General features: G+C 72.2%; 99 protein-coding genes, 3 tRNA genes and 1 pseudogene (1 of these 103 only partly in view). 35 read left to right on the top strand and 68 right to left on the bottom strand.

The window, feature by feature from the left end; translation table 11 throughout:
• Both leuD and leuC read right to left on the bottom strand, forming a co-directional pair.
• A protein-coding gene (gene leuD, locus ACH34T_RS31970; RefSeq protein WP_396024663.1) for a 3-isopropylmalate dehydratase small subunit crosses the window boundary here: on the bottom strand, positions 1–577 show its 5' portion. 11 nt of this gene lie to the left of the window's left edge; 577 of the gene's 588 nt are visible here — the first part of the coding sequence; its start codon is at positions 575–577; its stop codon lies off the left edge, out of view.
• 11 nt (positions 578–588) lie between these two features.
• Positions 589–1,986, bottom strand: coding sequence for a 3-isopropylmalate dehydratase large subunit (gene leuC / locus ACH34T_RS31965; protein ID WP_396024662.1), 1,398 nt, complete (start codon positions 1,984–1,986; stop codon positions 589–591).
• A 76-nt stretch (positions 1,987–2,062) separates the two neighbouring features.
• Here leuC and ACH34T_RS31960 point away from each other — a divergent pair, with 76 nt between their 5' ends.
• The 5 genes from ACH34T_RS31960 (at position 2,063) to ACH34T_RS31940 (ending at position 5,059) form a co-directional block, all read left to right on the top strand.
• The gene (locus ACH34T_RS31960; RefSeq protein WP_396024661.1) at positions 2,063–2,782 is read left to right on the top strand and encodes an IclR family transcriptional regulator; all 720 of its coding nucleotides are present in this window, start codon (positions 2,063–2,065) and stop codon (positions 2,780–2,782) included.
• A gap of 201 nt (positions 2,783–2,983) precedes the next feature.
• Positions 2,984–3,613, top strand: coding sequence for a MerR family transcriptional regulator (locus ACH34T_RS31955; protein WP_396024660.1), 630 nt, complete (start codon positions 2,984–2,986; stop codon positions 3,611–3,613).
• Between the two features lie 145 nt (positions 3,614–3,758).
• Positions 3,759–4,148 (top strand): YidH family protein, encoded by a 390-nt coding sequence (locus ACH34T_RS31950; protein ID WP_396024659.1) that lies wholly within the window; start codon positions 3,759–3,761, stop codon positions 4,146–4,148.
• Positions 4,145–4,540 (top strand): DUF202 domain-containing protein, encoded by a 396-nt coding sequence (locus ACH34T_RS31945; protein ID WP_396024658.1) that lies wholly within the window; start codon positions 4,145–4,147, stop codon positions 4,538–4,540. The genes ACH34T_RS31950 and ACH34T_RS31945 overlap by 4 nt, the downstream gene beginning before the upstream one ends.
• Before the next feature lie 120 nt (positions 4,541–4,660).
• Positions 4,661–5,059: a RidA family protein gene (locus ACH34T_RS31940; RefSeq protein ID WP_396024657.1), complete on the top strand. Its 399-nt coding sequence runs from the start codon at positions 4,661–4,663 to the stop codon at positions 5,057–5,059.
• 15 nt (positions 5,060–5,074) lie between these two features.
• Here ACH34T_RS31940 and ACH34T_RS31935 read toward each other — a convergent pair whose 3' ends face one another.
• A complete protein-coding gene (locus ACH34T_RS31935; protein ID WP_396024656.1) occupies positions 5,075–6,049 on the bottom strand; it encodes a LysR family transcriptional regulator in 975 nt (324 codons plus the stop codon).
• Positions 6,050–6,087: 38 nt separating this feature from the next.
• Between ACH34T_RS31935 and ACH34T_RS31930 the strand changes: the two genes are divergently transcribed.
• From ACH34T_RS31930 to ACH34T_RS31915, 4 genes are all read left to right on the top strand, one after another.
• Positions 6,088–6,921, top strand: coding sequence for an S-adenosyl-l-methionine hydroxide adenosyltransferase family protein (locus tag ACH34T_RS31930; RefSeq protein ID WP_396024655.1), 834 nt, complete (start codon positions 6,088–6,090; stop codon positions 6,919–6,921).
• Positions 6,922–6,926: 5 nt separating this feature from the next.
• Positions 6,927–7,349, top strand: a complete 423-nt coding sequence (locus ACH34T_RS31925; protein ID WP_396024654.1) for an NUDIX domain-containing protein — start codon at positions 6,927–6,929, stop codon at positions 7,347–7,349.
• 189 nt (positions 7,350–7,538) lie between these two features.
• Positions 7,539–8,438: an MHYT domain-containing protein gene (locus ACH34T_RS31920; protein ID WP_396024653.1), complete on the top strand. Its 900-nt coding sequence runs from the start codon at positions 7,539–7,541 to the stop codon at positions 8,436–8,438.
• 129 nt (positions 8,439–8,567) lie between these two features.
• On the top strand, positions 8,568–9,365 hold the full coding sequence (locus tag ACH34T_RS31915) for an alternative oxidase (protein ID WP_396024652.1): 798 nt from the start codon (positions 8,568–8,570) through the stop codon (positions 9,363–9,365).
• Here the strand turns inward: ACH34T_RS31915 and ACH34T_RS31910 are convergent.
• Positions 9,346–9,756: a MarR family winged helix-turn-helix transcriptional regulator gene (locus ACH34T_RS31910; RefSeq protein ID WP_396024651.1), complete on the bottom strand. Its 411-nt coding sequence runs from the start codon at positions 9,754–9,756 to the stop codon at positions 9,346–9,348. The two genes, ACH34T_RS31915 and ACH34T_RS31910, sit on opposite strands and share 20 nt — an antisense overlap.
• 81 nt (positions 9,757–9,837) lie before the next feature.
• Between ACH34T_RS31910 and ACH34T_RS31905 the strand changes: the two genes are divergently transcribed.
• Positions 9,838–10,230, top strand: a complete 393-nt coding sequence (locus ACH34T_RS31905) for an ArsR/SmtB family transcription factor (RefSeq protein WP_396024650.1) — start codon at positions 9,838–9,840, stop codon at positions 10,228–10,230.
• Positions 10,227–10,679 carry an SRPBCC family protein gene (locus ACH34T_RS31900; RefSeq protein WP_396024649.1) on the top strand — a complete coding sequence of 151 codons (453 nt, stop codon included), beginning with the start codon at positions 10,227–10,229 and terminating at the stop codon, positions 10,677–10,679. The genes ACH34T_RS31905 and ACH34T_RS31900 overlap by 4 nt, the downstream gene beginning before the upstream one ends.
• A 4-nt stretch (positions 10,680–10,683) precedes the next feature.
• Here the strand turns inward: ACH34T_RS31900 and ACH34T_RS31895 are convergent, their stop codons facing one another.
• The 9 genes from ACH34T_RS31895 to ACH34T_RS31855 all read right to left on the bottom strand — a co-directional run bounded on the left by ACH34T_RS31895 (position 10,684) and on the right by ACH34T_RS31855 (position 18,715).
• Complete coding sequence (locus ACH34T_RS31895) at positions 10,684–12,066, bottom strand: NADH-quinone oxidoreductase subunit N (protein WP_396024648.1); 1,383 nt, start codon at positions 12,064–12,066, stop codon at positions 10,684–10,686.
• The gene (locus ACH34T_RS31890) at positions 12,066–13,568 is read right to left on the bottom strand and encodes a NuoM family protein (protein WP_396024647.1); all 1,503 of its coding nucleotides are present in this window, start codon (positions 13,566–13,568) and stop codon (positions 12,066–12,068) included. Before ACH34T_RS31890 ends, ACH34T_RS31895 begins: the two co-directional genes overlap by 1 nt.
• A 3-nt stretch (positions 13,569–13,571) precedes the next feature.
• Positions 13,572–15,113: a proton-conducting transporter membrane subunit gene (locus tag ACH34T_RS31885; RefSeq protein ID WP_396024646.1), complete on the bottom strand. Its 1,542-nt coding sequence runs from the start codon at positions 15,111–15,113 to the stop codon at positions 13,572–13,574.
• A 26-nt stretch (positions 15,114–15,139) separates the two neighbouring features.
• Complete coding sequence (gene nuoK / locus ACH34T_RS31880; protein WP_396024645.1) at positions 15,140–15,445, bottom strand: NADH-quinone oxidoreductase subunit NuoK; 306 nt, start codon at positions 15,443–15,445, stop codon at positions 15,140–15,142.
• Positions 15,435–15,995, bottom strand: a complete 561-nt coding sequence (locus tag ACH34T_RS31875) for an NADH-quinone oxidoreductase subunit J (RefSeq protein ID WP_396024711.1) — start codon at positions 15,993–15,995, stop codon at positions 15,435–15,437. The genes nuoK and ACH34T_RS31875 overlap by 11 nt, the downstream gene beginning before the upstream one ends.
• Before the next feature lie 16 nt (positions 15,996–16,011).
• Positions 16,012–16,875, bottom strand: coding sequence for an NADH-quinone oxidoreductase subunit H (locus ACH34T_RS31870; protein ID WP_396024644.1), 864 nt, complete (start codon positions 16,873–16,875; stop codon positions 16,012–16,014).
• A complete protein-coding gene (locus ACH34T_RS31865; protein ID WP_396024643.1) occupies positions 16,868–17,854 on the bottom strand; it encodes a hypothetical protein in 987 nt (328 codons plus the stop codon). Before ACH34T_RS31865 ends, ACH34T_RS31870 begins: the two co-directional genes overlap by 8 nt.
• Positions 17,845–18,192 carry an NADH-quinone oxidoreductase subunit A gene (locus ACH34T_RS31860; RefSeq protein WP_396024642.1) on the bottom strand — a complete coding sequence of 116 codons (348 nt, stop codon included), beginning with the start codon at positions 18,190–18,192 and terminating at the stop codon, positions 17,845–17,847. The genes ACH34T_RS31865 and ACH34T_RS31860 overlap by 10 nt, the downstream gene beginning before the upstream one ends.
• Positions 18,193–18,262: 70 nt before the next feature.
• Complete coding sequence (locus ACH34T_RS31855; RefSeq protein WP_396024641.1) at positions 18,263–18,715, bottom strand: hypothetical protein; 453 nt, start codon at positions 18,713–18,715, stop codon at positions 18,263–18,265.
• A gap of 252 nt (positions 18,716–18,967) precedes the next feature.
• Here ACH34T_RS31855 and ACH34T_RS31850 point away from each other — a divergent pair, with 252 nt between their 5' ends.
• The 4 genes from ACH34T_RS31850 (at position 18,968) to ACH34T_RS31835 (ending at position 23,487) form a co-directional block, all read left to right on the top strand.
• Positions 18,968–19,654 carry an ABC transporter ATP-binding protein gene (locus ACH34T_RS31850; RefSeq protein ID WP_396024710.1) on the top strand — a complete coding sequence of 229 codons (687 nt, stop codon included), beginning with the start codon at positions 18,968–18,970 and terminating at the stop codon, positions 19,652–19,654.
• Between the two features lie 97 nt (positions 19,655–19,751).
• Positions 19,752–20,315, top strand: a complete 564-nt coding sequence (locus ACH34T_RS31845) for an ArsR/SmtB family transcription factor (RefSeq protein ID WP_396024640.1) — start codon at positions 19,752–19,754, stop codon at positions 20,313–20,315.
• A 153-nt stretch (positions 20,316–20,468) separates the two neighbouring features.
• Complete coding sequence (locus ACH34T_RS31840; protein ID WP_396024639.1) at positions 20,469–22,562, top strand: MMPL family transporter; 2,094 nt, start codon at positions 20,469–20,471, stop codon at positions 22,560–22,562.
• Between the two features lie 58 nt (positions 22,563–22,620).
• Positions 22,621–23,487 carry a macro domain-containing protein gene (locus ACH34T_RS31835; RefSeq protein ID WP_396024638.1) on the top strand — a complete coding sequence of 289 codons (867 nt, stop codon included), beginning with the start codon at positions 22,621–22,623 and terminating at the stop codon, positions 23,485–23,487.
• On the opposite strand, the gene ACH34T_RS31830 is transcribed toward ACH34T_RS31835, so the two are convergent.
• The 3 genes from ACH34T_RS31830 to ACH34T_RS31820 all read right to left on the bottom strand — a co-directional run bounded on the left by ACH34T_RS31830 (position 23,481) and on the right by ACH34T_RS31820 (position 25,939).
• Positions 23,481–24,428 carry a DUF4062 domain-containing protein gene (locus tag ACH34T_RS31830; RefSeq protein ID WP_396024637.1) on the bottom strand — a complete coding sequence of 316 codons (948 nt, stop codon included), beginning with the start codon at positions 24,426–24,428 and terminating at the stop codon, positions 23,481–23,483. The genes ACH34T_RS31835 and ACH34T_RS31830 overlap by 7 nt on opposite strands.
• 114 nt (positions 24,429–24,542) lie before the next feature.
• Positions 24,543–25,619 carry a hypothetical protein gene (locus tag ACH34T_RS31825; RefSeq protein ID WP_396024636.1) on the bottom strand — a complete coding sequence of 359 codons (1,077 nt, stop codon included), beginning with the start codon at positions 25,617–25,619 and terminating at the stop codon, positions 24,543–24,545.
• Between the two features lie 185 nt (positions 25,620–25,804).
• The gene (locus tag ACH34T_RS31820; protein ID WP_396024635.1) at positions 25,805–25,939 is read right to left on the bottom strand and encodes a hypothetical protein; all 135 of its coding nucleotides are present in this window, start codon (positions 25,937–25,939) and stop codon (positions 25,805–25,807) included.
• Positions 25,940–26,143: 204 nt separating this feature from the next.
• Between ACH34T_RS31820 and ACH34T_RS31815 the strand changes: the two genes are divergently transcribed.
• Complete coding sequence (locus ACH34T_RS31815; RefSeq protein ID WP_396024634.1) at positions 26,144–26,314, top strand: DUF397 domain-containing protein; 171 nt, start codon at positions 26,144–26,146, stop codon at positions 26,312–26,314.
• A 297-nt stretch (positions 26,315–26,611) separates the two neighbouring features.
• Here the strand turns inward: ACH34T_RS31815 and fxsT are convergent, their stop codons facing one another.
• The 3 genes from fxsT to ACH34T_RS31800 form a co-directional block, all read right to left on the bottom strand.
• Complete coding sequence (gene fxsT / locus ACH34T_RS31810; RefSeq protein WP_396024633.1) at positions 26,612–31,030, bottom strand: FxSxx-COOH system tetratricopeptide repeat protein; 4,419 nt, start codon at positions 31,028–31,030, stop codon at positions 26,612–26,614.
• Positions 31,027–32,154 carry an AAA family ATPase gene (locus tag ACH34T_RS31805; RefSeq protein ID WP_396024632.1) on the bottom strand — a complete coding sequence of 376 codons (1,128 nt, stop codon included), beginning with the start codon at positions 32,152–32,154 and terminating at the stop codon, positions 31,027–31,029. Before ACH34T_RS31805 ends, fxsT begins: the two co-directional genes overlap by 4 nt.
• 246 nt (positions 32,155–32,400) lie before the next feature.
• Positions 32,401–33,933, bottom strand: a complete 1,533-nt coding sequence (locus ACH34T_RS31800) for a hypothetical protein (protein ID WP_396024631.1) — start codon at positions 33,931–33,933, stop codon at positions 32,401–32,403.
• 199 nt (positions 33,934–34,132) lie between these two features.
• Here ACH34T_RS31800 and ACH34T_RS31795 point away from each other — a divergent pair, with 199 nt between their 5' ends.
• Positions 34,133–35,929, top strand: a complete 1,797-nt coding sequence (locus tag ACH34T_RS31795) for a glycosyltransferase (RefSeq protein ID WP_396024630.1) — start codon at positions 34,133–34,135, stop codon at positions 35,927–35,929.
• A 12-nt stretch (positions 35,930–35,941) separates the two neighbouring features.
• Positions 35,942–36,661, top strand: coding sequence for a hypothetical protein (locus tag ACH34T_RS31790; protein WP_396024629.1), 720 nt, complete (start codon positions 35,942–35,944; stop codon positions 36,659–36,661).
• 45 nt (positions 36,662–36,706) lie between these two features.
• On the opposite strand, the gene ACH34T_RS31785 is transcribed toward ACH34T_RS31790, so the two are convergent.
• The 4 genes from ACH34T_RS31785 to ACH34T_RS31770 form a co-directional block, all read right to left on the bottom strand.
• Positions 36,707–36,779, bottom strand: a tRNA-Glu gene (locus ACH34T_RS31785).
• 302 nt (positions 36,780–37,081) lie between these two features.
• A tRNA-Glu gene (locus ACH34T_RS31780) sits at positions 37,082–37,154 on the bottom strand.
• A gap of 25 nt (positions 37,155–37,179) precedes the next feature.
• Positions 37,180–37,251: transfer RNA gene (locus ACH34T_RS31775), tRNA-Gln, on the bottom strand.
• 141 nt (positions 37,252–37,392) lie between these two features.
• Complete coding sequence (locus ACH34T_RS31770) at positions 37,393–37,803, bottom strand: VOC family protein (RefSeq protein WP_396024628.1); 411 nt, start codon at positions 37,801–37,803, stop codon at positions 37,393–37,395.
• 63 nt (positions 37,804–37,866) lie between these two features.
• Here ACH34T_RS31770 and ACH34T_RS31765 point away from each other — a divergent pair, with 63 nt between their 5' ends.
• Positions 37,867–38,466 carry a PadR family transcriptional regulator gene (locus ACH34T_RS31765; protein ID WP_396024627.1) on the top strand — a complete coding sequence of 200 codons (600 nt, stop codon included), beginning with the start codon at positions 37,867–37,869 and terminating at the stop codon, positions 38,464–38,466.
• A gap of 23 nt (positions 38,467–38,489) precedes the next feature.
• Here the strand turns inward: ACH34T_RS31765 and ACH34T_RS31760 are convergent, their stop codons facing one another.
• The 7 genes from ACH34T_RS31760 to ACH34T_RS31730 form a co-directional block, all read right to left on the bottom strand.
• Complete coding sequence (locus ACH34T_RS31760; RefSeq protein WP_396024626.1) at positions 38,490–39,140, bottom strand: DUF2461 domain-containing protein; 651 nt, start codon at positions 39,138–39,140, stop codon at positions 38,490–38,492.
• A gap of 11 nt (positions 39,141–39,151) precedes the next feature.
• The gene (locus ACH34T_RS31755) at positions 39,152–39,919 is read right to left on the bottom strand and encodes a fumarylacetoacetate hydrolase family protein (RefSeq protein ID WP_396024625.1); all 768 of its coding nucleotides are present in this window, start codon (positions 39,917–39,919) and stop codon (positions 39,152–39,154) included.
• A 76-nt stretch (positions 39,920–39,995) separates the two neighbouring features.
• Positions 39,996–41,378, bottom strand: a complete 1,383-nt coding sequence (locus ACH34T_RS31750) for a cellulose binding domain-containing protein (protein WP_396024624.1) — start codon at positions 41,376–41,378, stop codon at positions 39,996–39,998.
• A 112-nt stretch (positions 41,379–41,490) separates the two neighbouring features.
• Positions 41,491–41,862 (bottom strand): hypothetical protein, encoded by a 372-nt coding sequence (locus ACH34T_RS31745; RefSeq protein WP_396024623.1) that lies wholly within the window; start codon positions 41,860–41,862, stop codon positions 41,491–41,493.
• 179 nt (positions 41,863–42,041) lie between these two features.
• Positions 42,042–42,446: a DUF6292 family protein gene (locus tag ACH34T_RS31740; RefSeq protein ID WP_396024622.1), complete on the bottom strand. Its 405-nt coding sequence runs from the start codon at positions 42,444–42,446 to the stop codon at positions 42,042–42,044.
• 429 nt (positions 42,447–42,875) lie between these two features.
• Entirely contained in the window at positions 42,876–43,193 is a 318-nt protein-coding gene (locus tag ACH34T_RS31735) for a hypothetical protein (RefSeq protein WP_396024621.1), read from the bottom strand.
• A 142-nt stretch (positions 43,194–43,335) separates the two neighbouring features.
• Entirely contained in the window at positions 43,336–43,545 is a 210-nt protein-coding gene (locus ACH34T_RS31730; protein ID WP_396024620.1) for a hypothetical protein, read from the bottom strand.
• A gap of 245 nt (positions 43,546–43,790) precedes the next feature.
• On the opposite strand from ACH34T_RS31730, the gene ACH34T_RS31725 reads away from it, so the two are divergent.
• Both ACH34T_RS31725 and ACH34T_RS31720 read left to right on the top strand, forming a co-directional pair.
• Complete coding sequence (locus ACH34T_RS31725) at positions 43,791–44,693, top strand: GntR family transcriptional regulator (RefSeq protein ID WP_396024619.1); 903 nt, start codon at positions 43,791–43,793, stop codon at positions 44,691–44,693.
• A 137-nt stretch (positions 44,694–44,830) separates the two neighbouring features.
• Positions 44,831–45,532, top strand: a complete 702-nt coding sequence (locus ACH34T_RS31720; protein ID WP_396024618.1) for a GNAT family N-acetyltransferase — start codon at positions 44,831–44,833, stop codon at positions 45,530–45,532.
• Between the two features lie 126 nt (positions 45,533–45,658).
• Here ACH34T_RS31720 and ACH34T_RS31715 read toward each other — a convergent pair whose 3' ends face one another.
• The gene (locus ACH34T_RS31715; RefSeq protein WP_396024617.1) at positions 45,659–45,949 is read right to left on the bottom strand and encodes a hypothetical protein; all 291 of its coding nucleotides are present in this window, start codon (positions 45,947–45,949) and stop codon (positions 45,659–45,661) included.
• A gap of 351 nt (positions 45,950–46,300) precedes the next feature.
• Between ACH34T_RS31715 and ACH34T_RS31710 the strand changes: the two genes are divergently transcribed.
• Entirely contained in the window at positions 46,301–47,698 is a 1,398-nt protein-coding gene (locus tag ACH34T_RS31710) for a cyclic nucleotide-binding domain-containing protein (RefSeq protein WP_396024616.1), read from the top strand.
• Positions 47,699–47,709: 11 nt separating this feature from the next.
• Here ACH34T_RS31710 and ACH34T_RS31705 read toward each other — a convergent pair whose 3' ends face one another.
• From ACH34T_RS31705 to ACH34T_RS31655, 11 genes are all read right to left on the bottom strand, one after another.
• Complete coding sequence (locus tag ACH34T_RS31705; protein WP_396024615.1) at positions 47,710–47,991, bottom strand: GNAT family N-acetyltransferase; 282 nt, start codon at positions 47,989–47,991, stop codon at positions 47,710–47,712.
• A gap of 76 nt (positions 47,992–48,067) precedes the next feature.
• Positions 48,068–49,645: a citramalate synthase gene (cimA, locus tag ACH34T_RS31700; RefSeq protein WP_396024614.1), complete on the bottom strand. Its 1,578-nt coding sequence runs from the start codon at positions 49,643–49,645 to the stop codon at positions 48,068–48,070.
• 244 nt (positions 49,646–49,889) lie between these two features.
• Positions 49,890–50,993, bottom strand: a complete 1,104-nt coding sequence (locus ACH34T_RS31695; RefSeq protein ID WP_396024613.1) for a branched-chain amino acid aminotransferase — start codon at positions 50,991–50,993, stop codon at positions 49,890–49,892.
• 241 nt (positions 50,994–51,234) lie between these two features.
• On the bottom strand, positions 51,235–52,302 hold the full coding sequence (locus ACH34T_RS31690) for a 3-isopropylmalate dehydrogenase (protein WP_396024612.1): 1,068 nt from the start codon (positions 52,300–52,302) through the stop codon (positions 51,235–51,237).
• A 43-nt stretch (positions 52,303–52,345) separates the two neighbouring features.
• Positions 52,346–53,044 carry a (2Fe-2S)-binding protein gene (locus ACH34T_RS31685; protein WP_396024611.1) on the bottom strand — a complete coding sequence of 233 codons (699 nt, stop codon included), beginning with the start codon at positions 53,042–53,044 and terminating at the stop codon, positions 52,346–52,348.
• Positions 53,045–53,496: 452 nt separating this feature from the next.
• On the bottom strand, positions 53,497–55,086 hold the full coding sequence (serA, locus tag ACH34T_RS31680; RefSeq protein WP_396024610.1) for a phosphoglycerate dehydrogenase: 1,590 nt from the start codon (positions 55,084–55,086) through the stop codon (positions 53,497–53,499).
• Between the two features lie 294 nt (positions 55,087–55,380).
• Positions 55,381–56,019, bottom strand: coding sequence for a hypothetical protein (locus ACH34T_RS31675; RefSeq protein WP_396024609.1), 639 nt, complete (start codon positions 56,017–56,019; stop codon positions 55,381–55,383).
• A 347-nt stretch (positions 56,020–56,366) separates the two neighbouring features.
• A complete protein-coding gene (locus ACH34T_RS31670) occupies positions 56,367–57,899 on the bottom strand; it encodes a DUF2079 domain-containing protein (RefSeq protein WP_396024608.1) in 1,533 nt (510 codons plus the stop codon).
• 56 nt (positions 57,900–57,955) lie between these two features.
• The gene (locus ACH34T_RS31665) at positions 57,956–59,911 is read right to left on the bottom strand and encodes an FtsX-like permease family protein (RefSeq protein ID WP_396024607.1); all 1,956 of its coding nucleotides are present in this window, start codon (positions 59,909–59,911) and stop codon (positions 57,956–57,958) included.
• Between the two features lie 68 nt (positions 59,912–59,979).
• Complete coding sequence (locus ACH34T_RS31660; protein ID WP_396024606.1) at positions 59,980–60,696, bottom strand: ABC transporter ATP-binding protein; 717 nt, start codon at positions 60,694–60,696, stop codon at positions 59,980–59,982.
• Positions 60,693–61,271, bottom strand: coding sequence for a PadR family transcriptional regulator (locus ACH34T_RS31655; RefSeq protein WP_396024605.1), 579 nt, complete (start codon positions 61,269–61,271; stop codon positions 60,693–60,695). Before ACH34T_RS31655 ends, ACH34T_RS31660 begins: the two co-directional genes overlap by 4 nt.
• A 138-nt stretch (positions 61,272–61,409) precedes the next feature.
• Here ACH34T_RS31655 and ACH34T_RS31650 point away from each other — a divergent pair, with 138 nt between their 5' ends.
• Positions 61,410–62,195 (top strand): hypothetical protein, encoded by a 786-nt coding sequence (locus tag ACH34T_RS31650; protein WP_396024604.1) that lies wholly within the window; start codon positions 61,410–61,412, stop codon positions 62,193–62,195.
• A 70-nt stretch (positions 62,196–62,265) separates the two neighbouring features.
• On the opposite strand, the gene ilvC is transcribed toward ACH34T_RS31650, so the two are convergent.
• The 4 genes from ilvC to ACH34T_RS31630 form a co-directional block, all read right to left on the bottom strand.
• The gene (gene ilvC / locus ACH34T_RS31645) at positions 62,266–63,249 is read right to left on the bottom strand and encodes a ketol-acid reductoisomerase (protein ID WP_396024603.1); all 984 of its coding nucleotides are present in this window, start codon (positions 63,247–63,249) and stop codon (positions 62,266–62,268) included.
• A gap of 121 nt (positions 63,250–63,370) precedes the next feature.
• Positions 63,371–63,895 carry an acetolactate synthase small subunit gene (gene ilvN / locus ACH34T_RS31640; protein WP_328353170.1) on the bottom strand — a complete coding sequence of 175 codons (525 nt, stop codon included), beginning with the start codon at positions 63,893–63,895 and terminating at the stop codon, positions 63,371–63,373.
• A gap of 5 nt (positions 63,896–63,900) precedes the next feature.
• Positions 63,901–65,955: an acetolactate synthase large subunit gene (locus ACH34T_RS31635; RefSeq protein ID WP_396024602.1), complete on the bottom strand. Its 2,055-nt coding sequence runs from the start codon at positions 65,953–65,955 to the stop codon at positions 63,901–63,903.
• Between the two features lie 13 nt (positions 65,956–65,968).
• Positions 65,969–68,851 (bottom strand): putative bifunctional diguanylate cyclase/phosphodiesterase, encoded by a 2,883-nt coding sequence (locus tag ACH34T_RS31630; RefSeq protein WP_396024601.1) that lies wholly within the window; start codon positions 68,849–68,851, stop codon positions 65,969–65,971.
• 432 nt (positions 68,852–69,283) lie between these two features.
• Here ACH34T_RS31630 and ACH34T_RS31625 point away from each other — a divergent pair, with 432 nt between their 5' ends.
• Positions 69,284–70,384 carry a PQQ-dependent sugar dehydrogenase gene (locus ACH34T_RS31625; RefSeq protein ID WP_396024600.1) on the top strand — a complete coding sequence of 367 codons (1,101 nt, stop codon included), beginning with the start codon at positions 69,284–69,286 and terminating at the stop codon, positions 70,382–70,384.
• 46 nt (positions 70,385–70,430) lie between these two features.
• On the opposite strand, the gene gatB is transcribed toward ACH34T_RS31625, so the two are convergent.
• From gatB to mnmA, 8 genes are all read right to left on the bottom strand, one after another.
• Entirely contained in the window at positions 70,431–71,915 is a 1,485-nt protein-coding gene (gatB, locus tag ACH34T_RS31620) for an Asp-tRNA(Asn)/Glu-tRNA(Gln) amidotransferase subunit GatB (RefSeq protein WP_396024709.1), read from the bottom strand.
• Between the two features lie 14 nt (positions 71,916–71,929).
• Positions 71,930–73,426 (bottom strand): Asp-tRNA(Asn)/Glu-tRNA(Gln) amidotransferase subunit GatA, encoded by a 1,497-nt coding sequence (gene gatA, locus ACH34T_RS31615; RefSeq protein ID WP_396024708.1) that lies wholly within the window; start codon positions 73,424–73,426, stop codon positions 71,930–71,932.
• A gap of 5 nt (positions 73,427–73,431) precedes the next feature.
• On the bottom strand, positions 73,432–73,731 hold the full coding sequence (gene gatC, locus ACH34T_RS31610; protein WP_396024599.1) for an Asp-tRNA(Asn)/Glu-tRNA(Gln) amidotransferase subunit GatC: 300 nt from the start codon (positions 73,729–73,731) through the stop codon (positions 73,432–73,434).
• A 469-nt stretch (positions 73,732–74,200) separates the two neighbouring features.
• The gene (locus ACH34T_RS31605; RefSeq protein ID WP_396024598.1) at positions 74,201–76,477 is read right to left on the bottom strand and encodes a putative bifunctional diguanylate cyclase/phosphodiesterase; all 2,277 of its coding nucleotides are present in this window, start codon (positions 76,475–76,477) and stop codon (positions 74,201–74,203) included.
• Between the two features lie 251 nt (positions 76,478–76,728).
• Positions 76,729–78,900, bottom strand: coding sequence for an NAD-dependent DNA ligase LigA (gene ligA / locus ACH34T_RS31600; protein ID WP_396024597.1), 2,172 nt, complete (start codon positions 78,898–78,900; stop codon positions 76,729–76,731).
• 52 nt (positions 78,901–78,952) lie between these two features.
• On the bottom strand, positions 78,953–79,954 hold the full coding sequence (locus ACH34T_RS31595; protein WP_396024596.1) for a methionine synthase: 1,002 nt from the start codon (positions 79,952–79,954) through the stop codon (positions 78,953–78,955).
• A gap of 25 nt (positions 79,955–79,979) precedes the next feature.
• Positions 79,980–80,801: an LLM class F420-dependent oxidoreductase gene (locus ACH34T_RS31590; RefSeq protein ID WP_396024595.1), complete on the bottom strand. Its 822-nt coding sequence runs from the start codon at positions 80,799–80,801 to the stop codon at positions 79,980–79,982.
• A gap of 89 nt (positions 80,802–80,890) precedes the next feature.
• The gene (mnmA, locus tag ACH34T_RS31585; RefSeq protein WP_396024594.1) at positions 80,891–81,967 is read right to left on the bottom strand and encodes a tRNA 2-thiouridine(34) synthase MnmA; all 1,077 of its coding nucleotides are present in this window, start codon (positions 81,965–81,967) and stop codon (positions 80,891–80,893) included.
• Between the two features lie 245 nt (positions 81,968–82,212).
• On the opposite strand from mnmA, the gene ACH34T_RS31580 reads away from it, so the two are divergent.
• Complete coding sequence (locus ACH34T_RS31580) at positions 82,213–83,289, top strand: DUF695 domain-containing protein (RefSeq protein ID WP_396024593.1); 1,077 nt, start codon at positions 82,213–82,215, stop codon at positions 83,287–83,289.
• Positions 83,290–83,401: 112 nt separating this feature from the next.
• Here ACH34T_RS31580 and ACH34T_RS31575 read toward each other — a convergent pair whose 3' ends face one another.
• Entirely contained in the window at positions 83,402–84,577 is a 1,176-nt protein-coding gene (locus ACH34T_RS31575) for a cysteine desulfurase family protein (RefSeq protein WP_396024707.1), read from the bottom strand.
• A gap of 137 nt (positions 84,578–84,714) precedes the next feature.
• Here ACH34T_RS31575 and ACH34T_RS31570 point away from each other — a divergent pair, with 137 nt between their 5' ends.
• From ACH34T_RS31570 to ACH34T_RS31560, 3 genes are all read left to right on the top strand, one after another.
• Positions 84,715–85,248 (top strand): TetR/AcrR family transcriptional regulator, encoded by a 534-nt coding sequence (locus ACH34T_RS31570; protein WP_396024592.1) that lies wholly within the window; start codon positions 84,715–84,717, stop codon positions 85,246–85,248.
• Between the two features lie 119 nt (positions 85,249–85,367).
• Positions 85,368–86,585, top strand: a complete 1,218-nt coding sequence (locus tag ACH34T_RS31565; RefSeq protein WP_396024591.1) for an MFS transporter — start codon at positions 85,368–85,370, stop codon at positions 86,583–86,585.
• A gap of 69 nt (positions 86,586–86,654) precedes the next feature.
• Entirely contained in the window at positions 86,655–88,457 is a 1,803-nt protein-coding gene (locus ACH34T_RS31560; RefSeq protein WP_396024590.1) for a serine/threonine-protein kinase, read from the top strand.
• Positions 88,458–88,511: 54 nt separating this feature from the next.
• Here ACH34T_RS31560 and ACH34T_RS31555 read toward each other — a convergent pair whose 3' ends face one another.
• The 8 genes from ACH34T_RS31555 to ACH34T_RS31520 form a co-directional block, all read right to left on the bottom strand.
• Positions 88,512–89,462 (bottom strand): electron transfer flavoprotein subunit alpha/FixB family protein, encoded by a 951-nt coding sequence (locus ACH34T_RS31555; RefSeq protein WP_396024589.1) that lies wholly within the window; start codon positions 89,460–89,462, stop codon positions 88,512–88,514.
• A 22-nt stretch (positions 89,463–89,484) separates the two neighbouring features.
• Entirely contained in the window at positions 89,485–90,267 is a 783-nt protein-coding gene (locus ACH34T_RS31550; RefSeq protein WP_396024588.1) for an electron transfer flavoprotein subunit beta/FixA family protein, read from the bottom strand.
• A gap of 158 nt (positions 90,268–90,425) precedes the next feature.
• The gene (locus ACH34T_RS31545) at positions 90,426–91,856 is read right to left on the bottom strand and encodes a hypothetical protein (RefSeq protein WP_396024587.1); all 1,431 of its coding nucleotides are present in this window, start codon (positions 91,854–91,856) and stop codon (positions 90,426–90,428) included.
• A 93-nt stretch (positions 91,857–91,949) separates the two neighbouring features.
• A complete protein-coding gene (locus tag ACH34T_RS31540; protein WP_396024586.1) occupies positions 91,950–93,983 on the bottom strand; it encodes a serine/threonine-protein kinase in 2,034 nt (677 codons plus the stop codon).
• A 50-nt stretch (positions 93,984–94,033) separates the two neighbouring features.
• The gene (locus tag ACH34T_RS31535) at positions 94,034–94,870 is read right to left on the bottom strand and encodes a serine/threonine-protein kinase (protein ID WP_396024585.1); all 837 of its coding nucleotides are present in this window, start codon (positions 94,868–94,870) and stop codon (positions 94,034–94,036) included.
• Positions 94,871–94,996: 126 nt separating this feature from the next.
• Positions 94,997–95,947, bottom strand: a complete 951-nt coding sequence (locus ACH34T_RS31530) for an acyl-ACP desaturase (protein ID WP_396024584.1) — start codon at positions 95,945–95,947, stop codon at positions 94,997–94,999.
• A 234-nt stretch (positions 95,948–96,181) separates the two neighbouring features.
• Positions 96,182–96,961: an SDR family NAD(P)-dependent oxidoreductase gene (locus tag ACH34T_RS31525; protein WP_396024583.1), complete on the bottom strand. Its 780-nt coding sequence runs from the start codon at positions 96,959–96,961 to the stop codon at positions 96,182–96,184.
• Positions 96,962–97,025: 64 nt separating this feature from the next.
• A complete protein-coding gene (locus ACH34T_RS31520) occupies positions 97,026–97,682 on the bottom strand; it encodes an NADPH-dependent F420 reductase (RefSeq protein WP_396024582.1) in 657 nt (218 codons plus the stop codon).
• 99 nt (positions 97,683–97,781) lie between these two features.
• Here ACH34T_RS31520 and ACH34T_RS31515 point away from each other — a divergent pair, with 99 nt between their 5' ends.
• Positions 97,782–98,198 carry a winged helix-turn-helix transcriptional regulator gene (locus ACH34T_RS31515; RefSeq protein ID WP_396024581.1) on the top strand — a complete coding sequence of 139 codons (417 nt, stop codon included), beginning with the start codon at positions 97,782–97,784 and terminating at the stop codon, positions 98,196–98,198.
• On the opposite strand, the gene ACH34T_RS31510 is transcribed toward ACH34T_RS31515, so the two are convergent.
• The gene (locus ACH34T_RS31510) at positions 98,185–98,967 is read right to left on the bottom strand and encodes an enoyl-CoA hydratase/isomerase family protein (protein WP_396024580.1); all 783 of its coding nucleotides are present in this window, start codon (positions 98,965–98,967) and stop codon (positions 98,185–98,187) included. The two genes, ACH34T_RS31515 and ACH34T_RS31510, sit on opposite strands and share 14 nt — an antisense overlap.
• A 136-nt stretch (positions 98,968–99,103) precedes the next feature.
• Between ACH34T_RS31510 and ACH34T_RS31505 the strand changes: the two genes are divergently transcribed.
• Together ACH34T_RS31505 and ACH34T_RS31500 are read left to right on the top strand one after the other, a co-directional pair.
• A complete protein-coding gene (locus tag ACH34T_RS31505; protein WP_396024579.1) occupies positions 99,104–102,169 on the top strand; it encodes a DEAD/DEAH box helicase in 3,066 nt (1,021 codons plus the stop codon).
• Positions 102,169–102,978, top strand: a complete 810-nt coding sequence (locus tag ACH34T_RS31500) for an SWIM zinc finger family protein (protein ID WP_396024578.1) — start codon at positions 102,169–102,171, stop codon at positions 102,976–102,978. The genes ACH34T_RS31505 and ACH34T_RS31500 overlap by 1 nt, the downstream gene beginning before the upstream one ends.
• Before the next feature lie 79 nt (positions 102,979–103,057).
• Here the strand turns inward: ACH34T_RS31500 and ACH34T_RS31495 are convergent, their stop codons facing one another.
• From ACH34T_RS31495 to ACH34T_RS31485, 3 genes are all read right to left on the bottom strand, one after another.
• A complete protein-coding gene (locus tag ACH34T_RS31495; protein ID WP_396024577.1) occupies positions 103,058–104,158 on the bottom strand; it encodes a Rieske 2Fe-2S domain-containing protein in 1,101 nt (366 codons plus the stop codon).
• A gap of 148 nt (positions 104,159–104,306) precedes the next feature.
• Complete coding sequence (locus tag ACH34T_RS31490) at positions 104,307–106,913, bottom strand: DUF4132 domain-containing protein (protein WP_396024576.1); 2,607 nt, start codon at positions 106,911–106,913, stop codon at positions 104,307–104,309.
• Between the two features lie 104 nt (positions 106,914–107,017).
• The gene (locus tag ACH34T_RS31485; RefSeq protein ID WP_396024575.1) at positions 107,018–108,175 is read right to left on the bottom strand and encodes a sensor histidine kinase; all 1,158 of its coding nucleotides are present in this window, start codon (positions 108,173–108,175) and stop codon (positions 107,018–107,020) included.
• Positions 108,176–108,363: 188 nt separating this feature from the next.
• On the opposite strand from ACH34T_RS31485, the gene ACH34T_RS31480 reads away from it, so the two are divergent.
• Complete coding sequence (locus ACH34T_RS31480) at positions 108,364–108,603, top strand: helix-turn-helix transcriptional regulator (protein WP_396024574.1); 240 nt, start codon at positions 108,364–108,366, stop codon at positions 108,601–108,603.
• On the top strand, positions 108,600–109,175 hold the full coding sequence (locus ACH34T_RS31475; RefSeq protein ID WP_396024573.1) for a hypothetical protein: 576 nt from the start codon (positions 108,600–108,602) through the stop codon (positions 109,173–109,175). Before ACH34T_RS31480 ends, ACH34T_RS31475 begins: the two co-directional genes overlap by 4 nt.
• On the opposite strand, the gene glgP is transcribed toward ACH34T_RS31475, so the two are convergent.
• Positions 109,172–111,775, bottom strand: a complete 2,604-nt coding sequence (glgP, locus tag ACH34T_RS31470; RefSeq protein ID WP_396024572.1) for an alpha-glucan family phosphorylase — start codon at positions 111,773–111,775, stop codon at positions 109,172–109,174. The genes ACH34T_RS31475 and glgP overlap by 4 nt on opposite strands.
• A 153-nt stretch (positions 111,776–111,928) precedes the next feature.
• Here glgP and ACH34T_RS31465 point away from each other — a divergent pair, with 153 nt between their 5' ends.
• Positions 111,929–113,947, top strand: coding sequence for an alpha-1,4-glucan--maltose-1-phosphate maltosyltransferase (locus ACH34T_RS31465; RefSeq protein ID WP_396024571.1), 2,019 nt, complete (start codon positions 111,929–111,931; stop codon positions 113,945–113,947).
• Between the two features lie 50 nt (positions 113,948–113,997).
• Positions 113,998–114,180, top strand: a pseudogene (locus tag ACH34T_RS31460) (trehalose synthase); the annotation flags it as partial.

Genomic DNA, 114,180 nt, shown 5'->3' with positions numbered 1-114,180 from the left:
TGGGGAGCCAGGGGCGGCGGGTGGTCTCGAAGTCGGTGATCGCGTCGGCGTGGCGGAGGGTGAGGCCGATGTCGTCCAGGCCCTCCATGAGGCGCCAGCGGGTGTAGTCGTCGAGCTCGAAGGGCGCGGTCTCGCCGTCCCAGCGGACCTCGCGGTTCTCCAGGTCGACGGTGATCTCCAGGGCGGGGTCCTTCTCGACGCGCGTCTGGAGGTCGTCGACCCGCTCGCCGGGGAGGACGACGGGCAGCAGGCCCATCTTCGTGGAGTTGTTGCGGAAGATGTCCCCGAAGCGCGCCGCGACGACGACGCGGAAGCCGTACTGCTGCAGCGCCCAGACGGCGTGCTCGCGGGACGATCCGGTGCCGAAGTCGGGCCCGGCGACGAGGATGCCCGCGCCGTCGTACTCGGGCTGGTTCAGGACGAAGTCCGGGTCCTCGCGCCAGGCGGAGAACAGGCCCTGGTCGAATCCGGTGCGGCTGACCTGCTTCAGCCAGACGGCCGGGATGATCTGGTCGGTGTCGACGTTGCTGCGGCGCAGCGGCACGGCGCGCCCGGTGTAGGTGGTGAACGCTTCCATGGCTCGATTCCTCAGAGGTCGGCGGGCGCCGTGAGGCGGCCGGTGACGGCGGTGGCGGCGGCGACGGCGGGCGACACCAGGTGGGTGCGGCCGCCGGGGCCCTGCCGGCCCTCGAAGTTGCGGTTGGACGTGGACGCGCTGCGCTCGCCGGGCGTGAGCTTGTCGGGGTTCATCGCCAGGCACATCGAGCAGCCCGCCTCGCGCCATTCGGCGCCGGACGCGGAGATGACCTCGTCCAGGCCCTCGGCCTCGGCCTGCTTCTTGACCTTCATGGAGCCGGGGACGACCAGCATGCGGACGCCGTCGGCGACCCTGCGGCCGTCGAGGACGCCGGCGACGGCGCGCAGGTCCTCGATGCGGCCGTTGGTGCAGGAGCCGACGAAGACGGTGTCGACCGCGATGTCGCGCAGCGGCGTCCCGGCGGTGAGGCCCATGTACTCCAGGGCGCGTTCGGCGTTCTGCCGCTTGACCGGGTCGTCGTAGGACGCGGGGTCGGGCACGGACTCGCCGAGCGGCAGCCCCTGGCCCGGGTTGGTCCCCCAGGTGACGAACGGGGTCAGCTCGGTCGCGTCGATCACGACCTCCTTGTCGAAGACCGCGTCGTCGTCGGTGCGCAGGGACGTCCAGTACTCGACGGCCTTGTCCCAGTCGTCGCCGGACGGCGCGTGCGGGCGGCCCTTCAGGTACTCGAAGGTGGTCTCGTCGGGTGCGATCATCCCGGCGCGGGCGCCCGCCTCGATGGACATGTTGCAGACCGTCATGCGGCCCTCCATCGACAGCGACCTGATGGCCTCGCCGCGGTACTCGATGATGTGGCCCTGCCCGCCGCCGGTGCCGATCCGCGCGATGATCGCGAGGATGAGGTCCTTGGCGGTGACGCCGCCGGGCAGCGCGCCGTCCACGGTGACGGCCATGGTCTTCGGCTGGACCTGCGGCAGCGTCTGCGTGGCGAGGACGTGCTCGACCTCGCTGGTGCCGATGCCGAACGCGAGGGCGCCGAACGCGCCGTGCGTGGACGTGTGCGAGTCGCCGCACACGACGGTCATCCCGGGCTGGGTCAGGCCGAGCTGCGGCCCGATGACGTGGACGATGCCCTGCCCGTCGTCGCCCATCGGGTGCAGCCGGACGCCGAAGTCGGAGCAGTTCTTGCGCAGCGTCTCGACCTGGGTGCGCGAGACGGGGTCGGCGATGGGCTTGAGCAGGTCGGTCGTCGGGACGTTGTGGTCCTCGGTGGCGATCGTGAGGTCGGGGCGGCGGACGGTGCGGCCCGCCATCCGCAGCCCGTCGAACGCCTGCGGGCTGGTGACCTCGTGGACCAGGTGCAGGTCGATGTAGAGGAGGTCCGGTTCGCCCTCGGCGCGCCGTACGACGTGCGTGTCGTACACCTTCTCGGCCAGTGTTCGGCCCATCGCTTCTCCACCTCGCTGTGTCGATCGTCCGGTCGCCCGACTTGCATCTCATATAACGAGACGGCAATATCAAGGCATGGACAACTCTAGCGGAGTCGGCGTGCTCGACAAAGCCGTTCTGGTTCTGAACGCGCTGGAAGCCGGGCCGGCGTCGCTGGCACAACTCGTCCAGACGACCGGGCTGGCCCGTCCGACCGCGCACCGGCTGGCCGTCGCGCTGGAGCACCATCGTCTCGTCCACCGGGACACGCAAGGACGCTTCATCCTGGGCCCGCGGCTCGCCGAACTCGCGGTCGCGGCCGGCGAGGACCGGCTGCTCGCGATCGCGCAGCCCGTCCTGGCCCAGCTCCGCGACCACACCGGCGAGAGCGCCTCGCTGTTCCGCCGGCAGGGGGACGTCCGGGTCTGCGTGGCCGCCGCCGAGCGCACCAGCGGCCTGCGCGACACCATCCCGGTCGGCGCGGCGCTCCCGATGACGGCGGGCTCGGCCGCGCAGATCCTGCTGGCCTGGGAGGAGCCCGACCGGCTCCATCGCGGGCTGCGCGGCGCCAAGTTCGAGGCGGCGACGCTGGCGTCCGTCCGCCGCCGCGGCTGGGCGCAGAGCGTCGGCGAGCGCGAGCAGGGCGTCGGCTCGGTCTCCGCCCCGATCCGCGGCGCCGCCGGACGGGTGATCGCCGCCGTCTCGGTGTCCGGGCCCCTCGAACGGCTGACCCGCTCCCCCGGCCGCCTCCACGCGGCCCCGGTCGCCGCCGCCGCCGAGAAGATCTCGGACGGCATGCGCCGCACCGCGTCCTGACCCGACCTCTTGACCGACGCGCCGCCCCCGACCGAAGCGCCGCCCCGACCCGAGCACGGCCCGACCGGCGCACCGCCCGGGCCGGCGCGACCTATCTGACCTGATGCGACGTTCCCCCATAACTCGGACACCAATTGGATAGTGCCGGTATCTAATTGGTCGCCCCCGATAGCGTTAACCACCGGTAAAGGGGGTGCGACGGTGCAGATCTCCGAGCTCAGCGATCGGAGCGGCCTCACGGTCCAGACGATCAAGTTCTACATCCGGGAGGGCCTGCTCCCGAAGGGCTCGGCGGTGAGCGCCACGCGGTCGGAGTACGACGGCCGGCATCTGGAGCGGCTGCGGCTGATCAGCGCGCTCCGCGAGGTCGGCGACCTGCCGGTGTCGGCGATCCAGCAGATCATCGCCGCGATCGAGGACGACCGCGTCAGCCTGCACGACCTGTTCGCCACCACGCAGCACGCGATCGGCCCGCACGTCGCCGCGCCGCACGACCCGCACTGGCGCGCCGCCCGCCAGGACGTGGACGCCCTCGTCCGCGAGCTCGGCTGGGACGTCGGCGACCGCGCCCCGGCCCGCGACCTGCTCGCCCACACGTTCGTGGCGCTGCGCCGCCTCGGCTTCCCGATCACCCTCCGCGACCTGCGGCCCTACGTGAACGCCGCGCAGGAGGTCGCCGAGCACGAGATCGGCCGGGTCGCCGCCGGCACGCCGCGCGCCAGGACGGTCCACTCCCTGCTGGTCTCGACCATCCTGTACGAGCAGGTGCTGACCGCGCTGCACCGGCTCGCCCAGGAGGACGCCTCGTCCCACCGCTTCGGCAAGCCCTGACCCAGCCCCGGCGAACCGCGGCCCGCCGCGTGGCCCGCCGCCCGGCCCGCATCGTCACCCGGCAATTCCGGGATATCAAGTCGGAATCGCCATTCGCGCCCCCGGCGAAAACGCATTCGCTTAGGTCGCCTAATATGAATGGACGATGACCGCCACCCAGCGTCCGAGACGCCGCGGCGGCAGGTGGGCCGAGCGCCTGCTGGCCGACGGCACCGACCCCGATCCCCGTTTCTCGCTCGCCAACGAGCGCACGTTCCTCGCGTGGATCCGGACGGCGCTGGCGCTGATCGCGGCCGGCATCGGGCTGGCGCTCGCCGACGACCTGGTCGAGGCGCCGCTCCGGCAGATCCTCGCCGTCGGGTTCGCCGTGGCCGGGGCGCTGGTCGCGGCGCTCGCGTTCCGCCGCTGGCTGCGCACCGAGCGCGCCCTGCGCCGCGCCGAGACGCTCCCGCCGCCCGCGCTCGCCCCGATCATGGCGTACGGGCTGGCGGCGGCCGCGATCGTCCTGCTGGTGGCGGCGCTGGCGTCCCGATGAGGCTCTGGGATCCGGGCGCGCAGCCCGAGCGGACGGCACTGGCCTGGTCCCGCACCACGCTCGCCCTGGTCGGCGCGGGGTTGCTGTGCGTGCGGCTCGCGCCGTCGGCATCCGGCGCCGCGGTCGCGGCGGCCGTCGTCTGCGGCGGCGCGGCGCTGCAACTCCGCCGAAGCCGGGTGAGCCTCCGCGTCCGCCGGCGCAGCCTGCCCGCGGGCGGCGGCGTGGCCGCGGGCGGCGGCGTGGCCGCGGGCGGCGGCGTGGCCGCGGGCGGCGGCGTGGCCGCGGGCGGCGGCGTGGCCGCGGGCGGCGGTGTGGCCGACCCCGGCTCCGTCCTGATCGCCGCCGCGCTGACGATCCTGCTGGCCGTGACGGTCGTCCTGCTGATCCTTTAGCCATGCCGCGGCCGCATGCCGGTCATGCGAAGTCTTCGCTGGTGTCATAGCGGCCCGCCGCTTAGCGTCGTATCGCCAATTGCCGACAGACATACCTACATACCGAGAAGGAATTCACGGATGCGCGTCACGTTCAACAATCCCGAGAGCGTCCCTCCGCCGCCGCGGCCGGTCTACTCTCACACCGCGCTGGTGACGCCGGGACCGCTGCTCTACGTCTCGGGGCAGGTCGCCCTGGACGAGAACGGCGAGATCGACGCGCCGGGCGACATGAAGCGCCAGGCGGAGGTCACGTTCGGCTACATCGAGAAGATCCTCGCCGCGCACGGGGCGGGCTTCGCGGACGTCGTCAAGATCCAGACGTTCCTCACCAACATCGACCTGCTGGGGGACTACGTCGCGGGCCGCGAGCCGTTCCTCAAGGGCCTGCGCCCGGTGAGCACGACCGTCGAGGTGTCCCGGCTGTTCCACCCGGACGCCCTGCTGGAGGTGGAACTCGTCGCGGTGCCGGGCGCCTGATCCCGTTTCCGGGCGCTAGCGGCGCGGGTCCGCGGCCAGGTCCGGCGGGTCCCCGGCCACGTCCGGCAAGTCTCCGGCCACGTCCCGCAGGTCTCCGGCCACGTCCCGCAGGTCCGCCAGGAACGCGGTGACGGCCGGGGACCTGCGCGCGTGCCGTCCCACCGCGGCGTACACGGTCCTGCGCGGCTGATCGGGGGCCACGCCGCGCAGGACGACGCCGTCCCGCGCCACCGCCGCGCCCGCGAGCGCCGGGACGAGCGTGACGCCGAACCCCTCCGCGACCAGGCCCAGCTTGGAGATCCACTCGGCGGCCCGTATCGGCGTCTCCGGCACGAACCCGGCGACCTCGCAGCGGGCGCGCATGGTGGCGACCGCCTCGGGGTCGTCGGCGACGATCCACGGCTCGTCCGCCAGGTCGGCGAGCGACACGCGCCGCCGGGCGGCGAGCGGGTGGGTGCTGGGCAGCGCGACGAGGAGCGCGTCGTCGGCGAGCGTGACCAGGTCGTCGGCGGCGATGGACGGGTGCTTGTGCGTGCTGACCACGGCGATGTCGAGGTCGCCCGCCTCCAGCATGGGCAGCAGCCGCTCGGTCATGCCCTCGCGCAGCAGCGGCCGGACGCCCGGATGCCGGGCCCGGAACCGGGCGAGCGCGCGCGGCACGAGCGCCGCGTTCGCCGTGGGGAACGCGCCGAGGCGCAGCGTGCCGGTGTCGAGCCTGCGGAGGCCGTCGAGGGCGCGGGCGGTGTCGGCGAGCCGGTCGAGGAGGCCGCGCGCGTGCGGCAGCAGGTACTCCCCGGCCGGGGTCGGCCGGACGCCGCGCGCCCCGCGCGCGAACAGTTCCACGCCGCACACGTCCTCCAGCGCGGCGATCTGCCGGGACACGGCGGACTGCGTGTAGCCCTCGGCGGCGGCCGCGGCGGTGAACGAGCCGAGGTCGGCGACGGCGACGAACGTCCGCAGCAGGACGGGATCAAGGGCTTCGGCGCGCACGTCCCGGAGCATACGTGCACCCCCGATAGGGTCGGCTCATGCCCGGGAGCCGGCCTTTCGTCAGCCTCGCCACCGACTTCGGCGCCGCCTACACCGGCATCTGCGCAGGTGTCGTGTACTCCATCGCCCCGGCGGCGACCGTGCTCGTCCTGTCCGACGAGATCACGCCGTACGCGGTCGCGGAGGGCGCGATGCTGCTCCGGCAGGCGCTGCCGTACCTGCCGGTCGGCGTGCACGTCGGGATCGTCGACCCGGGCGTCGGCACGCGGCGGCGTCCCGTCGCGGTCGAGACCGGCCGCGGGGACGTGCTGGTCGGCCCCGACAACGGCCTACTCCTCCCGGCCGCCGAGGCGCTGGGCGGCGCCGTCCGGGCGCACCTCCTGGAGAACCCGGCGTACCGGCTGCCGGGCGTGTCGGCGTCGTTCCACGGACGCGACGTCTTCTCCCCCGCCGCCGCGCACCTCGCCACCGGCGTCGACGTGGCCGACCTCGGCGCGCCCGCCGAGCCTGTGCCGCTGGACGTCCCGGCCCCCGTGATCGTCGGCGGCGCCGCCGGGGAGGCCGCGCTGACCGCGCCGATCCTGTACACCGACCGCTTCGGCAGCCTGATCCTGAACGCCGGCCCCGGCGACCTCGACACCGCCTTCGGACCGCTGAAGCACGGCACGCCGCTGGAGCTGTCGCACCCCGGCCGCGCCGGGCGCCCCAACCGGATCACGTTCGAGGCGACGTTCGGGGACGTCGCCCCGGGTGAGGCGCTCCTGTGGGTCGACTCGTCCGGACAGCTGGGCCTGGCGGTCAACCAGGGCTCCGCCGCCGACCGCTTCGGCCTGCGCGAACCGTCCGCCGTCACGCTCCGGCTGGCAGGCTGACCGCCGTGGAAGACCTCGACCTGAGCGCCGTGGAAGACCTCGACGTCGTCGCGTGGATCCAGGTGTCGGACGGGCGGCTGCTCGCCGTCCGGTCCCGCGGGCGCGACCTGCTCTACCTCCCGGGCGGCAAGCGCGAGGCGGGCGAGGACGACTGGTCGGCCCTGTCCCGCGAGGTCCGCGAGGAGCTGGACCTGGAGCTGGACGAGGCCACGTTCCGCGAGCTCGGCGTGATCCGCGCGCCCGCCCACGACCAGCCCCGCCATGCCCAGGTGCGGATGGCGTGCTTCACGGCGTCCTACCGGGGCGCGATGGCGGCGACCGGCGAGGTGGACGAGTACCGCTACGTCGGCCGCCGCGAACGCCACCTCCTCGCACCCGCCGCCCAGGCCGCCCTCGACCTCGCCGACCGCCACGGCCTCCTCACCTGATCACTGGTACCTCACCTGTCCCAACTTCGTGTCGCGCCTCCGGTTTGATGCTGATGACGACGCGCGTCGCCGTCGATCGGTCGGCCTGATGCCCGACAGTGGCCATTTCCAGCACGCATGGCCGATTTGCGAAAATTATTCGGTTAAGCTGTGCCGCCGATCGCGCCACATGAGACATCGGGGGATCACATGGCGGAGGTCCATCACTTTTCCTACGGGTTCCTGACGCCGGCCCTGGCCTACGTCATGTCCGTCACAGGTTCCCTGCTCGGACTGCTGTCCACGGCGCGGGCGCGGGGCTCCACCGGCCGCTCGCGCGGCGCGTGGCTGATCCTCGCGGCGCTGGCGATCGGCGGTACCGGGATCTGGGTGATGCACTTCATCGCGATGCTCGGCTTCAGCGTCCCGGGCGCCGAGATCCGCTACGACGTGCCGCTCACGATGCTGAGCTGCGCCGTCGCCGTCGTGGTGGTCGCGATCGGGCTGTTCATCGTCGGGTTCGGGACCGCGGGCCCCGGCTCGATCGTGACCGGCGGCGTCATCATGGGCGTCGGCGTGGCGAGCATGCACTACATGGGCATGGCGGCCATGAACATGTCCGGGCATGTCAGTTACCGGTCCGGCCTGGTGGCGCTGTCGGTGGCGATCGCCGTGGTGGCGGCGTCCGTGGCGCTGTGGTTCGCGCTGAGCATCCGGGGCGGGTGGGCGACGGCCGGGGCCGCGCTGATCATGGGCGTCGCGGTGACCGGGATGCACTACACCGGCATGGCGGCGATGCGCGTCACCGTCCACGAGGAGATGGCGGCTCCCACCGGAGCGATCGCCACCGACTTCCTGATGCCGCTCATCGGCGGCATCGGCGTCGTGTCGATCATCATGCTGGCGATCATCGCGATGGCGCCGACCGAGGACGAGATGCGCGTCGACGCGGCCCTGCGGGAACGGATCCGGGCGCGGCAGGTCGAGCGCGCGCCCCATCCGCGGAGCGTGCCGACGTGGCCGGTCGAGCCGCCGCGGACCCGTTCCACCGGCGAATGGTTCGACGGCACGACGGACCCTGAGGGCACCGGTCGCGAGTACGCCCCTTAGTCCGCCTCAGGGTCGTCCCCTACGCCCGGGGCGGTACCGGGAGGGGGCGGGCCTGATCGGACGGCCGTAGATCATGTGTCTCTCCGCGGCCGATGCCGGGCCCCATGCCGTACACGCAGCATCATCGGCATGACGAACACGACGCAGACCCTCATCCGTCCGACCGCCGCCCCCTCCTCCGCCCACGCCGGGCCGCCGAAGCTGTCGCCCGTGGAGCTGCGCGCCGCGCAGATCGAGACCCTCGAAACCCCGCGCCTGAAGTACGGGTTCCTCGCCCGGATGCTGTTCAAGCAGATGGACCTGGTCTACGGCCGCGAGCGCACGCTCGTGAAATTCACGATGCTGGAGTTCATCGCCCGCGTCCCGTACCAGGCGTGGGAGCGGATGGGCTACCTCTCGATGTCGCGGCACCGGCGCCGTTCAGCGCTCGCCAAGCGCGTCTACGAGCGGATCGTGGAGACCCGCGAGGAGCAGGACAACGAGCAGTGGCACCTGCTGATCCTCCAGGACATCGTCCAGCGGGACGGGGCGAGGCAGTCGTTCGTCCTGCACCGGCTGGCGCCGTGGCTCGTGGCGTTCTTCTACTACCACGTGTCCTGGCTGCTGTTCCTGGTGCGGCCCGAGCTGAGCTACCGGCTGAACGCCGACTTCGAGGACCACGCCGAGCACGAGTACATGTCCTACGTGGCCGAGCATCCGGAGCTGGAGGACGTCCCGGCGCCGTCGACGTACGCCGCCGAGTACGGCGAGTACGCGTCCGTCGCGGACCTGCTCCGCCAGATCGGGCACGACGAGCGCGTCCACAAGCTGGACAGCCTGGTCAACATGCGCGCACCCCGCTTCCAGGACGCCCCGGACCCGCACGGCGCACACGGTGCGCAGGCCGCGCACAACGCGCAGGACGCGGCTATGACAGCTCGTCGATGATCTTCTCCAGGGCGCTGCGGACGCAGTGCCGCTCCTCCTCCGTCAGCGCGGCGGCGACTCGCTCCTCCAGTCGCCGCCGCTCTTCCTCTATGGGCACCTGCGCCTCGCGCGCCTTGTCGGTCAGGTAGAGCCGGACGAGCCGCGCGTCGGACGGGTCACGCCGCCGGACGACGAGGTCAGCGGTCTCCATCCGGGTGGCGGTGTTGACGATAGTCGGCGTCGTCAGCCCGAGTCGCGTCGCCAGCTCGCCGGGCGTGAGGCCGTCCTCCTCCCACAGGAGCTCCAGGACGAGGTTCTGCCCGACGCGCACGCCGTGCCTGCTCATCGCCGCGTCGGACGCGGCGCTCAGCAGCTTGTGGGCCCGCGCGGCCAGCCGCACCAGATCATCCATACGGAAATCATAGTGACCGATACGCAACGTTACTTAAGCATTTCCTTGACTGATGTCCTGGCCGCACCTACAGTTAAGGATGTGCTTAACCATGAGGAGGTCCCGGACCGGGTGTTCCACGCCGTCGCCGACCCGACGCGGCGGGCGATCGTGGAGCGGCTGACCCTCGGCCCGGCGTCGGTCAGCGAGCTCGCACGCCCGCTGCCCATGTCGCTGCCGGCGGTGGTGCAGCACCTCCAGGTTCTGGAGGCCGCCGGGCTGGTCCGGTCGGAGAAGGCCGGACGCGTCCGCACCTGCCGCCTCGACCCCGCGGGCCTCCGGACGGCCGAGGACTGGCTGCGCCGCCAGCGCACCGCCTGGGAGAACCGCCTCGACCGCCTCGGCGACGTCCTCGCCGAAGGCCCCACTGGCCCCACTGGCCTCACTGGCCCCGATGAGAAGCCGCATGAGAAAAGCGAAGGAGCACCGTCATGACCGAGCATCCCGTCCTGCACTCGACGTTCACGCTGGAGCGCGACTACCCGGAGGCAGCGCCCGCGCGGGTGTTCGCCGCTTGGGCCGATCCCGCGTCCAAGGCCCGCTGGTTCGTCCTTCCCGGCGACGAACACGTCCTCGACTTCCGTACCAGCGGCAGGGAATCGCTCCTGCACCACGGCAAGGACGGCGAGCCCACGCTGCGGGTCGAGTCGCTGTACCACGACATCGTCCCGGACGAGCGGATCGTCTACTCGACCACGCTCTTCGCCGACGACCAGCCGACCACGGTGTCGATCACGACCGTCCAGTTCGAGGCGGCCGCGGACGGAACGCGACTCGTCCTCACCGAACAGGGCACGTTCCTGGACGGCCGGGAGGCGCCGAGCTGGCGCGAGCAGGGCACCGGCGACTGGCTGGACAAACTCACAGCGGAACTCGCCAAGTAGCGCGTCAGGGGGCGGTGAGGGCGATGCCGCTCCCGATGCCCAGCGCGACAGAGAAAACCGCGGCCACCACCGCCACCGCCGAGGCGCCGCGTGCGAGGCGGAGCGGTGGGGCGTCCGGGGACCGCCGTCCGAACAGCGGGACGATCCACCGCAAGTAGTAGAAGACGCTCGCGACCGTGTTGGCGGCCGCGACCACGGCGAGCCAGGCGTGGCCGCCGTCCAGCGCGGCGCCGAACATCAGGACCTTCCCGACGAACACGGCGGTCGGGGGCGTCCCGACGAGGCCGAGCAGGCACACCACCAGCGAGAGCCCGACCAGCGGCGAGCCCCGCAGCAGGCCCGTGTACCCGGCCAGGTCGTCGCGCCGCACGGCGAGGACGACGGCGAACGCGCCCGCGTTCGTCACGGCGTACGCGGCGACGTAGTAGAGGACCGCGGGCTGCGCGAGGTCCGTCCGCCCGGCCATGGCGACCGGGACCAGCAGGTATCCGGCCTGGCCGACGGTCGAGTACGCCAGCAGCCGCCGGACGTTGTCCTGCCCGAAGGCGGCGAGGTTGCCCAGCGTCATCGTGGCGGCGGCGATCACGGCGACGAGCGCCGCCCAGCCGTCCGGCAGCGTCTCGGCGCCGAACCGGTACAGCGCGGCGACGGCGCCGATCTTCGGGACGGTGGTGACGTACGCGGCGACGGCGGGCGGCGCGCCCTCGGTCACGTCCGGGACCCAGAAGTGCCCGGGGACGGCGCCCGCCTTGAACAGCAGCCCGGCCAGCAGCGCGACGACCCCGAGCGCCACCGCCCCCGCCGGAGCGTCCGCGAACGCGGTGCGCAGCGTCGGGTACGCCGTGCCGCGCCCGACGCCGTACAGCAGCGTGACGCCGCCGAGCATCAGGACGCCGAGCAGCGCCCCCATCAGGTAGTACTTCAGCGCGGCCTCGGTGCCCGGCGCGTCCTTGCCGAACCCGGCGAGCGCGTACGCGGGGATGCTCGCCAGCAGGTACGCGGCGACCAGCACCAGCAGGTCGGACGTCGCGCCGAGCACGATCGTCCCGAGCGCCGACAGCAGGATCAGGACGTAGTGCTCGCTCTCCCGCGGATGGTCCCGCACCTGCCCGGCGGCCAGGGCGACGACGAGGAGCGTCGCGCCGAGCACGGTGATCCGGGTGACGTGCGTGACGGGGTCGATCATGAACGCGTCGAACGCCATCAGGTCGGCGCGGGTCGCGGCGACGCCCGCGGCGGCCAGCCCGGCGACGAGCCCGGCCGCGCAGATCACCGCGACCCGCCACTGCCGCGCCCGCGGCAGGAACAGCCCGTTGACCAGGCCGAGCACGGCGGCGATCAGCACGCAGAGCTCGGGCGCGAGGTCGGCGGGGTTCTCGTTCATCATCAGCGGCCGACCAGGCCTGCCACGGCCGCCGACAGCGGCTCGATCGTGTCGAGCAGGACGCGCGGCGCGACGCCGACCAGCAGCGACAGCGCCAGCAGCGGGACGAGCGCCGCCAGCTCGGGCCGCCGGACGTCCGTGACGCGCGGCGTCAGCTCGCCGGGCGGGCCGAGCACCGCCGTGTGCAGGACGCGCAGGAACAGCGCCGCCGTGACGAGGATCCCGAGGACGGCGAGCGCGCCGGTGACGGCCGTGGCCGTGGCGCCGGTCCCGATCGTCCCGGCGAAGATCTGGAACTCGGCGATGAACCCGGACAGGCCTGGGAGCCCCAGCGAGGCGAACGCGGCCACCGCGAACAGGGACGCGTAGACGGGCGCGCGGCGCGCGATGCCGCCGAACCGTGCGAGGTCGTAGCTGCCCGCCCGGTCGTGGAGCACCCCGCACAGCAGGAACAGCGCGCCGGTCACAAGCCCGTGGCTGACCATCTGCGTCACCGCGCCGGTCACCGCGAGCCGTCGCGCGTCCACGTCGCCTCCACCATCGCCGCCGGACGCGTACCCGGCCGCGCCCAGCGCCAGCACGATGTACCCCATGTGGTTCACGGACGTGTACGCGACGAGCCGTTTCACATTGTCCTGAGCGAGCGCGACCAGCGCCCCGTACAGGACGCTCACCAGCCCGACGACCAGGATCACCGGCGCGTAGCGGCGCCAGGCGTCCGGCAGCATCGGCATCGCGATCCGGACCAGCCCGTACGTGCCCATCTTCAGCATGACCCCGGCCAGGATCGCCGACCCGGCGGCGGGCGCGTCGGTGTGCGCGGGCGGCAGCCAGGTGTGGAACGGGACGACCGGCGTCTTGATCCCGAGCCCGATCCCGACCGCGAGGAGCGTCAGCCCGGCCAGGCCCGGCGACCCGGCGAACGGCGGCGCGCGGGTCAGCTCCGCCATGTCGAACGTGTGCGGGTCCGCGCCCAGGTAGAGGCCGATGAACCCGAGCAGCAGGACCAGCGACCCCAGGAACGTGTAGAGGAAGAACTTCAGCGCCGACCGCGCCCTGTCCTCGTGCCCCCACAGCAGGATCACGAAGTACATGCCGACGATCGACAGGTCGAAGAACACGAAGAACAGCAGCAGGTCGAGGGCGGCGAACAGCCCGAGGCACACCGTCTCCAGGAACAGGAACAGCGCCGCGAGCTCCCGCACCCGGTGCGTCTGCCGCAGCGAGTACACGGCGCACGCGGTGAACAGCACGGTGGTCAGCGCGAGGAGCGGCAGGGACAGGCCGTCCACGCCGACGTGGTAACCGGCCCGGACGGACGGTATCCACCGCGCGTTCGTCTCGAACGACACCCCGCCGCCCGTGCCGTGCGCGACCCACATCGCCACGACCAGGGCGAGTTCGACGACGCTCGCGCCCATCCACGTCCAGGTCACGGCGCGGCGCGGGACGGCGGGCAGCGCGAGCGCGACGGCCAGCGGCAGGAAGATCACCAGTGTGAGCACGGCTCACCCCGCCAGGACGGCGACGACGGCGAGAACCGCGAGCACCACCGCGGCCTGCGCGAAGTACATGTGCAGCTGCCCCGTCTGCGGACGGCGGGCCAGCACGGCGAGGCCCCGGGCGGCGCGTCCGACCAGGCTGACGAGACCGTCCACGCGGATCTCGACGCGGCGTCCGGTGAGCCCGGCGGTCCACCGTCCGGCTCGGGCGACGCCCCGGACGGCGCCGTCCACGACCTGATCGTCGAACCACGCCAGGGCCCGCGCGGCACCGAACACGGGACGGACGACCACGACCATCACCGCACGCTCCAGCCAGAGCCAGTCGAGGGCCCAACCCGGCTCCGGAACCCGCCGCGCCACCACGACCGCACCCGCCGTCACGACCGCGACCACCCCGGACAGGACGAGCTCCCAAGCGTGAAACTCCATCCCGCCCGGCAACCCCGGGACACCGGATACGCCGAGCACCCCGAGCCCGGCCGCCGCCACCGCCAGCCCCGCCAGCGGAATCCGCTGCGACAAAGGCACCCGGACGCCCGGCTCGGCCGGACGAAGCAGACGCAGCAGCGCCTTACCCGCATAGGCGGCCGAGAGGACGGACGCCGCGAACCCCACCGCGAGCAGCGCGGACGACCGTTCACCGACATCCGCCAGCACCCCGTCCTTGGTCACCCACAAGGACAGCGGCGGCACCCCGGCCAGCGCGATCGCCCCGACCCCGAACGTGACGTCGACCAGCCGGTCGCTCCCGCGCCTGGTCAGCCACACCCCCGCGCACAGGAACAGCAGGCTCTTCACCGCGGCGTGCGCGACGAGCTGCGCCGCGGCGCCGTCCACCGACCCGGCTCCCGCGCCCAGCACCATGAAGCCGATCTGCGCGCACGTGGACGCCGCGAGGAGCTGCTTGAGGTCCCGCTGCGCGAGCGCCACCGCACCCAGCAGCAGCGCGGTCAGCGCACCCGCCCAGCTCACCGCCGTGGCGGCCCACCCGGTGGCGTCCAGCAGCGGACGCAGGCGGAGCAACAGGTAGGCCCCGGCGACCACCATTGTCGCCGAGTGCAGCAGTGCCGACACCGGCGTCGGCCCCGCCATGGCCCGCGACAGCCAAAACGAGAACGGAAGCTGCGCCGACTTCCCCAGCGCCGACACCACGACACCGGCCGCGATCAGGTCCCGCCAGGGCGCGTCGGCCTGCGCCAGCGCGTCGAGCCGCAGCGAATGGGCTCCCGCGACGGCGAAACCCGCCGCCGTGTAGAGGCCCATGTCGGCGGCGCGGGTCGTGAGGAAGGCGATGTCCGCCGACCGGACCCGTTCCGCGTCCGGCCACGCGTACCCGATGAGCGCGTACGACATCGCGCCCATGACCTCCCAGCCCATCAGCAACAGCAGCAGGTCGGACGCGGTGACCGTGACGGCCATCGCCGCCGCGAACAGCAGCATCAGGACGTGGAAGCGGGCGCCGTACCCGTCCCCCGCCGCGTAGGCGAGCACCGCGACGAGCACCACGCCCAGGGTCACGAGAAGGACGGCGGACAACCCGTCCACCGCAAGCCCGCTCCCCCACCCCGGGATCATCCCTTGAGATCTCCAGCGTCATCGGTCAGGTCGACCTCCCGCGCCCGGAACAGCGCGGTGACGACGGCGAACCCCATCGCCATCTCCAGCGCCATCGCCGTGACAGCGACCAGGACGAGGACCTGCCCGTCCGCCGACCCGGGCGACACCCAGCGCCAGAACCCGGCGGCCGCGACGATCACCCCGTTGACCATCAGTTCGAGGCCCATCATCAGCATCACGATCGACTGCTGCGACAGCGCGCCGAACAGCCCGACGCAGAACAGCGCGGCGGCCAGCAGCAGAAACGCCTCAAGCGTCATCGCGACCCCCGGCATGGCGGCCTGCATCGGTGCGGCCTGCATCGGTGCGGCCTCCGTCGTAGCGGCCGTGCTGGGTCGCCAGCGCCACGGTCGCGATCATGGTGGCCAGGATGGCGATGCCGATCACCATCATGACCAGCATCTTCGGCCCCATGATCGACTCTCCGAGCGCGAACGCCGGGTCGCGCGGCGGCCGTCCGTCCCGCTCGGGCCACGGCACCGCGAAGATCCCCGCCGCCAGCGCCGCGAACGCGCCGCCCGCGATGACGGCCGCGCCCCGCGCGTTGTGGACCATCGTCATCGGCATCAGCCCGGCCGGGTTCATCATGTACATGACCATGAAGACGACCATCACCAGCATCTCCATGATCATCATCAGCACGACCAGCGCCCCGAGATAGCGCAGCCCGATCAGCAGCAGCTCGCCCCCGACGCAGAGGAAGGACGCGAGCAGCGCGAACGTCGCCCGCGCCATCGAGTCGACGGCGAACACCGCGGCGCCGAACCCGACCGCCGCCACGGCGAGCACCCAGAACCCGGCGTCCTCCATCACTCCCCGCTCCTCCTCACACGACGACGATTCCGACGACGAGCATCTGCAGCAGCGTGGCGGGGATCAGCACCGTCCACGCGACGGTCATGAACCGGTCCATGCGCAGCACCGGCAGGCGTTGCCGCGTCCACACCAGCAGGGCCAGGACGGCGCACGCCTTCACCCCCGACCACAGCCACCCCGGCAGCAGCGGCCCGTCCCCGCCACCGAGGAACAGCGGGACCGCGACGGCGGCCGACACCGTCAGCAGCCCGTAGCGTCCCGCCAGGAAGAGCACCCGGTCCGGCCCGGGCAGCTCCAGTGCCGCGCCGCCCGCCAGGTCATCGCCCACCGGATGCCCGAACGGCCCCCAGAACGCCATGGCCAGCGCGGACATCAGGTAGACGGCGAACGCCACCGGCATCCAGACCGCGTACCAGAGCCCGTCCTGCGCCTCCCCGATGGCGCGAAGGTCGAGCGAGTGCGCGGCCAGCGCCGCCGTGATGAGCGCGAACATGTGCGGCAGCTCGTACGCGAGCCCCTGCGCGATGAACCGGTACCCGCCGACCAGCGCGTACGCCGAGTTGGCGCCCCATCCGGCGAGCCACACCGACGCCCACGCCACCACCTCCATCGCGTTGAACCAGACGACCCCGATCGACGTGTCCACCGCGGCCCGGTCCCCGAACGGCACCACGAGCGCCGCGAGCGCCGCCGCCACCGGCAGCGAGATCACCCCGATCCTGGCCAGCAGCAGGTCGGCCCGGGCGGTGACGCGCCGCTGCAGGGTCAGCAGCCGCACCACCTCGTGGAACGGCTCGGCGGGACGTCCCGCGAACGCCGCGTTCAGCGACGCGGCCCCCACCGCCAGCACGCCCAGCACCAGCACCTCAACCATCACCGGCCGCCCCGAGATCGGGATCGAGACCGGCGACGATCAGCCGCGCCTCCGCCAGCCCGGCCCCTTCGAGCAGCGAGGGCAACACCGCCAGCGCCTCACGCCACGCCCCGCGCCCGCGACCATCCAGCCCACCGGCCTGCCCACCAGCCCGCCCACCGGCCCGGCCACCGGCCCGCCCGGGAGCCTGCCGACCGGGCTGCCCGTCCAATGCGGTTCCGATGTCACGCAGCCACTCGTCCAGCCGGGGCCACACGTCCCCGACGTCCCGCGTCATCCATCGCAGTGCCCGCGACCGGCCGACCCTCCGCGCGAACGGAAGGAACCGCTTCGCCAGCACCTCGTCCGGGACGCCCGCCAGCGCCTCGTCCCTCAGCACCGCCGCGCGCTCGCCCGCCGCCTCCCACCCCGCGACGCGCAGCAGCCGGGACACGCTGTCGAGACGGCACGCCGCCCACCGCGCCATCCCGTCGTCACGGTCCCAGAACGAGCCGTCCGCCGTGTCGACCGCGGTGGCCTCGGCCGCCTGGACGACGTCGCCCTGCAACGTCAGGTCGACCCGCAACCCCGCGGGCCAGTACGCCAGCACGGGCCCGAGCGGCACGTGCAGGACGTCGAGCCGCAGCCCGTCCCGATCGTCCGCCCGATCGGCCATGGAGACCTCGTCGAGTCCCCACGGCGGCCGCGAACCATCAGCGCCCCCCACCCCGACAGTGCCCCCTACCCCGACCAGGTCCGCCGAGGCCCGGACGCGCGGCTCCGGCATGTCCCGCCACACGGCGTCGATGGCCTCCGCCAGCTCCGCCCCCGGATCGCCGCACACCACGAGCGTCCCCGTCTCGGCGGGCGAGAGCGCGGCCCGCCACCCGCGCCGCCGCAGCTCGGCCTCGACCCGCACCCTGTCGCCCGTCCCGTCCGCCGCCGACACGACGAACGGGCGCGGGCGCGGACGACGAGCCGCGAACGCTCTCAGGCCCACCGCAGCGCCCCCTCACGCCACGCGTACAGCACCCCGACCAGGATCAGCGCCAGGAAGAGGAACATCTCCACGACGGCCTTCACGCCCACGGACGCGACGACGAGCGCCCACGGATACATGAAGACCATCTCCATGTCGAAGGCCAGGAAGACCATCGACACCGTGTACCACCGCACGTGATACCGCGACACCGCGTGCTCGACCGGACGCGCCCCCGACAGGAACGGCCCGGCCTCGACGACCCCCGGAGGGGCCAGCACCCACGAGACGGCGTACACACCGGCGACGAGCGCCGCCACCAGCCCCGCCACCGAAAGGACGACAACGAACGGCGCCATTGCCCCTCCGGGGTACGGGTCACCTCACAACCCGGACCCCTACCTGATCAGGAGCCTGTGAAACCTCGGGCTAACCGTGTCCGCCGTGCCGTTCCCGGTCGGCGGCGGCCGCGCCGAGGATCATCTCGTCCACGACCCAGCGGGCCTCCGGCGACAGGTCGACGAGCGCCCGCAGCACCTCGGGACGGATGACGCCGTTCTCGACGTCGCGCCGCAGCGCCTTGAGCGTGAGGTCCTCCCCGATCGGCTCGGCCTCGCTCGGGAAGCCGAAGAACCCGATCGGCACGCCGAAGAACGTGGCGAGCGCGGTGAGCGTCTTGAGCTGCGGGTTCTCCTGCCGTCCCGTGCGCAGCTTCCACACGGTGGTGGACGAGATGTCCTCGCCGGTGGCGTGCGCGATGGCGGCGGCGGTCTCCACGTTGTTGCGCGGCGCCTCCGCGTGCGCGGGCCACAGGTTCCGGATCAGCCATTCGAGCTTGTCGGCCAGCGACGCGGCCGGCGACACCGCGCCCGACGCCCCCACGCCCGGCGACGCTCCGCCCGAGGCCCCGCCTGACGCTCCGCCTGACGCTCCGCCTGAGGCCTCGCCCGACGACGTCGCGTCCGTGCGATCCCGCATCATGCCCCTCCCACCGTGCCAATGATTTTAGTTGACCACAGCCGCGCCGATCAGCCAAGGACGCGCACCCCCTCCGAAAGTCGCGGCCGTCCCCTCCGTCCGGCGCTGCCGCGCGCCGCACTCCCTCCGCTTCGATCAAGGGGTACGGAAAGGGGCATCAACGTGACCGAGTTCGCCGCGCGGACCGAAGACGTCCGCAAGACCTACGGGACGGGCGACGCCCGCGTGACGGCGCTGGACGGCGTCACCGTCGGCATCCCCCGCGAGCGCTTCGTCGCCGTGATGGGCCCGTCCGGCTCAGGGAAGTCGACGCTCATGCACGTCATGGCCGGCCTGGACTCCCCCGACTCGGGCCGCGTCCACGTCGGCGACACCGACATCACGGACCTGGACGACCGCGGCCTCACCCGGCTCCGCCGCGACCGGGTCGGTTTCGTGTTCCAGGCGTTCAACCTCGTCCCGACCCTGACCGCGCTGGAGAACATCACGCTCCCCGCCGACATCGCGAGCCGGCGGCTCTACCAGGCCTGGCTCGACGAGGTGATCGACACGGTCGGCCTCCGAGACCGCCTCTCCCACCGTCCGGCGCAGCTCTCCGGCGGCCAGCAGCAGCGCGTCGCCTGCGCCCGCGCCCTCGCCGGACGCCCCGAGCTGATCTTCGCGGACGAGCCGACCGGCAACCTCGACTCCCGCTCCGGCGCCGAGGTCCTCGCGTTCCTGCGCCGCTGCGTGGACGAGCTGCGCCAGACGATCGTGATGGTCACCCACGACCCGTCCGCCGCCGCGCACGCCGACCACGTGATCACCCTCACCGACGGCCGCGTCCTCGACCGGCAGAGCTAGCCGCGCCCTCCCTCTCAGGTCGCGCCCTCTCCCCCCACCCGGTGAACTTTGCCAAGAGTAGTTGCAAAGCCTCTTTGCAACTTCTACCGTCCAGAGCATGAAGGAACAACCGCCGCCCGAGGCGATCACCGATCCGCGGCAGGTGCGCCTCCTCGCGCACCCGCTGCGGCAGCGGATCGCCGAGATCATGCGGCGCGGTCCGGTGTCGTCCACGACCCTCGCCCGCGAGCTCGGCCAGAGCACCGGCTCGACGAGCTACCACCTGCGGCAGCTCGCCAAGCACGGGTTCATCGAGGAGGCTCCGGAGCTGGCGCGCGGACGGGAGCGCTGGTGGCGGGCGGTGCCCGGCGACCGGCGGTTCCCCCCGTACAGCGAGCAGTCCCCGGAGATGCGCGCGGCGCTGGAGGAGCTGACCCGCCTGGAGTTCGCCAACGAGCTGGACATGCTCACCCGCTTCCAGCGCGAACGCGACAAGCTCGGCGGGCCGTGGGCGGACGCGCTGCTCTTCTCGTTCGCCACCGTCACGCTGACGCCGGACCAGGTGCGTCCCTTCTTCGAGGAGTACATCGCGCTCCTCTACCGCTACAAACGCGCCGACGACGACCCGCACCCGGAGGCGCGCACCCTCTACGCCAGATTCCTGGCGTTCCCGGAGGTCTGAGGCCCTGAGGCCCGGGGCCCAGCAAGGCCCGGCCCAGCGAGGTCCGGGCCGCCGAGTTGCCCCTCGGCGGCCCGGACGGGCGGAGCCCGCATCACCACGCCGAACGGCGTGTTTCTCACGCGACAGCGAACCCCACGGAAAGGAGAGCACCTCATGCTGCTCTCACGCAAACACCGGACGCCCGCGCCATCGCCGGGCCGCCTGCTGAAATGGGCGGTCCTGCTGGCCTGGGTCGCGATCACCGTCCTGGCCGTCCCGGCCGCGAGCAGCCTGCCGGACGTCGTCGAGGGGAAGGCGACCGCCGAACTCCCGCGCGGCGCCCAGTCCACGAAGGTCGAGGAGCTGGTCCCGCGCTTCCCAGGCGGCGAGCTGTCCCCCGGCATCGTCGTCTACTCCCGCTCCTCGGGCATCACGCCCGCCGACCGGGCGAAGGCCGAGACCGACCGCCGCGCGCTCGCGCCCCTCGCCGCGGGGCCCGTCGCGCCGCCGCGGGCGTCCGGCGACGGCAGGGCGCTCATACTGAACGTCCCGCTGCCGGACGACGACGCCCTCACCGAGAAGGCCGAGAAGCTCCGCGACCAGTCCCGCGCGAACACCCCGGACGGCCTGGACGTCCGCCTGACCGGCCCCGCGGGCTCCGCGCTCGACGTCGGCGACGCCTTCGAGAACATCGACAAGCCGATCCTCATCATCACGATCCTCGTCGTCACCGCCGTGCTGCTGCTCACCTACCGCAGCCCGATCCTGTGGCTGCTGCCGATCGTGAGCGCGGCGATCGCGCTCCAGGCGGCGAACGCGGTCGTCTACCTCCTCGGCGAGCACGCCGGCCTCTACGTGGCGGACGGCATGTCCACCATCCTCAACGCGCTCGTGTTCGGCATCTCGACCGACTACGCGCTGCTCCTCCTCGCCCGCTACCGCGAGGAGCTGCGCCGCAGCCCCGACCGCCACCGCGCCATGGCGGTCGCGCTCCGCCGCGCCGCCGCGCCAATCGTCGCGTCCGCCGCGACGGTATCGCTCGGCCTTCTCTGCCTGCTCGCCGCCGACATGGGCTTCAACTACGCGCTCGGCCCGATCGGCGCCATCGGCGTCCTCGCCGGGCTGGTCGTCGTCATGTCGCTGCTGCCGGCGCTGCTCGTCATCTTCGGACGCTGGATCTTCTGGCCCCGCATCCCGCGCCACGGCGACGCCCCGCCCGCCCGCGGCGTGTGGGACCGCGTCGGCCACCGCATAGCGGCCCACCCCCGCCTGGTCTGGATCGGCGGCCTCGCGGTCCTCGGCGCGCTCGCGTCCGCCGCGCTCGGCATCAACACGGGCCTGGACCGCGCGAACTTCCTCACCGACACGCCGAGCTCCACCGTCGGCGAACGCATCCTCGCCGAGCACTATCCCGGCGGCGAGGGCCGCCCGCTCCAGGTCATCACCGACAAAGCGGACGCGCCCGAGGTCACCGCCGCCCTCCGGGACGCCCCCGGCGTGGCCGCCGTGCAGAGCCCCCAACCCTCCAAGGACGGACGCCTCACCAAACTCGAAGTCGTCCTCGACGACCCGCCCGACAGCGCGGCGGCCGAGCGGACCGTCCGCGACCTCCGCCGGACGGTTCCCGCCGCCACGATCGGAGCGAGCACGGCCGCCGAGATCGACCTGGCCGAGGCGCAGGCCCACGACCGCCGCGTCGTCATCCCGCTCGTCCTGGCCGTCGTGTTCCTGATCCTGATCGCGCTGCTCCGCGCCCTGGTCGCCCCGATCCTGGTGATCGGCACGGTCGTGGCGTCGTACTTCGCCGCCCTGGGCGCGTCCTGGCTGCTGTTCCGGTACGCGTTCGACTTCCCGGCCCTGGACACGCAGGTCGCGCTCATGGGCTTCCTGTTCATGGTCGCGCTGGGCGTGGACTACAACCTGTTCCTCGTCGCCCGCGTCCGCGAGGAGGTCGGGCGCAGCGACCACCGGACGGGCGTCCTGCGCGGCCTGGGCGTCACCGGCGGCGTCATCTCCAGCGCCGGGCTCGTCCTGGCCGCGACCTTCGGCGTCCTCGGGGTCATGCCGGTCACGATGATGGTGCAGATCGGCCTTCTGGTCTCGCTCGGCGTGCTGCTGGACACCTTCTTCGTCCGCTCCGTCATCGTCCCCGCCCTCGCGCTGGACACCGGCCGCCACTTCTGGTGGCCCGGCCGAATCGCGGCGCGGACGAACGGAACTTCAGATGCCCAATCGGCATCGGAGATCCCGCACCCGCAGATAAGGTAGCGGCGTTCACAACACGGGCCGATTGGGCCATACGGCGGACACCGGGAGGCGGAGAACAATGCTGACTCCCGGTGTCGCCCATGAGACCCTTCTTTCCGCGAGGACGCTCCAGTTGTGGGCCGTCACGTTCCTGACGTGCTTCGGAATCGCGTCGGCCGCCGCCGGGCTGATCGAGGCGCTGTTCCGTGACCCCTTCAAGCCTTTCGGCGCCTATTACCTCGGCGCCGCCCTCGTCGGATGTTGCGCGATCGCCACGGCGAACGTGTGGCCGCGCACGTCCTTCTCCCGCTATTTCCCCACCCCCGGGACGACGATCACGATCGTCGTCGGCGACCTCTTCCGGCAGGACGGGCACCTCATCATCGGGATGAACGACACCTTCGACACCGACACCGCCTCGGTGATAGCCCCGCACAGCATCCAGGGCCAGATGCTCGACCGCGAGTACGGCGGCGAGCTCCCGCGGCTGGACGAGGACCTGGAGAAGGCACTGCGGGACGTCCCGGCGTCCCTGATGGAAACGCGCGCCGACCGCCCGCAGGGGAAGCTGGCGAGATATCCGGTCGGAACCGTCGTCGTGATAGGCGAGAGGGACAGAAGGTTCTTCTGCGTCGCCTACTCCACCTCGGACAACGACAATGTCGTGCACTCCACGGTCGACGACCTGTGGCGAAGCCTCTCCGAAACATGGAAGGCCGTCCGCCGTCATGGGGAACGCCGAACCGTCTCGGTCTCCGTACTAGGGACGGGACTCGCCCGCATCAGCAACCTGCCGCCCCACGACCTGATCCGGCTGATCCTCATCTCGTACATGGCGGCGAGCCGGGAGGGCGTGATAGCCGATCAGCTGCGGCTCGTCATCCACCCGAAGCTGGCCGCCAACCTGAACATCCAGGAGATAGAAGACTTCCTGTCGGCTCAGTGAGGCTCAGCCGGCTTTCCCTTGAGCTGCATACTTGCCGCCAGGCCGATGCCGCGTTCGGTAAGATAATAGGTTTTACCCTGCCGCTCGAGCACACCGGAAGCGATCATGAAAATAAGAACCTGCGCAAGGCTTTCCTCTCCCAAGTACCGGGGAGGATCCACCTTGTTTCGTCGCCCCAGCCAGCCACCGAGAAATTGCACGAGTTCATCACGGGTGACTCCGTGCAGGGCGCTCGGCGTCATCGCGCGGAAGACCTCATTCCAGGTCACCTGAACTCCCGATGACTTGCGCCCCGGATTGACGGTGAGCGTGACCTTCTCGTCCCCGCCCTCCAGCGTCGAGTTCCGCGATATCGACCGCCGGCCGATTCTGGACCTCAGCGCGGCGAGCTCGGTCTCCAGCTCCATGATGCGCTCGCGGAGCGCGACGTCGCCATGGGTGTCGGCGCGGACCCAGCCCGCCATCGGATGCGATCTCCGCAGCCGGACCATCCCCCGGCTCACCGCCCCGCCCAGATCCTCCGGAGTCTTCCAGAACTTGCATTGCTTCTGTGCGACGAGCTCACGGAAAGAGGCGAGCGCCGCACGCCCGGCCTCGGATTCCTCGCTCCGCGACAGCGGAAGACTCTGCGGATCCTCGTGCAGGAATCCCATGATCGGCTTCCGGCTTTCGAGGGCGTATTCGTACTCCATCCGCGTGTAGGAGATTCCGTCCTCGTGCACCGAGCCGTAACGGCCGCCCACGATGACGATGTAGTAGTCCGACTCGTCGATGACGTGCTTGATGAGCGTCCACGAATCATCGTCCGACGCCGGGAACAGCTCCATCCCCGCAGGTATGCAATCGAGTTCCAGGAGCGCCTGCATGACGTGCCTGCGCTCCTCGACAAGGTCGCTGAAGGTCGAACTCACGAAGACCTGATGGCGTGGATCACTGAACACGGCCCGCCCTCCCCGCTCGCGCCCGGACGGCTCAGCACCCTACCCTTCTCCACGCACCACACGGACGCGATTAACCCTTAATAAGGTCGTCGCGCGCGCATATCCGGGGACCCTCTATTTGCCGCGCAGGACGACCCGGCGGATGAGGTGCACGTCCGTGCGCGGTCCCGTGGACGCGGCGAACCCGAACTTGACCGTGTCCGGAACAGGCTTGGGCGCCCGAAATCTCAGCACACGCCGGAAGCCTTCGCCGTCCTGGAAGTCGATGAAGACCCTGACTATCGGGGCCCTCCCGGACGACACCGCGACACGGACGGTCCGTTTCACCGGCGCCAGCAGAGCTTCGGCCCGTTGCGCGGTGGCGCCGGCAGGTATCGTCCTGCGGCCGCCGTGGAGCTTTCCGGGAAGTGTCGACGGCCAGAACCCTCTGGCCGGCCTCTTACCGGCCGTGGCAGCCAGCAGGCAATAGCCCTCGATGCCGTCGCCGGGGCCCCGGACGGACACGACATTGGGACCGGGAGCGGGCGGACGGAACGCCGTCCCCGCCGGAGAACGCCGCTCACAACCGTTCCCGCGCCCTTCTCCGTCGCCGAAATACTCGCCCAGCGCATCGAGCCCGACGCCGAGATATCCGCCATTGACGCCCGGGACGAATTGAGCGTCCCGCCGGCCGCCCGGCAGCTTCTGCGCGTAACCGAGGCTTCCGCCGAAGGCGCCCGGCGTGGTGAGGGGCCTCGAACCGTCGATGAGGAAGAACGAGATCCCGTCGGCCGGCTCCCGCGTGGTGTTGCCGTACTGCCACTGCTCGAACGTCGCCACCAGCCCGTTCTTCGCGGGAATGGGCGAATCGAACATCACGGCGCCGGTCACTTCGAAATGGGCATCGGTGAGCTGAAGATATCCACGCCGCGCCGCGCCTCCCGGCGGCACGGGACCGGCCGGGTCCCGGCGGCAGCCCCTGAGCGGATGGTTCGTGGCCTCCGCCTCCGCCCTTCCACGCTTGGCGCCGGTCAGACAGGCCGCTCCGTACCCGATGAAGCGCGAGTCCGCGGTGTCGCGGGTGAACGACTCGTCCACCAGAACCGATCCCGGAGCCCGGCGCACCTCCATGGCGTGGCCGGCCGGCGCGACGGCGGGCACGACCGCGGCGACCCCGATCGACGCGGCGATGCGAGTGGCCCAATGCCTCATGTCCCAGTTCTCCCCTCGGGAGTTCGGAGCGATCTCCACCGCATTCATATGACCACGAAGTCACGACGGAAGCCGCCAATTGCCCTTCCCTTGAAAATATGCGAAGCAGATCATCAAGGAAATGCATGTCATTCCGCGCGATGGTCACGCGTTCCCCGTCCCACGGCAACGGCGGCGGGCGCCTGTCACAGCAGCGCCGGGTCGTACCGCGCGGAACGCGCCACGCTCCGGACCTGGCAGCGCAGCTCGTCGTCCTCTTCGGCCTTCCGGAACTCCACCCACAGCTCGCGGAGCCGACCCCGCCTTCGATCGAAGGCCACATGGTCACAGGTCAGCAGGCGGGTCTCGTCGATCAGAACCGCGCTGCCCAGCCGCGCACCGGCCCCCGAATGGACCGCACTCCCAGCCTGTATTGCGGACAAAGAGGACTAGCAACAACAAACCGGGCCTGACATGCTGGTGTTGAACTTTCGGACTCCCGGTGTCCGTACGGTACCGGTGAGCGACGCACGGGCGGTGCGGCAATGGAATTCCCCGAGTCGGCGCAGGACCGCGCGCACGACGAGAACGCGATGGAGAACTGGGTGGCGATCCGGGACAGCAAGGACCCGGCGGGTCCCGTGCTCTTCCTGGTCGAGCACGAATGGCGGGTGCTCCTCCGCCGTATCAAATCAGGCCACTACGACCCGGACTGATCAACCTTCGGGGACGTCTTCAGCAGTGGGCAGACAAGGCAGGAACGCCGGTGCTCGGCCACCTCTCCCGCCCCCGCCGGGGGTCGGTGCCGGACGACGGCGACGCTCACACACTGGTTATTGGCCCCTCCACCAGAGCGAGTACTCGTCCGCCAGTTCGCCAGCCCGATGGTCTTCCTGGAGATCATCGCCGCTCTCGGCTCCCCTCCGATTCCATGTTTCTCCGAACAGAATGCATGACGGCCGGACCCTTGAAACGCCTGACCGGGCGGCCCATTTCTCTTTCACGCCGGCTCGTCAAAGTGGAATCGTGTAGATGTCACAGTCGGCGCGGGTATTTCTTTCGGCGGCAGTCGTGGCCGGATGGGTCGCGCCCAGTGTGCGCCGATAACGCACCAGGACGTCGGCGAAGAGCGTCTCGGCCTCCGCCTCGCCTTCGCCGCCGAGTGCACGCAGGTCGAGCGCGAGGTTGAGCATGGCCGCCAGCGTCGTCGGGTGGTCCTCGCCGTTGACGCGCCTCGCCCGCTCATAGGCCGCGCGGCCCAGTTCGGCGGCGTCCTCGGTGTCGCCGTGGGCGGAAAGGCTGCTGGCGTGGTTGATGGCGCCGATGATGGGCCAGGGGTGGTCCTCGCCGAGCGCCTCGGCGAGGGGCGGCAGGATCTCGTCCTCCAGGTGGAGGGCCTCCTCGATGCGTCCGGCGAGGCGCAGCGAGACCGCGACGTTCACCTTCGCGGCCAGGGTCGAGGGATGCAGGGCGCCGTAGAGGACCTCGTGCTGCTCGGCGACGTCCTGGCCGGCGATGATGGACTGCTGGATGTTGCCGGCCTGCCGCAGGTTGATGGCATGGTTGAGCGCCATGCTGCTGTACCCGGGCACCTCGTCACCGTAACGCGCCCGCCCCAGCGCCAGGGCTTCGGCGGACAGCGTGAGCGCGGTGTCATGGTCACCGGCCTTGCGCTCCGCCACCGACAGGGTGCTGAGGTTGTCCAACGTGCCCGGATGGTTCTCGCCGTACCTCGCGCGCATCCGAGCGAGGTTCTGGCGAATGATCTCCCGGGCCTCCAGGTAACGGCCGCTCTCCATGACGTCGAAACCGAGGCCGGCCATCGTACTGATCGTGTGCAGGTGGTTCTCGCCGAGCACGCGGGCCTGGCGCGCATGCGTATCGCGGTCCAGTTGCTCGGCCTCCTCAGGCCGTCCGCTGAGGCGCAGGCTGATGCCGTAGAAGAAGGCATGCGTGAGCGTGACCGGGTCGTCCGGCCCGAACCGCTGGCGCGCCGTCTCGAACACGCGCCGGCCCGTGTCGAGCGACCCCGCGAAGTCCCCGAGCATGCGCTGCCCGTTGCTGACGAACCCCTTGGCCACCAGGGACCGCTCGTGGTCCTCGCCGTACTTCGCGACCAGGATGTCCCGGGCGTTCTGGTCCCCTTCGTAGGCCTCCCGGTGCAGCCCGAGGCTGCGCAGCGCCCGCCCCAGGGTCAGCTGCGCTTCGAGTTTCTGGTCATCGTCGTCCCCGAGCATTTCGGTCCAGGCTTGGACCGCCTCCTGCGCGAGCCTCAGCGAGCCCTGGTAGTCGCCGCACCGGAAGAGGAAGTCCATTGTGTTCAGAACGAGTGAACGCGCCCATTTGTCCGTGGACCGCACGAGTCCCGAGAACCGGATGTGCGGAACCAGGGCCGCGTAGGTCGGCCACTGGTCGGGCGACGCCGTGTTGTTCGGGTCGGCGTTGGCCAGCAGCAGGTGAGCGCAGTGCCGGTACTCGGCCGTCTCCTCGTCGTCGAGCTGGCTGCGAAGGACGCGCTGGACCAGGCGGTGCAGCATGATCGTGTTGTGCCTGTGGCTGATCTTCGCCAGCGCGTACTGGTTGATCGCCCTGATCGCCCGGCCGAGCTGGATGGGATCGGACAGCGCCTCCAGGAGCTCGGCGGGGCCTTCGAGATTGCGCGCACCGGAAAGGACCCGCAGCGAGATCGGCTCGGGAGCGAAGAACGCGCACATCTGCAGCAGCCGCAAAGCCGGCCGGTTGCTCGAATGCAGCCGTTCCAGGGACACGTTCCACGCGGCGGCGACGGGGACGGCGTAGTCGCCCGACGAGGTGTGCTGCGCGAGGAGCTCCTCCGTCTTCTCATGCAGCAGCCGCAGGTACTCGTCCACCGTCATGGCGGTCTCGGCCAGCCATGCCGCGGCCTGCTCGATCGCCAGCGGAAGGTCGCCGAGAGCCTCGGCCAGCCGGTCGGCGGGATCGTCGGCCAGGTCCGGATCGCGGACGCGCAGCAGCTCGATGCTCTCCCGCCGCTCGAACACGTTGACCTCAAGGGTGTGCGCCACCCCCGTCCAGGCGGGGTTGCGCGACGTCACCAGGATCTTGCCCGGCCCGTCCTTCGGGAAGAACTCGCGGACGTCGGTCAGATCCTCGGCGTTGTCGAAGATGAGCAGCCAGTTCCGGAACGGACGCCCGACCCGCAGCGCCTCCAGCACGGCCGGCACCGCGACGTTCACCTCCCGGACGACGGGAAGATCGAGTTCGGCGGCGAGCTCGACCAGGGACTGGCGCATCTGCCCCTCCCCCTCGGCGGGCACCCACCAGATCAGGTCGTAGTCGCGCATGTGCCGGTAGACGTACTCGACCGCGAGCTGCGACTTGCCGACACCCCCCATGCCCTGCAGGGCGTGCGGCAGCACCGCCGTCATGCCCTCCGAAAGCAATGCGTGCAATTCCTGAAGCAGTTCCTCGCGGCCGGTGAACTGGATGTTGCGGGGCGGAATGTTTCCCCAGACCGGGGGCGGCTCATTCGGATCACGATCCGCGGCCGGGGGGACGGAACGGATGGACACGCTGACTCCAGGGGCGACTAGATCGGACGCGATCAGCGGAGGGCTCGCGTTTCGTTGCATGCGAACAGGTGTGTTCAGATCGGCGACGACTTCCCCGGATGACTGCATGACGTCCTCATCACTCACATGATCATCAGTTGCGAGGGTTTGACTACCCGAAGTGATCAACGAGGAACCATCGAGGATCGCCTGAAGCCGTACCGCGGGCTCGCGGTAGGCGGCGCCGAGCGACCTCATGCCGGCGACGAACGGGGAGACGATGGGCGCGCTGGCGGCGGCCACCCGCGGGACGGGCGCCGTCTCCGGCGAGATCAGCAGCTCCCGCAGCGGCGCCAGGACCGCGGCCGCCCCGGTCAGCCGGTCGAGCAGCGACATCATGACCCAGGCGGTCTGCGACCGCCGCCCCCCGGCGAGCAGCGCCTCGCGCACCCCGCCGACGAAGTCGTGGGTGACGGCGACGGCCACCGGATCGGGAGGGTCCGCGGCCACCCGGCGGATCAGGCCGCTGCCCAGCACCTCGGCCAGATCGGACGCCCGCGACGACGGCAGCGTCGCCGCCTGGACCAGCCGCATCAGCGGCAGCGAGAGCGGGAGCGCGGCGAAGTTCGTCAGGAGCTGGAACGCCTCCGGGGACGCCACGGCACGGAACCGGCTCACCAGCTCGGCCGGTGTCCCGTCGGGCCCGCCGGGTGCGGGGACGACCGGCTCATAGGCCTCGTCCGTCTCCGAGAAGGCGCACCAGATGACGGCGCCGTCCAGGTGACGCGTGTCGCCGGTGACGAACCGTCCCCACCGGGCCAGCGGGCCCGCTGCCAGCTCCACCATGGGGACCGGTACGGCCGGCACGTCGGGCTCGTAGGCCGGGACGGCGTCCAGGCGGTGGTTGGGCACGGCCGGGCCCGGGGCCGTCAGCCGGGCGGGGACGGGCCGGGTCCCGGTCCGCCGCCACTGCCGGACGGGCAGCGGATTGACCACCACGGTCGGCGCCGCGTCCGCCACCCGCGCGAGCAGCGGGGCGAGCCGCCCGTCGTACCAGGCGCCTCCCGCGCCGTCGCTGAGCACCATGACGAGCCTGCGGCGCGGGTCGCCGGACCTGACCAGGTCGGGCACGGGCCCGGGCCTGCCGATCGGCTTGGCGGGGCGCAGCCGCAGGTCGGCGGCGGCCGTGTCCAGGTGGTGGACGCGGATCCGCCGGAATGCGCAGACCACCCGGACGGCGTCGATCAGGGCGTCGAATCGGCCGCGATGCAGGCCCGCCAACGGGCTGTCGTCCATCACCACGTCCAGGTCGAGCCACCGTTCCGTGGCAGGTGTGCGGACCGGCCACCAGAGCCGTTCCTGGACGGCGCGCTCGGCGGTGGCCTCCTCGTCGAGGTCGCGTTCCCCGTCCGGCGCCTCGATCGTCCGCTTGAAGACGCGGAAGGCCTTGCCGAGGGCCCGCTTGTCGGGGCACGGCGGCACTTCCACCGGCACCGACTCGACGATGCCGAGCCCGGCGTCATCGGGGCCTCCGGCGGCGACGGGCACCGTCCGCCAGGGATCATGGCCCGCGGCATCGGGACGTGCGGACGGCGGCGTCCGGAGGCCCCGCCGCGGATCTTCGGCGTCGGGCCGGGACGGGGTCGGCGCGTCCGGCAACCCGCCAGGGCCGGGTGCGGGCGGCGGCGGGTCGGCGGCCGGAGACGCCGCTCCGGGACGCGGAACGGAACCCGGAGGCGGTACAGGACGGTCACCGGGAGGCGGCCCAGGACGATCGACCGGAGGCGCCGGCGGACGGTCGCCCGCCGCGTGCCCGGTGTCGCGGGCGGCCGCGGATCGGTGCGCCTCCAACCACAGCGCGTCGGCCATCTCGTACCAGAGCAGGCGGTCGTCCCGCGTCACGCCGGCACCGGTCCGGACGTGCCGAGCGTGCGCCACAGCAGCTCCAGCACGCGGTCGAGGGAGCCGTCGACCGGCAGCCGTCCGGAGGTGACCAGATAGACGGCGCTGAGCAGCTGGTCGCCTGACATGTCCCGGGTGACGGACCGCTGTTCGAGGAATCGCGCCAGGAGTTCCCTCGCCTCCTGGGCGTCCGTCCGCCCCAGATGCCCGGCGATCATGTCGGCGAGCCGTTCGGGGGACGGCTCGGCGAGCTCGAAGCGCAGGCAGCGGCGCAGGAAGGCGGGCGGGAACTCGCGTTCGCCGTTGCTCGTGATGATCACCAGCGGGAAGGCGTTGCACTCGACCCGGCCGCGGGTGATCGTCGCCCTGCGCTCCGGGTCGTCGGTGTGCACGCTGACCTGCGGGGCGCGGCCGGCCAGCCGCAACAGCTCCGGGACGGTGAACACACCCTCCTCGAAGACGTCCAGCAGATCGTTGGGCAGGTCTTCGTCGCTCTTGTCCAGCTCGTCGACGAGGAGGACGCGGGGCGCCGCGTGCGGAAGCAGCGCGGTGCCGAGGGGGCCGAGCCGGATGTAGTCGCCGATCGAGGCGGGGTCGGGAGAGGCCGGGGCGTCCCCGCGCGAGTCCCCCTTCGGCTCGCGCGAGTCCCCCTTCGGCTCGCGCGCGTCCGTGCGACGTTCCTGGCGGTCGGCGGCGGACGCCCGGCGCTCGCCCTCCCGCCAGGCGACGTCCTGGGCGCGGCCGATCGCGTCGTAGTCGTAGAGACCGGCGCGGAGCACGCTGCGGGAGCCGATCGGCCAGCGCAGCACGCGGCCGAGGCCGAGCTCACGGCTGATCTTGTAGGCGAGGGTCGACTTGCCGACGCCGGGGCGGCCGAGCACGAGGAGGGGGCGGCGGAGGTACAGCGCGGCGTTCACCGCGTCGATTTCGGCCTCGTCGATACCGGACGGGCTGCCGGGTGCGCCGAGCCTGCGTTCCAGTTGCTCGGCGTCGTCCGGTGGCGGGGGCTGCAGCGGCTCGCCGCGGAAGGCGCGCCAGGGCGGCGGAGGGGGGAGCTCGGAGGCGAGGTCGAAGCCGCCGGGGGGAGGCGTCCCCGTCCCCTGGTAGATCCACCAGTCAGGCACGCCACCGCCGAGCCCGTTCGACGGTCCCTTGTCTCGCGCGTGCGAACCGACACGGTCGGGCCGCTCATCGGCGCTCACGGCACAAACCCCCACCAAATGGGCAGCAGTGACACAAACGAACATTGTTCACTTTGGCCGCGCAGCAGCCGGGTAAAAGGATGGCCCCGCGCCCCACCATTTGGCAACTTCGACGGTTGGTTGATTCAATGCTAAAGCGACCTAAACTGGCTGTCCAGTGATAAAGATCTACAAAGCTGTAGATACGAAGGGTTCGGCCAGCCCGATGAATCTGTCGTAGCTGTCCCAAATCAATGAAATGTGGCGACCATATCTGCGGGCCGCATCACGGTTGATCGCGGCGTCCCGCCGGATGCTTTTCACCCGATCCGGAAGCGCGTGCAGCGGCTCGCTGGTCATCGCGTCCCACAGGTCCGCCATGACCTCCGGATCGCGGGACCACAGCACGACGGGCACGCCCACCCTCAGCGCGGCCGGAAGCTCCGACCGGCCGGGCTCCCGGTCCGGCGGCGAGGACAGCAAATAGGCGACGACCGTCTCCTGCGAGTTCAGGTGCAGCCGCAGCCTGCTCGCGTCGCCCTCCAGCTCGGGCGGGCACCGGTGCAGCTCGTGGTTCGCGCCGCCCGCGAGCGCGGGCGAGCCGAGCGCCCGCGACCGGACGATCCAGTGCCGATGCCAGGCCCGTTCCCGCAGCCGCTGCTGGCTCCGCAGGATCACCTCGTACTCGGCGCCGATCGGCACGGCGAGGGCATCGTCCTCGTCGCTTGGCCACTGGTCGGCGTCCAGGTTGAGCAGCTCGTTCGGCAGGATCAGCTCCAGGCCGAGGGAGCCGCCGAACCGTCCGGCCCAGTCGCGTTCGGCCGCCCGCAGCAGCGACGCCACCGTGCCCGGAATCTCGTCCCTGCGCACCGCGAGCTCGTCGGCGTCCCGCTCCGGCCGCCACTGGACGGGGTCCAGCTGCCGCCACCGGGTCACCACGTACCGGTCGCCCCGGCCGCGCAGATCCTGCTCCAGCATGACGATCAGCGTCATCGGAAGGCCGGTGCCGGCCGGTGCCGCGGCGGGCGCGCAGAGCCGCCGGATCCGGTCGGCGAGCTCCCGGTCGCCCCGCGCCCGGTAGGCGCCGATCTGCTCCGTCACCCAGGCGCGCAGGGTCGCGGCGCAGGCCTGGGCGGACGCGTCGTCCCGCGCCCGCGCCAGAAGGTTCGCGAGCTTGCCCACGAACACCAGATGGGGTGGGACGTCGTCGGAGCGGACGTTGGTGTCCGCGAGCCGGACGAAGGCGTCCCAGGCGTTCCACGGGATGTCGAGCATCCCGACCATGCCGTCGGCCGCCGCGCTGAACAGCCGGGGCACCTCGGGCACGCTGCACTGCGCCAGCGCGTCCCGCAGCCGGGTCTCGTCCTCGGGCCCCACGAGGGGTCCGGCCGGGCTCGCCAGGCCGCGGAAACGGATGACGTCGCTGTCGTCCTCCCCGGCGAGCACGGGCAGCCACTTCGCGAGCGCGGCGATCCCGCCGGTACGGTCCGCGCACGCCCGCACAATGGCGGAGATGTGAATCCTCGCGTTCTGGCTGTCCTCCGACGACAGCGGTTCGCCCAGTTCCCGGCCGATCTCCTCGACCAGTTCCAGCCGGAAGGCGTGCTGATGCATCACCCGGACTTTGGCGAGGGCCGAGGTGAGCGCATGGGTGTCGAGCGTGTGGGTGTCAGCACCGCGGGCCCCGTGGACCCCGCCGCGGTCCTGTGTCGCTGGTGACAACTATCGTCCTCATCGGGTCAGGAGTGACGGGAGGCGACATGGTCGTGCAATAAGCTGGACTTTACGTGGAACCGTCCAGTCGCCGCCAATCCGGTCAACCGCCGCCGGCATCGGCTCGACCACCGTTACCTGAGTTAGAGGCGACCGAATCCCGATGTCCGGCGCGGGCCTCTCCGCCCCATCCCGCAGGAGGGATCTGATGCACGATCGGGGCCGCCGCATCCTCGCTCTGAAGGACGACCTCTGCGCCCTGAGCGTCTTCGCCACCTCGGGATACCGCGCGGAATTGCTCCGGTCACTTCGGTCCGACGGCATCGACATCGACCCCGGCGTCGACGGCTCCCGCAAGCTCGCGGCCTCCGCGTTCGTCGAGGCCTGCCTGGAGTATCCGCGCGCCCTGCACCGGCTGAAAGACCACATCGACTATTTCGAGGGCCCGTCGCATTCCGCGCAAAGAGCCATCCGCTCCATCAAGGAATTACTGCCCAGTGAATGGTTCGAGACCGTTTCCGAGCGGGCCGACTACATCGAGGCCCTGACCGCGCGCCTGGAACCCGGCCGCCTCGACCGGTACTTTCTGGAAGCGGCGGGAAAGCCGCCGCCGGTTCCACCGGCCGATGCCGACGCCTTGCTGCGCGCTCTTGAGGTGCTGCCCGTCTCCGAGGGCGGGCATCCGCTTCTCGTCCTCACGGCGCGCGCCGGACGTCCGGACGGCCCCGGCTCGTCACCGCTCCTCGAATGGGCGGAGACGCTGGCGAAACGCATGAACCTGCCGAGCCCGGCAGCCGACCTATCCGACGCGGACGACCGGGAGAACACCGCGGCCGGGCAGTCCCGATACCGCGGCCCACGCCAGGGCGGCGGCGGTGTCCGCGTTCTCGCCGCCGGCGTCGAATGGTCGTCGGCGGGCGGCGGGGTCAGCACGTTCAACCGCCAATTGTGCATCGTGCTCGCGCACCTCGGCGCCGACGTCTCCTGCCTGGTCGAGAGTTCGACGGACGGCGAGCGCGCCGAGGCCGCGGAATACGGCGTCCGGCTCGTCACCGAACCGGACGGCGCCCCCGAGATAATCGTCGGCCACAGCTGGATCACCGGGGAACGCGCCCGCGATCTGGCCCGGCAATTCCCCGGCGCCCGCCGCGTGCATTTCCTCCACATGGCGCCCGAGGAGAACGAGTGGGAGAAGCGGGACCGTCCGGACGACGCCGGCGACCGCGCCGCCGCACGCCGGGCCCTGGAGATCGATCTCGCCTCGACCGCCGCACCGGCGGTGGCGGTCGGCCCCCGCCTCCATGTGCGGTTCCGCGGCGATCTCCCGCCCGCGGCACGCCTCATCCGCTTCGATCCCGGGTTCGACTTCGTCGAACCGGCGGCGCGCTCGGCGCCTTCTGGTTCCCCGTGGCGGATCCTCGTCTTCGGGCGCACCGAGGACGTCCAGCTCAAGGGCCTGGACCTGGCGGCGAAGGCGGTCGCCCGCACCGACCTGTACCGCGGCGAGCGGGCGGAGCGGATCGAGCTCGTCGTGCGCGGGGCGCGGCCCGGAGGCTCGGAGAAACTGCGCGACCTCCTGCGGACGCACTCCGGCCTGCCCCGGGTGCGGATCACCGTGCGCCCCTACACGCCGGACGCCGCCGAGATCGCCGCCGATCTGGCGCAGGCGAGCCTCGCGCTGCTGCCGTCCCGCACCGAAGGGTTCGGGATGGCGGGCCTGGAGGCGATCTGCTCGGGGACGCCGCTGCTGGTCTCCGGGGAGAGCGGCCTCGGCCTGCTCCTCGACGAGGTGCTGCCCGCCGAGCGGGCACAGCGGTCGGTCGTGGCGATATCGCACGACGACGAGACCGACGCGGACGTCTGGGGACGCGCGGTGTGGGCGATGCTGCGCGACCGCGACGCGTCGTTCGCCCGGGCCGCCGAACTGCACCGGACCCTCGCCGGCGAGAGAACCTGGCGCGACGCCGCCGTCACCCTGCTCGCGGCGGCCGGCGAGCGAGCCTGAGAAAAGGGATTCATGTCTGCACTGCTGCTCAACGTCCTGATCGGCTTGGTGACCACCGTCCTGAGCGGCGGCGGCGTCTGGCTGTGGAACCGCGCGAAGCAGGCGCGGACGCTGCACCGCAAGGCCGCGTTCTTCGGCCTCGAAGGCGGGGCACCCTGCGTCGTCGTGATGAACGACAAGTACAGCAAGCCCGGCAGCATGGCCCAGGACGACGTCCACGCGCTCGTCGAGATCGCGCTGCTCGGCCGGGAGCTGGGCAGCCCCGTCTCCATCCGCCGGAGCCAGGAGTTCCGGGAGAGCAACGGCTCCACCACCGAGTTCTGCATCGGCGGGCCGCTGGGCGGCTCCAATCCGCGGACCGGCGGGCACCTGGCCGCGCACCTGCCCGGCGTCACCCTCCTGCCCTACGGCCAGGACGACGACTCGATGGCGTTCCTGGTCGACGGCGAGCGGTTCCGGTGCGATCGCGGCCGCCGGGAACACGCGCTGGTCGCGAAGTTCCGCCCCGACCCGGCGTCCCGTCCGATCTTCGTCATCTGCGGGCAGACCGCGCTCGCCAACCGCGCCGCCGTCCATTTCCTACAGCACCGGCACCGCGACCTGGCCGGCTCGCTGGAGACCGCCGAACGGTTCTGCCTGATCATCCGGGTGGACGCGATAGAGACGTACGGCTTCCAGGCCCCCACCCTGGAACGCGACGTCACCAGCACCGCCTTCGCCCCGGCGACCTGACCGCAAAACAAAAGCCACGGACCATCTGATCCGCGGCTACACGCGTACCCCCGAGCGGATTCGAACCGCCGTTACCGCCTTGAGAGGGCGGCGTCCTGGGCCACTAGACGACGGGGGCCGGACTACGAACCCGAACGATCTCCCGCTCGGACCCCACCCACCCTACCGGACACCCCCCACAACCTCGACCGAGTTTCAAGAGCACCAGGAAAGCCCCCTGGAAGGCCCCAAAGAAAACCCAGTTCTCGAACGATGCAGAAAAAGGCTCTGCGTGAACCCCAGCCACAAGCGACCGGCACCGAAACACAAACCGCAACCACAAGGGGGCGTGGGGGCGGAGCCCCCACCTCGGGGGTCCGGGGGTCGCCCCCCGGGTAGACACAAGACCCCGCGAAGCCGGCGAACGCCGACGAGTAGGGGTACCCCCGAGCGGATTCGAACCGCCGTTACCGCCTTGAGAGGGCGGCGTCCTAGGCCACTAGACGACGGGGGCGTGTGTCCGCGGAGTGCGGACGCAGCTGGGGTACCAGGACTCGAACCTAGACTAAGTGAACCAGAATCACTCGTGCTGCCGATTACACCATACCCCAGGGAGGTACGGGCGCCCGTGCCGGTCAGGGCTGGTCGCTCGCGCCTCGATGAGAATACAGGACCTTGGGACTGCGACCAAAACGATTGGCGGAGCCGCCTCGCCGGGCCGGAGCCCCCGTGCGCCCGGCCCGGCGCGGCGGTCATCGGGGCGGGTCCGCGGGTTCCAGGACGAAGAGTTCGAGCTGGACGTCGTCCGGGTCCCTGAAGCACAGGACGGGACCGAAGGGCGTATCGGCGATCGGTGAGCAGGTGACGCCGAGGTCGACGAGGCGGGCATGCCAGTCTTCGAGGGCGGCGCGGTCGGCGACGGCGAAGGAGAGGTGGTCGAGCCCGGCGCGGCGGTGGTCGAAAGGCCCGGCGGCGTCCCGGTGCTGGACGAGGCCGAGGACGGTCAGGCCGTCGGCGAGGATGCAGATCGTCTCCAGCCAGCGGTCGTCGTCCTGCACGTAGAACGGGGTGAAGCCGAGGACGTCGCCATACCACTGGACGCTCTTGTCGCGGTCGGTGACGGAGAGGGAGAGGTGGGAGAGGCCGGTGACCGGCGGCGCCATACATACTCCTTACTCCGGTTCGGAGTATCGACGATACTCCGGATCGGAGTATGGTCAAGCCCTATGGCACGGGAACTGACGACGACGTCCTATGCGATCCTGTCGCTGCTGGCCGTCCGGCCGTGGACGACGTACGAGCTCAAGGTGCAGATGAAGCGGAGCCTGCAGACGACGTGGCCGCGCGCGGCGAGCGTCCTCTACGAGGAGCCGAAGAAGCTGGTCGAACACGGGCTCGCCCGGTCGCGCACCGAGTACACGGGGCGGCGCAAGAGCACGGTCTACGAGATCACCGAAGAGGGGCGGGCGAGCCTCAGGGCATGGCTGGACGAGCCGGGCGCCGGCCCCGTGATGGAGTTCGAGGCCCTGCTCAAGGTGGCCTTCGCCGACCACGGCGACCTCGGCCAGCTGCGCACGACGCTGCGCCGGATACGGGACGACGCCGAAAAGCGCGTGGCGATCACCGAGGCGCGGATGGCCGAGTACGAGGAGGGCGGCCCGTACCCGGAGCGCCTCCCCGTGATCGCGCTGCCCTCGAAGCTGATCCGGGACCAGAACGCGCTGCTGCTGCGCTGGGCCGAGTGGGCGCTGGCCGAGGTGGAGCACTGGGACGGCGTGACACCGCAAACCGGCGCCCGCGTCCCCCCGGACGCCTTCACCGACTGACCCGCCCCCGGCGGGCAGCGTGGTCAGCGGGTGAAGTCCGGGGCGCCGAGATGGTGGCGGCCCCAGTCGACCAGGGGACGCAGCCGCCGCCACGATTCGCGGACTCGCGTCACCACCTCCGCGGTCTCCATCCACGGGTCGGCGGGCCAGCCCTCGTGGGCGTAGAGGGAGCGGTGCCGTAGCAGGTCCAGGCGCGGATGGTCCTCGGGGGTGCCGCGCGGACGGGTCTTGAGCCGGTCCCCCGCGATCTCCATTCCGGCGGAGCGGAGGTCGTCCACGATGCTCTGGAGCTCCGGGCCGTAGATGTCCGAGCCGACCGCTTCGCGGTAGCGGCGGAGCTGGTCGGGCGTGGGGGCGTACATGCCGCCCGCGACCATCAGACCGTCCGCGTCGACCTGGACGTAGAACCCCTCGGTCGTGTGCCCGCCCTGGTGCGTCTTGTACGGCGTCTTGTCCTTGCTGAACCGGACGTCCCGGTACGGGCGGAAGAGCTTGACCGCACCGAACTCCTCCTCCAGCTCGGCGCACAGCTCCGTCAAGGGTTCGCGCACATGGCGCTCGTACGTTTTCTTGTGGGCCGTCCAGTAGGACTTGCTGTTGTCGGCCTGCAAACCCTCATAGAACGAGAACGCCTCGTCGGTGAAGCCGCTGAATCCAGAGTCGCCGGTCGCCATGGCAGTCCTCTTCAGTCTCGGGCGACGACGCGGTTGGTCAGGCTGCCGATGCTCTCCACGGTGACGGTCACCTCGTCCCCGATCTCCAGCGGCCCGACGCCGGCGGGCGTGCCGGTGAGGATGACGTCGCCGGGCAGCAGCGTCATGACCTGGCTGACGTACTCGACCAGGGCGGGGATGTCGTGCAGCAGCAGGGACGTGCGCGCGTCCTGCCGGACGTCCCCGTTGACGGTCGTGGTGATGGCCAGGTCGGCCGGGTCGGCCTCCGTCTCGATCCACGGGCCGATCGGGCAGAACGTGTCGAAGCCCTTGGCGCGCGTCCACTGCCCGTCCTTCGCCTGCAGGTCGCGGGCCGTGACGTCGTTGGCGCACGTGTAGCCGAGGATGACGTCGGCGGCGCGGGACGCCGGGACCTCGCGGCACATCCGGCCGATGACGACGGCCAGCTCGCCCTCGAAGTCGACCCGCTCGGACAGCTTCTGCGGGTAGGCGACCGCCTCGCCCGGGCCGATCACGGCGGTGGACGGCTTGGAGAACACCACCGGCTCGGCGGGCGGCGCGTCCCCGCCCATCTCGCGGACATGGTCGGCGTAGTTCTTGCCGATCGCGATGACCTTGCTGGGCAGGATCGGCGCGAGCAGCCGGACGTCGGCGAGCGGGAGGCGCTGCCCGGTGAACGTCAGCTCACCGAAAGGGTGGGCCGCGATGGCGGCGACGGTGTTCTCCTCCACCACGCCGAAGGACATGCCGTCGTCGGTGGAGAACCTGGCGATACGCATGGTCGAGAGCCTAGCCCCTGCCCCCGACACACCCTGACGCCCCATGTTCCGCCACGCACCGCCGGCCGCGCGCGGGTCAGAAACCGCAGGCCGCGCCGTTGAGCCTGCAGCCCTTCGGGGTGGACGTCGCGCCCGACGCGCCGAACTGGACGTCCCACGTCCCGCCCGGCGGAATCGGGGGCGCGCCGTCCAGGTTCCTGATCTCGACGCTCTCGCCCCCGCTGACGAGCTTCGCGCCCCAGATGTTCTTCACGACCGCGCCGGGGACGCGGAACGTGAGCCGCCACGCCGGCATCGGCCGGCCGGTGCGGTTCGTGATGACCATCCTGCCCTCGAAGTACCCCTCGCTCTGCTGGACGAGCTGGTACGTGATGCCCTCCCCGGTCAGCACGGGGCCGATCGGCGCGGACGGCGCGGCCGGGGCCTGGGACGCGGGCGGCTGTCCAGGCGTCTCGCCGGGCGGCGTGGGCGTCGCGGGCGCCCCGCTCGGCGACGGCCCGCCCGGCTCGCCCGTCGTCGGCGGGTCCGCGGTCGCCGGGGTGGACGCCGCCGACGGCGTCGTCGCGGCCTTCCCCTCGGTCTCGGAGCCGCGGTCGAGCAGCAGGACCACGACCGCGACGGCGGCGAGGACCACCACCAGCGCGACCAACGCGACCAGCAGCAGCGGCCGTCCCGAGCGGGACGGCCCAGACGACCCGGACGGCCCGGACGGCGGCACTCCCCCGGACGACGACGCGGCCTGCGCCATCGCCGGAGCGGTCGCCTCGTACGACGGCGGCACGGTCGACTCAGCCGGAGGCGGCGGCGATGCGTACGCGTGCGCCTGCGCCTGCGCGGGGTCCGGAGCACCGCCGCCAGGGTTCGCCGACTCCGCCTCGGCGCCGAACTGCTCCGTCCACGGGGCCTCAGCGGGCGCGGGCCCCGCCGCCTGCGGTTCAGCCGGAAGAGGAGGCACCTGCTCGTGCATCACCGCCTGCTCGGCCGCGGGAATCTCCTCGGGCACCGTGGCCGGGTCGGACGCCGCCGCCGCGTCCTCGCCTGGCGCGTGCGCCTCCTGCGCCGGCCTCTCGAAGGCCATCACCTTCGGCGGCACGCGGATGTCGGAGACGGTCACGGAGGCGTTGTCCTCGGGATCGTCCGCGTCCTCCGGATCGTCCGCGGGCACGTCCTGGAAGGTCACGTCCGCGGCTCCTCCCGGAGCGTTCGGATCGTCCGGCGCGTCGTCCTCGGGGTCGTCGATCGGCACGTCGCTGAACGTGACGTCCGCGTCGTCGTCCTCGGGGACGACGTCCTGGGAGGTCACGCCGGGGTCGATGAGATCGTCCACGGGCTCGTCGACGACGGTCGCCTCGGGCCCCGGCTCGGCGGGGGCCGCGGGGGCCGCGGGCCTTCCGGGAACGCGGAACTCGGCGGTGGTCTTGTGGTCCGGGGGCACGTACCCGGGCTCCTCGCCGCTCAACTCGTCCACCTTCCGCTGTCGCCGATCTCATGGAGTCCGACGACGAGCGCGGCGGTTCGGTTCATGACGAACCGGGAGGTGTCCGAACGAACCGGGCGGCGCTCGCCGGGCGTCAGCCCGCCGGGGCGGGTTCCAGCCCGCGGCGCGCCGCCTGCCGCAGCTGCCGGTTGAGCATGTCGGTGATCAGCTCGATGGCGTCCGGGGTCGTGGCGTCCTGTGCGCCGCTGAGCCAGCGGGTGGCCTCGGCGAGCAGGTCCTCGGCCGAGTCGGCGGCGGTGTCGGCGTCCGCCAGCCGGCCCAGCACGGCGCCGAGGCGCAGCGCCGCGTCCGCGCGGCCCGACTCGGCGGCCCGCCGGTACCAGCCCGCGGCCTGCTCCAGGCCGCCTTCGCGCTCGTACAGCTCGCCGAGACCGAACGCCATGTCCGCCCACGTCCCGTCCGTCGGACGCCCGAGGTCCTCGGGGCTCCAGGGTCGGACAGGCATGCGATCACTCCGGCGGGTCGGTCAACTGAGAGACGGCACGTGGAACCTTCACACGTGCCGTGCCGGTCTCATAATGGACGCTCCACCCGAAATCCGCCACCGCTTTCCCGACTTCCGGCGAAATTTCTGCGTAGCCGCGCCGATACTGACGGAAAGACACCCGTCTCCGAGCGAATGGCTCAGCTCACCGAGTAGCGGGCGAGTGCGTCCTCCAGCCCGTCGTGCCCGGCGGTGAAGGAGCGCGGCGGAGCCTGGGAGCCCTCGACGCCGGCGTCCAGCAGGACGGGAACGGACCGCGGGTCGGGCAGCACACTCTCTCCCAGCCGGACGGGATCGCGCAACACCGTCCGCACACCGGGTTCACCGGACACGAACTCGCCAAGGACGAACCCCTCGGACTCGTTCCACACGAGGGCCTGGAGCCCGAGGACGAACGTCGCGTCTCGCGGATTGCACGGGTCGAGCCAGACGTCCGAGAGCCGCACCCCGTCCGCCTGCAGTGCGTCGCCGACGCTGGTGATGTAACCGCGGGTGGCTTCGACGAAGGGGTCCGGGTGAGGCAGAGGTCGAATGTGGCCGATCACTGGGTCGTCCCTCTCTTCCTTCTCCTGGCAGACTTCCGTCCCCTAGAAGTATGAGGGAAAAGATCCGTTATGTCCCGTTCGGCGACGAAGAAATTTGGCTGAAGGCAGCACAAACTCCCCCCTTCACCCCGTTTCTCCCTTCTCTCGCCGTTGGCCTCTTCCGTTACAAGGTCCTCAAGACGCCCCGCCTCCGGACGCCGGGCGCACCGTGACGCCGGGTGACGCGCTTCCCGGGACGTCGTCCGCCGTCACGCCGGAGGCCGAGCGTCCCGGGACATCGTCCGCCGAGCGCGTCGTGACACCGGGTGCCGGGCGCCTCGCGGCGTCGTCCGCCGGGTGCGCCGTCACGCCGGGTGTTCGGCGTGCCGGCGCGTTCGCGGTTCAGCGTGTCGTCGGGCCGGCGACTCACCACGCTGTGAGGCCGGCCGCTCATCGCACCGCGGTGGTGGACGGCTGGCGGAGCCGCGGACGAGGCCGCGGCACCGCGGAGACGAAGCGGGGGACGACGACCACCACGGCGAAGCCCACCGTCGAGCAGAGCGCGGTCATCCGCGCGGGGGCGCCCGCCCGGCGTCCCAGCTCGGCCGTGATCACCAGGACCGCGATCCCGGTGACCACGACGGGCCAGTCGGCTCCGGGCCAGGAGGCCTGCACGGAGCGGGCCTTCGTGGCCGGGGTCAGCATCATGAGCGGGTAGGCCCGCTCGCTCGGCTGGTCCCACTCGACCCCCGGTCCTCCGGCCCCCACCCGCCGATCGAACGGGGAGCTCCACCCGGCCCCCTGTACGGAATCGGGCATCGGGAACGGCGCGCTCGGCACCGCGTCAATCCGGCTGTCTTCCACCTCGAATTCTCCTTAGGTCAGCGGCCCGCCCCGCGGCGACCGGAGATCATGAGCCGGGGCCGCCCGCTGGCGGCTCGCCGGCCGGAACCACCACGTTGACCAGCAGCGCCCGGCGGCCGAGCGCCGGCGTCGGAGCGGTCATCCGGGTGCGGAACTTCAGGTCCTTCGTGCGAAGGCCCATGAAGACGACATAGAGCGACAGGACCAGGAACAGTGCCGCGGGACCGAGGACCCACAGCGCGACCATGGCGGTCATGTTGATCCCTCCTTCGACTGGTTGCCGATATCCCTTACATCCACGACATCCTGCTGCTAGTGTTGTCCGAGTTCTCTGCTGGTTAACTTGTACCAACAAGTCTCTCACTCAAAGTGTTACCCTTTCTAGAGATTGCAAACACGTTGGACGGGAACGACTTGTTCAGATCATGAAGTCCTGTTCTGTGCACGTTCCTCGTCCGGGGGTGCACGGCCGGGTGGACAGGCCGGGAAGGAGCGGATCCGATGCCTCGCACGACCCCACTCCGCTGGCGTGACATCGCCAATGACCTGCTCCGTCGCATCGAGTCGGGCGACCTCTCACCGCGCGACGGCTCGACCGCCAGACGCCGCCTGCCACCCGAGAAGGACCTGGAGAACCACTACAGCGCGTCCCGCAACACCGTCCGGGACGCGCTGTCCTACCTGCAGCAGCAGGGATACGTCGTCTCGGAGCAGGGCAAGGGGACGTTCGTCGTCCACCGGCCCGACATCATCCACGTGACGCTGTCCGCCGTGGAGCTGGGGCTCGCGCCCGGCTCCGGGTCGGGCGAGTGGTACAACCGCGACGCCCACATCCCCGGGCACCGCGAGGTGACGGTGTCGCCGGTCAAGGTGGAGGTGCAGGAGGGCACCAAGGTCATCGCCCGGTACCTGCAGACCAACGCCGACGCCGAGTTCATCTCCCGCCACCAGGAGCTCTTCCTGGACGGCCGCCCCTGGGCCCTGCAGACCTCGTTCTACCCGCTCGACTTCGCCACCGGCGGCGCGTCCCGCCTGCTCTACCCGCGCGACATCCCGGAGGGCGCGGTGGCGTACCTGCAGGAGGCGCTCGGCTACAGCGAGGTCGGCTTCCACGACGAGATCAAGGCCCGGGTGCCGGACGAGAACGAGAAGCGCTTCTTCAGCCTGGGCGAGTCCGCCGCCGACGCGGTGTTCGAGACCGTCCGGACGGCGTACTCCCCCGACGGCAAGGCGTTCCGGCTCACCGTGACGGTCTGGCCGTCCGACCGGACGCGGCTGCACTACAACGACGGGCAGGTCCCCGACGACGTGCTCAGGACACCCGGAGTAGGACCGCCCGAGGTGGGGCGGTCCGAGGACGCGCCGCGCAAATCCCCGCGGGCCGCGGACGCCGACAGCGGATAGATCGCCGCCGTCCGACCACGGCGGCAGTCGCACACCTATCCACACGCCCCCCCTTCCCGACCGACGGAAATCCCAGGTTTCTTCGCAGAACCGGCCGGGAGGCGGGGGCCTCGGTATTTCACGGAGCGCAGGAACACGTGGACACAGACACCGGGGCCCGCCAACGCAGCCGGGCCCCTTACCCCAGGTACCGCATCCGCCTCGCCCGCCCCGACGAGATCGACGTCGTCCTCGGGCTCATCGACCACGCCGCCGACTGGCTGCGGGCCGAAAAGCGGACGACGCAGTGGGCCCGGCCGTGGCCGAGTCCGGACGACCGCCGGAAACGCGTCTACGAGGCCCTCCTGGATCAGGAGACCTGGCTGCTCTTCCATGGGGAGCGTCCGATCGGCACGGTCAGCATCAAGCTGATCGGCCACGAGGAGCTCTGGACGGCCGAGGAACGCGATACCGAGGCCGTCTACCTCCACCGCCTCGTCATCCACCGCGACTACGCGGGCGGCGGCCTGGGCGCCGAGCTGATCGACTGGGCGGGACGCAAGGGAGCGTCGCAGCAGCGCAACACCGAGCTGGTCAGGATCGACGTCTGGACCGACAACGACGAGCTCCACGCCTACTACCGCCGGCAGGGCTTCGAGGACGTCGCCGTCCGCACCACCAGCGACAGGACCCCGTCGGGCGCCCTGTTCGAGAAGCCGCTGGACTCGTCCGCTCCGGCGTCTCCCGCCCGGATCGTCGAGACGCGCGCCGGCGCGGAGGCGGGACGTCTGATCAGGCCGACCCGGATCATCGCCGGGCCCAGGAGCTCGGTGCCGCACGCCGCCTCGTCGCGGAGCTGACGCGTGCCCTGACCGCTTGCGGCCATCAGGCCGGCGGGGTCCGGGAGGACGCTCCCGCCGGACGAGCCAGCCCGGCCGCGCGTTCAACGCGAGCGGACACCGGGCGGCACGCGGGCCGCGCGGGGATCAGACGAAGCGGACGAGCATCAGATCGCTGTCGGGGCTCTCGCGCCAGTAGACGGCGCCCGGATCGCGGGACATGCCCTCGACCTCGCTCGCGATGATCAGCGCCCGGTTGATGCAGTCGGTCTTGTTGTAGCCGGTCAGCTCCTGCAGGCGCTGGAGCGCCTGGACCGCCTTGCCGGTCAGGTTGACCGTCACGCGCTCGGGCTGCGGGACCCCTTCCCCGCGGTGGGGCGTTTCGCCGGCGTCCATGCTCCCACCCGAGGTGTCGGAGGCTGCTCGAGAGTTCGTCATGAGCGCATTCTCCAATCCGGGGGCGGAGGCGGCCCGCCGTCCGTCCGTCCGGCGCGGGGCGCTCGGGCGTCCGCCGGTCAGCGACAATACAGCCTTCCGTCAGCAAACCCATGGCCCCACGCAAAGGGTGCACGTTAGTGGTTCCCCGCCAGACGGCCGGAAAACCTCCGCTATCTCGACTCCGCATGACTGTCGCCATCAAGATACCTAATACTCACCGGGTTTTATACAGTTATCGTATGGTTATCATATGTATGACTGCGTAGGCTCGCAGCTGGGGGAGAAGTGGGACACGACGCCGGGACGGCGGGCGCGCACCGCGTCGCGCCCTCCCGGGGGAAGGACTACTTCGTGAGCACTGACCGTTTCGGGGCGCGGCCGTGGAGGCGCACCGCCTCGCGCGGCGGCGCCGCTTCGCGGGGCGCCGCTCCGCGCGGCGGCACCGGCCTGCTCAGCGCGAAGATCACCACTCCCGCGACGCTCCTGGCCGTGGTGCTGGGGTACGCGCTGGACGGCTCGCCCGGCGCCGTGATCACCGGCGGCCTGACGTTCCTGACATTCCCCGTGGTGAGCATGACCAACGCGTTCGTCCAGTACCTGCGGGCCGGAACGCTTCACGGGCCGACCGAGCCGCCGCCCGAGCCCGCGTCCGCGCTGCCGGTCGCCGTCCCGTCCGGGGAACTGGTGGAGCTGCCGCAGGCCGCCGCCTACGACGAGACGACGTTCTGGGGGTCGCTGACGCCCGACGAGCGGCGCACCCTCCTCGCCCTGGGGCGCCGGCACGTCTACCGCAAGGAGGACGTGCTGTGCTGCGAGGGCGGACCCGCGACCGAGGTCATCGTGATCCTGTCCGGCTGGACGCGGGTGTGGGTCGACGAGGACACCCCTGACGCCGGCGGCGCCGCCGGGAGCGCCGGGCAGCGGACCCTCGCGTTCCGCGGCGCGGGCGAGCTGATCGGCGAGCGGGCCGCGCTGATGGTCAAGGACCGGTCGGCCAACGTCACCGCCGAGGACGACGTCCAGGCGCTGCTGATCGCACCCCGCGACTTCGCGCTGTTCCTGGACGCCCACCCGCGCGTGCGCGCCGTCCTGGAGCAGCAGGTCTACCGGCGCCAGGTCGAGCGGCCCTCCCCCGAACCCCGCGCCCTACCGGACTGGTCGGGCGGCAACTGCACGATCCTGATCACCGACATCACCGGCTTCAGCTTGCCCGCGCGCACCGACGCCGACCGCAGGCACGTCCTGGACGCCATGTACCGGCTGCTGGACGAGTCGTTCACCGCGTCCGGCCTCCGGCTCGCCGACTTCTACGAGGAGGACCGCGGCGACGGCGCGCTCATCGTCATCCCGCCGACCACGCCGACCGAGGCGGTCGTCGACCCGATGCTCGCGCATCTGGCCGCCGCGCTGCGCCGCTACAACCGCCGCGCCTGCGACGCCACCCGGATGCAGCTGCGGGCCGCGCTGCACGTCGGTCCGGTGCAGCGTGGGCCGAAGGGCGTGTCCGGCATCTCGATCATCACGGCGCGGCGGATGGTGGACGCCCCCGCGGTCAAGAAGCGGGTCGCCGACACCGGCGCCGACCTGGCCTTCGTCACGTCCGACTTCGTGTTCGACACCGTGATCACGTCCGCGCCCGGGTTCGTCGACCCCGGCCGCTACGCGCGCGTGCGGGTGCGGCTGAAGGAGGCGTCGCTGTCGGCGTGGCTCACCCTCGAAGGCGGCGAGTCGCAGCTCCGCGCCGTCTGACCCCGGGCCCGTCAGGCGGCCACCAGGTCCTGGTAGTCGGGGTGCTTCTCGATCCACTTCTTGATGAACGGGCAGACCGGCACGGCCGACAGGCCCCGCGCGCGGAGGTCGTCCAGGACGCCCCGGGCGAGCGAGCCGCCGACGCCCCTGCCCTCGAACGCGGGCGCGACCTCGGTGTGGACGAGGGCGACGGAGCCCTCCCCCACCTCGTACTCGACGAACCCGGCGAGCTCGCCGTCCAGCCTGATCTCGTAGCGGTTCCGCTCGGCGTTGTCGGTGATCTCGGTGCTCATGCCCCCGATAATGCCCACCTGGCCGGAGGAATTCCCGATCGGCCCGTTGGAGGACGGCCACCGGCAAGGGCGCCGGTCAGCCCGCCTCGTACCCGGCGCGGAGGAGGCAGTAGGAGACGGCCTCCTCCAGGGCCTGCCAGGACGCGGCGATGACGTTGTCCTCGACGCCGACCGTGCCCCATTCGCGCTCGCCGTCGCCGGACTCGACGAGCACCCGCGTGCGGGCCTCGGTGCCGTGCGTGCCCTCCAGTATCCGGACCTTGTAGTCGACGAGCTCCAGCCGCGCCAGCTCCGGGTAGAGGCGGCCGAGGGCGCTGCGCAGCGCGTTGTCGAGGGCGTTGACGGGGCCGTTGCCCTCCCCCGTGGCGATGATCCGCTCGCCCTTGGCGTGCAGCTTGACGGTGGCCTCGCTGACCATGGACCCGTCGGGTCGGCGCTCCACGATCGACCGCCACGACTCGACCTCGAAGTGCCGCTGCCGGACGCCGGTGAGCTCCTCGCGCAGCAGCAGCTCGAAGGAGGCGTCCGCGGCCTCGAAGGTGTAGCCGGTGGACTCCAGCTCCTTGACCCTGTCGACGACGGCCTTGGCCTTCTCGCCGGACAGGTCGTAGCCGAGCTCGCGTCCCTTCAGCTCCACGGACGCGCGTCCCGCCATGCTGGACACCAGCATCCGCATGTCGTTGCCGACGGCGGCCGGGTCGATGTGCTGGTACAGGTCCGGGTCGACCTTGACGGCGGACGCGTGCAGCCCCGCCTTGTGCGCGAACGCCGACAGGCCCACGTACGGCTGCTGCGAGCCGGGCGCGATGTTGGTGACCTCGGAGACGGCGTGCGCGATCCGGGTCATCTCGGCGAGCTGCGCGTCCGAGACCAGCGGCATGCCGCGCTTGAGCTGCAGGTTCCCGATGACGGTGAACAGGTTGGCGTTGCCGCTGCGCTCGCCGTACCCGTTCGCGCACCCCTGGACGTGGGTCGCGCCGGCCTTCACCGCGGCGAGCGAGTTCGCGACCGCGCAGCCGGAGTCGTCGTGGCAGTGGATGCCGACGCGGACGCCGAGCGAGACGACGTCGTGGACGACGTCGGCCAGCTCGTCCGGCAGCATCCCGCCGTTGGTGTCGCACAGCGCGACGACGTCCGCGCCCGCCTCGGCGGCGGTGCGGACGGCCTCCAGCGCGTAGGCGCGGTTGGCCTGGTAGCCGTCGAAGAAGTGCTCGGCGTCAAGGAAGACTCGTTGGCCCTCCGCACGCAGGTGGGAGACCGTGTCGCGGATCATCGCGAGGTTCTCCTCCAAGGTGGTGCGGAGGGCCAGCTCGACGTGCCTGTCGTGACTCTTGGCGACAAGGGTCACGACGGACGCGCCGGAGTCGCGCAGCGCGGCAACCTGAGGGTCGTCGGCGGCCCGCACACCGGCCCGGCGGGTCGCGCCGAACGCGGTGAGCTGCGCGTGCGCCAGGTCGAGCTCTGTTCGAGCGCGCCTGAAGAACTCGGTGTCCTTGGGGTTGGCTCCCGGCCAGCCGCCTTCGATGAAGCCCACGCCAAGGTCGTCCAGGTGCCGCGCGATGGCGAGCTTGTCGGGCACGGAGAGGTTGAGCCCCTCCTGCTGCGAGCCGTCGCGCAGGGTGGTGTCGTAGACGTGGAACGCGTCGCCTTGCATTGCGTGGAACCCCCAAGGGGACCGCGTCAGCGCACAAAAAAGACCCCTCACGGACGTGAGAGGTCTGCGCGCCGGCGCTGTCCTGTTAGCTGCTGCCGGCGCGCCAGCCGATAATCACGAGGCTGTCGCGCATGATGCGCAGCAGTCTGCCACAAGGTTCACGAATGTGGGACATCCGTCCCACATATTGAGACGACACGGCCCCGGCATGCGGACATGCCGGGGCCCACGGCGCTACCGCGAATCAGACGATCTTGTGGACCCAGCCGTAGGGGTCGGGACGGGTGCCGTACTGGATGCCGACCAGCGCCTCGCGCAGCCGCATCGACACCTCGCCCGGCTCGCCGTCGCCGATCGTCCACTCGCGGTCGGCGCCCTTGACCCGGCCGACCGGGCTGATGATCGCGGCGGTGCCGCAGCCGAACACCTCGGTGATCTCGCCGGACCGGCAGCCCGCCTCCCACTCCTCGATGCTGATCTTGCCCTCCTCGGCGGGGATGCCGAGGTCGGGCGCGAGCTTGAGCATCGAGTCGCGGGTGACGCCGGCGAGGAGCGTCCCGGTGAGCGCGGGCGTGAGGATGCGGGCCCGCGTGCCGGACCCGTAGACGAACAGCAGGTTCATCGAGCCGACCTCCTCGACCCAGCGGTGCTCCACGGCGTCCAGCCAGACGACCTGGTCGCAGCCCTCCGCGACGGCCTGCGCCTGCCCGGCGAAGGACGCGGCGTAGTTGCCGCCGGTCTTGGCCTCGCCGGTGCCGCCCGGCGCGGCGCGGGTGTAGTCCTGCGACAGCCACACCGAGACCGGCTTGATCCCGCGCGGGTAGTACAGGCCGGACGGGGACGCGATGACCATGAAGAGGAACTCGTTCGCCGGGCTGTTGACGCCGAGCGCGCGCGTGGTGGCGAACATGAACGGACGGAGGTAGAGGCTGTGGCCCTCGGCGTCGGGCACCCAGTCCTTGTCGGTGCGGACGAGCAGTTCGACCGCGTCCACGAACAGCTGCTCGGGGATCTCCGGCATCGCCATCCGCCGCGCGGACCTGTTCATCCGGGCCGCGTTCATGAACGGCCTGAAGGTGACGACCGACCCGTCGGGTTGCCTGTAGGCCTTGAGGCCCTCGAACAGCTCCTGGGCGTAGTGGAACACCTGGCTGGCCGGGTCCATCGGGATCGGGCCGTACGGTTCGAGCCGCGCGTCGTGCCAGCCCCGGTCCGCGGAGTACCGGACGGTCACCATGTGGTCGGTGAAGAAGCGGCCGAAGCCGGGATCGGCCAGGACGCGGTCGCGTTCGGCGGCGGTCGCGGGCCGCTCCGTGCGCGTGATCTCGAAGTCCAGGGTGTCGCTCATCGCGGTACTCGTCCTCTCGCGGATCGCCGGCGCGGCCCCATCGCCGCTGCGGCTTCCTTAGTCCCTATTGTCCTACTTCGTCCAGACCCCACTCCTTCGCCGAACATTCTTCCCGGTGCACGGCACCGCTCGGGATCGTCCGAGGTGGAAGCGTGTTCGTCCGCGGCGCGCACCGAACCGGGCGCGCCGCGGGGGCACGCCCGGAGTTCCCTGTTCCGCTGACCGGCAGAGAGGCGTGCCCTCAGCCGGATACTCGCTTGGCGATCGCGTCGCCGATCTGCGACGTGGACCGCTCTCCGACGGCGGCGCGCTCGGCGAGGTCGTCCGAGACGGCCTGCTCGACGCGGCGGGCGGCGTCGCCCGCGCCGATGTGGTCGAGCAGCATGGCGACGGACAGGATCGTGGCGGTCGGGTCGGCCTTGCCCTGCCCGGCGATGTCGGGCGCGCTGCCGTGCACCGGCTCGAACATCGACGGCGCGGTGCGTTCGGGGTTGACGTTGCCGGACGCGGCGAGCCCGATGCCCCCGGCGATCGCGGCGCCGATGTCGGTGATGATGTCGCCGAACAGGTTGTCGGTGACGATCACGTCGAACCGCCGCGGCTGCGACACGAAGAACATGGTGGCCGCGTCGACATGGCAGTAGTCGGTCGTGACCTGCGGGAACTCCTCGGCGACCCGCTTCAGCGTGCGCTGGTACAGGTCACCGGCGAACGTGAGGACGTTGTCCTTGTGGACGAGCGTGAGGTGCCTGCGCGGCCGCGACGCGGCGACCTCGAACGCGTACCGGACGACCCGCTCGACGCCGTAGGCGGTGTTGACGCTCTCCTGCGTGGCGACCTCGTGCGGCGTGCCCTTGCGCAGGACCCCGCCGACACCGGTGTACGGGCCCTCGGTGCCCTCCCGGACGACGACCATGTCGATGTCGTCCGTCGCCACCCCGGCCAGCGGGGTCGCGACGCCCGGGAACAGCTTCACCGGACGCAGGTTGACGTAGTGGTCGAGCTCGAACCTGGCCCGCAGGAGCAGGCCGCGCTCCAGCGTCCCGCTCGGCACGCTCGGGTCTCCGACGGCGCCCAGCAGGATGACCTCCTGCTGGCGCAGCTCGTCCAGGACCGAGTCGGGCAGCGTCTCGCCCGTCCGGTGCCAGCGGGCGGCGCCCAGGTCGTAGGACGTCCGCTCGAACGCGAGCCCACCGGACACGGCGTTGTCACCGGACACCGCGTCGAGGATCTTCAGCCCTTCGGCGACCACCTCGGGCCCGATCCCGTCCCCCGGGATGACGGCCAGACGAACACTGCGGGAAACCATGCGCGCACCTTACTGCAAACGTCTCAATGTGTGGGCTTCCATCTCACATGCTGGAGCGCTCGTCTCGTTCCAGCAGGCCACAGTCGCCGCACATCCCTCCGCCGGGGACACGGTAGTACAGGCAGCAGCTCCGGCGGACGTATCCGTCGGGGCCGAACGTCCCCGCCTCGGCCAGCGGCTCCCGCGCCAGCAGTTCCCGGACGACGGCGCGCCGCCCGTCGTCGCGGGGCCCCACGTTCAGGCTCCCGGCGAGGGCCGAGGCCGCGTTGCCCCACACCAGGCCGTCCGCGAGGACCGCGAAGCTCAGCATCACGTCGCGGAGCGGCCGGAGCTTGCCGTCCACGACCATGGGACGGATCAGGGCGGCGGCCCCGGCGGCGTCGTCCACCCGCCAACCGGACGGCTCGGCCAGCCGGAAGACGATCGGTTCGTCCGGCGCCCAATGCCAGAGCAGTCGGGATATGTCCGGAACGACGCCGCGGCTGGCGGCGGCGACGAGCGGTGACCAGAGCCGCGCCGCGAGCCCCTGGAACACCAGTGACGCCGCGACCCGCTGCTCACCGGTTCCGAGCCGCTCCGCATAGTCGGCGGTCAGGGCCGCGAGACGGGCGGCGTCCCCCGGAAACGGCTCCCATGCGGACTCGTCCGCCTCCACCCCGGTGCCGATCTCGAAGTACGGCCCGAGCCGGGCCGCCTCCCCCAGCACCCCGGCCACCACGGCGGATTCAACGTCGAGATCCACGGCTCCAGTCTCGCACCGCGATTCTCAAGTGGCGCGGCGGCCGAAGGAGGAGAGAAGGCCTAGTCAGCTCTGCGGTCCAGCGCTGTCTGCAGGGCGCGGACCGCTTCCTCTTCTTCGGCGTCGTCGGCGGGGGCGTTGTTCAGGGTGTCGTTCATGATGGTTCGCTCCAGATCGCTGTGGTGAGGCCAGTGGGGCCGCTCGGGAACCCGTGGTTCGCACGGTCCCGCGTCGATATCGGACTCACGGCCAGGCAGAGCCTCCGCAGCGGGTGCCGGCCTGCCGATGATCAGGCCCCGCTGCGGCAGCGAAGGATTACTACGAAGCGCCGCATGACTACCTGCGAGATTACCTCCGGCGCAGGCGGACTGTCCCGACCCGTGGCGAATATTCTCACGATCTGAGACACGAGCGTGTGAGAACCGCCACGGGACGGGAGGAGAACCGGGGCCCGGCTAGCCTTCCAGGTCGACCCGGCGGCCCATGTCGGCGCCGACCGCGGCGGTGATGGCGTCGAGGAGCTGCGGCTGGATGGCCGAGTCGACGGTCAGCGCGATCAGCGCCCTGCCGCCCTTGGCGTCCCGGCCGACCTGCATGCCCGCGATGTTGACCTGCTCGTCGCCGAGGATCTTGCCGACCGCGCCGACGATGCCGGGACGGTCGACGTAGGAGAAGAACGCCATGTGCTCGGTCGGGACGAGCTCCATGTTGTAGCCGTTGATCTCGATGATCCGCTCGGCGTGCTTCGGGCCGGTGAGCGTGCCGGACACCGACACGACGGCGCCGTCGGCCATCGTGCCGCGCACCTGCACGACGTTGCGCCAGTCGGGGCTGTCCTCGCTGGTGGTGAGGGTGACCTCGACGCCGCGGTCGCGGGCCAGGAGCGGCGCGTTGACGAACGTGACCGTCTCCTCGATCACGTCCAGGAACACGCCCTTGAGCGCGGCGAGTTCGAGGACCTTCACGTCGTGCTCGGCGATCTCGCCGCGGACGACGACGTCCAGCCGGACGGGGACGCCGCCGGCCAGCGAGGTGAAGATGCGGCCGAGCTTCTCGGCGAGCGGCAGGCCGGGCTTGACGTCCTCGGCGACCGCGCCGCCCTGCACGTTGACCGCGTCCGGGACGAACTCGCCGGACAGGGCCAGCTTCACCGACCGGGCGACCTGCGTGCCCGCCTTCTCCTGCGCCTCGTGGGTGCTGGCCCCGAGGTGCGGGGTGACGACGACGCTGTCGTGGTGGAACAGCGGGCTGTCGGTCATCGGCTCGGTGCTGAACACGTCGATGCCGGCGCCGGCGACGCGGCCGTCCTTGAGCGCGAGGTCGAGCGCCTCCTCGTCGACGATCCCGCCGCGTGCGGCGTTCACGATCCGGACGGACGGCTTGACCTGCCGCAGCTCGCGGTCGCCGACGAGGCCCAGCGTCTCGGGCGTCTTCGGCAGGTGGACGGTGATGAAGTCGGACTCGCGGAGCAGCTCGTCCAGTGTGACGAGTTTCACGCCGAGCTGGGCGGCGCGGGCGGCCTGCACGTACGGGTCGAACGCGATCACGTTCATGTCGAAGGCGGCGAGGCGCTGCGCGACGAGGACGCCGATGCGGCCGAGGCCGAGCACGCCGACGGTCTTGCCCTGCAGCTCGACGCCCGTGTACTTGGACCGCTTCCACTCGCCCTGCTTGAGGGCGCTGTGGCCCTGCGGCACGTTCCTGGCGGTGGCGAGCAGCAGCGCGATGGCGTGCTCGGCGGCGGTGACGATGTTGGACGTGGGCGCGTTGACGACCATGACGCCCGCCTTGGTGGCGGCCTCCACGTCGACGTTGTCGAGGCCCACGCCGGCGCGGGCGACGACCCGCAGCTTCGCGGCGTGCTGGAACACCTCGGCGGTGACCTTGGTGGCGCTGCGGACGATCAGCGCGTCGACGTCGGCGACGGCGGGCAGCAGCAGCTCGCGGTCGGCGCCGTCGACGTGGCGGACCTCGTAGTCGGCTTCCAGCACGGCGATGCCGGCGGGCGAGAGTTCTTCGGCGACGAGGACGACGGGCTTGCTCAAGGAAGACAGTCCTTCGGAAAGTGGATGGCCGTGTGGTGTGTGCAGGTGACGTCACGGGTCACCTCGTCGTGCCCTCGCCCCCGGCCGCGAGTCTATCTCCCGGGGGCCGGAGCGATTCGCGGCAGGGAGACACGTACCGGTTGGTCCCGCTTCGCCCTGACACGGACGGGTCGCGTGCGGTCGGGGCGTCCGTCCGGTCAGGCCGCGTTCGGCTGGGGGGCTGGCCCGGTCAGGCGGCGCTCGGCTGGGGGGGCTGGCCCGGTCAGGCGGCGCTCGGCTGGGGAGTCCGTCCGGTCAGGCGGCGTTCGGCTCGGGCATCGCGACCAGGACGGACGCGACCTTCTCCAGGTCGACGACGTGGACGTGCGGGACGTCCACGTACACGCGCAGCGGCCCGGCGGGCAGCCCCAGCTCTTCGGCGACCTGGACCTGCACCTCGCGGAGCGGGATGTACGTCAGGTAGCCGCGGTAGACGTTCTGCGACCTGAACATCGCCGTCATGATCAGCCGGTAGCCGCGGATGCGGAAGGACAGCGCCGTCAGGCTCGGCAGCCCCTCCGCCGGCTCGCCAGGGATCGTCAGGGAGATCCAGGCGCTGGTCGTCCATGGCCTGGAGCGCAGCAGGTCGACGACCCAGCGGATCTGGTCGTTGCCTTCGAGGTCGTGCAGCCTGGGCCAGTACCGTCCGCGGACGACATGGCGGGTGCGCTCCTGGGCCCGCCGCACGATCCGCGCGCGGTCGCCGTGCTCGTGGAGAATCGGGTCCTCCCAGCTCAGCGCGCTGACCTCGAACAGCAGCGGCGGTCCCTCGATGATGGGGCCGCCGTCCTCAAGGCCGGCCTCCCCGGCGCTCCAGACGTGCCGCAGGACGCCGATCCACGCCTGCCCGCAGGTCTCCCAGCGCCGGACGTCCTTCTCCTCTTCCGCCGGCACGTCACGACTCCCCGCCGGAATTCGTCCCATGCCCCGCATTGCGGATCCGGGAGAAATCGGCCCGCGGCAATGCCGCGCCGAGGATCAATTCCGCGTCGCCTCCGGCCCGCGGCCTTCCGTCGTCCCTGAACAGCATCACACCACTCATGCTCTCTACCGCAACGGCGGCGGTCGCACGAGTGTTTGCGCGGGGTCCCCGCGCCGGCCACGGCCGTCACGGCTTTCTTCAAGTATCAGGCAAAGAGCGCCAAAACGACAGAGTATTTTAGCCAGAAGGTGCCTTCACCAGCATTCTGACCCGTGCGACGATGATCGGTCACTTGGACAATCTGTCCAAAATATGGTGATTATGGGACGGTGCCGGTCCCGGACGTGCGGTGCAGCACGATGTAGCCGTCCTGCCGGAAGATCTCGCGGTATCCCTCGGCGGCGAGCTCCTCGACCCGCCGCCGCTGGTCGGCCACGCTCGGGAACGGGAACTCCAGCCGCCCGACGTAGGCGACGACCCAGGGCGCGCCGCGCGAGTGCTCGTCCCAGAGCAGGACGCGGGCGCGGGACGTCAGCGCCGGGCCGACGCCGTTGGCCGCCTCGACGAGCGCGCCGTCCGGGATCTTCGACGCGGCGGCGGACGCGGCGCGGGCCCGATCGTTCTGCGCCCACAGCGCGGGATCGGCGAGGTGGCGGTACGCGAAGAACGGCACGCAGACGGCCATCGCCGCCAGTAGCGCCGCCGCGGGGAGTACGGACGGGGCCCGTCGCAGGGCAGGAATTCTGCCGCGCAGCCGTGCGGCCCCGTCCACCGCCGCTAGGACGAGCACCGCGATGATGAACGCGTTGTAGTGGTAGTGCGGCTCCCACCAGTTGCTGAAGCGGCTGTTGAGCATCCGTTCGGCCAGCAGGGGCAGCGCGGTCAGCGTCAGCGGCGACGCAAGGGGCAGCAGGAGCAGCGGCAGGACGACCAGCGCCATCGTCAGAACCTTCTGCGGCGGGGTGCCGAGCACGGCCACGACGTCCCACGGATGGGTCAGCGCGTGCACGGCCGCATGGGGCAGGTCGGGGCCGAGCGAACCGTAGGCCCAGTAGTAGTCGTTGTCCCCGCCGAACGCCGCGATGATCATGCGGGAGCAGACCCAGGTCGCGACCAGCCCGACGACGACGTAGGCGAGCCCCGCCCGCCGGTCGCCTCTCGGCAGCAGGTCGCGCAGCGTGCGCGGCCTCTCGTCGTACCGGGTGAGCAGGTAGAGGCCGAAGCCCGCGAGAAGGAGCCCCATGTCCTCCTTGACCAGCAGCAGGACGAGCGCCGCCACCGCCGCCTGGCCCCGCCGTCCGGCGTCGTGGCGCTCCACCATCAGCGCCGACAGCAGCGGCACGAACGCGACCTCGTGGAAGTCGAACGCGAGCGCCTCGGCGATCGGCCACGACAGGGCGTAGCCTCCGGCGGCGCAGTACGCGGCGCGGGCCCCGAGCCTGCGCTCGGTGAACTTCCAGATCGGCACGATCGCGAGCGCGAGCAGGACGGCCTGCGCGAGCAGCAGCGTCACCGGCCCGTCATGGATCCAGTACAGCGGCGCGAGCAGGACGAGGATCGGCGAGAAATGGTCGCCGAGAATGGAGAAGTCGGGCCCGAACTCGTTGTGGACGCCCTTGACCATGGCCACCGGCAGCTCGAACCGGCTGTACGACCGGATCGCCTGGTCGAAGATGACCAGGTCGTAGCTGCCCGACCGGAACGCCCGCAGCCGCATCAGCGAGTACGCCGCATACAGGACGGCGCTCGCCGTGATCATCGCCGCGAGCGCCGCGCGCCGGCGTCCGGCCGCCCCCCAGCGGCCCGCCGGGGCCCGGTCGACGGGCCCCTCCACCGCAACCGCCTCAGCCACGCGCCGGACGCTATCAGCAGCGCCCGGCGCGCGGCCGTACCCCCTGGCGGGAACCCTCAGGAGAGCGCGCGGCGCGTCATGGGGAGGCGGCCACGGGTGAACGTCCCGACGCCGACCGCCGTGACGAGCGGGATGACCACGCCGAGGCCGATCAGCAGCGTCCACGGGACGTCGAGGATCGTGCCGTGGCCCGCGACGCCCGGCTGCCCGGGCTGGTTCGTGAGCGGCCGCGCCGCCGCGAGGCCGGGGACGACCCCGCCCGCGATGCCGAGCCAGCAGCCGAGCCCGGCGACGAACGCGGCCTGGCCCATCGTCAGCAGCCGCCGGGTCCCGGGCCGGGCGCCGACCGCGGCGAACGTCGCGAGGTCGGGCCTGGAGTCGGCCGCCGCCAGGCTCGTGGCGATCAGCGCGCCGCCGAGCGCCAGGACGCCCGCCACCGCCGCGAGCAGCGCCATGACCCCGCCGAACGTCCTGGTGAAGCCCCGCTCGACGTACACCTCGTCCTCGATGTCGTCGCCGAAGGCGCGCATCGTCCGCTCCAGCCGGGCCTGCTCGGCCTTCGTGACGCGGTGGTCGGCGCGGTCGACGCCGAACGCCTCCGTCCTGATCGGCATGCCGATCCTCTCCGCGACCTTCGGCGGGACGATGGCCCGCACGTGCGGATCGCCGCTCGCTGCGACGGCCGGCAGGCCCTCGATCCTCCTGGTCGTGCGCTGCACGGCGTCGTCCCACTCGAACACCGTGGCGGCGGTGGTCCCGCCGGCGGTCGGGCTCCCCCCAAAAAGGACGACCTTCCCGGCGTCCAGGGCGGACGTCACGGCGGGGTCGTCGCGGCCGAGCAGCATGCGCGCCTCGCGCGGGCCCCCGACCAGGTGGTCCAGGAGGTCGGTCATGACCTCCGGGTCCTCGCGGGCGACGAAGCTGAGGGCCGGGCACGCCGCGCCGTCGCCCGTGCAGTAACCGCCGGGCCCCGGCAGGGTCTTCAGGGAGAGGACGGGCACGCCGGGCAGGTCGCGCCGGATGGCCTGCTCCGCCGCGTCCGCGCCGGTCTGCGGGGCCCGGATCATCGTGGACCCCGCGGGCAGCCTCGCCTGGTACTCGATCTGTTCCTGCCGGAGGTCGCTGGCGCCCCCGATGGCCAGCGCGGTGATCCCGGCCACGGCCGCCATGATCGCGGCGACCGCGGGTGCGGTGCGGGCCCGGTTGCGGGCGCCGTCCCGGACGGCGAGGCGCAGCGGCAGCGGCAGGCGGGGCGCGAGCCGTCCGGCCGTCCCGACGATCCACGGGCAGGCCGCGACCAGCCCGGCGATGATCGCCGCCGCGCCGAACGCGGCGCCGAACTCGTTCAGGACCCGGACGCCGAGCAGGGACGCCGCCACGCCCGCGAGGACGAGCAGGCCACCGGCGATCGGCCAGCCGCGCCGCGCGCGTCCGGGCGGGTCGCGGCGGCCGGCGAGGGCGGCGACGACGTCCATCCGGGCGGCCTGCCGGGCGGGCAGCAGCGCAGCGAGCGCGCCGCTGCCCAACCCGAACAGCATCGTCACGGCGACCTGGGCCCACGGCATGCGGAACGGCCCGAGCGGCTCGTCCTGCACGGCCTCGACGATCGGCATCGCGACGGCCGCCGCGAGGGTCCCGAGCAGCGCTCCGGCCACCGCGGCGATCCCGCCGAGGAGGACGCCGGTCGCGAGGACGACCGCGCGCAGATGCCGCTCGGCGCCGCCCGACGCGGCGACGAGGGCGAGGTCGCGGCGGCGCCTGCGGGCGTCCACCACGAAGGCCGGCCCGGCCAGCAGGACGATCTCCAGCACGATCATCGTGATCGCCATCGCGGTGATCGCGCTCTCGGCGGCGCTCGGTCCGGGCGCGACGGCGCCCGGGGTGCCGGTCGCGGGCTCCTCGCCGGTCTTCGCCAGGACGGCGAGCGCGACGATGGCCGCGACCGGGAGCCCGATCATGCCCAGGACCAGGGACGTCCGGCCCTTCGAGCGCAGCGCGTCCTGCCGGGCCATGCGCAGGGCGAACCTGTAGGGAATTCCGGGGGGTGTGGGGGGTCGTCCCCCCACAAGGAAGCGGCGCGTCACGGCGCCTCCTGGAGGAGGGTCTCGGGGGTCGAGCGGCCCGGTGTGGCGTCGACGATCCGGCCGTCGCGCAGGAACACGACCCGGTCCGCCCAGGCGGCGTGCCTGGACTCGTGCGTGACCATCAGGCAGGACGCCCCCGCGTCGCAGCGGCCGCGCAGGACGCGCATGACGTCCTCGCCGGTGTGGCTGTCGAGCGCCCCGGTCGGCTCGTCGGCGAGGACGAGGCGGCGTTCGCCGATCAGCGCGCGGGCCATCGCGACGCGCTGCTGCTGGCCGCCGGACATCTCGTCCGGGAAGCGGTCGGCGAGCTCGTCGACGCCGACCTCCGCGAGCGCGTCCGCGGCCTCGCGGCGGGCCTGGCGGGCGCGGACGCCGTCGAGCTCGCGGGGCAGCATGACGTTCTCGGCGGCGGTCAGGCTCGGGATGAGGTTGAGGTCCTGGAACACGTAGCCGACGCCGCGGCGGCGCAGGGCGGAGCGTCCGGACCGGCCGAGCGCGCCCAAGTCGGCGCCGTCGAGGAGGACCCGTCCGGACGTGGGCATGTCGAGCCCGCCCGCGAGCGTCAGCAGCGTCGACTTGCCGGACCCGGACGGTCCCATCACGGCGACGAACTCCCCCGCCGCGACGTCCAGCGTCACGTCGCGGAGCGCGTGGACGAGGGCGGGCCCGGTCCCGTGGTCGCGGGAGACGTCCCGCATGGCGAGCAGGCTCATCGGCGCGCCTCCTGGTCGGTCGCCACGGGCCTGTGCACAGGCGCCGAAGGCGCGGCCCGGCCGACGTAGGACTCGCAGTGGTCGAGCCAGCGCACCTCGGCCTCCGCCTGGAAGATCATGGATTCGAGGACGAGCCGCCACGCCCGGTCGCCCTGCTCGGCCGGGACAGCGGGCGCGTCGGCTTTCAGGCGGGTGAGGTCCTGGAGGGCGCGGAGCGTGGCGGTGCGCTGGGTCTGGACGACCCGCGCGACGTCCACGCCGGGCGTGGTGACGGCCATCGCCAGCTTGATCGCGAGCTCGTCGCGGGGCCGGTCGGCGCGGACGATCGGGGTGGCGAACCACCGCCGCACGTCCTCCTCGCCGGCCGGGGTGATCCGGTAGACGAAGCGGCCCTCGGCGTCGGCGCCGACGCGGGTGACAAGGTCGTCGCGTTCGAGGCGGGACAGCGTGGAGTAGACCTGCCCGATGTTGAGCGGCCAGGTCGCGCCGGTGGACGACTCAAACTCGGCGCGCAGCTGGTAGCCGTAGCGGGGCCCCTGGGACAGCAGTGCCAGCAGGCCGTGACGGATCGACATGCCTGCCAAGTATGCATACCGCGTATCCCTAGGGCAATACCGAGTATGCATCCAGGGAGACACACCGGCGGGAATTCACTGTGCGCGACGGTACGGAGTCATAACGTGACCGTTGTTCCCGGCCGACCAGGAGAGACCGTGACCTCGGACTGCACCATCAGCGTCCTGCGCGACGTCCTGCGCGTCTACGACCACCGCTACCTGAGCCTCGACCGAGTCCAGCGCGAACGCCTCGTCGAGGGCACCCGCCGCGTCATCGGCGAGGAGGGCCTCAGCGACGTCGCGCGCGCCGCGATGCCCGCGTCCGTCCGGCTCAGGGCGTTCTGCATCCAGCACGGCCTGCGCGACGAGCTGGAGCGGCTGATCCGCGACGAGATCGAGGGCGGCCCGGCGGGCGCCGTCGTGGTCGGCGGGCGGATCTACGCCATGTACCCGTACCTGCGCGGCGTCCCCCGGCAGGACGCCGACATCACCACCGAGGTCGGCGTGGACCACCGCCTGGACGCCGTCACCTGGCAGAGCAGGAAGATCCGCATCCGCGGCTTCGCCGTCCTGCAGCGCGTCGAGACGAACCGGACGGCCGTGGACGTCATCCTGCGGGAACGGACGTCCGGCCGGGAGCACGGCTTCCTCGCCGAGCCGCGCCAGGAGGGCCACGGGGTGTTCGAGGCCGTCGCCGACCCGGCCGTCGTCGAGCCGGGACGCTGGGACGTGCACGTCACCGCGACGAGCCTCGGCGTGACGCGCGAGGCCCGCTTCGGGTCGGTCCGCGGCGACGGGCTGAAGACCGTCCAGCAGCGCCGCACCGCCGGCGCCAAGGACGTCACGGTCTACTTCACCAAGGGCGGCCACCTGGCGCTGGTCGTCGCCGACACCCAGGGCCGGACGCCGCTGCGCGCCAGGTTCCGCCGATTCCGCCGTTGAGCATGGCGTGTCGCCCTCATCGCGGGCCCGCATGTCGCGGCCCGCTAAAGGGCGACACGCCGGACGAGCGTTAGTCGTTGAGCCAGCTCATCATCGGACGGAGCTCGGCGCCCGTCTTCTCGATGGGGTGCTCGGCGAGCTCCTCGCGATACCGGCCGAACTGCTTCTGGCCGCCCTCGAACTCGTCCACCAGCTCCTTGGCGTACTGGCCGGACTGGATCTCGCCGAGGATCTTCTTCATCGCGGCCTTGGTCTCCGGCGTGATCACGCGCGAGCCGCGGCTGTAGCCGCCGTACTCGGCGTTGTCGGACACCGACCAGTACATCTTCGACACGCCGCCCTCGTACATCAGGTCGACGATCAGCTTCATCTCGTGCAGGACCTCGAAGTAGGCGACCTCCGGCTGGTAGCCGGCCTCGGTCAGCACCTCGAACCCCGTCTTGATCAGCTCGGAGACGCCGCCGCACAGCACCGTCTGCTCGCCGAACAGGTCGGTCTCGGTCTCCTCGGTGAACGTGGTCTTGATGCCGCCCGCGCGCAGCCCGCCGATCGCCTTGGCGTAGGAGAGGGCCAGCGGCCAGGCGTTGCCGGACGGGTCCCTCTCCACCGCCACGATCACCGGCACGCCGCGCCCGGCGACGAACTGGCGGCGGACGAGGTGCCCCGGGCCCTTCGGCGCGACCATCGCCACGTCCACGCCCTCCGGCGGCTGGACGAGGTCGTACCGGATGCTGAACCCGTGGCCGAAGAACAGCGCGTCGCCCTCGACCAGCGCCGGGCGGATGTCCTTCTCGAAGATCTCCCGGTGGTGGTGGTCCGGGGCCAGCAGCATGATCAGGTCGGCCTCCTCGGCCGCCTCCGCCGGGGTGACGACGCGCAGCCCCTCGCTCTCCGCGAGCTCCCGGCTGGCCGACCCCTCGCGGAGCCCGACCCGCACGTCGACGCCGGAGTCGCGCAGGGAGAGCGCGTGCGCGTGCCCCTGGCTGCCGTAACCGATGACCGCCACGTGCCGGCCCTGGATGACGCTCAGGTCGGCGGCGTCGTCGTAGAACATCTCAGCCACAGTGCTGCTGCCTTTCGTTGATTTCTGTGGGTTTGCTTGGGCGTGCGGGGGTCGCCCCCGCACGAGCTACGCGAGCCCGTACCAGCTACGCGAGCTGCGCGAACTGGGCGGGCTAGGCGCTGCGCTCGATGGCCCGCAGCGACCGGTCGGTGATGGACCGGGCGCCGCGGCCGATGGCCACCATGCCCGACTGCACCAGTTCCTTGATGCCGAACGGCTCCAGGACCTTGATGAACGCGTCCAGCTTGTCGCGGTTGCCGGTGGCCTCGATGGTGACGGCGTCCGGCGCGACGTCCACCACCTTGGCGCGGAACAGCTGGACGGTCTCCAGCACCTGCGAGCGCGTCTCGGCGTCCGCGCGCACCTTGACCAGCACCAGCTCGCGCTGGACGGACGCCGACGAGTCCAGCTCGACGATCTTCAGCACGTTGATCAGCTTGTTGAGCTGCTTGGTGACCTGTTCGAGCGGCAGGTCCTCGACGTTCACCACGATCGTCATCCGGGAGATCTCCGGGTGCTCGGTGGTGCCGACCGCGAGCGACTCGATGTTGAAGCCGCGCCGGGAGAACAGCGCCGCGACCCTGGCCAGGATGCCGGGCTTGTTCTCCACGAGCACCGACAAAGTGTGCAGGCTCATCGGGGTCAGTCTCCGTTCTCCCACTCGGGCGCCATGTCCCGCGCGATCTTGATGTCGTCGTTGGTGGTGCCGGCCGCGACCATCGGCCAGACCATGGCGTCCTTGTGCACCACGAAGTCGATCACGACGGGCGCGTCGTTGATCTCCATGGCCTTGGCGATGACCTCGTCCACGTCCTCGGCCTTCTCGCAGCGCAGGCCGACACAACCGTACGCCTCGGCGAGCTTCACGAAGTCGGGGATGCGCTTCGCGACGTGCCCGGACTCGGACTGAAGCGTCGTGTTGGAGTAGCGCCCGTCGTAGAACAGCGTCTGCCACTGCCGGACCATCCCGAGGTTCCCGTTGTTGATCACGGCGATCTTGACGGGGACGCCCTCGATCGCGCAGGTCGCGAGCTCCTGGTTGGTCATCTGGAAGCAGCCGTCGCCGTCGATGGCCCAGACCGTCGAGCCGGGCGCGCCGACCTTGGCGCCCATCGCGGCCGGGACGGCGTAGCCCATCGTCCCGGCCCCGCCGGAGTTCAGGAACGCGCCGGGTCGCTCGTACCTGATGAACTGCGCGGCCCACATCTGGTGCTGGCCGACGCCCGCGACGTAGTAGGCGTCCGGACCGGCGATTTTGCCGATGCGCTCGATGACGTACTGCGGCGACAGGGAGCCGTCGTCCGGCGTGTCGTAGCCCAGCGGGTACGTCGCGCGCCACGCCTCCAGCTGCCGCCACCAGGCGCCGTAGTCGCCCTTGCGCCCGGCCTCGTGCTCGTTCTGCACGGCGACGATCAGGTCGGCGATGACCTCGCGGGCGTCCCCGACGATCGGGACGTCGGCGTGCCGGTTCTTGGAGATCTCCGCCGGGTCGATGTCGGCGTGCACGATCCTGGCGCCGGTCGCGAAGCCGTCCAGCTTGCCGGTGACGCGGTCGTCGAACCGGGCGCCGAGCGCGACCAGCAGGTCGGACCGCTGCAGCGCGCCGACCGCGCCGACCGCGCCGTGCATGCCCGGCATGCCCATGTGCAGCGGGTGGCTGTCGGGCAGCGCGCCCTTGGCCATCAGCGTGGTGACGACGGGCGCGCCGGTCAGCTCGGCCAGCACCTTCAGCTCCGCGGACGCCCGGGCCTTCAGCACGCCGCCGCCCACGTACAGCACCGGCCGCTCGGCCTGGACGATCAGCCGCGCCGCCTCCCTGACCTGCTTGGAATGCGGGCGCGTGACGGGCCGGTATCCCGGAAGCTGCAACGGGACGGGCCACTCGAAGTTCACCGTGGCCTGGAGCGCGTCCTTCGCGATGTCGACGAGGACCGGTCCAGGACGGCCGGTGCCCGCGATGTGGAACGCCTCCGCGATCGTCCGGGCGATGTCGCCCGCCTTGGTCACCAGGAAGTTGTGCTTCGTGATCGGCATGGTGATGCCGGCGATGTCGGCCTCCTGGAAGCCGTCCGTCCCGATCAGCGACGACGCCACCTGGCCGGTGATCGCCACGATCGGCACCGAGTCCATGTAGGCGTCGGAGATCGCGGTGACGAGGTTGGTCGCGCCGGGCCCGCTGGTGGCCATGCACACGCCGACCTTGCCGGTCACCATCGCGTAGCCCTGGGCCGCGTGGCCGGCGCCCTGCTCGTGCCGGACGAGGATGTGGCGCAGCTTCGCGGAGTCGAAGATCGGATCGTAGGCCGGGAGGATCGCGCCGCCCGGAATGCCGAACACGGTGTCGACGCCGACGTTCTCCAGTGCGCGGACCAGCGCCTGGGCTCCCGTCATCTGCTCGGTCGTCATGATTCTGCGTTCCTTGGGGAGAGTGAATATCTCATCCGGCCGTTCCCAGGGGCCGTCACCGGTGCCGGTGACCGAGGATGAGGAGTTTTCGGGTCGGGGCTCGCCGGGCAACAAAAAACCCCCGCCGCCGTGAGGCGATCGAGGGGAGGCGCGCAGGTCGGAGAGCTCGGTCAGCCTGCGCGCCGACCAAGTACTACGAGAATGCCAAGGATGCTCTGCACGGGCCCCACTCTCGCCGATGTCAGGCCGCCGGTCAAATCCTTGGACAGTTTGTCTCACTATTTGAGACATGACGGGGAGGCGGTCAGCCTGGAAGGGGCAGCGGGACGTCACCGGAAAGCGTCCGGCCCTCCAGGTTCGTCCGCACCAGCGACTCGACCCGCTCCGCCGCCATCGGACGCGCCACGAGGAACCCCTGCCCGCGCGGGCAGCCCATCTCGCGCAGCAGTTCCAGCTGCTCGGGACGCTCGATGCCCTCCGCCACCACGGTCAGCCCGAGATCGCTGCCGAGCCGCACGATCGTCCGGGTGAGCAGGGTCAGGGTCTCGTCCGAGCCGAGGCCCGCCACGAACGACGGGTCGATCTTGATGATGTCCACGGGCAGCTGCCCGAGGTAGGCCAGCGACGCGTACCCGGTGCCGAAGTCGTCGATCGCGAGCCGGACGCCGAGGTCGCGCAGTTCCACCAGGCGCTCCACGTTCTGGCCCGCGTCCTCGACGAGGACCTCCTCCCGCACCTCGATCGTGAGCGCGTGCGGCGGCAGCCCGGTCTCCTCCAGCGCCGCCGCGACCGACTCCACGAACCGCGGCGCGGCGATCTGCCGGGCGGTGAAGTTCACCGACAGGCCCACGGCCCACGAGTCCCGGCGCCAGCGGGCGACCTCGCGGCACGCCTCGCGCAGCACCCAGCCGCCGAGCGGGACCATCAGGCCGGCCTCCTCCGCCGGGCCGATGAACTCCTCGGGCGGCACCGCCTCGCTCCCCCGCCACCAGCGCAGCAGCGCCTCCACGCCCGTCACCCGGGACGTCGCGAGGTCCACCACCGGCTGGAACTCGATCGCGAACTGCTCCTCCGCCAGCGCCCGCTGCAGGTCGCTGCCCAGTTCGAGCCGCCGGACGACGTCGGCGTGCATGTGCGGCGCGTACACCTCGACGCGCCCGCCGCCCGCCTCCTTCGCGCGCGCCATCGCCAGGTCGCCGTTGCGCATCAGGTCGGCGGCGGTGCGGCGGAGCCTGCGCCCCGCCTCCGAGGCGCCGCCCTTCCCGGCGCCGCCCGCCGGGGTCTCCTCGTCGCCGGCGAACGCGATGCCGACACTCGCCGTCAGCACGATCTGCTTGTCACCGACCTGATAAGGGTCGGCCGAAAGGACGCGCAGGAGGCGTCCGGCGAGCTCGACTGTGGCCCGTGTCTCACCCTCGTCCGGCGGGAGCTGGACGAGGACGGCGAACTCGTCGCCGCCCCAGCGCGCCACCGTGTCGTCGGCCAGGACGTTCGCGCGCAGCCTCCGCGCCGCCTGCGCCAGCACCTGGTCGCCCGCCGCGTGCCCGTCGGAGTCGTTCACCGCGGTGAAGCCGTCCAGGTCGACGAACACGACCGCGACCTCGCCGCCGGCCGGGTGCCGCGACAGCACCTCCCGGACGCGCTCCTCGAAGTAGGACCGGTTCGGCAGGCCCGTCAGGCCGTCGTGGAACGTCAGGTGCGCGACCTGCCGCTGCAGCGCCGCCTGCTCGCTGAGGTCGCGCGTCGTGACCAGCAGCCGCGCGGGCGCGCCGTCCGAGCCGCTGTACCGGGAGATCGTGGACTCGGTGGGCAGCCAGGTGCCGTCCGCCGCGCGCACCCGGCACGACACGCGCAGCGCGTCCTCGAACCCGTCGTGGAAGCCGTCGTGGAAGCCGTCCTGGAAGCCGTCGTGGCCGGGGTCGTCGTCGAGGAACTCGGTGAAGACGTCCTGGACGCGCGGCAGGTCCTCCGGGTGGATGAGCTCGCTCAGCGGACGTCCGAGCAGCTCGTCGGGCGCGTAGCGGTACGTGCGCAGCGCCCCGGCGCTGGCGTACTGGACGGTCGCGTCCATGTCGCAGATCAGCACCGCGTCGTTGATGCTCTCCGAGAGGGCGCGGAAATGCTCCTCGCCGGTCACCACGGCGCGGCGCAGCGCGTCGTTCTCCCGCAGCAGGCCCGCCAGCCGCGCGAGCAGCACCAGCGCCGCCGACCCCGCGGTGATCGAGACGCCGGGTTCGAGGCCGTTCTCCCCGGTGACCGAGTGGCCCGCGATGAACAGCCCCGCCGCGGCGGCGATCGCGGCGGGCGCGAGCCCGGGGCCGATCATGCGACCCGCGAGCGGTGCGGCCGCGTCCTCGGGGACGTCGTCGACGGGCAGGTCGTCGACGGGCAGGTCGGGCTCGGCGGCCGGACCGGTCCACGGCACGAGCAGCAGGAGCAGCAGCCCCGCGAGCCGCAGGATGTCGGACGGATCGTCGGCGGGCCCGCCGCCGTCCAGCCGCACGAACGTCGTCACGATGTCGGCGACCGCGATGGCGGTCAGCGCGCCGTACCCCATCCAGGCGAGCCGCCGGTGCCCGCGCGCCGCGCCGAGGACGAACGGCAGCGCCCCGCAGATGAACACGATGTCGATCAGCGGGTACAGCAGCTCCAGCAGGAACTCGGACGGCGTCTCGCCCGACCGGTGGTAGAGCGTGCCGAACAGCGCGACCCAGCCGAGGACGAACAGCGCGCACGCGCACACATATGTGTCGGCGGCGTAACGCAGCCATATCCCCGTGTCACGCGGCAGCCTGATCGGCGCCACGAGCCCGACGACCAGCGCCACCAAGGCGAAAAGGTAGAAAAGGTCGGGTACGGACAGCGAAAGGGCGCTGCGGACGTGACCGTCCGTCAGAGCGCTGCCGAGCGCGCCCACGAACCAGGACGCGGCGGCGATGCCGTACCACCGCCAGGACGTGCGCCAGACGCCGCCGGGCCCGCCGTCCGCAGGGGCGCCGTCCGGCAGCCGGGCCGACAGCAGCAGCGAGATCGCGGCGGCTCCCGCGGCGCCCACCTCCGCCCAGGCGATGAAGGCACGGCCGCCCCAGCCCAGCAGCGAGCCGGTGGCGTACAGCACACCGACGACCGCGGCCATGGCGACCGGCAGCGCACGCGGCGGCACCCGCCTGGCGTTATCGCCGCTCATCGCGCCGTGCCCTTCCTGCCCCGGTGGAGCTCTCGATCCCCGCACGCGCTGGACCACGCCAGGGGAGATGTCGGGTTCACGACCCTCACCGCACGGATAACGGCCGGAAGGTCCTGAATCGTGCCCCGCGCGGGATCGGCGCGGGCCGGTGGCGAACCACGCCGGCTTCGCCCGCCGGGAGATCAGCGACGTTGCTGCGGTACGGGATCACCGTGACGCTCAATGTACGTTCGGTAGGTCACGGAGCGATTGAGGCTCAGCCTCCTCCCGGCGACAAACGACCTCGTCGAATAACGGTTTGGGACGTCCGAAAGCCGCTCATTCCTGCTGCTCCGGCCTCGTCGGCATTACGCTGAGTGACCGCGTCCGGGAGACCGGGAGCGCATGGGAACGGCAGGTCCTTCGGATCCGTACTACCTACGGGAGGCGCTCATGCGACTGCACACGATCGTCCTGGCCACGGCCGCGGTGCTCCTTGCGGCCTGCTCGTCGGACTCGCCCGGGGAAGGCGGCGCGCACACCCCGCCGCCGCTGTCCGCCAGCGCTGCACCGCCGGGGACGGGCGGCGCGCCGGGCGAACCGCGCAAGGTCGCCACCGGGCTGAAGGTGCCGTGGGCGATGGCGTTCCTGCCCGGCGGCGACGCGCTCGTGACCGAACGCGACACCGGGAACCTCGTGCGCGTCACCCCGCGCGGCCAGTGGGAGCAGGTCGGCAAGGTCCCGGGCGTGGAACCCGGCGGCGAGGGCGGCCTGATGGGCATCGCCGTTTCCCCCGCCTACGCCACCGACCGCCTCATCTACCTGTACTACACGGCCGCGTCGGACAACCGTGTCGTCCGCGTCGTCTTCGACGGACGACGCCTCACCGCCGCGCCGCAGCCGATCGTCACCGGCATCCCGAAGGGCTTCAACCACAACGGCGGACGGCTGGCGTTCGGCCCCGACAAGATGCTCTACATCACCACCGGCGAGGTCGGCGACGAGGGCCTCTCCCAGGACAAGGACTCCCTCGGCGGCAAGATCCTCCGCGTCACCCCCGACGGGAAGCCCGCCCCCGGGAACCCGTTCGGCAACCGGGTGTGGACGTACGGGCACCGCAACGTCCAGGGCCTCGCCTGGGACGACAAGGGCCGCCTCTACGCCACCGAATTCGGCCAGAACCGCTTCGACGAGGTCAACCTCATCGAGAAGGGCAAGAACTACGGCTGGCCGGACGTCGAAGGGGTCGGCGACCGCGACGGGTTCACCGACCCCCTGCTCACCTGGTCGACCGGCGAGGCGTCGCCGTCCGGCCTCGCCTACGCGGGCGGGTCGCTGTGGGCCGCCGCGCTGCGCGGCGAGCGGCTCTGGCAGATCCCGCTCGACGACGGCAGGACGGGACGTCCGGTCGCCCTGCACACGTCCGAGTACGGTCGCCTCCGCGCGGCCGTGACGGCCCCCGACGGCTCCATCTGGGTCGCCACCAGCAACCACGACGGACGCGGCGACCCGGCGAAGGAGGACGACCGGATCATCAGCGTCCCCGTCCGCTGACCCTGACGCTGAAGCCCACGAGTCGGGACGTGCCGGGCTCGGCGCGTCAGGACGCGCCGAGCTTCTCCAGGATCAGCTCGCGGGCCCGTCCGGCGTCGGCCTGGCCGCGGGTCGCCTTCATGACGGCCCCGACCAGGGCTCCGGCGGCGGCGACCTTCCCGGCGCGGACCTTGTCGGCCACGTCCGCGTTGTCGGCGATCACCTGGTCGACGACGGACGCGAGCTCCCCCTCGTCGCTGACGACCTTGAGACCCCGCGCGGCGACGACCTCGTCCGGCGTGCCCTCCCCGGCGAGGACGCCCTCGAAGACCTTGCGGGCCAGCTTGTCGTTCAGCTCCCCCGCGGTGATCATCGCCTGGACGCGCGCGACCTGCTCGGGCGTGATCGGCAGGTCGGCCAGCTCGACGCCCTGCTCGGTGGCGTGCCGGGACAGCTGGTTCATCCACCACTTCCGCGCGGACGCCGCGTCGCCGCCGTGCGCGATCGTCGCCTCGATCAGGTCGACGGCGCCGGCGTTGACGACGTCGCGCAGTTCCAGGTCCGACAGGCTCCACTCCCGCTGGATGCGGCGGCGGCGCGCGGCCGGAAGCTCCGGAAGCGAGGCGCGGAGCTCGTCCACCCAGTCGCGGGACGGCGCCATCGGCACCAGGTCGGGCTCGGGGAAGTAGCGGTAGTCCTGCGCCTCCTCCTTGCTGCGTCCGCTGGTGGTGCGGCCCGTGTCCTCGTGGAAGTGCCGCGTCTCCTGGACGATGCGGCCGCCGTCCGACAGCACGCCCGCCTGCCGCTCGATCTCCGACCGGACGGCCCGCTCCACCGAGCGCAGCGAGTTCACGTTCTTCGTCTCGGTGCGCGTGCCCCACTCGGTCGCGCCGCGCGGCATGAGCGAGACGTTCACGTCGCAGCGCATCGAGCCCTGCTCCATGCGCACGTCCGACACGCCGAGCGACCGCACCAGCTCGCGCAGTTCCGTCGCGTAGGCGCGGGCCACCAGCGGCGCCTTGTCGCCGGTCGCGGGGATCGGCCTGGTCACGATCTCGACCAGCGGGATGCCCGCCCGGTTGTAGTCGACCAGCGAGTACTCGGCGCCGTGGATGCGGCCGGTCGAGCCGCCGACGTGCAGCGACTTGCCGGTGTCCTCCTCCATGTGGACGCGCTCGATCTCGATCCGGTACGTGTCGCCGTCGACGTCCACCTCCAGGTGGCCGTCCACGCAGAGCGGCTCGTCGTACTGCGAGATCTGGAAGTTCTTCGGCATGTCCGGATAGAAGTAGTTCTTCCGGGCGAACCGGCACCAGTCCACGATGTCGCAGTTCAGCGCGAGACCGATCTTGATGATGCCCTCGATCGCGGCATGGTTGGTGACGGGCAGCGCCCCGGGCAGCCCCAGGCACACCGGGCACACCTGCGTGTTCGGCTCGGCGCCGAACCCGGTCGGGCACCCGCAGAACATCTTCGACGCGGTGCCCAGCTCGATGTGCGTCTCGATGCCGAGGACGGGCTCGAACCGCGCCAGCGCCTCGTCGTAGTTCATCAAAGTCGGAGTGCTCACTTCGTCGCCTCCACCAGTTCCGGTGCCTTGGCCAGGAGGGGGCCGTTCCAGCGGTCTTCGAGGGCCCGCTCGACGGCGGCGCCGACGCGGTAGACGCGGTCGTCGCCGAGAACGGGCGCCATGATCTGCAGGCCGACCGGGAGGCCGTCGGACAGGCCGCACGGCACGGAGATCGCGGCGTTGCCGGTGAGGTTGGCCGGGATCGTGCACAGGTCGGCCAGGTACATCGCGATCGGGTCGTCGGCGCGCTCGCCGATCGGGAACGCGGTCGTCGGCGTGGTCGGCGAGACGAGCACGTCCACCTGCTCGAACGCGGCCTCGAAGTCGCGCTTGATGAGCGTGCGGACCTGCTGCGCCTTGCCGTAGTAGGCGTCGTAGTAGCCGGACGACAGCGCGTACGTGCCGAGCATGATCCGGCGCTTCACCTCGGGGCCGAAGCCCTCCGCGCGGGTCAGCGCCATGACCTCCTCGGCGCTGCGGGTGCCGTCGTCGCCGACGCGCAGGCCGTACCGCATCGCGTCGAAGCGCGCCAGGTTGGACGAGCACTCCGACGGCGCGATCAGGTAGTAGGCGGGCAGCGCGTACGTGAAGTGCGGGCAGGACACCTCGACGACCTTCGCGCCCAGGGATTCGAGGAGTTCCACCGCCTCGTTGAAGCGGGCCGACACGCCCGGCTGGTAGCCGTCGCCCGCGAACTCCTTGACGACGCCGACGCGCAGCCCGTTGACGTCGGCGCGGCGGGCCGCCTCCACGACCGGCGGGACGGCCTCGTCGATCGAGGTGGAGTCCATCTGGTCGTGGCCGCTGAACGCCTCGTGCAGGAGCGCCGCGTCCAGGACGTTGCGGGCGAACGGGCCCGGCGTGTCCAGCGACGACGCGAACGCGATCACGCCGTAGCGGGACGAGCCGCCGTAGGTCGGCTTCACACCGACGATCCCGGTGACGGAGGCGGGCTGCCGGATCGAGCCGCCCGTGTCGGTCCCGGTGGACAGCGGCGCCTCGTAGGCTGCGACCGCCGCCGACGACCCGCCGGACGAGCCGCCCGGGACGCGCTCCAGGTCCCACGGGTTGCGCGAGACGAAGTAGGCGCTGTTCTCGGTGGACGAGCCCATCGCGAACTCGTCCATGTTCGTCTTGCCGAGGATGACCAGGCCGGCGGCGCGGAGCCGGGCCGTCACGGTCGCGTCGTACGGCGGCCGCCACCCTTCGAGGATCCTGGATCCGGCGGTGGTGGGCATGTCCGCGGTGGTGAACACGTCCTTGTGCGCGACGGGGACGCCCGCGAGCGGGCCGAGGTCCTCGCCGGCGGCGCGGCGCTCGTCCACCTTGCGGGCCTGCGCCAGCGTCCTCTCGCGGTCGACGTGCAGGAACGCGTTGACCTGGCCGTCCACGGCGGCGATGCGGTCCAGGTGGGCCTCGGCCACCTCGACGGCGGACGCCTCACCGGCGGCGAGCAGTCTCCCGAGTTCCGCCGCGCTCTTCTTGACCAGCATCCCCGTCACGCCTCCTCGTCCAGGATCCGCGGGACGCGGAAGCGCTGCCCCTCGGCGGCGGGCGCCCCGGCGAGGGCCTGCTCGGGCGGCAGGCACGGGCGGACCTCGTCCTGCCGGTAGACGTTGGTCAGCGGGAGCGCGTGCGAGGTGGGCGGGATGTCCTCCGCGGCGACCTCCTGCACCCGCGCGACCGCGGAGATGATCTGGTCGAGCTGGGCGGCGAGATGGTCGAGCTCGTCGTCGCCGAGCGCCAGCCGGGACAGCCGGGCGAGATGCGACACCTCGTCACGGGTGATGGCGGACATGAGAAACAACCGTTCCTGCTATGGAGTGGGTTCACCGGCCATCCTATTGGCCTGCTAGCCCAGGGGGGCGACCCCCTGGAACCCCCGCCGCGAGCCGGTCGATCCTCACGCCACGGTGCGCGTCGCTGTGACCGTGCGGGTTCGCGGCGTGGCGCTGCGGTCGCCCGGCTCGGCGGGCATGCGCGCTGCGCTCGCAGCCCTCGCTCCGCGCGCCTGCCCGTGACCCCAGCTGAGGTCGGGTCCAAGGACGCCGAACTTGCTCGTCCAGGAATGCAGCTCCCTGGACGAGCCAAAACACCCCACCTGGACAGGACCCAAGCCGGGGCCACGGGTCGTGTGGCCGGAGGCGCCCAGCGCCGGAGGTCGCACGACCCGCCGGCCGGGGGGCCGTTTCGCGAGACGCGCCAGCGGCTCGGGAAACGGCTGCCCGGCCGTGACGGGGGTTCCAGGGGGTCGCCCCCCTGGGAGATCACGCCGCCGGTTCGGGGGCTCGCTGCAGGTGGCGGCGGAGCCAGTCGGTGGCCGTCTCGGCGTCCATGGGGCGGCCGAAGTGCCAGCCCTGGGCGGCGTCGCAGCCCATGTCGCGGAGCATCCGGGCGGTCACCGGGTCCTCGACGCCCTCGGCGACGGAGCGCAGCCCGAGGGTGCGGACGAGGTCGATGATGGACCGGACGATCACGGCGTCCTCGGGCGACTCGGCGAGCCGCCCCACGAACGACGAGTCGATCTTGACCTCCTCGACCGGGAGCCGGTTGAGCCGGACGAGGGAGGAGTAGCCGGTGCCGAAGTCGTCCAGGCTGAGCGGGATGCCGAGCTCGGCGAGCGCGCCGACGGTGTCGGAGGCGTAGGCGGGCTCGTTCATCAGGATCCGCTCGGTGATCTCCAGCTGGAGGGCGGCGGCGGGCAGGCCGCGGGCGAGCAGGCCCTCCTCGATCGTCTCGGTGAGGCCGGTGTCGAACAGGTCGCGTCCGGAGGCGTTCACAGCGACCTGGACGGTGAGGTCCTCGCGCCACCAGGCGGCGGCCTGCGCGAGCGCGGCCCCGACGACGTGGTGGGTGATCGAGCGCATCAGGTACGTCTGCTCGGCGACCGACAGGAACGCGGCGGGTTCGAGGATCCCCTTGTCGGGATGGCGCCAGCGCAGCAGCGCCTCCATGCCGACGAGCTGGCCGTCCCGCAGCGACACCTTCGGCTGGTAGAACAGCTCCAGCTCGGACCGGTCGATGGCGCGGCGCAGGTCGCCGAGCATGCTGAGCCGGGCCGGGGAGTTGCGGTCCTTGCGGGCGGAGTAGATCTCGACGCCGGAGCGTGCCTCCTTGGCGTTGTACATGGCGACGTCGGCGCGCTGCAGGAGCAGCTCGAAGTCGGGCGCGTGGTCGGGGAACAGCGCGATGCCGACGCTGCCCTCCAGGTCGAACGACATACCGTCCAGCCGGACGGGTTCGCTGAGCGCGGCGCGCAGGCGCGCGGCGACCTGGCGGGCGTCGGCCTCGTCGCGGACGGACGGCAGCAGCACCGCGAACTCGTCGCCGCCGAGCCGCGCCACGAGGTCGCCCGGGCGGACGCTGTGCGTGAGGCGGTGCGCGACGAGCTGCAGCAGGCGGTCGCCGGTGGGATGCCCGAGCGTGTCGTTGACCTCCTTGAACCGGTCGAGGTCGAGGAGGAACAGCCCGGCGCGGTGCTTCGGCGGGTCGGCGGACTTGCGGAGCCGCGGCCCGAATCCGGTGCGGGCCCCGAGCTTCCCGACGCTCCGCTTCTCCTTGCCGCCGATCTCCGCGCCGTTGTTCTCCGCGGCGCTGCTTTCCGTGCTGTTGTTCTCCGCGCCGCTGCTTTCCGTACCGTTGTTCTCCGGGTTGCCCTTCTTCCGGGCCCGTTTCTCCGCGTCGCGCTTCTCGGCGGCGCGTTTCTCCGCGCCCCGCGCTTCGGCGAGGGCCTCCTCCGTCCGGACGATCAGCAGCTTGCGGTTCGGGAGGCCGGTCAGCCCGTCGTGCAGGGCCTGGTGCTCGCGCCGCACGGACACCGACGCGTTCAGGTACACGGCGATGAACGGCAGGACGATCAGCGGGACGAAGGCGGCGGAGCGGTCCATGGCGATGACCATGAGCGGGGCCAGGCCGAGCAGCGCCAGGTGCACGAGGACCTGGTAGCCGAGGTCCCAGCGGAGCGCCTTGACCAGCGACACCCGCTCGTGCAGCGCGACGGCGGAGCCGACGAGCGTGTCGTTGCAGATGAAGTAGACGGTCCCGGCGAGCGCGATCGCGGGCAGGTCGGCGCCGTCCGGGACCCACAGGTTCGTGGGGGTGGCGAGGTCGCCGAACAGGGCGAGGACGAGCTGCGCGGCCGCGAGGCTGAGGGAGTACTGGGCGGCGTTGAAGGCGATGCGGTGCGGGGTGCGGCCGCGGAAGATCCCGCAGGTGATGACGGCGACGGCCTGGAGCGCGGCGGCGATCGGCAGCCCGGCGTACAGCAGCGCGGCGAACGAGAAGGTGGTGGACGTGGTCGCGCCGTTGTTCTCGGTGGAGCCCGGCGTGATGATCGGCCGGAGCTCGCCGAAGATGATGAAGCAGCCGAGGATCCAGAACACCGGCGTGCGGGCGAGCGCGTCCAGGTCGTCGCCGGTCAGCCCGGCGAACGCGACGGCGCAGGCGGTGACGCCCAGCAGGATGACGACGACGATGTAGATCCACAACGGGGAGCCACGGCGCGGCGCCGTGTTCCGTGTGTTGTTCGGGTCCTTCATCAACATCCTCGGGGGGCTCCGGGGGGCCGTCCCCCGGCACCGGGCGTCCCCGACCTCGGGGGACGCCCCCCGGGTGTTACGTCCGGAGATTCAGGTACAGGTCGTGATGAGAGGGAGGGTACGGCCTTTGCTCAACTTCGCGAAACCATTTGGGTACGTTCCGTTATGCCTGACCCCTACCCGCCCCTCACCGTTGGGTAGTTGAAGTGTACCCCTGAGTAATGCAAACCTGGTGGCGAGGCGTTGACCACGCGGCGTTATTCGTCGGCGCGGACGGTTACGCTCTTGGCCGCATCCGGCCCGTCGGCGAGGAGAACACGGAACCCTTCCTCCCCCAAGACCGGAACGCCCAATTTGACCGCTTTGTCGTATTTCGATCCGGGGCTGTCGCCCGCGACCACGAAGCCCGTCTTCTTCGACACCGACCCCGACACCTTGCCGCCGAGCCGCTGCACCGCCTCGGTCGCGGAGTCCCGGCTGAAGCCCTCAAGCGACCCGGTGATCACCACGGTCACGCCCGCCAGCGGACGCGGGCCCGCCGCGCCCTCGTCCTCCATCCGGACGCCCGCCGCCCGCCACTTCTCGACGATCTCGCGATGCCAGTCGACCTCGAACCACGCCCTGATCGACGCGGCGATCGTCGGGCCGACGCCGTCCACCGCCGCCAGCTCCTCCTCGGACGCGTTCGCGATCGCGTCCATCGAGCGCAGCTCGCGGGCCAGGTCCTGCGCGGCGGCCGGGCCCACATGCCGGATCGACAGCGCCACCAGCACCCGCCACAGCGGCTGCCGCTTCGCCTTCTCCAGCTCCTCGAAGAGGATCTCGACCGTCTTCTTCGGCTCGCCCTCCTTGTTCGCGAAGAACGACACGACCTTCTGCTCGCCGGTCTTCGGGTCGATCTTGGACGTGCCCGTCCGCTGGTCCAGGACGAGGCTCCTGATCGGCAGCAGCCGATCCACGGTCAGGTGGAACAGGTCGCCCTCGTTCTTGACCGGCGGGTCGGACGGCTCCAGCGGCTGCGTCAGCGCCGTCACCGCGACATAGCCGAGCGCCTCGATGTCGAGCGCGTTGCGGCTCGCCACGAAGAACAGCCGCTCGCGCAGCTGCGCGGGGCAGTACCGGGCGTTCGGGCACCGGATGTCGGCGTCGCCCTCCTTCTCGTACGCCAGCTCGGTGCCGCACTCCGGGCAGTGCGAGGGCATCGCGAACTCGCGCTCTGAGCCGTCCCGCAGCGCGGTCACCGGCGCGACGATCTCCGGGATCACGTCGCCTGCCTTGCGCAGCACGACCGTGTCGCCGATCAGCACGCCCTTGCGCTTCACCTCGCCCGCGTTGTGCAGCGTCGCGCGCTCGACCGTCGACCCGGCGACCTTCACCGGCTCCATCACGCCGTACGGGGTGACGCGGCCCGTCCGGCCCACGCCGACCTTGATGTCGAGCAGCCTGGTGTTGACCTCCTCCGGCGGGTACTTCCACGCGATCGCCCAGCGCGGCGCGCGGCTCGTCGACCCGAGCCGCCGCTGCAGCGAGAACTGGTCGACCTTGACGACGACCCCGTCGATCTCGTATGCGGTGCCGTGCCGGTTCTCGCCGTACCCGGCGATGTACTCGCGGACGGCGTCCATCCCGTCGAGGACCCGGTACCGGTCGCTGACCGGCAGCCCCCAGCCGCGCATCAGCTCGTACGCGCCGGACTGGCTCTCCGGCTGCGTCCCGCCCCGCCACGCGCCGAACCCGTGGACGAGCATGCCGAGCGGCCGGTGCGCCGTGATCCGCGGGTCCTTCTGGCGCAGCGAACCGGCGGCCGCGTTGCGCGGGTTGGCGAACGGCTCCTTGCCGGCCTCCACCTGCGCGGCGTTCACCTGCTCGAACCCGTCGACCGGGAGGAACACCTCGCCGCGGACCTCCAGGACGTCCGGCCAGCCGTCGCCCTCCAGCCGGGACGGGATGTCGGCGATGGTGCGGACGTTGTTGGTGACGTCCTCGCCGGTGCGCCCGTCGCCGCGCGTGACGCCGCGGACGAGGCGCCCGTCCTCGTACGTCAGCGCGATCGCCAGCCCGTCGATCTTCAGCTCGCACAGGTAGCCGGCGACCTTGCCGGCCTCCTTGACGACGCGGTCGTCCCAGGCGAGCAGCTCGTCCTCGGTCATCGCGTTGTCGAGGCTCTGCATCCGCTCCAGATGCCGGACGGTCGCGAAGTCGGTGACGATCGGCGAGCCGACCCGCTGCGTCGGCGAGCCGGGCGTGACCAGCTCCGGATGCCGCTCCTCCAGGTCGCGGATCTCGCGCATCCGGGCGTCGTACTCGGCGTCGGCGAGCGTCGGCTGATCGAGGACGTAGTAGCGGTAGTTGGCCTCGTCGATCTCCTGGCTCAGCTCCAGATGCCGCTGCCGCGCCTCAACCGGAACCCCGTCGTCGCTCATGCTCATGCCCCTATCATCGCCGTCGCCACCGACAATACGAGGGCCGCCGCGCCCCAGGTCAGTCCGCTGCTTCGTAGATCATCCGGGCCGTCTCGCGGCAGTGCTCCAGCGCGTCGCGGACGTAGCGGGGCGAGGCGCCCGCCATGCCGCACGCCGGGGTGATCACGACCTGGTCCGCCAGCCGGGCGGGCGGGAAGCCGAGCCGCCGCCACAGCGCCCGCACCGGTTCGGCGGTCGCCCGGAGGGACGGCAGGACGGTGTCCGTGGCGCGCACCGCGCCGAGGAGGAGGGCCGTCCCCGCGTCGATCGTCTCCCCCACGGCGTCCTCGTCGCGCCTCGGGACCAGGCTCAGATCGACGGAGATCGCCTTCGCGCCCGCGCCCCGCAGCAGCGCGTACGGGACGTTCCGCGCGCAGCAGTGGACGATCGGGAACGCGCCCGCCGCCTCGATCACCGTCCGGAGCGCCTCCTCCGCGACGGGCTCCTCGACGGCGCGCAGCCGCGAGAAGCCGCTGGCGGTCGGGACCGTCCCGGCCAGCGCGGCGGGCAGGCCGGGCTCGTCCAGCTGGAGCAGGATCTCGGCCGCCGGCAGGCGACGGCGGACGTCCGCGACGTGCGCGGCGACGCCCTCGGCGAGCGACGCCGCCAGGTCGCGGACGGCGCCCGGGTCCTTGAGCGCCCGGTCGCCGTGCCGCAGCTCGATCGTCGCGGCCAGCGTCCACGGCCCGCACACCTGGATCTTGAACGGGCCGTCGTGGCCGTCGGCGGCCTCCTCCAGGACGTCCAGGTCACGGGCCAGATGGTCGCGGGACCTGAGCGTGTCGAGGCCCGGACGGTCGGAGAACCGCCAGCCCGACGGCTCCAGGTGGATCGGCAGGTCGACCAGCAGCCCGGCCGTCCGTCCGGTGAGGTCGGCGCCGGGGCCGCGGGCGGGCAGCTCCGGCAGATGCGGCAACCCGGGCAGCTCCCCGAGCACGATCCGCAGCGCCTCCGCCGGGTCGTCGCCCGGATACGACCCGATCCCGGTGGCCGTCCCCGCCTGCCAGGGATAACTCGTCACGCCCGAAACCCTACCGGCGCGGCGATCACGTCAGCGCGGCGAACCGGTCGAGGTCGCGGAGCATGCCGTCCTCGGGCCCGGGATCGAGGTGGAACAGGACTTCGTCGACGCCCGCGGCCTCCAGCCGGGCGACGGCCTCCGGCTTCGCGGGCGTGGCGAACACCGTGACCCGCAGCGGGCGCCCGGCCCGTTCGCGCAGGTCGGCGACCTTCTGGGCGAGGTCGTCCGCGACGCGGTCGTGGACGGGCATCCACCCGTCGCCGAACTCCACCACCCGGTCGGCCGTCGTCGGCCCCGACCCGCCGATCATGACGGGCGGGTGCGGCTTCTGCACCGGCTTCGGATAGGAGTACACCGGGTCGAAGTCGACGAACTCGCCGTGGAACTCGGCCTCGTCCTTCGTCCACAGCTCCTTCACGGCGAGGACGCGTTCGCGCAGCAGCCGCATCCTGGTCTTCGGATCGGTGCCGTGGTTGCGCATCTCCTCCCGGTTCCAGCCCGCGCCGACGCCGAACACCGCCCGTCCGCCCGAGACCAGGTCGAGGGACGCGACCTCCTTCGCCAGCGTGATCGGATCCCGCTGGACGATCAGCACGACGCCCGTGCCGACCCGCAGCCGCGTCGTCGCCGTCGCGGCGGCCGTCAGGGTGACGAACGGGTCGAGCGTCCGGTAGTACATGCGCGCCAGCTCGCCGTCGCCCGACCCGTCCTGCGATTCGCGCTTCACCGGGATGTGGGTGTGCTCCGTGACGTACAGCGACGCGAACCCGCGCTCCTCAAGCGCCTGCCCGAGCGCGGCGGGCGCGAGCCCCTCATCGGTCACGAACGTCGAAACACCGAATTCCATAGCGTCCTCCTAGAGACGGGCCCTCCTGCACCCTAGGCGGGGACGCGGACCGTCACCCTAGGCGGGGACGCGGGGACGCGGACCGTCACCTAGGCGGGGACGCGGACCGTCTCGGCGATCGTCGCGGACGCGAGCACGCGGTCGCCGTCGTACAGGACGGCCGCCTGCCCCGACGCGACGCCGCGGGCAGGGCTGGACAGGCGGATGCGCAAGGCGTCGCCGTCCCGCTCGGCCGTGCAGCCGTAGACCTCGCCGTGCGCGCGCAGCTGGACATGGCAGCCGAACGGCCCCGCCGGGGCGTCGCTCAGCCACACCGGACGCTCACCGGTGATCTCGTGGACGTCCAGCGAATCGCGCGGCCCCACGGTCACCGTGTTCGTCACCGGGGAGATGTCCAGGACGTAGCGAGGCCGCCCGTCGGCCGCGGGCGTGCCGATCCGCAGGCCCTTGCGCTGCCCGATCGTGTAGGCGTAGGCGCCGTCGTGCCGTCCGACCTCGTTGCCGTCGGTGTCGACGATCGGTCCTGGCGCCTCGCCGAGCCGCTCGGCCAGGAAGCCGCGCGTGTCGCCGTCGGCGATGAAGCAGATGTCGTGGCTGTCGGGCTTGTCGGCCACCTGGAGCCCGCGCCGCTCCGCCTCCCGCCTGATGTCGGCCTTGGACGTGTCGCCGAGCGGGAACAGCGCGTGCGCGAGCTGCTCGGGCGTGCACACGGCCAGCACGTACGACTGGTCCTTGCCCGCGTCGACGCCGCGGCGCAGGACGCCGCCGTCCAGCCGGGCGTAGTGGCCGGTGCAGACGGCGTCGAAGCCCAGCGCCATGGCGCGGTCCAGCAGCGCCGCGAACTTGATCTTCTCGTTGCAGCGCAGGCACGGGTTCGGGGTGCGGCCCGCCGCGTACTCGCTGACGAAGTCCTCCACGACGTCCTGGTGGAAGCGCTCGGCGAGGTCCCACACGTAGAACGGGATGCCGATCACGTCGGCGGCGCGGCGGGCGTCCCTGGAGTCCTCCAGGGTGCAGCAGCCGCGGGCGCCCGACCGGTACGACTGAGGGTTGCTGGACAGGGCCATGTGGACGCCCGTGACCTCATGCCCGGCCTCGGCGGCGCGGGCGGCGGCCACGGCGGAGTCGACGCCGCCGGACATGGCGGCAAGTACGCGCAGAGCCATAACCCTTCGAGGGTACGCGCCGCGGCCCCCTCCCCCGCCATCGATTTCCCGACCCTGTGATCGTTCTCCAACCCGGGCGACCGCGACGACGGGAAGAGCGGAAGCTCACGTAGGGTTTACCGGGACGGGCATGGTCCCGCCGCACCGGCGGGCCCCGCGCCATCCCGGGCAATCCTCCAGCGACCTCATCGGCCCCGGTCATGAGGCGGTTCGGCCGCTTGACCACGACAAGGAAGAGACGACAGTTGGGAATCTTCCGTCGTCCGCGCGACGCGTCCGCCGTGACGCCGCCCGCGATCAGCGAGTTCTGGGAGTGGTGGGCGCAGGCCCGCCCGACGATCGAGGCGTCCCTGGCCGCCGGGCCCGACCGGCCCGAGGCCGAGACGCCCGGCGAGGGGCTGTCCGCGGACGCGATCGAGGAGCTGTCCCGCCGCATCCACAAGATCCACCCGGGGCTGCTGTGGGAGATCGGCGGCGCGGAGGACCGGGCCCCGTCCCTCACCGTGACCGGCGGTGGCAACCCCGAACTGCGCGGTATCACCGAACGCTGGGCGCGGTCCGCGCCGTCCGGCGCGGCGGCTGGCGGCTGGAGGTTCCACCCGGCGCGGCAGCCCGACCCGGAGATGCTCGGCCAGGACCTCATCCTCGGCGACCACGAGTTCGACCTGGAGTACGTCCGGCTCGGCATGCGCGCCGACACCGACCGCGCCCGCGTCCACCTCACCGCCTACCATCCCGACTTCCTGTTCGTCGCCGAGGAACAGCAGATGCAGGTCGCGGTGAACGTCCTGCACTGGGCGCTCGGCGAGGACGACGTCGCCCGCTGGGTCGGCGAGGTCTCCATCGCGACGGAGGCGCCGATCGACGCACTGCCGCCGTCGATGCTGCCGTCGGTCATCGAGCAGATCGCCGAGCCGTTCGCGGAGCCCGCCTGGCTGTCCGGCGAGGGCCGCACCCCGCGCGGCCACCCCGCCCACCTGGGCGCCCGGTTCCCGCTGCACCGCCAGGACTACCCGCTCTGCGACCTGCACGTGGCGATCAGCGTCCCGTACGCCAACAGCAACCCCGACCGGCTGCCCGTCGAGCCGTCGGCGGGCGCGCTGCGCGCCTTCGAGAAGAAGCTCGCCAAGCTCGGCGACCGCGCCGTCCTCGCCGTCCGCGAGACCGGCGACGGCCTCCGCGTCTTCCACCTGTACGCCGACCCCGACTCCGGCGTCATCTCCGAGCTCGACCAGCTCGCCGCCGCCTGGTCCGAGGGCAAGGCCAAGGTCGCCTCCACCAGCGACCCAGGCTGGAAGGCCCTAACTCCCTATCAGCCGTAACTCCCAGGGGGACGACCCCCTGGAACCCCCGTCACCGGTCGTGCGACCTCCGGGCGCTGGGCGCCCTCCGGCCGCACGACCCGTGGCCCCGGCTTGGGTCTGGGGCGGGAGGTTAGGTGAGGCCGGCTCGGCGGGCGCGGGCCACTGCGGGGCCTATCGCGTCGGCGAGGGCCTTGACGTCGGCCTCGGTGGACGTGTGGCCGAGGGTGAAGCGCAGCGAGCCGCGCGCGTGCTCGGCGGCGGAACCCATCGCGGTCAGGACGTGGCTGGGCTGGGACACGCCGGCGGAGCAGGCCGAACCGGTCGAGCAGGCGATGCCGCGCGCGTCCAGCAGCATGAGCAGCGCGTCGCCCTCGCAGCCGGGGAAGGAGAAGTGCGCGTTGCCGGGCAGGCGGTCGGCGGGGTCGCCGTTCAGGACCGCGTCGGGCACGGCGGCGCGGACGGCGTCGATCAGGCGGTCGCGCAGCTCGGCGAGCCGGTGCGCCTCGGCGTCGCGGCGCGCCGCCATGGTCTGGACGGCGGCGGCGAACCCGGCGATGGCGGGCGTGTCGAGCGTCCCGGACCGGACGTCGCGCTCCTGCCCGCCGCCGTGCAGCAGCGGCACCGGGTCGACGAAGGCGGGCGGCTTGGGCTTGGCGAGCAGCAGCGCGCCGACGCCGATGGGTCCGCCGAGCTTGTGCCCGGTGAGCGTGAGCGCCTGCGCGCCGCTCGCCGCGAACGAGACGGGCAGCGTCCCGGCGGCCTGGACGGCGTCGGTGTGCAGGGGGACGCCGTGCTCGCGGGCGGCGGCGGCCAGCTCGGCGACGGGCTGGACGGTGCCGACCTCGTTGTTGGCCCACATCACGCTCACGAGCGCGACGTCGTCGCCGCTGCCCAGCAACTCGCGGAGGGTCTCGGGACGGACGCGTCCCGTGCCGTCCACGGGGATCCAGTCGACGCGGGCGCCTTGGTGGTCGGCGAGCCACTGCGCCGAATCGAGGACGGCGTGGTGCTCGACGGCGCTCACCAGCACGCGGGTGCGGGCGGGACCGGCGGCGCGGCGGGCCCAGTAGAGGCCCTTGACGGCGAGGTTGTCGGCCTCGGTGCCGCCTGAGGTGAACACGACCTCGCTCGGACGGGCGTCGAACGCCTCCGCGATGATCTCGCGGGACTCCTCGACCACCCGGCGGGCGCGCCGTCCCGCCGCGTGCAGCGAGGACGGGTTTCCGAGCTCGCGGAGCTCCGCCGTCATCGCCGCGATGGCCTCGGGCAGCATCGGGGTGGTCGCCGCATGGTCGAGGTAGGTCACCACGCCGACAACAGTATCCGCGCCGCGGATGTTCCCCTCCGGGAGCCCGCCAGGACAGGGGATTCCGGACGTGGGAATACGGCCGGCCGCAGGCGGGTTGGTCGTCTGTACCGTCCAGCCGGTACAGTGAGATCATCATGACGAAGGAAGCCCTCCTGGACGCCGCCGAGGCCGTCCTCTCCGAGCAGGGGACGCAGGCGCTGACGCTCACCGCGGTCGCGGACCGCGCCGGCGTCAGCAAGGGAGGGCTGCTCTACCACTTCCCCACCAAGGAGGCCCTCGTCCGGGCGATGGTGGCGCGGGTCATCGAGGAGTTCGACGACCTGATCGCCTCCTACGTCGCCTCCTACGGGGACGGCGTGCCGGGCGCCTACACCCGCGCCTACGTCGAGGCCACGTTCGAGATCCTCACGGGCGAGGCCCGCGCGTACCGGCGCTGGTCGGCCATCACGGCCGCGGCGGCCGATCCGGAGCAGGCCGAGCCGCTGAACGAGGCGATGCGGCGCTGGCACGGCCGCGCCCCCGCGGACGACCCCGACCCGGGTACCGCGATGGTCGTCCGGCTGGCGGCCGAGGGCCTGTGGGAAGTGGTGAGCCACGACCCCGGGCTGTTCGGCGAAGAGCAGCTCGAAGCGCTGAGACAGCGGCTGCTCGGCCTGCTGGAGCGATGAGAACGGGCGGCGTCGTCCGTCCACCCGGCCGACCCGCCCGAACGCCACCCGACCGACCTGCCTGAACGCCGCCCGGCCCCTGCCTGGAGCGTTCCATGACACTCAGAAAGAGGTGAACCGTGCTGTTCCGTGCCCGTTCCGGGACGTTCCTGACCTTCGCCCTGGCCGGCCTGCTGACCGGGGTGTGGGTGGCCCGCATGCCCGCGCTGGCCGCCAAGTTCGGGACGAGCGAGGCCGAGATCGGCATCGTCGTCCTCGTCTGGGGGCTCGGCGCGATCGCCGCCATGCAGGCGCTGCGCGGCGTGATGGCCCGCGCCGGGAGCCGCGCCGCGCTGCGGGTCGCGCTGCCGCTGACGGCGGTGGCCTACGCGGCCGTCGCGCTCGCGCCCACGTACGGCGTGCTGCTCGCCGCCGTCGTGCTGTTCGGCATGACGTTCGGGATCACCGACATCGCGATGAACGCGCAGGGCAGCGTCGTCGAGCGGGCGTACCGGCGGTCCGTCATGAGCGGCATGCACGCCGGGTGGTGCGTCGGCGCGATGAGCGGCGGGCTGTTCGGCGTCGTCACCGCGGCGGCCGGGCTCGGGTTCACCGAGACCGTGCTGGCCGCGGCGCTGCTGACGCTGCCCGCCGGGCTCGCGCTCGGCCGCACGTACCTGCCCGACCCGCCGGCGCCCGCCCTGTCCGGGACGGGACGCAAGGCGCGCCGCATGCCCGCCGCCGTGTACCTGATCGGCGTCCTGGGCTTCATCGCGTTCATGACGGAGGGGTCGATCGCCGACTGGAGCGGGCTGCTGCTGCACGACGAGATGGGCGCCACCGAGGCCGTCGCCGCTGCCGGGTACCCGATGTTCGAGCTGGCGATGCTGCTCGGACGGCTCGTCGGCGACCGCGTCCGGATGCGTCTCGGCACCCGCCGGATGCTGGTCGGCGCGGGGCTCGGCACGGCGGCCGGCATGACCGTCGTGGTGCTGGCGCCGGTGCCGTCCGTCGCGATCGCCGGGTTCTTTCTGACGGGGCTGGTGGTCTGCACGGTCGTCCCGACGACGATCTCGCTGGCCGGGACCGCGGCGCCGGACCGTCCGGCGGCGGCCGTCGCGCAGGTCGGCGCGATGGGCTACGGCGGGCTGCTGCTCGGCCCGGTCGTGGTCGGGTTCCTGTCGGACGCCACGTCCCTGCGCGTGGGCGTGGGCACGGTCGTCGTCCTGGCGCTGCTCATCGCCGCGGGCGCCCGGTTCGTCCCGCTGCGCGCGGGCGGCGACGTCGCCGCGCTCGCCGGCGTCCCGGCGGACGCGGGCCACACCGGCGACGCGCGGCCTGAGCCCGCCGCGGCCTGACCCCTTCTGGTCCGCCACACGATCCGATATAACCCCATCGGTGTTCTTTCCTGGTGATGGGGGCGACGGATGAGCGGGTGGCGGGTCCCGGGCTACACGGAGCTGCGGGTGCTCGGCGAGGGCGGGCAGGGCCGCGTCGTGCTCGCCCGGCACGACGCGACCGGCCTGCCCGCGGCGATCAAGTACCTCGCGGAGCCCCTCGCCGCGGACGAGCGTTTCCGCGCGCGGTTCCGCGGCGAGGCCGAGCTGCTGAAGCGGCTGCGCAACCCGTTCGTCACCCGGCTGTTCGGGCTGGTCGAGACGCCGGACGCCGCCGCCATCGTCATGGAGGCCGTGGACGGCGCGTCCCTCAAGGCGGTGCTCGCCGAGCGCGGGCCGCTGGAGCCCGAGGCCGCGCTGACCGTGCTGAAGGGCTCGCTGCTGGGCCTGGCGGCCGCGCATGACGTCGGGATCGTCCACCGCGACTACAAGCCCGCGAACGTGATCGTGCGCGGCGACGGGCTGAGCAAGCTCATCGACTTCGGCATCGCCGTGGACGCGGGCGCGTCCGGACGGTCCGGCACGCCGGTGTACATGGCGCCGGAGCAGTGGCGGGACGAGCCCGCCTCGCCCGCCACCGACGTGTACGCGGCGGCCTGCGTCTTCTTCGAGTGCGTCACGGGACGGCGCCCCTACACGGCCGAGGACCAGGCCGGGCTGATGGGCCGCCACCTGACGGCGCCGATCCCGGTGGAGGACGTCCCCGGGCCGCTCCGTCCGCTGATCGAGCGCGGCCTGGCGAAGAACCCGTGGGAGCGTCCGCTCGGCGCGTCCGGGTTCGTCGCGGAGCTGGAGTCGGTCGCGTCGGGCGCGTACGGGCCGGGCTGGGAGGCGCGGGGCGTCCGGACGCTCGCGGGCGCGGCGGCCGCGCTGTCCATGCTGTTCCCGCTCACCGCGCTCGGCCTGGGCTCCGGCGGAGCGGCCTCCGGCGCGGCGGGCGCGGCGGGCGCGGGCGCCGCCGGAGCCGCGGGCGCGGGTGCCGGAGGCGCGGGCGGGGCCGGGAGCGCGGGCGCCGCGGCGGGCAAGGGCGTCCTCGGCGCGCTCGGCGCGAAGGGGACGGCCGCCGTCGCGGGCGGGGCCGCCGCCGTGGCCGCGGGCGGCGGCGCGGCGGTCTACGTCGCCGTCTCGGACGAGGCGCCGAAGCCGATCGTGGCGCGGCTCGCCGCGCTCAGCGAGCCGCGCCAGGACATGGGCCGCGGGATGACGTTCCAGGCGCGGGGGCAGATCGTCCGGGTCACGGGCGGCGACGCCGCGCTCACCCAGAAGATCAACCAGGCGCTGCGGGCCCCGCTCGAACAACGCTGGGCCAAGACGAGGAACGGCCTGAAGGACGTCGGCAGCGGCCCCTACACCGACGTCGTGAGACCGCAGATCCTGATGCGCACCGACCGGCTGCTGTCGGTCTGGTACACCGTCACGTTGCAGGGCGAGCGCGGGTCGGGCTGGGACAACCCGTCCGCCGCCGTCGTCGACCTGCGGACCGGCGCGCTCTACCGTCCGCCCGGCCTGTTCCGGGCCGCGACCCCGCAGGCGCTCGCGCCGCTGGACGCGCGGATCAGGGCGAACCTGCCCGGCGGCGACTACTGCGGCGGCGGCGCGGACGAGGCCGCCCCGCCGGGCAGGGCCGACACCCCGTCCAAGTTCGTCAACACCGGCGACGTCGCGATGGCGCTCACCCCGAAGGGCGTCCGGGTCGCGTTCCACGCCGGGCTGCTGGGCTACACCATGGCGTGCGGGACGCAGGACGCGGTCGTCCCGTACGGCGAGGTCGACGGCCTGCTGAAGCCGGCGGTGCTGTCGGCCGTCCGCGCCCCGTCGCCGGAACGTTCCTGACACGCGAGACGCCCCGGCGACGGGCATGTCGCCGGGGCGTCCTCGCGCGCGGGATCACTTGCGCTTCGTGATCTCCTCGGTGAGCTGCGGCGCGACCTGGAACAGGTCGCCCACGATCCCGAAGTCGACGAGCTCGAAGATCGGCGCCTCGGGGTCCTTGTTGATGGCGACGATGGTCTTCGAGGTCTGCATGCCGGCCCGGTGCTGGATGGCGCCTGAGATGCCGACCGCGATGTAGAGCTGCGGCGACACGGTCTTGCCGGTCTGGCCGACCTGGAACGAGTGCGGGTACCAGCCCGCGTCGGTCGCCGCGCGGGACGCGCCGACGGCCCCGCCGAGCGAGTCGGCCAGGCCCTCGATGATCGAGAAGTTCTCGGCGCCGCCGACGCCGCGCCCGCCGGACACGACGATCGCGGCCTCGGTCAGGTCCGGGCGCTCGCCCTTCTCCTGGACGACCTTCTCCACGACCTTCGCGGCCTTGTCGGCGTCCGACAGCGCGACCGTGACCTGCTCCTCCGCCGGGCCGACGGCGTTCGCCTCGGGCGCGACCGAGTTCGGCCGGACGGCGATGATCGGCGTGCCCGTCTTCACCCGGGCGTGCGCGATGATGCCGCCGCCGAAGATGGAGTGCTCGGCGACGAAGCCGTCGGCGACGTCGACGACGTCGGTGAGCACGCCGGAGCCGGTCTTCACCGCGAGGCGTCCGGCGATCTCCTTGCCCTCGGCGGTCGCGGCGACGAGCACCGCGGCCGGCGACTTCTCGTTCACGAGCTGGGCGAGCAGCGCGGCCTTCGGCGCGACGACGTAGGAGGTCAGCTCCTCGTCGGCGGCGACGTAGACCTTGCCTGCGCCGTACTCGCCGAGCCTGTCCTTCGCGCCCTCGTAGCCGGGGCCGACCCAGACCGCGGCGGCCTCGCCGAGCCGGTTCGCCAGCGTCAGCAGTTCGAGCGTGACCTTCTTGACCTCACCGTCGACATGGTCGACGAGGACGAGAATCTCCGCCATTGTTCGCTTGTCCCCTTCCCCGTCAGACGAACTTCTTCGACGCGAGGAACTCGGCGATCTTCGCGCCGCCGTCGCCCTCGTCGCTGACGATCTGACCCTTCGCGCGCGGCGGCGCCTCGGCGAAGTCGACCACCTCGGTGGCCGCGTTCGCCAGGCCGACCCGCCCCGCGTCGATGCCGGCGTCGGCCAGGCCGAGCGTCTCGACCGGCTTCTTCTTGGCCGCCATGATCCCCTTGAAGGACGGGTACCGCGGCTCGTTGATCTTCTCGACGACGCTGACGACCGCGGGCAGGGTCGCCTCGACCCGGTCGAAGCCGTAGTCGGTCGTCCGCTGCACCTTGATGGACGTCCCGTCGATCTCGACCTTGTTCGCGAGCGACAGCTGCGGGACGCCGAGCCGCTCGGCGAGCATCGCGGCGAGCAGCCCGGTCCGCGCGTCGGTGGACTCCGACCCGAGGATCACCAGGTCGAACCCGGTACGGCCGAGCGCCTGCTGGATCGCGTAGGACGTCTGCAGCGCGTCGGACCCGGCGAGGCCCTCGTCGAGCAGGTGCACGGCCTTGTCGGCGCCCATCGCCAGGGACTTGCGGATGGACTCGGAGGCCTTGTCGGGGCCCATGGAGAGAACGGTCACCTCGCCGTCGCCCTGGGCCTCCTTGATCCGCAGCGCCTCCTCGATCGCGTACTCGTCGAGTTCGTTGATGACGCCGTCCGCCGCGGCGCGGTCCAGCGTGCTGTCATCGGACTTCAGCTTGCGCGGGCTCTCGGTATCGGGAACCTGCTTCACCAGGACGACGATGTTCATGGCCGGTGGCCGACCTCCCTGCACTCAGTTGGCCGCTGAGGTCAGCGGCGGATTCGATGTCACAGCCTGCCAAACACCCGAACGAGCTTCGGAGCCGGGTCCCGGATTCGGCCATGCCCGATAAATGTTACTCGCGGGTAGCGCGTCGGCAAAATCCCTCAGAACCTGTTGGCGGCGGTCTGCAGCCGGTCCATCGTGCTCTCCAGCGAGCTCTGCAGCCCGTACATCGGCGAGAAGCTCGGCGTCAGCGACAGCACGCCGAACACCACCGCCAGCGCCAGCGCCCCGAGGACGATCCCGGCGGCCGCGATGCGCCTCGGCCGCCGCGCGACGGACAGGAACATCCGCTCCAGCCGGCGGCGCGGGCCGCTGACGCCCGGCGCCGTCCAGAGCACCGCCGCTCCCGTCCCGGCCCCGAACGCGCAGGCGCTGAGCGAGTCGATCTCCCCGCCGACCGCCGACACCGCGACGAGGCCGAGCGGCACCGCGACCGTGAACGCCGCCGCGTAGGGGACGGTCAGCAGCGTCCGGCCGAAGGCCCACGCCCAGCCGCGCGCCGTCGTCCCCGCGACCCGCAGCAGCGTGACCGCGCCGAGCGACAGGACGAGACCCGCGATCGGCGCCATGATCACGACGCCGACCGCGATCACCACGACCAGCGCGGCGAGCAGCCGCGCCCATCCCCGCGCCGCGGCCAGCTCATGCGCGTCGGCCGCCGCCGCGGACCCCCGCGCGACCGCCGCCGACACAGCGTGCGACGCGGTAGGCGACGCGGCGCGGGATGCCGCTGGCGACGCGGCAGGCGATGCGGCGGGGGTTGCCGCTGGCGACGCGGCAGGAGACGGCGTGGGAGATGCAGTGGATGACGCCAGCGGGGACGCGGCCGGTGGCGTGGGCGGCGATGGTGTGGAGGCCGGTGGTTCTGGACGTCTTGGCGCGGGCGCCACGGGCAGGGTCAGGCGGGAGGTCGCCTCGGCCAGGTCGGCGGCCGCCGGACGGGCGCCGGGATCGGGGTCCGCCGCCGCGGCGACCAGCGGGCCCAGCCCCGCGGACAGCGCGCCGGCGGTCGGCTCGTCGGTTCCGGTGGCGGCGAACGCCACGGTCGCCGCCCACGCGCGGACGTCCTCGGCGGCGTCGCCGCCGCCCGCCAGCGCGAAGTCGACGACGACCGGCGCGCCGTCCACGACGAGGACGGTCCCGGGCCCCAGCCCGCCGTGCGCGAGACCGGTCCGGTGGATGGCGGCGAGCGCCTTGGCCAGCCCGAACGCCAGGCGGTGCAGCGCGTCGCCCGACATCGGCCCCTGCTCGGCGATCGTCTCCGCCAGCGGCCGTCCAGGGACGAACCGGGACACTACATAGGGCTGGGGCGCGGCGGGGTCGCCGTCGAGGACGTCCACCACGTAGGGGCTGAGCACCTCGCGCATCCGGGCGATGTCGGGGCCGGCGCCCGGCGGGAGCAGCCTGATCGCCACGTCGCGTCCGTCGGCGCCCGCGGCACGGCGGACGGCGTCGTCACCGGAATGGCCGTCCGGCCGGGACAGCAGCCGGTACGGACCGATGTACTCCTGGTGGCCGATCTCGCCGCTCATATTGGACGCCACCCTACCGACCGGAGGCGTCCCGCCGAAGCGCGTCCGGTCGCCTGTCGGAGACCGGGTCCCGGCGCCGCCGGGACGGCCCGGTCACATGCCGGGCAGGCCGGACACCAGGTCACGGACGTCGGCGCGCAGGCCCTCCAGGTCCTGGCCCATGCCGTCCAGGGGGGTGGTGTCGGGCGGCTGCTCCTGGGACAGCACGACCAGCACCACCGCGAAGATCCCGACGATCAGCGCGCCCGCCAGCGCGGCCTCCGTGCGCGGGAACACCGCGCCCCAGACCCGGGCCAGCTGCCGCCGCGGCGCGCCGCTGCCCGGCGCAAGGCAGAGCAACCCGATCACCGCCATGGCGGAGTACGCGATGGCGTCCGAGGCGGTCATCTCGGACCTGGCGAAGATCAGCACGCCGAGCATGATCAGCCCGGCGATGACGCTGAGCGACGTCCACAGCACCGTGGACATCAGGGCGCCTGGCAGGTGCAGCGGCGTCCGGAACGCCGCGGCGACGGCGTCGCCGGTGCGCGGGCCGCGCCGCGTCTGCCGTCCCTCCATGCCCTTGGCGGCCTTGTCGGCCATCCGCAGGACGAGCACGCCGGCGATGGTGGCGCCGACGGCGAGCAGCGGCGCGATGTCGGCGAAGGCGAGCAGCGCCACCAGGACGAGAAAGCTGAGGAACCGGTACAGGCCGTAGGGCTTGCGGCGGTCCCGCTCGGCGCGGGCGCGCTCTTCGACGCGGCGCTGCGCGTCCTGCGCCCGCTGGTCGTAGGGGTCGCCGGGGCCGCCGCGTTGCAGCGCGCCCGGCGGCGGCTGACCCGGGGGCGGCTGGCCGGGCGGCGGCTGGTTCGGCGGTGCGTAAGGCGGCGGGTATCCGCCCTGGTTGTAGGGATCCTGCGGGCCGTAGCCGCGCTGCTGGTACTGCTCGCCCGCCTTGTACGGCGCGGGACCGGGCGGCGGGACGGGCGGCGGCGCGGCGGGCGGCAGCTGCCCGACGAAGTCCTTCGGCTGGGCCGGGACCGGAGCCGGGCCGGGCGTCGGGGCCGGGGTCGGCGGGGGCCCGGGCAGCGGGATCGCGGTCGAGCCCGGCGTGGTGGGACGCGCCGGCCGCACCTCCTGCGGCGGCGGCGCCGACACCGGCATGGAGAACTGCCGGGAGAAGTCGGCCGGGGTCGGGGTCTCCTCCACCGGCTGCGACGTGCCGGGTGTCGGCTGCGACGTGCCGGGTGTCGGCTGCGACGTGCCGGGACCCTGCGACGCGCTCGGCGAAGGCGACGGCGACGGGTAGTGCCGGTCGACGCGCGTCTGGTCGGTGATGGTGGCTTCGAGGTGGATGCGCCGGGTGAGCTGCACCAGGTTGACCGCGGTGGGACGTTCCGCCGGGTGCCGCGCCATCGCCGAGCGGAGCACGGGCAGCATCGCGTCCGGCACGCCCTCCAGGTCGGGCGTCCCCTGCATGATCTTGTAGAAGATCGACTCGAAGGTGCCCGAGCCGAACGGCGGGCGGCCGGTCGCGGCGTAGGCGACCGTCCCGGCCCAGGCGTGCACGTCCGACGGCGGGCCCGCGTCCTCACCCTCGATGATCTCCGGCGCGAGGTAGCCGGGCGTGCCGATGACCATCCCGGTCGCGGTGAGCCGGGTCGCGTCGGCGGCCTGCGCGATGCCGAAGTCGATCACGACGGGCTCGCTGTCGACGAGCATCACGTTGCCCGGCTTCATGTCCCGGTGGACGATCCCGGCGCCGTGGATCGCCGACAGCGCCGCGCCCAGCCCCACCGCGAGCCGCTGCAGCGCGGGCCCGTAGATCGGCCCGGACTCCTCGACGATCTCTTCGAGCGTCCGCCCCGGCACGTACTGGGTGACGATGTAGGGCTGGTCGGCGGTCACGTCCGCGTCGAGGATCTCCGCGACGTGCGGGCTGTGCACCCGGCGCATCGAGTCGACCTCGCGGGCCAGCCGGCGACGCGCCGTGGCGTCCCCCGCGACCGCGGGCCGCAGCACCTTGATGGCCACGTTCCGGCCCTCGGGGTCGGCGCCGAGGTAGACGACGCCCATCCCCCCTTCCCCCAGGGTCTGGAGCACGCTGTAGTGGCCGATTCGGTCCCCGGACGTGACAGCTCCCCTCATCGTTTACGAAACCCTACCTCCGTCGATCGTGCCCGAAGATCTCGTCCGCGTCAGGCAGCGGGCGCGCCATGACGCCTGGTGGCGGCCCGATCGCCGTCCGCGAGGGCGCCGGCTAGGGCGCCCGCGAGCCACCTGGCGGTCGGGCGCCCGGACGGGTCGCGCCGGAACGCCGTCCGCAGCAGCCCGGCGAGCGGCTCCGGCACGCCGTCGAGGTCGGCCTGGCCGCGCAGGATCCGGAAGCAGACGCCGTGCAGCGAGCCCCGTCCGAACGGCGGACGGCCCGTCGCGGCGCACGCGACCGTCGACGCCCACGAGAACACGTCGGACGCGGGCGTGGCGCGCTCGCCCTCGATGAGCTCCGGCGCCAGGTAGGCGGGCGTCCCCACGACCATCCCGCGCCTGGTGATCTGCTCGGCGCCCGTCTCGTGCGCGATCCCGAAGTCGATCAGCGTCGGCCGGTCGCCCATCACGATCACGTTGCCGGGCGCGACGTCCCGGTGCAGGACGCCCGCGTCGTGGACGTCCCCGAGCGCGAGCGCCAGCCGCCGCGCGAACCGGACGAGCCGCTCGCCGCGCAGCGGCCCGTACGCCGAGATCAGGTCGTTGAGCGGGGTGCCGGGCACGTACTGCATGACGACGTACGGCCGCTCCGCCGTGATCTCGCCGTCGATCAGCCCCGCGACGTACTCGCTGCGCACGCGCGCCTGCGCGGACATCTCGCGGGCGAGCCTGCTGATCGCCTCCGGCTCCCCCGCCACCTCCGGGCTCAGCTCCTTCACCGCGACCTCGCGGCCGCGGGGGTCCATGGCCAGGTAGACCACCGCCGTGCTCCCCCGGCCGATCTCGTCCAGCAACCGATAGCCGCCCAGCCGTCGATGCTTCCCCATGCCCCTTTTGACGCCGGGAACCGGCCCGACGTTCCGGACAAATCAGACCAACCGGCGGCCAGACCAGGTCAGCGCGGCGTCCAGGCCCGGTCAGGGCATCGGCCACGTCACGAGCGGCGGGCCAGGTCAGGAGCGGCGGGCGGCCTGGCGGGCGCGGCGCTCCTCGCGGCGGGTCTCGAACTTGGTGGCGGACGCGTCGAGCTGCCCCAGGAACTCGTCCAGCTCCTCGCGCGCCTTCTCCCCGTCGCCGGAGAAGTCGGTGCGGTCGAAGATGTTCCACTTGCGCAGCACCGGGACCAGGACGTCGTCGTGGTGCAGGCGCATGTCGTAGATGCCCGCGTTGGCGATCATGACCGACTTGCGCAGGAACCCGTCAATGCTGTGGCCTGGCATCTGGAACCCCTTGACGACCTCGGTGATCGCCCGCATCGTCTCGTTCGGCGCGGCTTCCAGCGCGGCGTCCATCAGGTTCCGGTAGAAGATCATGTGGAGGTTCTCGTCGGCGGCGACGCGGGTCAGCATCTGCTCGCACAGCGGGTCGCCGGACGCCCTGCCGGTGTTGCGGTGCGACACGCGGGTGGCGAGCTCCTGGAACGACACGTACGCCGCGCCGTGCAGGAACGAGTCGCCGTGGTCGGCGTCGTAGCCGGCCTCCATGTGGCGCATGCGGGCGCGCTCCAGCGCGACCGGGTCGACGGCGCGGGTGGCGGTCAGGTAGTCGCGGATGACGATGCCGTGCCGGTTCTCCTCGGCCGTCCACCGGTTGACCCAGGTGCCCCAGGCGCCGTCGCGGCCGAACGCGGTGGAGATGGCGTTGTGGTAGCCGGGCAGGTTGTCCTCGGTGAGCAGGTTCACGATGAGCGACTCGCGCGCCTCGGGACTCAGCGTCGACTGCTCCAGCGACCACGGCTCGCCGCCCAGGGGCCCGTCGAAGTCGCGGCCCTCGCTCCACGGCACGTACTGGTGCGGGAACCACTCCTTGGCCATCGACAGGTGCCGGTTCAGTTCCCTCTCGGCCACCGGCTCAAGGTCGGTCATGAGGCCGAGCTGGAACTTCTCTTCGGGGGTCACGGACATGCGGTTCCTTCGCTGGACGGGTGCGGTTCTGCCGGGCGGCGCCGCCGTGACGCGGCGCCGAGGGGGCTCCTAGCAGGCCATACGTTCATAACCTACTGAAGCGTAGGTTCGATCGTCGCCACTGGGCGTGATCCCCGTCAAGTAAGCCCCGCGACAACCAACCGGCCGCGAGTTTTGTAGATCCGCGCAATAAGGGGGTGTGCGGCGTCCGTCACCGCGTGTCCGCGGCGTCCGTCACCGCGTGTCGGCGGCCTGCTGCCACATGCGGTTCACCGCGGCCCTGAGCAGCGGCCTGGGGACGAGCCGCAGCGCCGGGAACGCCGCCTTGTACTGCATGCCGGGGATGCACAGCGCGCGTCCGGTGGCCACCGCGTCGAGCCCGGCGCGCGCCACGTCGTCGCGCCGCAGCCACAGCAGGTTGGACGGGACCGGCCGGCCCTGGACGTCGTCCGTCCGCGTGAACCCGGGGCACAGCGCCGTCACATGGACGCCCTTGCCCGCGACCTCGGAGTGCAGGCTCTCGGAGAACGACGCCACGTACGCCTTCGTCGCGCCGTAGGTGGCGCTGCCCGGCGACGGCGCGAACCCCGACATCGACGACACGTTCAGGACCCCGCCGCGCCCGCGCTCGACCATCCCCGGCAGGACGGCGTGGGTGAGCCGGACCAGCGCGGTCACGTTCAGCTCGATCTGCGCGAGCTGGTCGTCGAGCGACGTCTCCGCGAACGCTCCAAACGCGCCGTACCCCGCGTTGTTCACCAGAAGTTCCACCGGGTCGGCGCTGAGCCGTCCCTCGACCTCGGCGCGCTGCAGGGGGTCGGCGAGATCGGCCGCCAGCACCTCCACCGCGACGCGGTACCGCTCGACCAGCTCGCGGGCGAGGCCGTCCAGCAGCCCGGCCCGGCGCGCCACGATCACCAGATCGGTGCCGCGGCCGGCCAGGAGGCGGGCGAAGCTCTCACCGATCCCGCTGGACGCACCCGTCACGAGCGCGGTGCGGTACGCGTGTCGCATGGCGCGAGATGCTATCGGCCGATCTTGACAGCGCTGGGCGGCTCGCCCAAGAAACAGCGGAGATTCACCCGGATGTGCGTCGCGGGTCGCCGCCGGCGTACTCGGGCGGCGGCAGCATCGCGGACGGGTCCTCTCCCGCGACCCACAACCCGACCATGAACGCCGTGGCCGCCTCCAGGAGCCCGGCCCGTTCCAGCCCGCCGCCGTCCATCGGCACGCATCCCAGGTCGGCCACCAGTTCGCGGACCGCCGCCAGCGCCTCCGCGTCGTCGCCGCACAGCGGGACGCCGAGGGGCCGTCCGCCGAACGCGGGCGGCGTCATCCGCCACACGCTCTCGTGGCACATGTTGAACGCCTTGACCACCCGCGCGCCACTCGCGTCGGCGGCACGGCGGGCGGCCGAAGGACCGTCTGCCGTCTTCAGCGTCTCGAAGGGCGGTTCCATCGGGTTGGTGCAGTCGATCAGCACCCGTCCGTCGAGCGGGCCCGCTTGGCGCAGCACGTCCTGGACGCCCTCGTACCAGACGGCGAGCAGCACCACGTCGCCGAACTCGGCCGCCTCCCGGAGCGTGCCGCCCGTCGCTCCCTCGCCGATGCGCTCCGCCAGCGCGGCCGCCTTCGCGGGCGTCCGCGCCCCGATCCGGATGTCGTGCCCCTTGCGCGCCCATTGCGCGGCCAGCGCGTCCGCCATGTTCCCCGCGCCCAGCACACCGATCCGCATGTCTACCTCCCGGTCGATTACCGTCGGACGGGACGCTAAGCGGTCCGTTCGGCACCATCCGGTGCGTATCGGACGCGGCAGGATCGCGGGGAGATGCCCATGGACGAGATCCAGCTCGACAAGATCCGCTTCGCCGAGCCGCAGGCCGACCAGCCGCAGGTCGAGGAGATCCGGTTCGCGGCGGACTGCCAGACCCGGCTCGGCCTCGACCTGCTGTCCGGCACCTGGACCGGCGTCGTCCTGTGGACGCTGCGCAACGGCCCGCTGCGTCCGCGCGAACTCCAGGACAGGATCGGCGGCATCAGCCACAAGGTCCTGAACGAGACGCTCCGCCGCCTCGAACAGAACGGCCTCGTCACCCGCCGCCGCTACGCCGAGGCGCCGCCGCGCGTCGAGTACGGCCTGACCGGCCCCGGACGCGGCATGCTCGAACCGCTCTTCGCCCTGAGCCGCTGGACGGAGCAGTACGCCGACGAGGTCCTGGACGCCCAGGAACGCGCCCTCAGCGGCCGGTGAACGTGGCCTTGCCGGGGCCCTCCTCCATGAAGCTCTTCATGCCGCTCGCCTGGTCCTCGGTGGCGAACAGGGCGGCGAACTGCGTCCGCTCGATCTCCAGCCCGGTCTCCAGATCGACCTCCAGGCCCGCGTCGATGGCCTGCTTCGCGGCCCGCAGCGCGATCGCAGGACCGCCGACGAAGGTCGCCGCCCATTCCCTGGCGGCCGTGTAGACGTCGGCGTCCGGGACGACGCGGTCGACGAGCCCGATCGCGAGGGCCTCATCGGCGGCGACGTGCCGTCCGGAGAAGACCAGGTCCTTGGCCTTGGACGGCCCGATCAGCCGGGACAGCCGCTGCGTCCCGCCCGCCCCTGGCATGATGCCGAGCTGGATCTCCGGCTGCCCCACCTTCGCGCCCTCGCCGACCACGCGGAAGTCGGCGGTCAGCGCGGTCTCCAGCCCGCCGCCGAGCGCGTACCCGGTGATGGCGGCGATCACCGGCTTGGGGATCCCGGCGAGCGCCCGCGCGAAGTCCTGCAGCAGCCGCGAAGGCCCCGCCGACATCCGCGCGTACGACATCGGCGCCATCTCCTTGATGTCGGCGCCGGCCGCGAACACCTTCTCGCCGCCGTACAGGACGACGGCGCCGACCGCGTCGTCCTGCGTGACCTGCCGGGCCGCGTCGATCAGCTCCCGCTGCATCTGGGCGTTCAGGGCGTTCATCTTCGGACGGTCCAGCCTGATCGTCGCGATGCCGTCCTCGACCTCGACCCGTACGAACTCGCCCACGGCGACCCTCCTGTGCGTTTCGGCAGCGGAATGTCCCGAGCCTAACGCGGCGGTTCGAGCCTGCCGTGACGGCAGTCGGCCGGGCGACGGCAGTGCCCGGCCGGGACGTCGGAGGCTGCTGATAGCTTCGGGAACCATGCTCGTCGCCCACGCCACCTGGCATGGCGGTGCGCTCTGCGTCTGGGCAGAACGCGCCGTGCCGTTGCAGGGGGCGCGGGGGGCCGACGCCGCACGGGGAACAGGCGCGTACGAGCCTTCGTCAGCCGTCCACCCCTTCGCGACCTGCGACTTCACGGGGACGTCGTACGAGCCGCTCGTCCGGACGGCGTTCCGCGTCGAGCTGGCGATGTCGCTGCCGACGGTCGGCGACCGTCCGCTGCCGTCCGCCGAGCTGGGGCCCGAGCCGGTGCCGGACGAGCCCGAACTGCGCCCCTGGCGGGTGCCCGCGCTCGTCCTGGAGCCGTTCCCCGCCATGGCCCTCCTCCAGGCCGCCGAGCACAGCGCCGACGTGATCGCGGGCACCGACCTGCGCTTCCTCTGCATGATCGCGGACGAGGCCGTCCAGCTGACCGGGCGCGGACAGGTGCTGCCCGCGCTGCTCCGCGAGGACGGCGACCTCGTGGCCCGCTGGCGCCCGGTGATCGACGACCCGGCGCGGTACCGGGCGCTGGCCCGCGCGATGCCCGCCGCGTGCCGCGCCGCCGACGGCGGACGTCCCGCCGCCGAGGTGCTGCGCGAGGCGCTGTCCGGCCTGGTCGACACGGCCGTCCGGGGCGTGGTGCCGCATCCGCTGCTGGTGTCCCGGCGCAAGGAGCCGGACCGGCTGCCGCTCGCCGAACGCTGGGTGGCGGCGCTGACCGGCCCGTCCCCGCGGGTCGCCCGCGAGCCCCGCGACGACCCCGACGACCTCATCGCCGAGCTGGACGCCTGGGCCGCCGGGGCGCGCCGCCCGTCCGGCCCGCTCCGCGCCTGCTTCCGCCTCACCGAACCAAGCGCGGACGCGGACACCGACACGAACGCGAACGCGGAATCCGGCGACGGCGACGGCGACGGCGACTCATGGCGCATCGAGTTCGCCCTCCAGGGCACCGACGACCCGAGCCTCTACGTCCCGGCCGCGCTCGTCTGGGCGGGCGAGGCGACCTCGATCCCGAACGCCGAGGAGACGCTGCTCACCGGCCTCGGCCGCGCCCTGCGCCTGTTCCCCGACCTGGCCCGCGCGCTCGACGGCCCCGAACCCGCCGAGCTCGTCCTCGACACCGCCGGCGCGTTCCGCTTCCTCCGCCAGGCGGCCCCGATGCTCGCCGCCGCGGGCTTCGGCGTCCTGCTGCCGCAGTGGGCGGGCAAGGCGAAGCTCGGCATGAGGCTGACGACGCGCGAAGACGACCCTGAGGCGTCGTCCGGTTCGGCCGTGGCCTCGGGCTTCGACATGAAGGCCATGGTCGACTTCCGCTGGGACCTCGCCATCGGCGACGACAGCATCGACGAGGCCGAACTGGAGGAGCTCGCCCGGCTCAAGACGCCCCTCGTCCGCCTCCGCGGCCAGTGGGTCGAGCTGGACGAGCGGCAGCTGGAGGCCGCCCTCGACTTCCTCCGCCACCCCCGCCGCGGCCGGATGACCGCCGCCGAGGCGATCCGCGCGGTCGTCCACGCGGGCGACGACGCCCTCCCCCTCACCGGCGTCGACGCGGGCGGCGCCCTCGGCGACCTCCTCTCCGGCGAGGCCGACCGCCGCCTCACCCCCATGCGCACCCCCGACGACCTGGACGCCGAACTGCGCCCCTACCAGGAGCGAGGGCTCGCCTGGCTGACCTTCATGGACGGTCTCGGGCTCGGCGCCCTGCTCGCGGACGACATGGGACTGGGCAAGACCATTTCCGTGCTCTCGCTGCTCGTCCACGAGAGGGAGGGCACCGCTCCGCCCGACCCGACGCTGGCGATCCTGCCGATGTCGCTGGTGGGGAACTGGCAGCGGGAGGCGGGGCGGTTCACGCCGAAGTTGCGCGTCTACGTCCACCATGGGACGGGGCGGCATCGGGGCGAGGAGCTCGTCGAAGCGGTCGCGGGGGCCGATCTGGTGCTGACCACCTACGGGACGGCGACGCGGGACGCGGAGATGCTCGCGCGAATCGAGTGGGGGCGAGTCGTCTGCGACGAGGCGCAGGCGCTCAAGAACAGCGGGACGCGCCAGGCCAGGGCCGTGCGGAGCATCCCGGCGCGGAACCGGATCGCGCTCACCGGCACGCCCGTGGAGAACCACCTCACCGAGCTGTGGTCGATCATGGAGTTCGCGAATCCGGGGCTGCTCGGGCCGCGTGCCGCGTTCCGGCGGCGGTTCGCGATCCCGATCGAGCGGGACGGCGACGAGCGGGCGGCGCTGGCGCTGAAGCGGGCGACGCAGCCGTTCGTCCTGCGCCGCCTCAAGACCGACAGGTCGATCATCTCGGATCTGCCGGAGAAGCAGGAGATCAAGGTCTACTGCAACCTCACCGCCGAGCAGGCGTCGCTCTACCAGGCCACCGTGGACGACATGCTCGCCCAGATCGCCGAGGCGGACGAGAAGAAGCGGCGCGGCCTCGTCCTGGCGACGATGGCGAAGCTCAAGCAGGTCTGCAACCATCCGGCGCAGCTGCTCAAGGACGGCTCGCGCCTCCCCGGCCGCTCCGGGAAGCTCGAACGCCTGGAGGAGATCTGTGCCGAGGTCGTGGAGCAGGGCGAGAAGGCCCTCGTCTTCACCCAGTACGCGGAGTTCGGCTCGATGCTCCAGCCCTACCTGGCGGCCCGGCTTGAGCGGCCCGTGCTGTGGCTGCACGGCGGGACGTCCAAGCAGGCGCGCGACGACCTCGTCCAGCGGTTCCAAGGCGACGCCGAACCGTCGGTCTTCCTGCTCTCCCTCAAGGCCGCCGGGACGGGCCTGACCCTCACGGCCGCCAACCACGTCGTCCACGTCGACCGCTGGTGGAACCCCGCCGTCGAGGACCAGGCCACCGACCGCGCCTTCCGCATCGGGCAGACCCGCAATGTGCAGGTCCGCAAGTTCATCTGCGTCGGGACGATGGAGGAGCGCGTCGACGAGATGATCGAGCGCAAGAAGGCTCTCGCCGACTCGATCGTCGGCACCGGCGAGGAGTGGCTCACCGAGCTCTCCGTGGCCGAGCTGCGCGACGTCCTGCGCCTGTCCCCGGAGGCGGTGAGCGACTGATGGACGAGGGCGCCGGCGGGCGCGGGCCGCTGCGGAACGACGGCATCAAGGCCCGCACCAGGCGCGGGTCGATCGGCTCGCAGTGGTGGTCGCGGCGCTTCATCGACCTGGTCGAGTCGTTCGCCGACAAGGGCCGTCTCCAGCGCGGCCGGACCTACGCGCGCAAGGGCAACGTCGTCGACCTGAAGGTCGCCCCGTACGAGGTGACCGCGCGCGTCCACGGCTCGGCGCCCGACCCCTACGAGGTGGCGCTCGGCATCGAGGCGATCGACGCGGACGGCTGGCGGGCCGTCGAGGCGGAGCTGGCGTCCCGCGCGGTGTTCCGCGCGCGGCTGCTCGCCGGGGAGATGCCGCCGGAGATCGAGTGGGTGTTCGCCGAGCTGGGCCTCGCGCTGTTCCCCGGCTCGGCCGCCGACCTGCACCTGATGTGCGACTGCCCCGACTGGGGCGACCCGTGCAAGCACGCGGCCGCCGTCCTGTACCTGCTGGCGGAGGCGTTCGACGACGACCCGTTCCTGATCCTCCAGTGGAACGGCCGGGGCAGGGACCAGCTCCTCGCGGCGCTGCGGCGCGGCACCGAGACCGAGCCAGACCCGTTCGACATGGCGGACGAGCCGCTCACCGCCGCCGGTTTCTGGACGCCCCCGTCCGGGCTGGCTGGCCTGCGCGACCGTCCGGCGGCGCCGCCCGTCCCGCCGGGCTTCGTCCTCCAGGTGGTCGCTCCCCCGCCGATCAGGATCCGCCGCCGTCCGCTCGCGGACGTCCTGGCCCCCGTCTACGAGGCCCTCGCCGCCGATCCGGACATCTGAGCGGCGGCGCGCGCCGCGTGCCTAGGCTGGCCGAGGAGTCCAACGGCCGCGTCGAGGCCCGGGTCTTGAACCCAGGGGGTCAGCGCCCGCGCGAGTAGAACTGGCGGGACCAGGCGCGGTGCGCGCGGATGCCGGCGTCGGGTTCGATCAGGGACGGGTCGTCGAGGTACGCCTTGTGCTCCCAGATCCGCACCTCCGCCCCGACCTCCCGGGCGAAGAGGAAGATCGCTATCCGTGCGGCGACCCGGTCGGCGACCCTGACGGCCGGTGTCAGCAGCCGGGCGGCGCCGCACGGCGACGTCCTGCGCAGCCGCGCCGACACCCGCAGGTCGACGGAGTGCGGCGTGACCGGGGTCGCGGCCATCACCAGCCGGACGACCGGGCTGTACCACGGCGTCCGCACCTGGACGTCCCCCACGATGAACCCGAGGCCTTCGGCGTTGATCGAGAACCGGGCGCGCACCAGCCCCCGGGAGGGGAAGGGGCGCGGGAGGAACTGGACGGCGTCGTAGGCCGTCCGCAGCCGGGGCCCCTCGAACCGGACAGGCTGGACCTCCGTCAGCCTGCCGAGCAGATGCATCGCCCAGAGGTGGTTGGTGTCGACCGCGTGCTCGGCGATGTCGTGCAGGTGGCAGCGGACCCGCCAGGTGCGCGTCCGGTTCGGCAGCCACTCGCCGTCGTCCGGGAGCCCCTCCACCTCCCAGCCCGGTGCCTCGCCCGCAGGCGCGTCGGCCGCTGGTGCGTGGACCAGCACCATGCCGTTGACCTCGCGGGTTCGCATCATCTGGAGACGTCCCGAGGGAGGGGGCGCTCCGGACGGCGTGTCCACACAGGCCCCGGAGCCGTCGAAGCGGAAACCGTGGAAGGGGCAGCGCAGGAGGCCGTCGACGACCCGTCCTCCGTGGCCGAGGTGCGCTCCCAGGTGCGGGCAGTAGGCGCCGCTGACGAGGACACGGTTCTCGGCGTCGCGCCAGACCACCACCGGCCGTCCCGCTAACCGCGCGCTCACGACCCGTCCGGGCCTCAGCTGGTGGCTGAACGCGACCGCGAACCAGCCTTCGGGATACCCGGCCGATGGCTCCGGCGGAGACCTGTCCGGCGTGGACGGGACGGTGCTCTGCGCACACAGCCTGCTGGCCCGAGGCACCGCGCAGGCGGGCTCGGCGTCGACGTGCTCCAACGAAATGGCTCCCCCCTCACCACCCACGTGATCGCACTGTACGTGAAGAACACTCACAAGATCGGGCGAATCCGGCACGAGCGCGGGTCGTGCCGACGGCGTCCGAATCGGGCGGATGCGCGGTCGTGCGCGTCGAGGGGGAGTCCGGCTAGGAGGAGGCGCTGCGGGTGAGGTCGTGGATCACCTCGCTCATCGTGACCGGGTCGACCTCCCCGAGCGGCACCGAGTCCCGCGGTGCGCGGGCCGGGGCGGGGCCCGCCCACAGGGCGGTGACCTCCTGGTCGTCGCCCTCGCCGTACATGTAGGAGTAGAGGCCGGGGCTCAGGTTCGCCACGACGTGCACGCCCGCGGGGTCGCGCCGGGCGAGCCATCCGCCCGCGAACTCGCCGTCGGCGTCGACGGACTCCCAGCGCCCCTGGGAGTGCCCCTTGGCCTTGCCGTAGGGCAGCACGAGCCCCTCGATCCGGGCGAGCCGGTGCGCGGCGCGCTCGTCGCCGGTGAGGCGGTGGACGGGCCGTCCGAGCTGCTCGAACGGCTGGAGGATCTCGTAGTCGGCGAACAGTTCCGACCAGGCGCCGAGCTCGCCGTCCAGCAGGACGGGGTGCGCGATGGCGATGCGGGCGCCGGGCTCCGGGGTGAACGGGTCGTCGTTGACGTCGGCGTACGTGCGGTCCTCGGCGACGCGGAAGGCATCGCCCGCGTCGGTGATCCAGACCAGGCGGCGGACGATGTGGCCCAGCAGCGGGTGGGCGGCGAACAGGGCGTGGAAGTCGTCGGGTGTCCAGGTCCGCCGGGTGGTCATGGCCAGTTCGAGGCGTTTGATCTCCTGGTCGGCGATCGTCCGCAGGTCTTTCCTGAGGCCGGTGAACAGGGCGTGCGCGGCCGGGGCGAGGGCCGGGTCGTCGTCGGGTCCCGGCTTGGGCGCGCTCTTGCGGATCTTGCCGCTCGGCTCCACGACCAGCGGGACGAGCTGCTCGTCGAAGGTCACGGTGAGGCGGCGCGGGCCGTAGTCCAGGACGAGGGCGCCCCGCGCGTCCAGGCCGAAGTCGGGGACGGCGCGGTCGGCCAGCGCCTCCTGCGTGATGCCGCGCGCGGCCGCGATCTCGTCGATCTTCCGGACCGCGGTGGCCTTGATGCCCTTGTACTTGCCGCGGCGCGTCAGCTCGAACAGGTGGGTGAGGGCGACGTCGGAGCCGATCCGGGCGAGGACGTCCAGCGCGGCGACGGCCCTGGCGCTGCGGCTCTCGCCGGGCCAGAGCCTGATCAGCGGGCTGAGCCGCCGCACCGTGGTGTCGTCGCCGATCAGGCCGAGCTGCTCCATCGCCCACTTGTGCCTCGTGGGCGCGCCGAGCGCGCACCACCGCTGGAACAGTGCCCAGGAGAACTCGGCCAGCGAATGCCGGTCGCAGAACTCGCGGGCGGCCGCGACCTCGGGCGCGCTCTCGGGCTTGTACGTGGCGAGCAGGTTCAGCAGGCATCGGGTCGCGCTGACGGGCAGGGCGCGGTCGCGGTCGCGCGTCCGGATCCGCGGGAGGAGCGTGGGGTCGGCCCAGTCGACCCTGGCGCCGCGGGCGGGCCGGCCGGCGAGCGCGGCGGGCAGGTCGGCGGCGTCCGGGACGGCCGGCCCCGGCAGCAGCGCCTCGACGGCCCCGGACGGCGCCTCCCCGGCGAGGCCGGGCTCGGCGTACAGCAGCCCCCGCAGCACCCCGGCCGCCTGGACGCCCCGGGTCGTGGCGTCGCCGGCCAGCGGCGCCAGCGCGCGGAGCGCCTGCACCGGGTACCGTTCGGCCGCCTCCTGCAGCGCGGCGGGGACGCCCTTGTCGCCCATCCGGTTGAGCAGGATGGTGAAGATCCCTTCGTCGGGGATCGACAGGAGGCCCTTCAGGACGTCCGGGTCGGGCGGGGTGGAACGGCCTAGGGCGTTGCCGAACAGGGGGAGCGCGTCCGAGCCCAGGCCGTCGAGCAGCGTCCCGAGCATGGCGGGCGTCGTCTCCACCCAGGGGAACCTCTCGACGTGCGCGGGCTTGGACAGCGTGCACAGCACGTGCGTGCTGCTGAGGACGCGCATGCCGTCGCCGAAGGACTCCGTGAGCCAGTCCTCCTCGGTCGGGACGAGATAGCAGACCGTGCCGCGGCGCCAGGCGTCACCGCGGTGGGCGGCCATGCGCGCGACGGCGTCCCGGTACTCGGCCTCGGGGGCCGCCGCCAGGAGCGCCCGGAGCCGCTTGACCACCGCGTCGCCGGCCGCCCATTGGCCGACGGGGAAATGATCGTTCGAGCCGCGGCGGCGGATCTCGCCGCGCCATCCCGCGGGCGGCGCACTGTCGGCGAAGGCGACGAACTGGAGGACCGCGCCGTCGAAACGGGTCGCCGGACGCGGCGCCGGGCCGAGCTCGATCGCGGACGCCTCGACGACCGCGCAGGCGGCGAAGGCGAGCCCGTGGTCGGGCACCCAGGCGTCGAGGAAGGCCGCGCCGTCGACGTCCTCGCCGTACTTCACCGCGACGGCGGCGACGGCGGCCGCGCCCGCCGGGTCGGGTTCGCCGTCCAGCCAGGCCCGGACGGCCTTGCCGAGCTCCGGGTCGGTGTTCTCGTGCTCCGCCATCTCCCCGGCGACCGGCCCCGCCGCGCGCAGCCATCCGCGCGCTCTTCGCGCCGCGTCCTCGTCCAGGACGATCGTCGGCCCGGGAACGCCGCCGCGCCTCGGATGGATGTGCTCACGCCATTCGGCTGGAACGTCCGCCTTCTTCACCATGGCCGCAACCTAACGACCGCCTCCGACATGGCCGGCGAAATCCGGCGACGCCTCGGTCGCCGCCGACGCCGCGTAAGCGCCCGGCAAGCTCCGCAGCCGCGAGGTCAGGCGGGCAGGCGGGCGCGGATCGTGAAGCCGCCGCCGGGGCGGGCGCCGGCGTCGAAGTCGCCGCCCAGGGCCTCGGCGCGGTCGCGCATGCCGCGGATCCCGCTGCCGTCCCCGGACGGGCCGGCGGTGGGGGCGCCGTCGTCGTGCACCTGGACGGTCACCTCGCCGTCCCCGTAGCGGAGGCGGACGACGGCGGCCGAAGCGCTGGAGTGCCGGGTCACGTTGGTGAGGGCCTCCTGCACGATCCGGTACGCGGCAAGGTCGGCCTCCGCGGGCAGGGGCCGCGGGTCGCCCTCGACCTCGGTCCGGACGGTGAGCCCGGCGGCGGCGAGGCCGTCGGTCAGCTCGTCCAGCCGGGCGAGGCCGGGCGCGGGGCCGACCGGCGCGGCCTCGTCGACGCGCCGCAGGACGCCGAGGGTGGCGCGCATCTCGCGGAGGGTGTCCTTGCTGGCCTGCTTGATCGCGGTGAGGGCGGCCTCGGCGCGTTCCGGTTCGCGGCGCAGGCCGTGCAGCGCGGCCGTGGCCTGCACATTGATGAGCGAGATGTTGTGGCCGAGAACGTCGTGCAGTTCGCGGGCGATGCGGAGGCGCTCCTCGACGGCGCGGCGGCGGGCCTCCGCCTCGCGTCCGCGCTCGGCGGCGCGCGCGCGTTCCTCGGCCTCCCGCAGGTAGGCGCGCCGGTTCCGGACGACGCCGCCGACCGCGATGACCGCGACGAACCATCCGGCGAGCAGGAACCCGGCCGCGTCGGCGAGGTGGTTGGCGTCGCCGCGGATGTCGCCGTACAGGGTCGCGGTCATCGAGAGCGTCACGAGGACGCCCGCGACGACGAGATGCCCGGCCGCGGCCACGGAGTAGAGCGCGATCACGAAGGTGATCACGACGGGGCCGTCCGGCTCGGTCACCGGGTAGTAGACGGCGCAGGCGGCGAACGTCACGATCGCGACCGCGACGGGATGGCCCCGCCGGAAGTACAGCGCGCCGCACGTGATCACGAGCAGGGTCCAGCCGAGCCAGGGCATCGGCCCGCGGCCGTCCCGCTCGATCACCGTCAGGACGGCAACGACCGTCACGACGAGGCATCCCGCGCTCAGGAGCACGTCGGCGACACGGCCGCGGGGCGGCCACCAGTCCGGAGCTCGCACGAAATCCATCCTGCCAGTCCTCGCCCGCTTGCATTACTGCGATGAGATGTAGTACTTCTACTATCATCAGTTGCAGTGATGTAGCGGACGATCGAAGTCTCCATACGAGGGGTGGTCATGGACGAGCCGGTGATCCGCACGCGCGACGTGCCCCCCACGGCCGAACCGGTGCGGACGGCCGCGCAGGGCACGCCGTGATGTCCGGCGACAAGGAGAACGTCCACAACCGGATCACGATGCTGCGCGCCGAACGCGGCGTCTCGCGCCGCGACCTGGCCGCCGCGCTGGGCGTGCACTACCAGACGGTCGGCTACCTGGAACGGGGCGAGTACAGCCCCAGCCTGCACCTCGCCCTGCGCATCGCCGACTACTTCGAGGTGCCCGTCGAGGTCGTCTTCTCCCTGAAACCGTTCCCGAGAATCGGAGGCACGCCATGACGAGCAAGACGGAGCAGTGGCTGGAGCGCTCCCGCCGCAAGCGCGCGGACCGCCTGGCGGCCCTCGAAGACGAGCTGGAGCGCCGCATGCCCTCCCGCTACGCGCGCCGACGCCCCCGCCGGACGCTGGCCGGGGCGGGCGCCGTGACGCTTGGCCTGCTCTGGGTGGACGCCGCCGTGTCCTGGGTCATCGCCCCCAGCGACACCGCGGTGATCGTCAACTTCGTCGTCCTGGCCGTGCTGCTGGCGGTCGGGTTCCCGCTCGCGACCCAGCTGGTCGCGCTGACCCGCGGCCTGACCGCCAAGCGGGAACGGGAGCTGGACGAGCGCCAGCTCGCCGCGCGGCTCCGCGCGTTCGCGACCGCGCACCGGGCGTCCACCGTCGTGATCGTCGCCGTCCTCCTGGTGACGACGGCCGCCGCCCGCGACGGCCGCGACGCGCAGATCCCCGGCGCCGCCCTGTTCCTGATCCTCGTCGCCCTCCTGGTGACGCACATGTTCCTCCCCCTGATCGTCGCCACCTGGCAGACGACCGACCCGCCCACCGACGACGAAGACCAGGAACAGCCTTAGCGGAGGTTGCCGTTCGTCATGCCGGGTGGGGCGGGTGGCAGGGCGACAAGGCCCATTTCTGCGCGGCCTGACAGCATCGGGTGGCTTGGGACGACGCGCACGTTGTAGCCGAACGCTCCGCTGCGCGCCAGGGGGACGTCTCCGACGTAGCGGACGCGGCCGTTGTCCGCCGGTTCGCCGTCGTCCAGCTCCAGGTAGGACGGGTCGACCAGCGCGTCGGAGTCGTCCACCCGGCCGTAGACGACCTCCACGGCGACGTCGTCCGGGGCGAGACCGGCGAGATCGACGACGACCCGCACCGACAGCCGCGCCCCGACCTGCGGGCTCTCCGAGCCGTTCGACTCGACGTGCTCGACGGCGACGCCCGGCCACGCCTTCCGGACCCGCTGCTTCCACGCCGCCAGCGCCCGCGCCCCCGCGAACTCGCCGGCGACCATCGCCCGCTCGGACGCGGCGGCCGGGGCGTACAGGTCCTCCACGTAGTCGCGCAGCATCCGGGACGCGAGGACCTTCGGGCCGAGCGTCGCGATGGTGTGCTTCACCATCTCCAGCCAGCGGCGCGGCAGCCCGGCCGCGTCCCGGTCGTAGAACGTGACGGACACGTGGTCCTCGATCAGCTCGTACAGCGCGGCGGCCTCCAGCTCGTCCCGCCGGTCGGGGGTGGCGAGGCCGTCGGCGGACGGGATCGCCCAGCCGTTCTGGCCGTCGTACCACTCGTCCCACCAGCCGTCCAGGACCGACAGGTTCAGCGCCCCGTTCAGCGCCGCCTTCATCCCGGACGTGCCGCACGCCTCCAGCGGACGCAGCGGATTGTTCATCCACACGTCGCAGCCCTGCACCATCAGCTGCCCGAGCGCCATGTCGTAGTCGGGCAGGAAGACGATCCGGTGCCGGACGTCCTCCCGCTCGGTGAACCGCACGATCTCCTGGATGAGCCGCTTGCCGCCCTCGTCCGCCGGGTGCGCCTTCCCCGCGACGACGATCTGCACGGGCCGGTCCGGGTTCCGCAGGATCGCGCGGAGCCGGTCCGGGTCGCTCATCATCAGCGTGAGCCGCTTGTAGGACGGGACGCGCCGCGCGAACCCGATCGTCAGGACGTCCGGGTCGAGGGCGTGGTCGATCCAGGACACCTCCGCCTCGCTCGCGCCGCGCTGCCGCCACGACTCGCGGAGCCGCCGCCGCGCCTCCAGCACGAGCCGCCGCCGCAGCACCCCGCGGATCCGCCACAGCTCGGTGCCCGGACGGGTCCGCACCTCCTCCCAGCCCCGCCCGGACTCGACGATGGACGGCACCTCCCGCGCGGCGAGCTCCAGGATCTCGTGCGCCACCCACGTGCCCGCGTGCACGCCGTTGGTGATCGACCCGACCGGGACCTCGGCGATGTCGAAGCCGCCCCACAGCCCGCGGAACATCTCGCGGCTGACGCGTCCGTGCAGCTCGCTGACGCCGTTGACGCGCTGCGCCAGCCGCATGCCCATCACGGCCATGTTGAACATGGTGCGGTCGCCGCCGGGATAGTCCTCGGCGCCGAGCGCGAGGATCCGCTCGACGGGGACCTGCTCCTCCTCGTTCGCGCCGCCGAAGTACCGGCCGACCAGATCGCGGGGGAACCGGTCGATGCCGGCCGGGACGGGCGTGTGCGTGGTGAACACCGTGCCCGCGCGGGTCGCCTCCAGCGCCTCGTCGAACGTCAGGCCGTCCTCGGCCGCCAGTTCGCGGATGCGTTCCAGGCCGAGGAACCCGGCGTGGCCCTCGTTGGTGTGGAACACCTCGGGCGCCGGATGCCCGGTGACGCGGCAGTACGCGCGGATCGCCCGGACGCCGCCGATGCCGAGCAGCATCTCCTGCAGCAGCCGGTGGTCGCCGCCGCCCCCGTACAGGCGGTCGGTGACGTCCCGCGCGGACTGGTCGTTCTCCTCGACGTCGGAGTCGAGCAGCAGTTGCGGGACGCGTCCGACCTGCGCGATCCAGACCTGCGCGTGCAGGCCGGGCCCTTTCGGGAGCCCGATGACGACGCGGACCGGTGAACCGTCCCGCTCGCGGAGCAGGGTCAGCGGGAGCCCGTTCGGGTCGAGCGGCGGGTAGCGCTCCAGCTGCCAGCCGTCCGGCGACAGCGACTGCGAGAAGTAGCCGTGCCGGTAGAGCAGGCCGACGCCGACGATCGGGACGCCGAGGTCGCTCGCCGTCTTCAGATGGTCGCCGGCGAGGATGCCGAGGCCGCCGGAGTACTGGGGCAGCGCGGCGGTGATCCCGTACTCGGGCGAGAAGTAGGCGATGCAGTCCGGGGCGTCAGGGGCGTCAGGCCTCGACTGGTACCAGCGCGGCGCGGTCAGGTATTCGCGCAGGTCCTCGGCGGCGTCGTGCAGGCGGCGCAGGAACCGCCGGTCCTTCGCCAGCCGCGCCAGCCGCTCCGGCGCGACCTCGCCGAGCAGCCTGACCGGGTCGTGGTGGACGGCCTTCCACAGCGCCGGGTCCACGGCGCGGAACAGGTCGAGCGTCTCGTGGTGCCAGGACCAGCGCAGGTTGAGGACCAGTTCCTCAAGCTGCCGGAGCGGCTCCGGAAGGACGGTGCGTACCGTGAAACGTCGGATTGCCTTCACGCAACGTCACGCTATGTGGTGGGGTCCGATGGTGCGACCGGCGGGGTTGCGTGTGCGGGTCACCGCGCAAAGTCACCGGAAACTACTAGCCGGTAGCCGCCCCTTCCCCTGGCATGGGACGTTTTGGAGATTTCGCGCGGGTAGGGGACGCGCATGCACGGCGAGTCCGGGACGTCCAGCGAGACCGGCATTCCGCGGCTTGGCCGCATTCCGATCCTTGACGTGGCGCCGGTGGTGGGGTGTGGCCGGTGGCCGGCCAAGGCGGTGGTGGGTGAGTCGGTCGAGGTGTCGGCGACGGTGTTCCGTGAGGGGCATGAGCGGTTGGGTGCGGCGGTGGTGTTGCGGACTCCGTCGGGTGAGCCGTTGCCCGGGTCGCGGATGAGTGAGGTGGGTGCGGGGCTGGATCGGTGGTCGGCGCGGGTGACGCCGACCGAGATGGGGTCGTGGTCGTTTCGGGTGGAGGCGTGGGGCGACCCGATCGCGCACTGGTGGCACGACGCGCAGATCAAGGTGCCCCGCGGCCTGGACGTCGAGCTGATGTTCGCCGAGGGCGCGGCTCTGTTCACCCGGGCGGCCGAGGCCGTCCCCGGCAAGGACCGTCCGACCCTGGACCGGCTCGCCAGACGCCTGGCAGACGAGACCGTCCCGGTCACCGACCGGCTGCAGGCCGCGGCCGACCCGGACGTCGCGAACGTGCTGGAGCGTCATCCGCTGCGGGATCTGCTGACGGTCAGTGACTGGTACCCGCTGGCCGTGCACCGCCAACGCGCCCTGTACGGCGCCTGGTACGAATTCTTCCCGCGCTCCGAAGGCGCCATCATCGACCCCCTCGGCCGCCGCGGCCCCACCTCCGGCACCTTCCGCACCGCGATGAAACGCCTACCCGCCATCGCCGACATGGGTTTCGACGTCGTCTACCTGCCCCCCGTCCACCCGACCGGCGCCACCCACCGCAAAGGCCGCAACAACACCCTGGACGCGGGCCCCTACGACCCGGGGACGCCGTGGGCGATCGGCTCCCCGGAGGGCGGGCACGACGCCGTGCACCCGGACCTGGGCACGTTGGACGACTTCGATGCGTTCGTCTCCCACGCCGCCGACCACGGCCTGGAAGTCGCGCTGGACCTGGCCCTGCAGTGCTCCCCCGACCATCCCTGGGTCCGCGAGCACCCCGAATGGTTCACCGTTCGCGCCGACGGCACGATCGCTCATGCGGAGAATCCGCCGAAGAAATACCAGGACATCTATCCGCTCAACTTCGACCACGACCCCGACGGGCTGTACGCCGAGGTTCGCCGCGTCATCCGGCAATGGATGGATCACGGGGTGCGGATCTTCCGGGTCGACAACCCGCACACCAAACCCGTCGCGTTCTGGGAACGGCTCCTGGCCGACATCGCCACCACCGACCCCGACGTCATCTTCCTCGCCGAGGCCTTCACCCGCCCCGCCATGATGCACACCCTCGCCAAAATCGGGTTCCACCAGTCCTACACCTACTTCACCTGGCGCAACACCGCCGACGAACTCCGCGAATACTTCACCGAACTCGCCGGGCCCGCCGCCGCCTACATGCGGCCCAACTGCTTCACCAACACACCCGACATCCTGTCCGAATACCTGCAGCACGGCGGGCGGCCCGCCTTTGAGATCCGCGCCATCCTGGCCGCGCTGCTGTCCCCCACCTGGGGCGTCTACACGGGCTACGAACTGTGCGAGAACACCCCCGTCCGGCCCGGCAGCGAGGAATACCGCGACTCGGAGAAATATGAGTACCGGCCCCGCGACTGGGACAGCCACGCCCGCGCAGGCACCACCCTGGCCCCCCTGCTCACCCGGCTCAACACACTCCGCAACACCCACCCCGCCCTGCAACAACTGCGCGACCTGCACTTCCACCACGTCGACCAGCCCGAACTGCTGGCCTTCTCCAAACGCCACCTGGACGACGTGGTGCTGACGGTGGTCAACCTCAACCCGCACCAGGCCCGCGAGGCCACCGTGCACCTGGACCTGCCCGCCCTCGGCCTGCCCGACGACCCGCACCGCCCCTACACCGTCACCGACCATCTCGACGGTGCCGTCTACACCTGGACCCGCGCCAACTACGTCCGGCTCGACCCGCACATCAAACCCGCACACATCCTGACGTTCGGGAATGGTGAGCCGTGAGCGATTCCCACGAACGGGACGAGCCGATCACCGAGATTCCGCAGGACGCGATCCCGGCCTCGTCCGAGCCGGTCCCGGACGCGTTCAGCCCGGAGACGCCGCGCGACCCGCATTGGTTCAAGACGGCCGTGTTCTACGAGGTCTCAGTGCGCGGATTCGCCGACTCCAACGGCGACGGGTACGGCGACCTGCGCGGCCTGATCTCCAAACTCGACCACCTGCAATGGCTCGGC

Origin of the sequence: Actinomadura sp. 9N215, assembly GCF_044326345.1 — a bacterium.
Taxonomy (GTDB): Bacteria; Actinomycetota; Actinomycetes; order Streptosporangiales; family Streptosporangiaceae; genus Spirillospora.
This window is presented reverse-complemented; position numbering and strand designations above follow the sequence as displayed.

Excerpts from the sequence above, each read along its gene's own strand:
- ACH34T_RS31900 (WP_396024649.1), top strand. The coding sequence starts at position 10,227 with ATGACCGAGCATCCCGTCCTGCACTCGACGTTCACGCTGGAGCGCGAC.
- ACH34T_RS31465 (WP_396024571.1), top strand. The coding sequence starts at position 111,929 with ATGCACGGCGAGTCCGGGACGTCCAGCGAGACCGGCATTCCGCGGCTT.
- ACH34T_RS31930 (WP_396024655.1), top strand. The coding sequence starts at position 6,088 with ATGCCCGGGAGCCGGCCTTTCGTCAGCCTCGCCACCGACTTCGGCGCC.
- ACH34T_RS31840 (WP_396024639.1), top strand. The coding sequence starts at position 20,469 with ATGCTGCTCTCACGCAAACACCGGACGCCCGCGCCATCGCCGGGCCGC.
- gatB (WP_396024709.1), bottom strand. The coding sequence starts at position 71,915 with ATGAACTACGACGAGGCGCTGGCGCGGTTCGAGCCCGTCCTCGGCATC.
- ACH34T_RS31815 (WP_396024634.1), top strand. The coding sequence starts at position 26,144 with ATGGAATTCCCCGAGTCGGCGCAGGACCGCGCGCACGACGAGAACGCG.
- ACH34T_RS31530 (WP_396024584.1), bottom strand. The coding sequence starts at position 95,947 with ATGTCCGTGACCCCCGAAGAGAAGTTCCAGCTCGGCCTCATGACCGAC.
- ACH34T_RS31960 (WP_396024661.1), top strand. The coding sequence starts at position 2,063 with ATGGACAACTCTAGCGGAGTCGGCGTGCTCGACAAAGCCGTTCTGGTT.
- ACH34T_RS31505 (WP_396024579.1), top strand. The coding sequence starts at position 99,104 with ATGCTCGTCGCCCACGCCACCTGGCATGGCGGTGCGCTCTGCGTCTGG.
- nuoK (WP_396024645.1), bottom strand. The coding sequence starts at position 15,445 with ATGACGCTTGAGGCGTTTCTGCTGCTGGCCGCCGCGCTGTTCTGCGTC.
- ACH34T_RS31545 (WP_396024587.1), bottom strand. The coding sequence starts at position 91,856 with ATGAGCGGCGAGATCGGCCACCAGGAGTACATCGGTCCGTACCGGCTG.
- ligA (WP_396024597.1), bottom strand. The coding sequence starts at position 78,900 with ATGAGCATGAGCGACGACGGGGTTCCGGTTGAGGCGCGGCAGCGGCAT.
- ACH34T_RS31570 (WP_396024592.1), top strand. The coding sequence starts at position 84,715 with ATGACGAAGGAAGCCCTCCTGGACGCCGCCGAGGCCGTCCTCTCCGAG.
- ACH34T_RS31515 (WP_396024581.1), top strand. The coding sequence starts at position 97,782 with ATGGACGAGATCCAGCTCGACAAGATCCGCTTCGCCGAGCCGCAGGCC.
- ACH34T_RS31920 (WP_396024653.1), top strand. The coding sequence starts at position 7,539 with ATGGCGGAGGTCCATCACTTTTCCTACGGGTTCCTGACGCCGGCCCTG.
- ACH34T_RS31655 (WP_396024605.1), bottom strand. The coding sequence starts at position 61,271 with ATGTCGATCCGTCACGGCCTGCTGGCACTGCTGTCCCAGGGGCCCCGC.
- ACH34T_RS31630 (WP_396024601.1), bottom strand. The coding sequence starts at position 68,851 with ATGAGCGGCGATAACGCCAGGCGGGTGCCGCCGCGTGCGCTGCCGGTC.
- ACH34T_RS31730 (WP_396024620.1), bottom strand. The coding sequence starts at position 43,545 with ATGACCGCCATGGTCGCGCTGTGGGTCCTCGGTCCCGCGGCACTGTTC.
- ACH34T_RS31795 (WP_396024630.1), top strand. The coding sequence starts at position 34,133 with ATGCACGATCGGGGCCGCCGCATCCTCGCTCTGAAGGACGACCTCTGC.
- ACH34T_RS31665 (WP_396024607.1), bottom strand. The coding sequence starts at position 59,911 with ATGGCCCGGCAGGACGCGCTGCGCTCGAAGGGCCGGACGTCCCTGGTC.
- ACH34T_RS31715 (WP_396024617.1), bottom strand. The coding sequence starts at position 45,949 with ATGACGAACTCTCGAGCAGCCTCCGACACCTCGGGTGGGAGCATGGAC.
- ACH34T_RS31915 (WP_396024652.1), top strand. The coding sequence starts at position 8,568 with ATGACGAACACGACGCAGACCCTCATCCGTCCGACCGCCGCCCCCTCC.
- ACH34T_RS31525 (WP_396024583.1), bottom strand. The coding sequence starts at position 96,961 with ATGCGACACGCGTACCGCACCGCGCTCGTGACGGGTGCGTCCAGCGGG.
- ACH34T_RS31940 (WP_396024657.1), top strand. The coding sequence starts at position 4,661 with ATGCGCGTCACGTTCAACAATCCCGAGAGCGTCCCTCCGCCGCCGCGG.
- ACH34T_RS31895 (WP_396024648.1), bottom strand. The coding sequence starts at position 12,066 with ATGATGAACGAGAACCCCGCCGACCTCGCGCCCGAGCTCTGCGTGCTG.
- ACH34T_RS31475 (WP_396024573.1), top strand. The coding sequence starts at position 108,600 with ATGACGAGCAAGACGGAGCAGTGGCTGGAGCGCTCCCGCCGCAAGCGC.
- ACH34T_RS31590 (WP_396024595.1), bottom strand. The coding sequence starts at position 80,801 with ATGGAATTCGGTGTTTCGACGTTCGTGACCGATGAGGGGCTCGCGCCC.
- ACH34T_RS31825 (WP_396024636.1), bottom strand. The coding sequence starts at position 25,619 with ATGAGGCATTGGGCCACTCGCATCGCCGCGTCGATCGGGGTCGCCGCG.
- ACH34T_RS31755 (WP_396024625.1), bottom strand. The coding sequence starts at position 39,919 with ATGCGTATCGCCAGGTTCTCCACCGACGACGGCATGTCCTTCGGCGTG.
- ACH34T_RS31520 (WP_396024582.1), bottom strand. The coding sequence starts at position 97,682 with ATGCGGATCGGTGTGCTGGGCGCGGGGAACATGGCGGACGCGCTGGCC.
- leuC (WP_396024662.1), bottom strand. The coding sequence starts at position 1,986 with ATGGGCCGAACACTGGCCGAGAAGGTGTACGACACGCACGTCGTACGG.
- ACH34T_RS31605 (WP_396024598.1), bottom strand. The coding sequence starts at position 76,477 with ATGTTGATGAAGGACCCGAACAACACACGGAACACGGCGCCGCGCCGT.
- gatC (WP_396024599.1), bottom strand. The coding sequence starts at position 73,731 with ATGTCCGCCATCACCCGTGACGAGGTGTCGCATCTCGCCCGGCTGTCC.
- ACH34T_RS31765 (WP_396024627.1), top strand. The coding sequence starts at position 37,867 with ATGGCACGGGAACTGACGACGACGTCCTATGCGATCCTGTCGCTGCTG.
- ACH34T_RS31875 (WP_396024711.1), bottom strand. The coding sequence starts at position 15,995 with ATGGAGGACGCCGGGTTCTGGGTGCTCGCCGTGGCGGCGGTCGGGTTC.
- ilvC (WP_396024603.1), bottom strand. The coding sequence starts at position 63,249 with ATGTTCTACGACGACGCCGCCGACCTGAGCGTCATCCAGGGCCGGCAC.
- ACH34T_RS31625 (WP_396024600.1), top strand. The coding sequence starts at position 69,284 with ATGCGACTGCACACGATCGTCCTGGCCACGGCCGCGGTGCTCCTTGCG.
- ACH34T_RS31550 (WP_396024588.1), bottom strand. The coding sequence starts at position 90,267 with ATGAACATCGTCGTCCTGGTGAAGCAGGTTCCCGATACCGAGAGCCCG.
- ilvN (WP_328353170.1), bottom strand. The coding sequence starts at position 63,895 with ATGAGCCTGCACACTTTGTCGGTGCTCGTGGAGAACAAGCCCGGCATC.
- mnmA (WP_396024594.1), bottom strand. The coding sequence starts at position 81,967 with ATGGCTCTGCGCGTACTTGCCGCCATGTCCGGCGGCGTCGACTCCGCC.
- ACH34T_RS31555 (WP_396024589.1), bottom strand. The coding sequence starts at position 89,462 with ATGGCGGAGATTCTCGTCCTCGTCGACCATGTCGACGGTGAGGTCAAG.
- ACH34T_RS31745 (WP_396024623.1), bottom strand. The coding sequence starts at position 41,862 with ATGCCTGTCCGACCCTGGAGCCCCGAGGACCTCGGGCGTCCGACGGAC.
- ACH34T_RS31635 (WP_396024602.1), bottom strand. The coding sequence starts at position 65,955 with ATGTCTCAAATAGTGAGACAAACTGTCCAAGGATTTGACCGGCGGCCT.
- ACH34T_RS31845 (WP_396024640.1), top strand. The coding sequence starts at position 19,752 with ATGAAGGAACAACCGCCGCCCGAGGCGATCACCGATCCGCGGCAGGTG.
- ACH34T_RS31695 (WP_396024613.1), bottom strand. The coding sequence starts at position 50,993 with ATGAGCGACACCCTGGACTTCGAGATCACGCGCACGGAGCGGCCCGCG.
- cimA (WP_396024614.1), bottom strand. The coding sequence starts at position 49,645 with ATGCAAGGCGACGCGTTCCACGTCTACGACACCACCCTGCGCGACGGC.
- ACH34T_RS31535 (WP_396024585.1), bottom strand. The coding sequence starts at position 94,870 with ATGGGGAAGCATCGACGGCTGGGCGGCTATCGGTTGCTGGACGAGATC.
- ACH34T_RS31480 (WP_396024574.1), top strand. The coding sequence starts at position 108,364 with ATGTCCGGCGACAAGGAGAACGTCCACAACCGGATCACGATGCTGCGC.
- ACH34T_RS31490 (WP_396024576.1), bottom strand. The coding sequence starts at position 106,913 with ATGGTGAAGAAGGCGGACGTTCCAGCCGAATGGCGTGAGCACATCCAT.
- ACH34T_RS31725 (WP_396024619.1), top strand. The coding sequence starts at position 43,791 with ATGCCTCGCACGACCCCACTCCGCTGGCGTGACATCGCCAATGACCTG.
- ACH34T_RS31870 (WP_396024644.1), bottom strand. The coding sequence starts at position 16,875 with ATGGTTGAGGTGCTGGTGCTGGGCGTGCTGGCGGTGGGGGCCGCGTCG.
- ACH34T_RS31790 (WP_396024629.1), top strand. The coding sequence starts at position 35,942 with ATGTCTGCACTGCTGCTCAACGTCCTGATCGGCTTGGTGACCACCGTC.
- ACH34T_RS31950 (WP_396024659.1), top strand. The coding sequence starts at position 3,759 with ATGACCGCCACCCAGCGTCCGAGACGCCGCGGCGGCAGGTGGGCCGAG.
- ACH34T_RS31945 (WP_396024658.1), top strand. The coding sequence starts at position 4,145 with ATGAGGCTCTGGGATCCGGGCGCGCAGCCCGAGCGGACGGCACTGGCC.
- ACH34T_RS31835 (WP_396024638.1), top strand. The coding sequence starts at position 22,621 with ATGCTGACTCCCGGTGTCGCCCATGAGACCCTTCTTTCCGCGAGGACG.
- ACH34T_RS31770 (WP_396024628.1), bottom strand. The coding sequence starts at position 37,803 with ATGGCGCCGCCGGTCACCGGCCTCTCCCACCTCTCCCTCTCCGTCACC.
- ACH34T_RS31660 (WP_396024606.1), bottom strand. The coding sequence starts at position 60,696 with ATGAGCCTGCTCGCCATGCGGGACGTCTCCCGCGACCACGGGACCGGG.
- ACH34T_RS31910 (WP_396024651.1), bottom strand. The coding sequence starts at position 9,756 with ATGGATGATCTGGTGCGGCTGGCCGCGCGGGCCCACAAGCTGCTGAGC.
- ACH34T_RS31540 (WP_396024586.1), bottom strand. The coding sequence starts at position 93,983 with ATGAGGGGAGCTGTCACGTCCGGGGACCGAATCGGCCACTACAGCGTG.
- ACH34T_RS31690 (WP_396024612.1), bottom strand. The coding sequence starts at position 52,302 with ATGGTTTCCCGCAGTGTTCGTCTGGCCGTCATCCCGGGGGACGGGATC.
- ACH34T_RS31760 (WP_396024626.1), bottom strand. The coding sequence starts at position 39,140 with ATGGCGACCGGCGACTCTGGATTCAGCGGCTTCACCGACGAGGCGTTC.
- ACH34T_RS31705 (WP_396024615.1), bottom strand. The coding sequence starts at position 47,991 with ATGAGCACCGAGATCACCGACAACGCCGAGCGGAACCGCTACGAGATC.
- ACH34T_RS31560 (WP_396024590.1), top strand. The coding sequence starts at position 86,655 with ATGAGCGGGTGGCGGGTCCCGGGCTACACGGAGCTGCGGGTGCTCGGC.
- ACH34T_RS31860 (WP_396024642.1), bottom strand. The coding sequence starts at position 18,192 with ATGGCGCCGTTCGTTGTCGTCCTTTCGGTGGCGGGGCTGGTGGCGGCG.
- ACH34T_RS31500 (WP_396024578.1), top strand. The coding sequence starts at position 102,169 with ATGGACGAGGGCGCCGGCGGGCGCGGGCCGCTGCGGAACGACGGCATC.
- ACH34T_RS31485 (WP_396024575.1), bottom strand. The coding sequence starts at position 108,175 with ATGGATTTCGTGCGAGCTCCGGACTGGTGGCCGCCCCGCGGCCGTGTC.
- gatA (WP_396024708.1), bottom strand. The coding sequence starts at position 73,426 with ATGCTGGTCAAGAAGAGCGCGGCGGAACTCGGGAGACTGCTCGCCGCC.